At 56.6% G+C, this 115,343-nt stretch carries 104 protein-coding genes and 11 pseudogenes (1 of these 115 running past the window's edge); 61 read left to right on the top strand and 54 right to left on the bottom strand.

Annotation, left to right across the window (positions count from 1 at the left end; genetic code table 11):
• Positions 1 to 1,202 carry the 3' portion of an SfnB family sulfur acquisition oxidoreductase gene (locus CU103_RS20085; RefSeq protein ID WP_106665812.1) on the top strand. Its footprint begins 46 nt before the window's first position, so only the last 1,202 of its 1,248 coding nucleotides appear in the window; its start codon lies beyond the left edge, outside the window; its stop codon occupies positions 1,200 to 1,202.
• Between the two features lie 55 nt (positions 1,203 to 1,257).
• Here CU103_RS20085 and CU103_RS20080 read toward each other — a convergent pair whose 3' ends face one another.
• From CU103_RS20080 to CU103_RS32125, 4 genes and pseudogenes are all read right to left on the bottom strand, one after another.
• A complete protein-coding gene (locus CU103_RS20080; protein ID WP_170117076.1) occupies positions 1,258 to 2,676 on the bottom strand; it encodes an FAD/NAD(P)-binding protein in 1,419 nt (472 codons plus the stop codon).
• Entirely contained in the window at positions 2,673 to 3,848 is a 1,176-nt protein-coding gene (gene ssuD, locus CU103_RS20075) for an FMNH2-dependent alkanesulfonate monooxygenase (protein WP_106665810.1), read from the bottom strand. Before ssuD ends, CU103_RS20080 begins: the two co-directional genes overlap by 4 nt.
• 273 nt (positions 3,849 to 4,121) lie before the next feature.
• Positions 4,122 to 4,829: a LysR substrate-binding domain-containing protein gene (locus CU103_RS20070; RefSeq protein WP_245448916.1), complete on the bottom strand. Its 708-nt coding sequence runs from the start codon at positions 4,827 to 4,829 to the stop codon at positions 4,122 to 4,124.
• 45 nt (positions 4,830 to 4,874) lie between these two features.
• A pseudogene (locus CU103_RS32125) lies at positions 4,875 to 5,033 on the bottom strand (helix-turn-helix domain-containing protein); the annotation flags it as partial.
• Positions 5,034 to 5,273: 240 nt separating this feature from the next.
• Between CU103_RS32125 and CU103_RS20065 the strand changes: the two are divergent.
• The 7 genes from CU103_RS20065 (at position 5,274) to CU103_RS20035 (ending at position 13,071) form a co-directional block, all read left to right on the top strand.
• Positions 5,274 to 6,362, top strand: coding sequence for a substrate-binding domain-containing protein (locus CU103_RS20065; RefSeq protein ID WP_170117075.1), 1,089 nt, complete (start codon positions 5,274 to 5,276; stop codon positions 6,360 to 6,362).
• A gap of 38 nt (positions 6,363 to 6,400) precedes the next feature.
• Positions 6,401 to 7,198 (top strand): ATP-binding cassette domain-containing protein, encoded by a 798-nt coding sequence (locus CU103_RS20060; RefSeq protein ID WP_210203802.1) that lies wholly within the window; start codon positions 6,401 to 6,403, stop codon positions 7,196 to 7,198.
• A gap of 11 nt (positions 7,199 to 7,209) precedes the next feature.
• Positions 7,210 to 8,391, top strand: coding sequence for an ABC transporter permease (locus CU103_RS20055; protein ID WP_170117074.1), 1,182 nt, complete (start codon positions 7,210 to 7,212; stop codon positions 8,389 to 8,391).
• Positions 8,388 to 9,434, top strand: a complete 1,047-nt coding sequence (locus tag CU103_RS20050) for an amidohydrolase family protein (protein WP_106665806.1) — start codon at positions 8,388 to 8,390, stop codon at positions 9,432 to 9,434. The genes CU103_RS20055 and CU103_RS20050 overlap by 4 nt, the downstream gene beginning before the upstream one ends.
• A gap of 50 nt (positions 9,435 to 9,484) precedes the next feature.
• On the top strand, positions 9,485 to 10,216 hold the full coding sequence (locus tag CU103_RS20045; protein ID WP_106665805.1) for an SDR family NAD(P)-dependent oxidoreductase: 732 nt from the start codon (positions 9,485 to 9,487) through the stop codon (positions 10,214 to 10,216).
• Between the two features lie 2 nt (positions 10,217 to 10,218).
• The gene (locus CU103_RS20040; protein ID WP_280954614.1) at positions 10,219 to 11,091 is read left to right on the top strand and encodes a sugar phosphate isomerase/epimerase family protein; all 873 of its coding nucleotides are present in this window, start codon (positions 10,219 to 10,221) and stop codon (positions 11,089 to 11,091) included.
• Between the two features lie 222 nt (positions 11,092 to 11,313).
• Positions 11,314 to 13,071: an FAD-dependent oxidoreductase gene (locus CU103_RS20035; RefSeq protein ID WP_106665804.1), complete on the top strand. Its 1,758-nt coding sequence runs from the start codon at positions 11,314 to 11,316 to the stop codon at positions 13,069 to 13,071.
• 147 nt (positions 13,072 to 13,218) lie between these two features.
• On the opposite strand, the gene CU103_RS20030 is transcribed toward CU103_RS20035, so the two are convergent.
• The gene (locus CU103_RS20030; RefSeq protein WP_106665803.1) at positions 13,219 to 13,413 is read right to left on the bottom strand and encodes a hypothetical protein; all 195 of its coding nucleotides are present in this window, start codon (positions 13,411 to 13,413) and stop codon (positions 13,219 to 13,221) included.
• A 24-nt stretch (positions 13,414 to 13,437) separates the two neighbouring features.
• Complete coding sequence (locus tag CU103_RS20025) at positions 13,438 to 14,442, bottom strand: LacI family DNA-binding transcriptional regulator (protein ID WP_245448900.1); 1,005 nt, start codon at positions 14,440 to 14,442, stop codon at positions 13,438 to 13,440.
• 178 nt (positions 14,443 to 14,620) lie between these two features.
• Between CU103_RS20025 and CU103_RS20020 the strand changes: the two genes are divergently transcribed.
• From CU103_RS20020 to CU103_RS19990, 7 genes are all read left to right on the top strand, one after another.
• A complete protein-coding gene (locus CU103_RS20020) occupies positions 14,621 to 15,373 on the top strand; it encodes an SDR family NAD(P)-dependent oxidoreductase (RefSeq protein WP_106665801.1) in 753 nt (250 codons plus the stop codon).
• A gap of 73 nt (positions 15,374 to 15,446) precedes the next feature.
• Positions 15,447 to 17,180, top strand: a complete 1,734-nt coding sequence (locus CU103_RS20015; RefSeq protein WP_245448899.1) for an ABC transporter permease — start codon at positions 15,447 to 15,449, stop codon at positions 17,178 to 17,180.
• A gap of 20 nt (positions 17,181 to 17,200) precedes the next feature.
• Positions 17,201 to 18,277 (top strand): ABC transporter ATP-binding protein, encoded by a 1,077-nt coding sequence (locus tag CU103_RS20010; RefSeq protein ID WP_106665800.1) that lies wholly within the window; start codon positions 17,201 to 17,203, stop codon positions 18,275 to 18,277.
• Positions 18,278 to 18,365: 88 nt separating this feature from the next.
• Positions 18,366 to 19,430: an ABC transporter substrate-binding protein gene (locus CU103_RS20005; protein WP_106665799.1), complete on the top strand. Its 1,065-nt coding sequence runs from the start codon at positions 18,366 to 18,368 to the stop codon at positions 19,428 to 19,430.
• 37 nt (positions 19,431 to 19,467) lie between these two features.
• On the top strand, positions 19,468 to 20,331 hold the full coding sequence (locus tag CU103_RS20000) for a sugar phosphate isomerase/epimerase family protein (protein WP_106665798.1): 864 nt from the start codon (positions 19,468 to 19,470) through the stop codon (positions 20,329 to 20,331).
• Positions 20,332 to 20,336: 5 nt separating this feature from the next.
• Positions 20,337 to 20,795: a type II 3-dehydroquinate dehydratase gene (locus tag CU103_RS19995; RefSeq protein ID WP_106665914.1), complete on the top strand. Its 459-nt coding sequence runs from the start codon at positions 20,337 to 20,339 to the stop codon at positions 20,793 to 20,795.
• On the top strand, positions 20,792 to 22,552 hold the full coding sequence (locus CU103_RS19990) for an FAD-dependent oxidoreductase (protein WP_342588904.1): 1,761 nt from the start codon (positions 20,792 to 20,794) through the stop codon (positions 22,550 to 22,552). Before CU103_RS19995 ends, CU103_RS19990 begins: the two co-directional genes overlap by 4 nt.
• A gap of 427 nt (positions 22,553 to 22,979) precedes the next feature.
• Here the strand turns inward: CU103_RS19990 and CU103_RS19985 are convergent, their stop codons facing one another.
• Both CU103_RS19985 and CU103_RS19980 read right to left on the bottom strand, forming a co-directional pair.
• Entirely contained in the window at positions 22,980 to 23,522 is a 543-nt protein-coding gene (locus CU103_RS19985) for a TetR/AcrR family transcriptional regulator (RefSeq protein WP_106665796.1), read from the bottom strand.
• Positions 23,523 to 23,567: 45 nt separating this feature from the next.
• The gene (locus CU103_RS19980; RefSeq protein WP_106665795.1) at positions 23,568 to 24,230 is read right to left on the bottom strand and encodes a TetR/AcrR family transcriptional regulator; all 663 of its coding nucleotides are present in this window, start codon (positions 24,228 to 24,230) and stop codon (positions 23,568 to 23,570) included.
• Positions 24,231 to 24,331: 101 nt separating this feature from the next.
• Between CU103_RS19980 and CU103_RS19975 the strand changes: the two genes are divergently transcribed.
• Genes CU103_RS19975 through CU103_RS19960 form a run of 4 tightly spaced genes read left to right on the top strand, consistent with a single transcriptional unit; the run spans position 24,332 to position 30,892 of the window.
• Positions 24,332 to 25,474, top strand: coding sequence for an efflux RND transporter periplasmic adaptor subunit (locus CU103_RS19975; protein WP_106665794.1), 1,143 nt, complete (start codon positions 24,332 to 24,334; stop codon positions 25,472 to 25,474).
• Entirely contained in the window at positions 25,471 to 26,556 is a 1,086-nt protein-coding gene (locus CU103_RS19970) for an efflux RND transporter periplasmic adaptor subunit (RefSeq protein WP_106665793.1), read from the top strand. The genes CU103_RS19975 and CU103_RS19970 overlap by 4 nt, the downstream gene beginning before the upstream one ends.
• Entirely contained in the window at positions 26,553 to 29,657 is a 3,105-nt protein-coding gene (locus tag CU103_RS19965; RefSeq protein WP_106665792.1) for an efflux RND transporter permease subunit, read from the top strand. The genes CU103_RS19970 and CU103_RS19965 overlap by 4 nt, the downstream gene beginning before the upstream one ends.
• Complete coding sequence (locus CU103_RS19960; protein WP_106665791.1) at positions 29,654 to 30,892, top strand: alpha/beta hydrolase; 1,239 nt, start codon at positions 29,654 to 29,656, stop codon at positions 30,890 to 30,892. Before CU103_RS19965 ends, CU103_RS19960 begins: the two co-directional genes overlap by 4 nt.
• 207 nt (positions 30,893 to 31,099) lie before the next feature.
• On the opposite strand, the pseudogene CU103_RS19955 reads toward CU103_RS19960, so the two are convergent.
• A pseudogene (locus CU103_RS19955) lies at positions 31,100 to 31,218 on the bottom strand (IS6 family transposase); the annotation flags it as partial.
• 165 nt (positions 31,219 to 31,383) lie between these two features.
• Here CU103_RS19955 and CU103_RS19950 point away from each other — a divergent pair.
• The 3 genes and pseudogenes from CU103_RS19950 (at position 31,384) to CU103_RS32530 (ending at position 33,119) form a co-directional block, all read left to right on the top strand.
• Positions 31,384 to 31,566, top strand: coding sequence for a hypothetical protein (locus CU103_RS19950; protein WP_106665790.1), 183 nt, complete (start codon positions 31,384 to 31,386; stop codon positions 31,564 to 31,566).
• A 6-nt stretch (positions 31,567 to 31,572) separates the two neighbouring features.
• Positions 31,573 to 32,136 (top strand): annotated as a pseudogene (locus CU103_RS32535) (FAD-dependent monooxygenase); the annotation flags it as partial.
• A gap of 125 nt (positions 32,137 to 32,261) precedes the next feature.
• Entirely contained in the window at positions 32,262 to 33,119 is an 858-nt protein-coding gene (locus CU103_RS32530; protein WP_280954613.1) for an FAD-dependent monooxygenase, read from the top strand.
• Positions 33,120 to 33,781: 662 nt separating this feature from the next.
• On the opposite strand, the gene CU103_RS19940 is transcribed toward CU103_RS32530, so the two are convergent.
• Positions 33,782 to 34,744, bottom strand: coding sequence for a LysR family transcriptional regulator (locus tag CU103_RS19940; RefSeq protein ID WP_106665789.1), 963 nt, complete (start codon positions 34,742 to 34,744; stop codon positions 33,782 to 33,784).
• Positions 34,745 to 34,996: 252 nt separating this feature from the next.
• Here CU103_RS19940 and purU point away from each other — a divergent pair, with 252 nt between their 5' ends.
• The 16 genes from purU to CU103_RS19860 all read left to right on the top strand — a co-directional run bounded on the left by purU (position 34,997) and on the right by CU103_RS19860 (position 50,842).
• A complete protein-coding gene (gene purU / locus CU103_RS19935) occupies positions 34,997 to 35,860 on the top strand; it encodes a formyltetrahydrofolate deformylase (RefSeq protein ID WP_106665913.1) in 864 nt (287 codons plus the stop codon).
• 17 nt (positions 35,861 to 35,877) lie between these two features.
• The gene (locus CU103_RS19930) at positions 35,878 to 37,155 is read left to right on the top strand and encodes an aminomethyltransferase family protein (protein ID WP_106665788.1); all 1,278 of its coding nucleotides are present in this window, start codon (positions 35,878 to 35,880) and stop codon (positions 37,153 to 37,155) included.
• Positions 37,156 to 37,170: 15 nt separating this feature from the next.
• Positions 37,171 to 38,163 (top strand): bifunctional methylenetetrahydrofolate dehydrogenase/methenyltetrahydrofolate cyclohydrolase FolD, encoded by a 993-nt coding sequence (gene folD, locus CU103_RS19925; RefSeq protein ID WP_106665787.1) that lies wholly within the window; start codon positions 37,171 to 37,173, stop codon positions 38,161 to 38,163.
• Positions 38,164 to 38,186: 23 nt separating this feature from the next.
• Positions 38,187 to 39,182 (top strand): MFS transporter, encoded by a 996-nt coding sequence (locus CU103_RS19920; protein WP_106665786.1) that lies wholly within the window; start codon positions 38,187 to 38,189, stop codon positions 39,180 to 39,182.
• On the top strand, positions 39,179 to 39,571 hold the full coding sequence (locus CU103_RS19915; RefSeq protein WP_106665785.1) for an MFS transporter: 393 nt from the start codon (positions 39,179 to 39,181) through the stop codon (positions 39,569 to 39,571). The genes CU103_RS19920 and CU103_RS19915 overlap by 4 nt, the downstream gene beginning before the upstream one ends.
• A 39-nt stretch (positions 39,572 to 39,610) precedes the next feature.
• Positions 39,611 to 40,216, top strand: coding sequence for a nuclear transport factor 2 family protein (locus CU103_RS19910; protein ID WP_425350624.1), 606 nt, complete (start codon positions 39,611 to 39,613; stop codon positions 40,214 to 40,216).
• Between the two features lie 91 nt (positions 40,217 to 40,307).
• A complete protein-coding gene (locus CU103_RS19905; protein ID WP_106665784.1) occupies positions 40,308 to 41,369 on the top strand; it encodes a maleylacetate reductase in 1,062 nt (353 codons plus the stop codon).
• A 47-nt stretch (positions 41,370 to 41,416) separates the two neighbouring features.
• Positions 41,417 to 42,268 carry a dioxygenase family protein gene (locus tag CU103_RS19900; RefSeq protein WP_106665783.1) on the top strand — a complete coding sequence of 284 codons (852 nt, stop codon included), beginning with the start codon at positions 41,417 to 41,419 and terminating at the stop codon, positions 42,266 to 42,268.
• A gap of 149 nt (positions 42,269 to 42,417) precedes the next feature.
• Entirely contained in the window at positions 42,418 to 42,723 is a 306-nt protein-coding gene (locus CU103_RS19895) for a hypothetical protein (RefSeq protein WP_106665782.1), read from the top strand.
• A 174-nt stretch (positions 42,724 to 42,897) separates the two neighbouring features.
• On the top strand, positions 42,898 to 43,281 hold the full coding sequence (locus tag CU103_RS19890) for an ABC transporter permease (protein ID WP_245448898.1): 384 nt from the start codon (positions 42,898 to 42,900) through the stop codon (positions 43,279 to 43,281).
• 487 nt (positions 43,282 to 43,768) lie between these two features.
• Complete coding sequence (locus tag CU103_RS19885) at positions 43,769 to 44,746, top strand: Bug family tripartite tricarboxylate transporter substrate binding protein (RefSeq protein WP_106665780.1); 978 nt, start codon at positions 43,769 to 43,771, stop codon at positions 44,744 to 44,746.
• Between the two features lie 30 nt (positions 44,747 to 44,776).
• Positions 44,777 to 46,453: a thiamine pyrophosphate-dependent enzyme gene (locus tag CU103_RS19880; RefSeq protein ID WP_106665779.1), complete on the top strand. Its 1,677-nt coding sequence runs from the start codon at positions 44,777 to 44,779 to the stop codon at positions 46,451 to 46,453.
• Between the two features lie 28 nt (positions 46,454 to 46,481).
• A complete protein-coding gene (locus CU103_RS19875) occupies positions 46,482 to 47,990 on the top strand; it encodes an aldehyde dehydrogenase family protein (protein WP_106665778.1) in 1,509 nt (502 codons plus the stop codon).
• Between the two features lie 35 nt (positions 47,991 to 48,025).
• Entirely contained in the window at positions 48,026 to 49,264 is a 1,239-nt protein-coding gene (locus tag CU103_RS19870; protein WP_106665777.1) for a CaiB/BaiF CoA transferase family protein, read from the top strand.
• Positions 49,265 to 49,274: 10 nt separating this feature from the next.
• On the top strand, positions 49,275 to 50,207 hold the full coding sequence (locus CU103_RS19865; RefSeq protein ID WP_106665776.1) for a hydroxymethylglutaryl-CoA lyase: 933 nt from the start codon (positions 49,275 to 49,277) through the stop codon (positions 50,205 to 50,207).
• Positions 50,208 to 50,311: 104 nt separating this feature from the next.
• Entirely contained in the window at positions 50,312 to 50,842 is a 531-nt protein-coding gene (locus CU103_RS19860; RefSeq protein WP_106665911.1) for a gamma carbonic anhydrase family protein, read from the top strand.
• Positions 50,843 to 50,929: 87 nt separating this feature from the next.
• Here CU103_RS19860 and CU103_RS19855 read toward each other — a convergent pair whose 3' ends face one another.
• On the bottom strand, positions 50,930 to 51,520 hold the full coding sequence (locus CU103_RS19855) for an NADPH-dependent FMN reductase (protein WP_106665910.1): 591 nt from the start codon (positions 51,518 to 51,520) through the stop codon (positions 50,930 to 50,932).
• A gap of 147 nt (positions 51,521 to 51,667) precedes the next feature.
• Between CU103_RS19855 and CU103_RS19850 the strand changes: the two genes are divergently transcribed.
• The 5 genes from CU103_RS19850 to CU103_RS19830 all read left to right on the top strand — a co-directional run bounded on the left by CU103_RS19850 (position 51,668) and on the right by CU103_RS19830 (position 56,179).
• Positions 51,668 to 52,354 (top strand): GntR family transcriptional regulator, encoded by a 687-nt coding sequence (locus CU103_RS19850; RefSeq protein ID WP_106665775.1) that lies wholly within the window; start codon positions 51,668 to 51,670, stop codon positions 52,352 to 52,354.
• Between the two features lie 321 nt (positions 52,355 to 52,675).
• Complete coding sequence (locus tag CU103_RS19845; RefSeq protein ID WP_210203800.1) at positions 52,676 to 53,029, top strand: cupin domain-containing protein; 354 nt, start codon at positions 52,676 to 52,678, stop codon at positions 53,027 to 53,029.
• 137 nt (positions 53,030 to 53,166) lie between these two features.
• The gene (locus CU103_RS19840; protein ID WP_106665774.1) at positions 53,167 to 54,096 is read left to right on the top strand and encodes a dihydrodipicolinate synthase family protein; all 930 of its coding nucleotides are present in this window, start codon (positions 53,167 to 53,169) and stop codon (positions 54,094 to 54,096) included.
• 108 nt (positions 54,097 to 54,204) lie between these two features.
• Positions 54,205 to 54,666, top strand: a complete 462-nt coding sequence (locus CU103_RS19835; protein WP_170117072.1) for a tripartite tricarboxylate transporter TctB family protein — start codon at positions 54,205 to 54,207, stop codon at positions 54,664 to 54,666.
• A 10-nt stretch (positions 54,667 to 54,676) separates the two neighbouring features.
• Positions 54,677 to 56,179 carry a tripartite tricarboxylate transporter permease gene (locus CU103_RS19830; RefSeq protein ID WP_106665772.1) on the top strand — a complete coding sequence of 501 codons (1,503 nt, stop codon included), beginning with the start codon at positions 54,677 to 54,679 and terminating at the stop codon, positions 56,177 to 56,179.
• Between the two features lie 76 nt (positions 56,180 to 56,255).
• Here CU103_RS19830 and CU103_RS19825 read toward each other — a convergent pair whose 3' ends face one another.
• Positions 56,256 to 56,957, bottom strand: a complete 702-nt coding sequence (locus CU103_RS19825; protein WP_245448897.1) for an IclR family transcriptional regulator — start codon at positions 56,955 to 56,957, stop codon at positions 56,256 to 56,258.
• 177 nt (positions 56,958 to 57,134) lie between these two features.
• Between CU103_RS19825 and CU103_RS19820 the strand changes: the two genes are divergently transcribed.
• The gene (locus CU103_RS19820) at positions 57,135 to 58,061 is read left to right on the top strand and encodes a fumarylacetoacetate hydrolase family protein (RefSeq protein WP_106665771.1); all 927 of its coding nucleotides are present in this window, start codon (positions 57,135 to 57,137) and stop codon (positions 58,059 to 58,061) included.
• 325 nt (positions 58,062 to 58,386) lie between these two features.
• Here the strand turns inward: CU103_RS19820 and CU103_RS19815 are convergent, their stop codons facing one another.
• From CU103_RS19815 to CU103_RS19800, 4 genes and pseudogenes are all read right to left on the bottom strand, one after another.
• A complete protein-coding gene (locus tag CU103_RS19815) occupies positions 58,387 to 58,977 on the bottom strand; it encodes a VOC family protein (RefSeq protein WP_106665770.1) in 591 nt (196 codons plus the stop codon).
• 243 nt (positions 58,978 to 59,220) lie between these two features.
• The gene (locus CU103_RS19810; protein WP_106665769.1) at positions 59,221 to 60,345 is read right to left on the bottom strand and encodes an ABC transporter substrate-binding protein; all 1,125 of its coding nucleotides are present in this window, start codon (positions 60,343 to 60,345) and stop codon (positions 59,221 to 59,223) included.
• Positions 60,346 to 60,443: 98 nt separating this feature from the next.
• A pseudogene (locus CU103_RS19805) lies at positions 60,444 to 61,899 on the bottom strand (NAD-dependent succinate-semialdehyde dehydrogenase).
• 122 nt (positions 61,900 to 62,021) lie between these two features.
• Entirely contained in the window at positions 62,022 to 62,423 is a 402-nt protein-coding gene (locus CU103_RS19800; protein WP_106665768.1) for a carboxymuconolactone decarboxylase family protein, read from the bottom strand.
• A gap of 1,164 nt (positions 62,424 to 63,587) precedes the next feature.
• Between CU103_RS19800 and CU103_RS19795 the strand changes: the two genes are divergently transcribed.
• Positions 63,588 to 64,139, top strand: coding sequence for a hypothetical protein (locus CU103_RS19795; RefSeq protein ID WP_146147820.1), 552 nt, complete (start codon positions 63,588 to 63,590; stop codon positions 64,137 to 64,139).
• Positions 64,140 to 64,363: 224 nt separating this feature from the next.
• Here the strand turns inward: CU103_RS19795 and CU103_RS19790 are convergent, their stop codons facing one another.
• Genes CU103_RS19790 through CU103_RS19770 form a run of 5 tightly spaced genes read right to left on the bottom strand, consistent with a single transcriptional unit; the run spans position 64,364 to position 68,885 of the window.
• A complete protein-coding gene (locus CU103_RS19790; protein ID WP_106665766.1) occupies positions 64,364 to 65,188 on the bottom strand; it encodes an ABC transporter ATP-binding protein in 825 nt (274 codons plus the stop codon).
• Positions 65,185 to 65,973 carry an ABC transporter permease gene (locus CU103_RS19785; protein ID WP_106665765.1) on the bottom strand — a complete coding sequence of 263 codons (789 nt, stop codon included), beginning with the start codon at positions 65,971 to 65,973 and terminating at the stop codon, positions 65,185 to 65,187. The genes CU103_RS19790 and CU103_RS19785 overlap by 4 nt, the downstream gene beginning before the upstream one ends.
• Positions 65,963 to 66,787 (bottom strand): ABC transporter permease, encoded by an 825-nt coding sequence (locus CU103_RS32120; RefSeq protein ID WP_245448896.1) that lies wholly within the window; start codon positions 66,785 to 66,787, stop codon positions 65,963 to 65,965. Before CU103_RS32120 ends, CU103_RS19785 begins: the two co-directional genes overlap by 11 nt.
• A gap of 59 nt (positions 66,788 to 66,846) precedes the next feature.
• On the bottom strand, positions 66,847 to 67,932 hold the full coding sequence (locus CU103_RS19775; protein WP_245448895.1) for an ABC transporter substrate-binding protein: 1,086 nt from the start codon (positions 67,930 to 67,932) through the stop codon (positions 66,847 to 66,849).
• 23 nt (positions 67,933 to 67,955) lie between these two features.
• Positions 67,956 to 68,885, bottom strand: a complete 930-nt coding sequence (locus CU103_RS19770) for a TauD/TfdA dioxygenase family protein (RefSeq protein WP_106665763.1) — start codon at positions 68,883 to 68,885, stop codon at positions 67,956 to 67,958.
• A 266-nt stretch (positions 68,886 to 69,151) separates the two neighbouring features.
• Between CU103_RS19770 and CU103_RS32115 the strand changes: the two genes are divergently transcribed.
• Positions 69,152 to 69,346 carry an RES domain-containing protein gene (locus CU103_RS32115; RefSeq protein ID WP_245448894.1) on the top strand — a complete coding sequence of 65 codons (195 nt, stop codon included), beginning with the start codon at positions 69,152 to 69,154 and terminating at the stop codon, positions 69,344 to 69,346.
• An 869-nt stretch (positions 69,347 to 70,215) separates the two neighbouring features.
• Positions 70,216 to 70,806: a dihydrodipicolinate synthase family protein gene (locus CU103_RS19755; protein ID WP_106665762.1), complete on the top strand. Its 591-nt coding sequence runs from the start codon at positions 70,216 to 70,218 to the stop codon at positions 70,804 to 70,806.
• 867 nt (positions 70,807 to 71,673) lie between these two features.
• Here the strand turns inward: CU103_RS19755 and CU103_RS19750 are convergent.
• Both CU103_RS19750 and CU103_RS19745 read right to left on the bottom strand, forming a co-directional pair.
• Positions 71,674 to 72,102: a Ros/MucR family transcriptional regulator gene (locus tag CU103_RS19750; protein WP_106665761.1), complete on the bottom strand. Its 429-nt coding sequence runs from the start codon at positions 72,100 to 72,102 to the stop codon at positions 71,674 to 71,676.
• A 392-nt stretch (positions 72,103 to 72,494) separates the two neighbouring features.
• Complete coding sequence (locus CU103_RS19745; RefSeq protein ID WP_106665760.1) at positions 72,495 to 73,115, bottom strand: hypothetical protein; 621 nt, start codon at positions 73,113 to 73,115, stop codon at positions 72,495 to 72,497.
• A gap of 455 nt (positions 73,116 to 73,570) precedes the next feature.
• On the opposite strand from CU103_RS19745, the gene CU103_RS19740 reads away from it, so the two are divergent.
• Complete coding sequence (locus tag CU103_RS19740) at positions 73,571 to 75,547, top strand: phospholipase D-like domain-containing protein (RefSeq protein ID WP_106665759.1); 1,977 nt, start codon at positions 73,571 to 73,573, stop codon at positions 75,545 to 75,547.
• Between the two features lie 458 nt (positions 75,548 to 76,005).
• On the opposite strand, the gene CU103_RS19730 is transcribed toward CU103_RS19740, so the two are convergent.
• The 3 genes from CU103_RS19730 to CU103_RS19720 form a co-directional block, all read right to left on the bottom strand.
• On the bottom strand, positions 76,006 to 76,233 hold the full coding sequence (locus CU103_RS19730; protein ID WP_106665757.1) for a hypothetical protein: 228 nt from the start codon (positions 76,231 to 76,233) through the stop codon (positions 76,006 to 76,008).
• 195 nt (positions 76,234 to 76,428) lie between these two features.
• Positions 76,429 to 76,710 carry a hypothetical protein gene (locus CU103_RS19725; protein ID WP_106665756.1) on the bottom strand — a complete coding sequence of 94 codons (282 nt, stop codon included), beginning with the start codon at positions 76,708 to 76,710 and terminating at the stop codon, positions 76,429 to 76,431.
• A gap of 26 nt (positions 76,711 to 76,736) precedes the next feature.
• Positions 76,737 to 76,952, bottom strand: a complete 216-nt coding sequence (locus tag CU103_RS19720; RefSeq protein ID WP_106665907.1) for a hypothetical protein — start codon at positions 76,950 to 76,952, stop codon at positions 76,737 to 76,739.
• Positions 76,953 to 77,571: 619 nt separating this feature from the next.
• Between CU103_RS19720 and CU103_RS19715 the strand changes: the two genes are divergently transcribed.
• The gene (locus CU103_RS19715) at positions 77,572 to 79,167 is read left to right on the top strand and encodes a CYTH and CHAD domain-containing protein (protein WP_106665755.1); all 1,596 of its coding nucleotides are present in this window, start codon (positions 77,572 to 77,574) and stop codon (positions 79,165 to 79,167) included.
• 24 nt (positions 79,168 to 79,191) lie between these two features.
• Here the strand turns inward: CU103_RS19715 and CU103_RS19710 are convergent, their stop codons facing one another.
• The 5 genes from CU103_RS19710 to CU103_RS32835 form a co-directional block, all read right to left on the bottom strand.
• Positions 79,192 to 79,764, bottom strand: coding sequence for a hypothetical protein (locus CU103_RS19710; protein ID WP_106665754.1), 573 nt, complete (start codon positions 79,762 to 79,764; stop codon positions 79,192 to 79,194).
• Positions 79,765 to 80,242: 478 nt separating this feature from the next.
• Positions 80,243 to 80,446, bottom strand: coding sequence for a hypothetical protein (locus tag CU103_RS19705; protein ID WP_106665753.1), 204 nt, complete (start codon positions 80,444 to 80,446; stop codon positions 80,243 to 80,245).
• 491 nt (positions 80,447 to 80,937) lie between these two features.
• Positions 80,938 to 81,255, bottom strand: a complete 318-nt coding sequence (locus CU103_RS19700; protein ID WP_106665752.1) for a hypothetical protein — start codon at positions 81,253 to 81,255, stop codon at positions 80,938 to 80,940.
• A gap of 459 nt (positions 81,256 to 81,714) precedes the next feature.
• The gene (locus CU103_RS31485; RefSeq protein WP_170117071.1) at positions 81,715 to 81,864 is read right to left on the bottom strand and encodes a hypothetical protein; all 150 of its coding nucleotides are present in this window, start codon (positions 81,862 to 81,864) and stop codon (positions 81,715 to 81,717) included.
• 456 nt (positions 81,865 to 82,320) lie between these two features.
• Entirely contained in the window at positions 82,321 to 82,623 is a 303-nt protein-coding gene (locus CU103_RS32835) for an aspartate 1-decarboxylase (RefSeq protein ID WP_425350623.1), read from the bottom strand.
• A 204-nt stretch (positions 82,624 to 82,827) separates the two neighbouring features.
• Between CU103_RS32835 and CU103_RS19685 the strand changes: the two genes are divergently transcribed.
• From CU103_RS19685 to CU103_RS19670, 4 genes are read left to right on the top strand one after another with little or no spacing between them, the layout of a single operon-like run.
• Positions 82,828 to 83,745 (top strand): metal ABC transporter substrate-binding protein, encoded by a 918-nt coding sequence (locus CU103_RS19685; RefSeq protein WP_106665750.1) that lies wholly within the window; start codon positions 82,828 to 82,830, stop codon positions 83,743 to 83,745.
• Positions 83,742 to 84,647, top strand: a complete 906-nt coding sequence (locus CU103_RS19680) for a manganese/iron ABC transporter ATP-binding protein (RefSeq protein WP_106665749.1) — start codon at positions 83,742 to 83,744, stop codon at positions 84,645 to 84,647. Before CU103_RS19685 ends, CU103_RS19680 begins: the two co-directional genes overlap by 4 nt.
• The gene (locus CU103_RS19675; RefSeq protein WP_106665748.1) at positions 84,647 to 85,504 is read left to right on the top strand and encodes a metal ABC transporter permease; all 858 of its coding nucleotides are present in this window, start codon (positions 84,647 to 84,649) and stop codon (positions 85,502 to 85,504) included. The genes CU103_RS19680 and CU103_RS19675 overlap by 1 nt, the downstream gene beginning before the upstream one ends.
• Positions 85,501 to 86,346 (top strand): metal ABC transporter permease, encoded by an 846-nt coding sequence (locus CU103_RS19670; RefSeq protein WP_106665747.1) that lies wholly within the window; start codon positions 85,501 to 85,503, stop codon positions 86,344 to 86,346. The genes CU103_RS19675 and CU103_RS19670 overlap by 4 nt, the downstream gene beginning before the upstream one ends.
• A gap of 108 nt (positions 86,347 to 86,454) precedes the next feature.
• Here the strand turns inward: CU103_RS19670 and CU103_RS19665 are convergent, their stop codons facing one another.
• Entirely contained in the window at positions 86,455 to 86,910 is a 456-nt protein-coding gene (locus CU103_RS19665; protein WP_425350621.1) for a Fur family transcriptional regulator, read from the bottom strand.
• Positions 86,911 to 87,448: 538 nt separating this feature from the next.
• Here CU103_RS19665 and CU103_RS32830 point away from each other — a divergent pair.
• The 4 genes from CU103_RS32830 to CU103_RS19645 are packed head-to-tail and all read left to right on the top strand — an operon-like array spanning position 87,449 to position 91,432.
• A complete protein-coding gene (locus tag CU103_RS32830; RefSeq protein ID WP_425350620.1) occupies positions 87,449 to 87,784 on the top strand; it encodes a helix-turn-helix domain-containing protein in 336 nt (111 codons plus the stop codon).
• Between the two features lie 42 nt (positions 87,785 to 87,826).
• Positions 87,827 to 89,032 carry an ABC-three component system protein gene (locus CU103_RS19655; RefSeq protein ID WP_106665745.1) on the top strand — a complete coding sequence of 402 codons (1,206 nt, stop codon included), beginning with the start codon at positions 87,827 to 87,829 and terminating at the stop codon, positions 89,030 to 89,032.
• The gene (locus tag CU103_RS19650; RefSeq protein ID WP_106665744.1) at positions 89,029 to 89,535 is read left to right on the top strand and encodes an ABC-three component system middle component 5; all 507 of its coding nucleotides are present in this window, start codon (positions 89,029 to 89,031) and stop codon (positions 89,533 to 89,535) included. Before CU103_RS19655 ends, CU103_RS19650 begins: the two co-directional genes overlap by 4 nt.
• 1 nt (position 89,536) lies before the next feature.
• Positions 89,537 to 91,432: an AAA family ATPase gene (locus CU103_RS19645; protein WP_106665743.1), complete on the top strand. Its 1,896-nt coding sequence runs from the start codon at positions 89,537 to 89,539 to the stop codon at positions 91,430 to 91,432.
• A 332-nt stretch (positions 91,433 to 91,764) separates the two neighbouring features.
• Here the strand turns inward: CU103_RS19645 and CU103_RS19640 are convergent.
• The 5 genes and pseudogenes from CU103_RS19640 to CU103_RS32820 form a co-directional block, all read right to left on the bottom strand.
• Positions 91,765 to 92,684, bottom strand: a pseudogene (locus CU103_RS19640) (IS3 family transposase); the annotation flags it as partial.
• A gap of 186 nt (positions 92,685 to 92,870) precedes the next feature.
• Entirely contained in the window at positions 92,871 to 94,055 is a 1,185-nt protein-coding gene (locus CU103_RS19635; RefSeq protein ID WP_210203799.1) for a M24 family metallopeptidase, read from the bottom strand.
• Positions 94,056 to 94,283: 228 nt separating this feature from the next.
• Positions 94,284 to 94,511 (bottom strand): annotated as a pseudogene (locus CU103_RS32655) (aldehyde dehydrogenase family protein); the annotation flags it as partial.
• Between the two features lie 927 nt (positions 94,512 to 95,438).
• On the bottom strand, positions 95,439 to 95,639 hold the full coding sequence (locus CU103_RS32825) for a site-specific integrase (RefSeq protein WP_425350618.1): 201 nt from the start codon (positions 95,637 to 95,639) through the stop codon (positions 95,439 to 95,441).
• Positions 95,640 to 95,725: 86 nt separating this feature from the next.
• Positions 95,726 to 96,004, bottom strand: a pseudogene (locus tag CU103_RS32820) (tyrosine-type recombinase/integrase); the annotation flags it as partial.
• A gap of 217 nt (positions 96,005 to 96,221) precedes the next feature.
• Here CU103_RS32820 and CU103_RS31480 point away from each other — a divergent pair.
• A complete protein-coding gene (locus tag CU103_RS31480) occupies positions 96,222 to 96,368 on the top strand; it encodes a hypothetical protein (protein ID WP_170117069.1) in 147 nt (48 codons plus the stop codon).
• A 490-nt stretch (positions 96,369 to 96,858) separates the two neighbouring features.
• On the opposite strand, the gene CU103_RS19620 is transcribed toward CU103_RS31480, so the two are convergent.
• The 4 genes and pseudogenes from CU103_RS19620 to aptA all read right to left on the bottom strand — a co-directional run bounded on the left by CU103_RS19620 (position 96,859) and on the right by aptA (position 100,873).
• Complete coding sequence (locus CU103_RS19620) at positions 96,859 to 97,611, bottom strand: pyridoxine 5'-phosphate synthase (RefSeq protein ID WP_106665741.1); 753 nt, start codon at positions 97,609 to 97,611, stop codon at positions 96,859 to 96,861.
• 152 nt (positions 97,612 to 97,763) lie between these two features.
• The gene (bioD, locus tag CU103_RS19615) at positions 97,764 to 98,396 is read right to left on the bottom strand and encodes a dethiobiotin synthase (RefSeq protein WP_106665740.1); all 633 of its coding nucleotides are present in this window, start codon (positions 98,394 to 98,396) and stop codon (positions 97,764 to 97,766) included.
• 707 nt (positions 98,397 to 99,103) lie between these two features.
• Positions 99,104 to 99,387 (bottom strand): annotated as a pseudogene (locus CU103_RS19605) (Lrp/AsnC ligand binding domain-containing protein); the annotation flags it as partial.
• A gap of 157 nt (positions 99,388 to 99,544) precedes the next feature.
• Positions 99,545 to 100,873: an omega-aminotransferase AptA gene (gene aptA / locus CU103_RS19600; RefSeq protein WP_106665738.1), complete on the bottom strand. Its 1,329-nt coding sequence runs from the start codon at positions 100,871 to 100,873 to the stop codon at positions 99,545 to 99,547.
• A 146-nt stretch (positions 100,874 to 101,019) separates the two neighbouring features.
• Here aptA and CU103_RS19595 point away from each other — a divergent pair, with 146 nt between their 5' ends.
• The gene (locus tag CU103_RS19595) at positions 101,020 to 101,568 is read left to right on the top strand and encodes a cupin domain-containing protein (protein WP_106665904.1); all 549 of its coding nucleotides are present in this window, start codon (positions 101,020 to 101,022) and stop codon (positions 101,566 to 101,568) included.
• 505 nt (positions 101,569 to 102,073) lie between these two features.
• Here the strand turns inward: CU103_RS19595 and CU103_RS19585 are convergent.
• The 6 genes and pseudogenes from CU103_RS19585 to alr form a co-directional block, all read right to left on the bottom strand.
• A pseudogene (locus CU103_RS19585) lies at positions 102,074 to 103,193 on the bottom strand (IS110 family RNA-guided transposase).
• Positions 103,194 to 103,596: 403 nt separating this feature from the next.
• Positions 103,597 to 104,204, bottom strand: a pseudogene (locus CU103_RS19580) (arginase family protein).
• 356 nt (positions 104,205 to 104,560) lie between these two features.
• The gene (locus CU103_RS19575; RefSeq protein ID WP_106665736.1) at positions 104,561 to 106,036 is read right to left on the bottom strand and encodes an NAD-dependent succinate-semialdehyde dehydrogenase; all 1,476 of its coding nucleotides are present in this window, start codon (positions 106,034 to 106,036) and stop codon (positions 104,561 to 104,563) included.
• 139 nt (positions 106,037 to 106,175) lie between these two features.
• The gene (locus CU103_RS19570) at positions 106,176 to 106,556 is read right to left on the bottom strand and encodes a RidA family protein (protein WP_106665735.1); all 381 of its coding nucleotides are present in this window, start codon (positions 106,554 to 106,556) and stop codon (positions 106,176 to 106,178) included.
• A 34-nt stretch (positions 106,557 to 106,590) separates the two neighbouring features.
• Positions 106,591 to 107,847, bottom strand: a complete 1,257-nt coding sequence (locus tag CU103_RS19565; RefSeq protein ID WP_106665734.1) for a D-amino acid dehydrogenase — start codon at positions 107,845 to 107,847, stop codon at positions 106,591 to 106,593.
• A 30-nt stretch (positions 107,848 to 107,877) separates the two neighbouring features.
• Positions 107,878 to 109,011, bottom strand: a complete 1,134-nt coding sequence (gene alr, locus CU103_RS19560; protein WP_106665733.1) for an alanine racemase — start codon at positions 109,009 to 109,011, stop codon at positions 107,878 to 107,880.
• A 127-nt stretch (positions 109,012 to 109,138) separates the two neighbouring features.
• Between alr and CU103_RS19555 the strand changes: the two genes are divergently transcribed.
• Entirely contained in the window at positions 109,139 to 109,603 is a 465-nt protein-coding gene (locus CU103_RS19555) for an Lrp/AsnC family transcriptional regulator (protein ID WP_106665732.1), read from the top strand.
• 22 nt (positions 109,604 to 109,625) lie between these two features.
• Here CU103_RS19555 and CU103_RS19550 read toward each other — a convergent pair whose 3' ends face one another.
• The 5 genes from CU103_RS19550 to ehuB form a co-directional block, all read right to left on the bottom strand.
• Positions 109,626 to 110,069 carry a hypothetical protein gene (locus CU103_RS19550; RefSeq protein ID WP_245448913.1) on the bottom strand — a complete coding sequence of 148 codons (444 nt, stop codon included), beginning with the start codon at positions 110,067 to 110,069 and terminating at the stop codon, positions 109,626 to 109,628.
• A gap of 188 nt (positions 110,070 to 110,257) precedes the next feature.
• The gene (locus CU103_RS32525) at positions 110,258 to 110,383 is read right to left on the bottom strand and encodes a site-specific integrase (protein ID WP_280954609.1); all 126 of its coding nucleotides are present in this window, start codon (positions 110,381 to 110,383) and stop codon (positions 110,258 to 110,260) included.
• Positions 110,384 to 110,488: 105 nt separating this feature from the next.
• Positions 110,489 to 111,130, bottom strand: coding sequence for an NAD(P)H-dependent oxidoreductase (locus CU103_RS31120; protein WP_146147817.1), 642 nt, complete (start codon positions 111,128 to 111,130; stop codon positions 110,489 to 110,491).
• 185 nt (positions 111,131 to 111,315) lie between these two features.
• A complete protein-coding gene (locus CU103_RS19530; protein WP_170117068.1) occupies positions 111,316 to 111,786 on the bottom strand; it encodes a GNAT family N-acetyltransferase in 471 nt (156 codons plus the stop codon).
• A gap of 314 nt (positions 111,787 to 112,100) precedes the next feature.
• The gene (gene ehuB / locus CU103_RS19520) at positions 112,101 to 112,970 is read right to left on the bottom strand and encodes an ectoine/hydroxyectoine ABC transporter substrate-binding protein EhuB (protein WP_245448892.1); all 870 of its coding nucleotides are present in this window, start codon (positions 112,968 to 112,970) and stop codon (positions 112,101 to 112,103) included.
• Positions 112,971 to 113,526: 556 nt separating this feature from the next.
• On the opposite strand from ehuB, the pseudogene CU103_RS32105 reads away from it, so the two are divergent.
• Positions 113,527 to 114,174, top strand: a pseudogene (locus CU103_RS32105) (transposase family protein); the annotation flags it as partial.
• A gap of 314 nt (positions 114,175 to 114,488) precedes the next feature.
• Here the strand turns inward: CU103_RS32105 and CU103_RS19510 are convergent.
• Both CU103_RS19510 and CU103_RS19505 read right to left on the bottom strand, forming a co-directional pair.
• Positions 114,489 to 114,983, bottom strand: a complete 495-nt coding sequence (locus CU103_RS19510; RefSeq protein WP_245448891.1) for a GNAT family N-acetyltransferase — start codon at positions 114,981 to 114,983, stop codon at positions 114,489 to 114,491.
• Positions 114,984 to 115,185: 202 nt separating this feature from the next.
• A partial coding sequence (locus tag CU103_RS19505) for an aldehyde dehydrogenase family protein (RefSeq protein ID WP_146147816.1) occupies positions 115,186 to 115,343 on the bottom strand: 158 nt, incomplete at its 5' end.

Below are 115,343 nucleotides of genomic sequence, written 5' to 3'. Positions count from 1 at the left end.
CGCCGGTTCCCCGGCTTGCTGAGCCCGCTCACATTGTCACCAGTGATGCCGAGGCACTAGTCATCGCGCGGACATTGGCAGAGACATTTGTAAAAGAGTCCGCGCAGCGTGATCGCGAACGGATTTGGCCTGTTGCCGAACTTGATGCGTTCTCGCAGAGCGGGCTCTGGTCAATCAACGTTCCGAAAGAATTCGGGGGTCCCGAGGTTTCCTACGCGACACTTGCAAAGGTGATTGAAATCATTTCCGCCGCGGATTCCTCCATTGGTCAGATCGCCCAGAACCATCTTGGCGTTGTGGCAGCGATCCGTACCGTTTCGGATCCGGATCAGCAGAAGCTCCTATTTGCCGAAGTCCTCAAGGGGACGCGGTTCGGCAATGCCTTTTCTGAATTCGGGTCAAAGCGCGCGGCCGATTTCGAGACGCGGTTCACCGATAAAGGCGACCATGTCATCGTCAACGGCCAGAAATTTTATTCTTCCGGAGCGTTGTTGGCCCATCTGGTTCCGATCGTCGCCCTCGATGACGAAGGTCGAGCCTGGTATGCGATAGCCGAACGCGATGCGCCAGGTCTGACTGTCATCGATGATTGGTCAAGCTTCGGTCAACGCACCACACTGTCCGGAACAGTGATCCTGGACAATGTCAAAGTGCCGAAATCACATTTGGTGCCCGGCTACAAGGGCTACGACAAGCCAACCGCGGATGGTGCTATTTTCCAGATTATTCAGGTGGCTGTCGATACGGGTATTGCCCAGGCGGCGATCGATGAAACAGTGAATTTCGTGCGGACGAAGAGCCGTGCCTGGGTCGACAGCGGTGTCGATCATGCTTGGGAAGATCCCTATACGATCCAGGCGGTTGGTGATCTCACTCTGCGTCTGCATGCGGCGCAGGCGCTTCTGGAAAAGGCGGGCTACGCGATCGACCGTGCCGTATTGAACCCGAATGCAGAAACAGTTGCCGAGGCCCAGATTGTCACGGCAGAGGCCAAGATATTGTCGACCGAGATAGCCATTGCCGCCACAAACAAGCTTTTCGAACTGGCGGGAACCCGCTCAACGCTGGCCGAGCACAATCTGGATCGGCATTGGCGCAATGCCAGGACCCATACCCTGCATGATCCCGTTCGTTGGAAATATGCAATCCTTGGAAATTATTTCCTGAACGGCGAGACCCCCCCGCTTCACGCCTGGAGCTGAACGACTCAATTCGACACACTTTGCGAAAGCTAAATTTTGAGGGCCGGAATGGCCCTCAACCCTTTCTCCGAGCGGCAGTCTGTTTGTCCTGAAGGGCTTCAAGGGCTCTTTCTCGGACACGTTCGGCAATGAATTCGGCGTAACGGGTGACTTCCGGCACGCCCATCAACTCGCCGAAGGTACCACGCGCCAGCGGCCCACCAATGAAGAGATTGTCGATAATCTCTTCCTTCTTGCCAATTGCCTGGCCGGTTTTTGCCGCATGAAGGCCAAGCCCGACAGGGTCAGACGCAAGCAGTCCTTGATTGAACAGCGACTGAACTGCGGGATTGCTTTGGGCAATTGCGGCATGGGCAGGGCCTGTGGTGATAATGATGGCGTCGAAGCCGATGTTTTCAATGTTCTGGGTGAAACGGCGTCGATACGAGACCGTAAAGCGCCTGCTCGTTTCGTGCGCTGAATGCAGTGAAGCTGCGAGAATTTGAAGCGTGCCTTCGCTCAAACGGCGATCGAGCACATCCTCCACTTGTGGCGCAACGCGAAAGCGGTGGACATCCCAGAGCGCCCGCAGATGCCGAACCAGTCGGCGTCGCTCGTGGGAAGGCAATGCAGTCCAGATGGCCGGTGCTTGATCGCGCAGGGCATCAAGGACGGGGTGCCAGGTCAAGCTCTTGTTCTGCGCTTCCTTTAATACCTGACGCACTGTCTTCAATAAACTGAACGCGGTTTCATCATACCCAAAACTGCCGAATGGCTCATTTGCCTGTGTGGCGTGTCCACGAGAGCGATAACCGTGACGCGAGAGCGCGACGATGGCGCCGCGATGCCCGTTTTTGTCAAGCGAGGCGATCACGTCGGCGGCGGTCAGGCCAGTGCCAACGACAAGAACCGCATGGTCCTGTTCGATTTCTTGGTGCGCATTCTCCGCATAGGGGTCGGCTATGAAGCGAGGCGAGCCAATCAAGGGTCGCAAGGCATTGGGGATGGAGGGGAGCGGGTGGGTGGTGGCGACGACGACAATGTCGGCGTCGACGTTCTTTTCGTCGGTCAGGGCAATCGAATATCGCGCGCCGACAGGTGTGATGCTCAATGCCGTTGCACGCTCGTGCCGAATACGGCCCGTCTCAAGGAAAGGTTCGACATGGTTGCGAACATAGCGACCGAATACCGAACGCTGCGGGAATTCATCGCCCTTGGTCGTCCGCGCCAGGACGTCTTCGGCGCTGGTGGCGTCGTCTGCCAGCCACCGGGTAAAATGCTCCGGCTCCGCAGAGATCATCGTCATTTTGGCGGCTGGCACATTAATCCGGTGGGCCGGATCCTGACTTGAATAGGCCAAACCACCGCCAAGCCGCTGCCTCGGTTCAATCACGACGATCTCGACATCACTGCGCCGTGTCTGTGCCGCCAGATGATAGGCAATGGCGGTTCCGGAAAAACCGCCGCCGATGATCGCAACGACGACTGCTGTCACGATTGGCTTGCCCTCAAGCTTGCCGGGCGATGGTCCCCGGCGACAGTTTCGCCAAAGGGTCCCATATTGACTGACGTCGGGCGCGATTGAATTTCATGGTCGAGCGGCAAATTTGGAAGCACCAGCTCGCCAAAACGATAGGCCTCTTCCAGATGAGGGTAACCGGACAGGATAAAGGTGTCGATGCCAATCCGCCGATACTCGTCCAAGCGTTCTGCCACTGTTGCCGCATCGCCAACCAGAGCAGTTCCCGCGCCGCCGCGCACCAGCCCGACACCGGCCCACAGATTGGGGCTGACTTCGAGCTGGTCACGGCGCCCGCCATGCAGCTGGCTCATGCGTGACTGGCCGACCGAATCCATGCGGGCAAAGACTTTCTGCGCCGCGGCGATGGTGTCGTCGTCGAGCTTGCTGATGAGCTTATCCGCCGCGGCCCAAGCCTCTTCGTTGGTCTCACGCACGATGACATGCAGACGGATACCGAAACTGACCCTACGTCCAGCTTTTTCAGCCAGAATGCTGACACTGTTGATCTTTTCAGCCACCGCCGCGGGCGGTTCGCCCCAGGTCAGATACTTGTCGATCTGTTCGGCAGCAACAGCGTTGGCCGCTTCGGATGAGCCGCCAAAATAGAGCGGCGGGTGCGGCCTCTGATGCGGCGGAAAGAGCAGCCGCCCATCCTCGATTCTGAAATGCTTTCCGGTGAATTCCACGGTCTCGCCGCGCAGCACAGCTTTGTAGATATCGAGGAATTCGCGCGTTACCTCATAGCGTTCATCATGCGAGAGGAAGATGCCGTCACCCTTGTTCTCGACCGGATCACCGCCGGTGACGACATTGATCAGCAATCGCCCTTCGGAAATGCGATCGAGCGTTGCGGTCATGCGCGCTGCCAGCGTCGGGGATTGCAGGCCGGGACGCACGGCAACCAGGAAGCGTAACCGCTCGGTCAGTGGTGCTAGAGCCGAGGCGACAACCCAGCTGTCCTCGCAGCTGCGGCCGGTCGGCAACAGCACACCATAGTAGCCGAGTGTATCGGCCGCCTGCGCCACCTGTTTGAGATAGGGAAGGTCAACGGCCCTGCCACCCTCCGAGGTGCCGAGATATCGGCTGTCGCCGTGCGTGGGCAAAAACCACAGAACCTTGATTTTGTCTGAAACAGCGATGGTCATCGTCAATCCTATGGGTTCAGGAAGCAATCTTGTGTGAGGTGAGCGTGGAGTTGAGCGAGCGGAACGAGACCATAGAGATTATCCTTGTAAATTAACCGCACATCCGATCGTGTCGGAAAACGAAAGGATAAATTGGCAGCCGGTGGCTAAGAAGAAATGATTTGCTAATCTCGTTGCTTGGGCGGAATTCAAATTTTCATGCTTTTCATGACGATGATATCATCGGCCCAGCGGACAACCTCGATGTCATGCCCGATGAATGCCTCCTGCGGTTTACGACTGATAAAATTGCGTTTGCGAATGCTGGATTTGGAAGTCTCGCTGAAACAGCCCGGCGCAAAGGCTGCGCAACCATTGGCTCGCAGGATCATGATGGTAGCGTTCGTGCCAATATTGCCTGATTTCGTAAGAGGGCACGTTGACCGGACATGGAAACGTCCTGAGATTGGCCGTGTTAGCCAACGTCTCACCTATCAAACGGGGTAAAGTTGCAATCATATTACTAACTGCGAGCACTGCAGGAACTCCCAAAAAACCAGGAAGCTCAACGGTGTTGCGACGGTCCAGGTCTGCAGCCGTCAGGGCTTCTTCGAGCAACATGCGGCTGGGGCCGGATGCGACGCTTACATGCTCTTCCGACCTATATGTGTCGAGTGTCAATTTCTCGTCAATCCTTGGGTGCCCCTGTTTCACCAGACAAATCCAATTCTCAACGTAAAGTGTCTGTTGATAAAATCCTGAGTCGAGCTTGGGCAGCAGTCCGATGGCTAAGTCCGCATCACCAGCGAGCAGCATTTCGACAACGTCCTTGCCAATCCAGCCCACAGAAATCTGAACGTTTGGTGCCACGGCCTGGACACGCTTCAGCAAGGAAGGAAGCAATGTAACGTGGCTCGCATCCGCCATGCAAATGTTGAAGGTTCGGCGTGCAGATGCAGGGTCAAATGTGAGTTCCGCATTGCTAAACTGACGCAGGGACACGAGTGCCGCTCGGCAGACACTTATCAGGGCGTCGGCCCGTGACGTTGGCTGCATCCCGCTTGCAGTCCGAACGAATAATGGATCCTGGAGCGCATCACGAAGTCGGCTAAGCCAAATGCTGACGGTCGGTTGGCTCCAGCCGAGCCGAACGGCACTTCGCGTCACACTCCGGGTTTCGTAAAGCGCCTCAAAGAGAAGCAGCATCTTCAAGTCGAGGAGATCGACGTCATTTTTGAGCATGGGACTTCATTCTCCCTCAGATCAGCTACTCGTAGAGGTTCACACCCCATTATTGGAAAACGCAATATTCAACATTGTCCCGCCTTTGTCGACAAAAGCAAATTAGCAACTCATTCTCATAAACGTGGTCGGTAGCGAATGTGCCTCGATGGAGGATTGAGGCACTCAATCTGCATGCCAGCCACACTTCAACGGGAGGATATGATGCACAAGGCAAAAAAATGCGCTGTTTACGCGATGATGACGTTCTTTGCCGCCATTGGGGCGAGCGCGTCGCGAGCGGCTGACGATGAGGTTTTGTTTGAAGGAAAAGCGACGGTCGCTTTTGTGGGCTATAGCGGAACTGTCAGTCGCTGGAACGCGATCGACTTTCCCGTGTTCAAAAAGTGGATGAAAATTTACGCTCCCAATGTGGAAGTCAAAACCTATGACCCGCAGGGAAATGCCGCCAATCAAGTATCGATGGCAAAATCTGCCCTTGTTGCTAGAGTCGACGTTCTAAACATCGCCTCCTTCCAGGAGGCGCCAACCACTATTCTAACCGCGGCCAAGCAGGCCAAGGTCCCGGTTCTGCTTTACATCTTTATCCCGGACAAGATCCTGCCAGGATCCGTTTCAGGACTCGTGGGGACCGACCCCTTCGAAATCGGCAAATCACAGGGCCAGTATGTACTCGACCATGCCTCCAAAGGTGCGCGCGTGGCAATCGTCAACGGCGACCTGTCGACGACCTACGCTCGCTTGCAGCATGAGGGAATGCTGAGTGTTCTTCAGCCAGCCTTCAACAGCGGTCATTTCAAGCTGGTTGCCGATCGTTCGGCTGATGGCTGGCTTACCGCCAAGGCTCAGGCTCAGGTGTCTTCGATTCTGACAGCCAACCAAGATGGAATTGATGTCCTGATCATGGGTAACGATGACATGTCTCAAGGCGCTCTTTCAGCTTTGCGAATGGCCAGTCTTGAGAAGAAAGTTATGGTCCTCGGTCAGGACGGATCGATTGCGGGACTGCGCAATATCCTGGAGGGGAAACAAACTGCAACGGCGTATCGCAATCTCTATTTCGAAGCGAAGTCGTTGGCGACCGCGACTGCCTATAAGCTTGCGAACAAGCCGGTGCCGAATGACTTTTATGTGAAGCAGCAAAAGATCGGAACTGAAGAGGTTCCATTTCGCCCCACGCCCGTCACTGTCATCGATCGAAGCAATATTGATCTCGTTCTCAAGGATGGCATGGCGACTCGCGAGCAGCTCTGCGAGGGGATGCCAGCCACTGTCGGAGCGCCGTGCAATTGATGACGGGCAGCGCGTTAGAGCGGGAGGGCAAATTGCAAATGATGCATGGTGTTTTGGCCGTTGAGGCAAATTCGATCGTCAAGCGTTATGGTGCGATCACAGCGCTTGATGGAGCTAGCCTAGCACTTCCTAAGGGGAAGGTGACGGCTCTGGTTGGGGACAACGGTGCGGGCAAGAGTTCCCTGGTTAAGGTCATTTCAGGAGTGGTCCGTCCAGATAGCGGCACGTTGCGCGTTGGCGGCGAGAAAGTGGAAATCGCAAATCCGCGAATGGCGCGTGGCTGCGGCATTCACACAGTTTTCCAAGACTTGGCTCTCGTGGGGCCGTTGGACGTGGTCGAGAACTGCTTCTTGGGAGACGAGGTTTATTGGCGCATGGGACCGGTGAAGCTTCCCTTCCTGAACCGGTTCCATATGGCGCAAGTTACCAGACAAGCGCTCGACCGGCTTGACGCAACGACCGTTCAGGATCTGTCCCAACCAGTAGAAGTACTCTCTGGAGGGCAGCGTCAGACGGTCGCGATTGCACGGGCGGTGCGACAGGAAGCGCGACTCCTGATCCTTGACGAGCCGACCGCCGCGCTTGGAGTCAAGCAGGCGACGCAGGTCTTGAAAGCCGTCGAACAGCTTCGGGATGGCGGCACCGCCATCTTGATCATCTCACACAATCTTCGAGAAGTCTTTGCCGTGTCTGATTACGTCGCAGTCATGTTGCATGGAAGGGTCGTCCGGACATTCGATCGTCGGGAGACCACAGAGGAAGAAGTCGTATCGGCCATCGTTGGCCTAGATAGGAACGACCCGATAAACTCCGTGCAGCGCGAGGCGTCGAGATGAACGATACCAGCATGTCCACCGCTAAAAGCATGCGGCAGGCCCAGCGGCCCGGCTCCAATACCGCGGTCCTTGGATCACGAGCCGTGCGCCAAGTGTTGCCACTGACCGCCGCGTTGTTGATTACGGCTACGTCTTTTCAGGTATTGTCGAGTGTTTTCCTTACGCCGGGAAACTTGGTGAATCTTCTCACGGAGTCATCGCCGCTTGCTCTGGTCGCGGTCGCATCGTGCATCATGATCATCATGGGCGAGATCGACCTTTCGTTGGGATCGGTTGCCGGGCTTAGCGCCGCCATCGCCGCCAGCTTGATGAGCCACGGCATGCCCTGGTTGCCTGCCATTCTTATTACGTTGATCGCCGCCGCGGCGATTGGCTTGGTTCACGGTGGGCTCGTTGTTATTGCTGGCATCCGCTCGTTTGTGGTAACCCTCGCGGGCTTCCTGGTTTGCTATGGGCTACAACAGCGAGTTCTTCAGCCGTCCGGCTATATTTCGGCGGCCAGCCCGATGGTCACCGATCTGGCGATCATGCGCATACCTATGTGGCTATCGCTCGGCGTCGTGATCGCGATTGGTGTTTCCAGTCTTGCCGCAGCGTTACTGCTAAGGGACCCGTTCAAGAGCAACCTGGACAATCGACGCGTTCCGGTGGGTGTGGTTCGGGTGGTTCTGCCGATGACGATGGCAACGTTGGCGGTACTTTATCTCAGTGACGGCGGTGGTATTCCTGTCCTGACTGGAATTGTTCTCCTGATAACTGGTCTGGTCTGGTATCTACTCAAAAAGACGGCGGGTGGACGCCACCTCTATGCGATCGGCGCCAATGTACGGGCGGCTCAGGAATGTGGCATTCGCGTGAGCATGATCCGCTGGTTCGGATTCGGCGCAACAAGTCTGCTCGCGGGATTGGCCGGTATTTCATTGTTGGCCTATACCGGCGGTGCGGACAACACGACCGGAACTGGGACCCTTCTGCTGGCAGCCATCGGCGCGGCTGTTGTGGGTGGTATCAGCTTATCTGGCGGAAGAGGATCCGTCTGGGGCGGGCTGGCCGGCGCCTTGCTGCTGGGTGCAGTCCAAAATGGCCTAAACCTGCTCAACCTGTCCAGCGACATGGTCTATGTGGTCGAGGGGAGCGTCGTCGTCGGCGCGCTGCTCGTTGATGCGTTGCTCCGGCGGGGAGATCTCCGATGACTGTCGAGGTAATTGATGCCCAATTACACCTGAACTATCTCGGAATCGAGCCAGGTCTCGCTGCCATGGATGCCGTTGGTATTGATGGAGCCATTGTCGATCTCTGGCCTTTAAGCAAGTCGACCTTGCCGAATGGCGCCTTTAGATGTTCTTACCTGCTCGCCGAAGAAGCGGCGAGGCGGTTTCCTGATCGCTTCGCTTACGTCGCGCGGATCGATCACCGAGATCCAGACCTCGACGATATGGTGGGGTCGGTCCGCAGCGTGCCGGGCCGGCTGGGAATTCGCATCGATCAACCCTCCGCCGACACACTGCGCGATGGTGGTCACGACAAGCTTTTTGCCGCTGCTGAAAAATACAATGTTCCCACCTGGGTGATCCTTCCCAACCGGCTAAAGGAGATCGAACCTTACGTCCGCCGGTTTCAAACCTTGCCATTCGTAATTGATCACGCTGGAATGCCGCTGGAATGGGATCATTTCAGCCCTACGCGCTTTGAACCGCTGCAGGACTTGCTTGCCCTGGCCGTTTATTCCAACGTTTCCGTGAAATGGGGACACGTGACGAAATTGTCCGCGGATGCCTTCCCCTATCCGGACGTGCTGGCGCAATTGCGACGCGTCGTTGATGCCTTCGGCCCCGAGCGGGTTATGTGGGAAAGCGACGCAACGCTCAGCGCAGGTTATCAGACATGGGCCGAGGCGCTCTTCTCTGTAAGGTCGGCCGAGCTCTTTGACGACAGCGAGAAGCAGTGGCTTCTAGGTCGGACTGCCAAAACAATCATGCGTTGGGATCGCCCAGACTTTTCCATCAATCACGTCGTCGTCGCCGACGATCATTGGAATGAATACCAGCTACGTTTGGCTGGCGCGGGGGCATTTCCGCATAAGCGGGTCTCCGTTTCTAGGGCCTCTGAGGTATCGGCCCCTCTCCCAGGTGAGCGGACGATGAGCACGGTTGCCCTTCCAAACGTCAAGGTTGCTTCCATCGATGATGCGGTGAGAGCGACAATCGAGGGCGTTTTCCGGCCCTCGATATGCTGACGTCTCAACGGGATAGATAGCAAACATTTTTGGACGAAAGGTAAGGCTCTATGCCGGGTACATTAAGAGGTAAAACTGCTGTGGTCACGGGTGGTGCGCGCGGCATCGGTCGCGGCATTGCAAAGCGGCTTTCAGACGATGGGGCAAGAATTGCAGTTTGGGACCTGGCGTTCCCGGGAGATATGGCGCCGATCAACGCGGATATGCATGTCGAAGTCGATGTGTGCGATCCCACAAGCGTGGAGGCTGCAACTTCGAAAACCCTGGGCGCCTTTGGACACATCGACATCCTGGTCAACAATGCTGGAATAAATGGACCGGTCGTCGAGGCCTGGTCATACCCGGAAGACGACTGGAAGCGTGTCATGGCGGTAAACCTGGATGGCGTCTTTCATTGCTGCCGAGCTGTCGTGCCCTCGATGAAGGAACGGGGCTATGGCCGGTTGATAAATATCTCATCCATTGCAGGAAAAGAAGGCGGATCTGGTATCAGCGCCTACGCAGCCTCCAAGGCCGGCGTCATCGGCTTCACGAAATCGCTTGCACGAGAGCTAGCCGGAACCGGCGTGCTGGCAAACTGTGTCGCGCCCGCGATCACGGAAACGGATCTCTTCAAGGAAATGACTGCGGAGCATATCGCCGCGGCAAAAGGGAAGATTCCCATGGCCCGGTTTCTGACGATTTCGGAAATTGCGGCAATGGTTTCCTGGATGGCCAGCGATGAAATGACTTTTACAACGGGATTTACATTCGACTTAACAGGTGGGCGCGCGACCTACTGATCGTGCAACGGATACCGCGATTACTGCCCGAGCTTGCAGTCGCCATTGAACAGAGGTTTGAATTGAATTTATCGCTCGCGCACCTCACCGCCCTATCGCTCGCCCCGCCCGACTTGGTCACAGTAGCAGCCCGGGTGGGCTTTCGATCCGTCGGCCTACGATTAATCCAGGTTACCCCCACCAGTCCCGCATATCCTCTCATGGATGACCCGGCGATGTTTCGCGAGACAAGGGCGGCGCTCAAGAACAACGGCATCAAGCTCTCCGATATAGAGTTTGTGATGATCACGCCTGCGCTTGATACACAGTCGCTCCGCCCCTTTCTCGAGGCAGGTGCGTCGCTGGGCGCCTCGAACGTGATCGTTGCACCTTATGACCCCGACCGGAACCGGCTGGCGGATCGTTTTGCGCAGTTGTGTGAGCTGGCCGCAGGTTACTCAATGAAAGTGGTGATGGAGTTTTTTCCGTGGGCGGAGATTAAGACCCTCTCCGAAGCCGATGCCTTCGTAGAGGCAGTGGACCGACCCAACGGCGCAATCCTTATAGACAGTCTTCATTTCGCTCGATCCGGAAGTTCGTTCGAAGAACTATCAAGTGTCGCTCCAGAGAGGATTCCTTTCGTTCATATCTGCGACGCGCCGGCCGCCCACCCTCAAAGCCGAGAGGATTTGCTGATTCAGGCGCGCGAAGAACGTCTTCCTCCCGGAGAGGGCGGCCTCGAACTCAAAGGGTTTTTGCAACATCTGCCGGCTGGAACGCCCCTGGCACTGGAGGTTCCTATGAATTCCTATGCCGAAGCAGCTGGCCCCGAGGCTGTAATACAACGAGCATATGATGGGATGGTGCGGCTCGCCAAGCATACTTCGCAAAAATGATCCGCTTCGCGTCGCGGATCGCGAGTTGAGGCGGACATGCACTCAAGCTCATTTGGTTGGATTGGGCTCAGATTACCCTTTCAAGAATAGGCTTTGTGAGAAGGTTCCGCTTGCTGCCGACGGCGCCACCAAGCAGGCAGAGGTTCTGCCGGCCGCGGACCATCAAAGATGGCACGCAGCTCTAGAGGCTCGGTGGCGGCGTCGAGACGAGGGTCAGAAGATATGGATAGATATGGGCTGCACGACAGGTCACCTCGCGACGGAGAGAGCGACAGCTTCCAAACCGTTCATTGCGATGTTCTTGTTATTGGCTCAGGCGCCGGCGGCCTGTCGGCGGCTGTAACTGCCGCATGGCACGGGTTGAAGGTCATCGTCGTCGAAAAGGAGCCCGTCTTTGGGGGCGCGGCCGCCTGGTCAGGCGGATGGATGTGGGTGCCTGGCAACCCGTTGGCTCGGGAAGCCGGCTACGATGATGCTCCGGATGGCCCGTTTACCTATCTGCGTCATGAGACTGGCCCTTATTTCGATCCCGCAAGGGTGAAAGCCTTCCTGGACGCGGCGCCGGAGATGGTGGAATTCTTTCAAACGGAGACAGACCTTAAGTTCGTCGACGGCAACGCCATAGCCGATATGCATGGCTGGACGGAAGGTGCGGCGACAGGCGGGCATCAGGTATGCGCGGCTCCGATCAATGGCCTTGCTCTCGGTCCCCTCTTTGACAAGTTGCGGCGGCCGATGCGAGAGACTTCGTTTTTGGGGATGCCGATCATGGCGGGGGATGATCTTAAAGCCTTCCTCACGATGACCCGCTCGTTGAAGTCATTCGCTCACGTGGCCAAACGTGTTGGGCGACATCTCTTCGATCTCGGCCTATACCGCCGGGCAACGCAACTCGTGAACGGCAATGCGTTGATTGCCCGCCTTGCGTTGTCCGCCGAACGCCTCGGCGTTGAAATCAGGGTATCGAGCAGCGCCAAAGAACTCATCTATGACGGGTACGCGGTAGGCGGAGCAGCCGTGGAAACAGGGAACGGTCCCTTGCGCATCCTGGCACGCTTCGGGACTGTCCTGGCAACGGGCGGGTTTCCGCATGATGAAGAGCGTTGGTCAGACGTCGCGAACAAGTTTTCTACGCCGGTACAACACTGGTCGGTCACGCCCCCGTCAGCATGTGGTGACGGTCTACGTTTGGCGGAAGCCGTTGGTGGATTTGTCGACCCATCGATCGCCTCGCCGGCCGCCTGGTGCCCCGTTTCGCTCGTCCCTTATCCTGACGGCACGACAGGACGGTTTCCGCACATCATCGAGCGCGCCAAGCCCGGGATCATCGCGGTGCTCGCCGACGGTCGTCGCTTCGTCAACGAAGCGCACGGATACTATGACTATGTCACCGCAATGATCAAAGCGACACCGCCCGGCGCGGAAGTGGCCTCCTGGCTTATCTGTGATCACGCCTTTCAGCGTCGCTATGGCCTCGGCGCATCCCGGCCATCTCCTTTGCCCGTCAAACCGTTCATCAACTCGGGGTATATCAAGACGGGGAGATCGATAGCAGAGCTCGCGAATGCTTGTGGAATTTCACCCTCAGGGCTAGAGGCCACGATCGCGTTTTACAATCGGCATGCAGCAAGGGGCGAAGATCCCCTGTTCGAGCGCGGAAGCACGGCCTTTAATCGCAAGGGCGGGGATGCGGATGTAAAGCCAAACCCTTGTGTCGCGCCCATCGGAAAGGGCCCGTATTACGCGGTCAAGGTTTTGCCGGGGAGTTTTGGCACGTTCATGGGCTTGAAAACCAATGCCACAGCTGCAGTGTTGAGTAAGGAGGGTACCGCCATCGCTAATCTGTTTGCGGTCGGGGCGGACATGTCCAGCGTCATGGGCGGCTACTACCCCTCAGGCGGCATCAATCTCGGTCCAGCACTCACGTTCGGGTACATTGCTGGCCGCGAGATCGCGTCCCAATTCTGCGCGGCAAATTAACGGATTTCTACCCTTTTCATGTGCCGGCGGTTGGAGTCCGTTCAAGGCGGTCAAAAGTTGCTGCCGGTGTAGGGCCGGCCCGGCAAGTCGACCTCTTCGCGCGCCATCAAATCATAGAGTCCGATGGCATTGTGGCGACGAGACGTATCAAGTACTGAGGTATTGAACGACTGCCGCGCTGAAGTCACCGAAGGTCACTTCGGCAGGGTCCAACTGCCGCGCGGCGTAAATTGCTGGCAGCGTTAAATTGAAAGCGGCAAACTCGGCGCTGAGCGCTACGCCGCCCGGTACGTGCCCTTCGCCGCTTTGCGCCCTTGGCCACGTGGCGAGTTCGACAATCAATTGGTTCACCCTGCAGCGACTCGATCAGGGGCGCCGTGTACTATCCCGCTCCACCACTTGGAATCCGACGTCGACAATCCGGGAGGAGTGGTCGTTGCCTTGAAGCCGGTTGATAATAATTTCGGCAGCCTTTCGACCAAGGTCTACCCGGTCGACTTTTACGGTTGTCAGTGAGGGATTTATCGACGCTGCGATCGTGAGGTCGTCAAAGCCGGCAATCGCAAGCTGTGCCGGAACATTGATGCCTCGCCGCTGGCACTCCAACAAACCTCCAACGGCCATGACATCAGTGGCGAAAGTCATGGCTTCAACCCTGATGTTGGATGCCATTGCCAGCCGAACTGCCTCCGCTCCGCCATCAAAACTATTTTCACAGCGGATGACATCGGTTTTGAGTTCGGTTTCCGTAGAGGCCACCCAACGGAAACCCTCCAAGCGGTCATCGATACGGTCGTTAAAATCCCTCGTAACAGTCACGTGCCAGATACGGCGATAGCCACGATCAACGAGCAGTCTCGTCAGGTCCACACTGGCATTAAAATTGGAGTATCCGACGACAGTGTCGATCGGACGATCGGTCAGGTTGCTCCCCTCTACCACGGGGATTCCTGATCGCTGCAAGGTAGAGCGTACGGCATCCGTATGACGGACCCCTGTGACATAGATGGCATCGGGCCTGCGAGCCAGAAAGGCTTCGATGACCTGCAGTTCGACCTGGTCCGAATACCCCGATGCGCCGATCATCAAATTCATGCCATGCGCATGCAGGACATCGGTCATGCCCTGGATGACTTCAGAATGCTGCGTGTAGCCAATCACCGGGATGATGGCGGCGATCAAACCCGTTCGATTGGCTGCCAAACTCCGGGCTACCAGATTGGGAACGTAGCCAAGTTCCGCGATCGCGTCCAAAACCTTTTGTCGTGTTGCGGCCGAAACATTCGCCGAGTTGTTCAAAACACGCGAAACCGTGCCAACGCCGACCTGTGCCAATTTAGCGACGTCTGACAACCGAACCGTGCTGTTCAATTTGGCCCCCAAAATATCAAGTGGCGGAACCGTCCGGCCACACCTCGTCCGTAGACCATACCAATAGCCAATTTTTGGAAGCGCTTCCATTATTTTCTTGACCAAGGAACGAAAATGAATAATGTGCCGTGGAAGCGCTTCCAATGGGAGCTGAAATGGTTAGCTTTGGAGGAGCTCTATGGATCATTTGGCCGGCGCATCTGCGAATAATCAGGTTGCGATCGTCACTGGTGCAGCAAAAGGTCTAGGACTAGCGATCGCCAAACGTCTGGCCGACGACGGGTACCGCGTCGCAGTGTGGGATATCGACTTTTCCAGGTTTGATGAAGCGCAGGCCGGCTTCATACCGGCGACGACGCAAGTCGTGGACGTCGCTGATATGGATGCGGTCGACAAAGCGTTTCGCGGCACCGTCGAGGCGCTGGGGCATGTCGACATTTTGGTCAACAACGCGGGTGTCAACGGCCCCATCGCGAACACGTGGGAATATCCCGTGAAGGACTGGAAGCGCGTTTTGGCGATTGACCTGGACGGGGTCTTTCATTGCTGCCGCAGCGCGATCCCTCACATGGTCGAGCGCGGTTACGGCAGAATCGTCAATATTGCGTCGATTGCTGGCAAAGAAGGCAACCCGGGCGGAAGTGCTTATGCAGCCGCAAAAGGAGGCGTCATCGCCTACACCAAGTCGATTGCCAAGGAACTCGCCAGGACGGGAGTGCTCGTCAATTGCATCGCTCCCACAATGGCTGAGACCGAGCTGCTTCAAGAGATGACGCCCGAGTTCATCGCAACAATTAAGGGAAAAATACCGATGGGCCGCTTGGTGACTGTAGAGGAAGTCGCGGCGATGGTCGCGTTTGCCGCAGGTTCGGACTGCAGTTTTACCACAGGTTTCACCTTCGACCTGACAGGAGGACGCGCGACCTACTGAAGCCGAGACGTCGATCCTAAGGTGGTGATGGTCACTATCGCTGCCATGTCGACGAATACCGTGGGAGGAGCAATTGTCGAAAGCCAATGTAAACATACCTGATGAGATCGGCGTGCCCGAACGGTCGAACGTTCGCCGCTTCCTCTCACGCAGAGCGCTGACAGGTCGCCTGTGGCTGACGGTCTTCTACCTGGTGCTGGTCATCTTCGCGGTGATGCCCATCGCGTCGCTGGTTATTCGGGGCTTTGTCGACACCGAAGACAGCCGCGTTGTACTAACCTTGAACGCAGTCTCTGCGGTACTGGCGGAGCCAAGCTACTGGGCGGCAATGTGGAATACGGTGGTCATATCAATTGGCGCGATGCTGTTGGCAACCGTTATCGGCGTCATTCTCGCCTGGTGTCTTGTGAGAACGAATGTTCCTTGGGCGCGCCTCCTTGAGCAGCTTGCGACATTACCGATATTTATCCCGCCTTTCATTGGAGCATTTGCCTGGGTTCTCATCGGGGCTCCTCGCGTGGGGCTTCTCAACCTCACGTTCCGCGGCTTGGGTGCTGGCGAACTCGTCGACATTTACACCTATCTGGGCATTATCTGGACGACAGCCATCTACATCGCGCCTTACGTGATGATGATTGTGGCGGCAGCGCTCCGAAATATGGATCCAAGCCTGGAAGAGGCCGCGCAGATTTCAGGTCTCAACCGCGTCCGCACCATGCTGTTGATCACGCTGCCCGTCGTCGCGCCGTCCATTCTGTCGGGAGCTGTGCTCTCCTTTGTTATCTGTATCGGGTTGTTCGGAACACCGGTACTTCTTGGGATGACCAAAGAGATTTATATGGTCACGACCCGGATCTACACGGAACTGCAGCATTTTCCCCCGAACTTCGGCATTGTCGCAGTGCTGGCAATCTATCTGATGGTCCTTTCTGTCATCGCCAACTTCCTCCAAGGCTGGGCGCTGAAAGGACGTTCATTCGTCACGGTTACCGGCAAGGGTTTTAGGCCGCGCATCATCACTCTTGCCAGTAGCCGCTACCTCGTCGCAGCCGTGATCTGGCTTTATCTGGTCCTTACGGTTATCGGCCCGGTTATCATCATCACTGCCGCCGCATTTTCGACCTTCACGTGGTCGGGTACCTTCACCTGGGCTAATGTCACCTTTCTCTGGACTTCCGAGGATGTTCGGTCCACGCTTTGGAACAGCGTTGTAATCACGATCATTGCTGCTACGGCGACGACGGTACTGGGGTTCGTGGTGTCCTGGATTACCGTGCGCACACGCATGGCCGGCAGGGAAATCCTTCAGTTCGTCGTCCTGTTGCCGATGTCTATCCCGAGCCTGGCGTTTGCCCTGGGTGTCAGCTTCTTCTGGCTTTGGATGCCCTGGAGTGTCTACGGCACGATCTGGATCATTATCATAGGTCTGATTGGCCGGTATGTCAGCTACGCTGTGCGGGCCGTCACCAGCAGCTTGATGCAGATCCATCCCGAACTGGAGGAAAGCGCGCGAGTCTCGGGTTTTGGCTGGTTGAGCACGGTCGGACGGATCACCTTGCCACTTGTCTTGCCCGCGATCATTTCAAGCTGGGTTATGGTCTACAGCATCTACATCTCTGAGCTGTCGATGGTGCTGCCGCTCTACACGGCGAACACGAGAACGCTTTCGATCCTCAGTTTCGATACTTGGGCTGTCGGAGAGTTCTCGCAGGTCGCGTCCCTTTCGCTACTACAGCTGGTCCTGGGCGCCGGAGTGATGTGGTTGGTCACCACCTTCACACGCCAGCGCCATGCAGCTGCCGTCTAAACCTTACATTGGAGGAAGCCATGAGCGTGCAAGTCCGGCAAATGGTAAAAAGCTTTGGAACGTTTCGGGCAATTGATGACCTCAGCGTCACGTTTCAGTCTGGTAAGATTTCGGTGCTGCTCGGCGCCAGCGGTTGTGGCAAGACGACGACGTTGCGCTGCATCGCTGGTCTGGAGAACCCGAATGGCGGCGAGATCAGAATCGAGGATGAACCTGTTTTCTCGTCAGCGCGCGGGATAGATCTGCCGCCGGAGAAGCGCCGGCTCGGCATGGTCTTTCAATCCTATGCGGTCTGGCCGCATCTGACCGTCAAGGGCAATGTCGGAATGCCTCTGCGGGCACAAAAAGTGCCAAAGGAGCAAATCGAGAGGCGCGTCCAGGAGACTCTCGCAGTCGTTGGGCTTTCAGAGCAGGCTGACAAAAGCGCAATGAAGCTTTCCGGCGGCCAGCAGCAGCGCGTCTCGATAGCGCGATGCCTCGTAGGAAACCCGCGCCTCATCTTGATGGATGAACCCTTGAGCAACCTCGACGCGCGGCTGCGGGTCGAAATGCGCAACGAGATTCGTCAGTTGCAGCAGCGAATTGGCGCTACGATCCTGTTTGTCACACACGACCAGGAGGAGGCCATGTCCCTTGCGGACGAAATCTTCCTGTTCAACAAGGGCAAGGTCGAACAACAGGGATCTCCTGAAGATCTCTACTTCCGTCCAGCGGTACGCTACGTTGCTGAATTTCTCGGAAAGGCAAACCTCTTTCCAGTGACGCTGAGAGGCGAGGCCGGTCAGACAGCTATTTATGCCGCGGGATCAGACCACCTGATCACCAAGGGTGACATCGTTCGCCCGAGGGGCGATGAAGCGCTTTGCATGATACGCCCCGAATCCTGGCAGATCGGCCTCGCTGAAGGCGACCGCGTTGGTCTCCCTGCGACCGTGCTGGAGGCTGTGTTCGTTGGTGACCGCCGCGAACTGCACGTCGATACACCCATCGGGCGACAGATTGTCGTGACGCCCGGCCACCAGCGCTTCTCTGCCGGCGCTCGTATCTCTTTAACGATCGCCTCGCAGCAGATTCATCTGCTGCCAGATCGTTTGTAGCAATCAAAGCGATTGCCAAGCAACCACTCGAAGTCGAGCGGTGCATGGCTGACCATGAACCGTAGAATCATCCAAGGGAGGAACCGTGATGGATCATAATAAGAGCAGACGCAGACTCATGTCGCTGGCAGCGGCAGCACTCACGCTATCAATAGGACTGGCAGGTGTCGGAACGGCCCATGCGGCTGAGGATGCCCTGATTGCAGCCGCAGAGAAGGAAGCTGAACTGGCCGTCTATGGCGACCCCTTTGTCGTTCCGATCCTTCTCAAGAACTTCAGCGCGAAATACCCCAAAATTCGGGTGACGTCCGCTACGGGCGACGGCTGGCAAATCTACAATCGTTTCGTTTCGGAGAATAGCTCCGGCAGGCCCCTGATGGATGTCATGTATCAGGCAGAGGATACCGTCATCACGGCTCAGCAGGCGGGTTTTCTCGCAGACTTCAAGCCAACGGAGAGCGCTAATCTATCCAAACTGGCGATACCTGCCGGCGGGTCCTACGTCCGCGGCAATGGAAATCTCATCCTGTTTGCGTTCAATCGGGAGGCTCTCGGAACGGTTGCCAAGCCGGCTGACTGGACCGACTTTGCCAATCCTCCGGCGGACTGGGAAGGGCTGATCGCGACAACCAATCCAGGTTCGTCGTCCGCCACCTTCGCCACGATCGCCAGCATCTACCAGAAGTTCGGACCAGAAAAGGGCGGCGCAATCCTCCAAGGACTACGCAAGACCAAGGCAGAGCTGAACCCATCCATGGGTGTCATGGCGACGAAGTTGCAGACCGGCGAACGCCCGCTCGATTTCTTCAATATCACCACCGCCGTCTCCGGCGTGCTGGCCAAGGGAGCACCGGTGGATCTCCTGGTTCCCGCAAGCGGGGCCGTTGCCCAGTTCAACGCTATCGGCATCAACAAGAACGCGCCCCATCCGAATGCGGCTCGCCTACTTGCTGAGTTCGCGCTCAGTCAAGAGATGCAAACAGCCTTCGCCGAAGCAGGCGTCTACCCCATGAGGGTCGGCATTGCATCCCCGAAAGGTCTTCCGGATATCAACTCCACGAAGCTGATCGAACTGGATTTGGCCGCCGCACTCAAGCAGCGGGATGAGATTTTGAACTGGTGGTCTGATAACACCGGCTTCAAGTATCGCTGACCGCCTGAGCAACCGAAACGACCGGAAAGACAATGAAATGCATCAACACATCGATCTGAGACAGGTTTCGGTTGCCAACTTGACCATCGGCAGAACGGACCCTGTCCGCTTCGTGGAGACAGCAGCGTCCGCCGGTTTTGGTGCCGTCGGACTGTTGTTGATGACCGCTACGCCTCAACCGCTCGAGTTCGAGATTCTGGGAAGGCCGGAGGTAGTACTCGATCTAAAGGCGGCACTCAAAAGCAATGCCATGCGCGTGTTTGACGTCGAAGCTTTCGTTCTTTCGCCATCAGCGGATTTGGCAAGGTTCAGAAGGGCCCTCGAGACAGGCGCAGAACTTGGCGCGACGCATATCTCGGCGATCGGAACGCAGTTGTCGAAGGAGGGCGTGTTTCTAACCAAGAGCGAACGAGAAGACTTGTTCGGTCGTCTCTGCGACCAAGCCGCCGACTACGGCCTGCACGTGGGCGTCGAGTACATGCTTTATCGGGATGTTGCGACGTGGCGAGATGCTCTTGATCTGGTGGAAAGCGCCGGCCGACCTAATGCCGGCTTGATCGTAGACGTTCTTCATCACTACCGCGGCGCCGGGACAGCCGATGATCTTGCATCCATTCCGTCGAGCCGGATTGCCTATGCTCAACTTTCCGATGCAACCAAGGTTTCGCCTGGTATTGGCGACCTTCCGGCAGAAGCTCGCGGCGACAGACTGGCTCTCGGGGACGGGGCGATCCCGCTTTCCGACTATCTTGATGCTTTACCTGACGATACGCAGTTGGTCATCGAGACGCCCATTGCAAACCAGCTTGCCTGGCCTCTCAGCGATCGAATGCAGTCCGCCGCTGACAGGTCACGAGAGTTCTTTGAGAAGCGAGCTTCGGCATTCGCTAAATTGTCGTGACCACCATGCACAAGCCGATCTTCATATTGAATGGACCAAACCTCAACCTCTTGGGCGAGCGAGAGCCGGAGATCTATGGAACTGAGACGCTGGCGGAAATATCGCACCGTTGCGTCGAACGTTCAAAGCATCACGGCATGACGGTCGACTTCCGGCAGTCCAATTACGAAGGGACGTTGGTAGATTACGTCCATGAAGGACGAGAACAGGCCTGCGGGATCATCATCAATCCGGCGGGATTGAGCTTTACGTCAATCGCCCTCCTCGACGCGCTCAAGATGTTCGACGGTCCCAAGATCGAGGTGCACCTTTCAAACATCCACCAGCGGGCAGAGATCTACCATCGCTCGTTGGTGTCAAAGGCAGCGAATGGCGTCATCGCCGGTCTTGGGGCGCTGGGATACGAGCTTGCCATCGAAGCAATTCAGACTTTCACCAGGCATCAAATGCGGGGCGCAGAATGATGGAAACCTCCATTCCAGATGACACTGCACGTCACGACGGTCAGATCAACAGCTCCCAAACTGTTCACTGCGATATGCTTGTCGTTGGCTCAGGCGCCGGCGGCCTGTCGGCGGCCGTCACTGCCGCATGGCACGGGTTGAAGGTCATCGTCGTCGAAAAGGAGCCGGTCTTTGGGGGCGCGGCCGCCTGGTCAGGCGGATGGATGTGGGTGCCGGGAAACCCGTTGGCTCGGGAAGCCGGGTACGATGATGCTCCGGATGGCCCGTTCACCTATCTGCGTCATGAGACCGGCCCCTATTTCGATCCGGCAAGGGTGAAAGCCTTCCTCCACGCGGCGCCGGAGATGGTGGAGTTCTTTCATACGAAAACAGACCTTAAGTTCGTCGAAGGCAACGCCATAGCCGATATGCATGGCTGGACGGAAGGCGCGGCAACCGGCGGGCACCAGGTGTGCGCGGCTCCGATCAATGGCCTTGCTCTCGGTCCCCTGTTTGACAAGTTGCGGCGGCCGATGCGGGAGACTTCTTTCCTGGGAATGCCGATCATGGCGGGAAACGATCTGAAAGCCTTCCTTGCGATGACCCGCTCGTTGAAGTCATTCGCTCACGTCGCCAAACGCGTCGGGCGACATCTCTTCGATCTTGGCCTATACCGCCGGGCAACGCAGCTCGTGAACGGCAATGCGTTGATTGCCCGCCTTGCGCTGTCCGCCGAACGCCTCGGCGTTGAAATCAGGGTATCGAGCAGCGCCAAGGAACTCATCTATGACGGGTACGCGGTATGCGGAGCGGCCGTTGAAACGGGGAACGGTCCATTGCGCATCCTGGCTCGCTACGGGACTGTCCTGGCAACAGGCGGTTTTCCGCACGATGAAGAGCGTTGGTCAGAGGTTGCGAACCAGTTTTCTACGCCGACGCGACACTGGTCGGTCACGCCCGAGTCGGCATGTGGTGACGGTCTGCGTTTGGCGGAAGCCGTTGGTGGATTTGTCGACCCTTCGATCGCGTCGCCGGCCGCTTGGTGTCCCGTTTCACTCGTCCCTTATCCTGACGGCACAACAGGACGGTTTCCGCACATCATTGAGCGCGCCAAGCCCGGCATCATCGCTGTGCTCGCCGACGGTCGTCGCTTCGTCAACGAAGCGCATGGATACTATGACTATGTCACCGCAATGATCAAAGCGACACCGCCGGGCGCGGAAGTAACCTCCTGGCTCATCTGTGATCACGCCTTTCAACGTCGCTATGGCCTCGGCGCATCCCGGCCATCGCCTTTGCCCGTCAAACCGTTCATCAACTCGGGGTATATCAAGACAGGGAGATCGATAGCAGAGCTCGCGAATGCTTGTGGAATTTCATCCTCAGGGCTAGAGGCGACGATCGAGTTTTACAATCGGCATGCAGCAAGGGGCGAAGATCCCCTGTTCGAGCGCGGAAGCACGGCCTTTAATCGCAAGGGCGGGGATGCGGACGTAAAGCCAAACCCTTGCGTCGCGCCCATCGGAAAAGGCCCGTACTACGCAATCAAGGTTTTGCCCGGGAGTTTTGGCACGTTCATGGGCTTGAAAACCGATGCCACAGCCGCAGTGTTGAGTAAGGAGGGTACCGCCATCGCTAATCTGTTTGCGGTCGGGGCGGACATGTCCAGCGTCATGGGCGGCTACTACCCGTCGGGCGGCATCAATCTCGGTCCCGCGCTCACGTTCGGGTACATTGCTGGACGCGAGATTGCGTCCCAATTCTGCGCGGCGAATTGACCGATTTCTACCGATTGGAGTCCGTTCTAAAAGCCCGCCCTGCAGTCAAGGTCGGCCACGAAAGTAGTGGCGCTACGATTGGATCCATTCAAGCGCCGAGGCCCCGGCGCATAGACTCATTTTCTAAGAGAACAGAGGATTCCTCAAGCGGAAAACGGGTTGCCGTCGGGTAGATCAGGCGTTCCGTGCAGCATCCAGGATCGCTTCGCGCTTGCGCGTCATAGCCTTTGCCTTCGGGTGATCGTGCGACCAATTCTTCATATGCCTGTTGACTCGATCATAATGACGATACGGTGGGGAAGGGTGTACGGGCGAGCCTTACCAGGTAGACTGCCACGCAATCGCGTGTTTGCGCCTTTTGCACCGCTGACAACGCGTCCAGTCCTTGTCGTGAGGCGACGGACAATGTGCATATGAAGCCAGACGCCTAGCCATTGTTCACCAGCATCTGGATAGCAAGGTGAATTCTTGCTGCCTCATCATCAGGCAATTCGATAAGCTTGAGCAGATCGGCAAGAATGAGTCCGATAATGGCGAGGAAGGCGACGTGTTCGTACTGGATCCTGGGGGACCGCGCATCGAACCGCTCGAGCAACGAAGCTCCGAATGCCTGGAATTCCTTTGAGGCGTGACCATTGGCAGCGCTTAGAATCAAAGAAGCAAAGCGATTGTTTCCCTTTTGCCAATCGTCCCAGATTTCGGCGATCATAGCGGAAGAGAAGCAATCGGTGGCGGGTCGCAATTTCGAGAGTCTATGCTCGATACGGGCAATGAAACGTCTTTCAATACCTCGCTCCAGATCGTTTTTAGTGCGAAAATGGTAAAGCAAGCCGCCCTTGGTGATCCCCGCCTGCTTTGCGACAGCATTCAAGGTCAAACCGGCGATTCCGTGCGCCAGCAGAACGTCTTCGGCAGCATCAAGAATCTGATCCACTGTCGCTGCACTGCGTCTGGTCGAATTGGTCAGCAAGGAAGTGCCTCCGAATAGCCGCGAAGCTGCGTTGTGTCCGACACATCAAGCCGGTGCTTTGCCAATGGTGCGCATCACCATCTCGTAGTGTGTGTTCACATAGATCTTAAGTTCGGGGAGTTTTGTATCAGGGCTCAGGAGTGTGTCGATCGTGTAGGTTAATGCCGGACTGACCAATATTTGGCTGATATGGCCCTCGGCCCAGATTTCAAATACGCCCTCACGCACGCCCTTCTGTAGAATCCGATCGAACATCGTCATCAGCGGTTGGACGAACTGATCAAAATAAGTCGATACGAGTGTTGGAAAACTTCGGCCATCGGCGATGAGGAAGCGAAGAATTTCGCGCGAATGCGGATTGACGGTCATGTGCTGGTAAAGGGTGTCGAGAAACAGTCGAACGAGCTCATCGCACGACCGGTGTTGATGCTGCTCCATGAACTGTTTCTCATCGAAGATCGGCTGCGAGAGCTTGCCAACGACCTCCTGGAACAGCTCCTCCTTGTTCTGAAAGTAGAGATAGATCGTCCCTTTGGTGACGCCCGCACGGGTGGCAACATCTTCAATGCGCGTCGCTGTATAGCCGCGTTCGACAAATTCTTCGAAGGCAGCTTGAAGAATTTCCTGCGGGCGCTGCGCCTTGCGGCGGGCTCGCGGCCCGAGTTCGTTTTCCAACGCGGACCTCCGCGCATCCTGGATTCCGGCCATTTTCTTGTCCTTGTCTTCAGTTCAATTCTTCGTAATTTAAACATTGACTGAATGCACAGTCAATATTATATCGACCGAAAGTTTTCACGGGATGTTAAATCATGCGATCTGATCCAAATATCTTCCATGCAACCGTCGAGCGGTTTCGTGGATGCAATGAAGGATACCGCGGACTCCTGACGCGGCTCAGCCTTCTTGCGCTTCTGCTGGTCTCCGGTTGCCAGCCCGATAAGGCCGCCGCTCCTCGACCACCGACGCCGGTGGAGGCGGTCAAAGTTGTCTTCTCGGACTATCTGCAGACCGTATCCGTGTCAGGGGAGATCCGTGCCAGGGTCGACAGTGACCTGTCATTTCGAGTGAGCGGCAAGGTGGTCGAGCGGCTGGTGGATGTGGGTGACCATGTCGCGGCCGGTGATGTTCTGGCGCGGATCGATCCCAAGCAGCAGCAGGCCGACCTTGCCGCGGCCGAAGCGTCTGTACGCTCTGCCGAAGCGCAGCTTCGCCAAACGACGGCCGCGTTCAACCGGCAAAAAGCGTTGCTTGCGCAGGGCTTTACAACGCGTAGCGCGTACGACGGCGCTGAGGAGGCGCAGCGAACCGCGCAAGGGTCGCTCGATGCGGCAAGAGCTCAGCTTGATACCGCCCGCGATACGGTTTCCTATGCCGAGCTCAAAGCCGACGCCCCAGGCATTGTCACCGCCCGCAATATCGAGGTTGGCCAGGTAGTGCAGGTCGCTTCGACCGCCTTTACCGTTGCCGTGGACGGGCCGCGGGACGCAGTTTTCAATGTTTATGAGGGTTTGGTAACGAACAACCTGGGTGCCCCCCAGGTCCAGATTGCTTTGCTTGACGCCCCATCGATTACCAGTGAGGGGACAATCAGGGAGGTTTCGCCTACCGTAGACGGCGCATCCGGAACCGTGCGGGTCAAAGTAACTGTCCAAAATCCGCGTCCGGAAATGACGCTGGGTTCCGTTGTCGTGGGGACGGCCAAGCTCCCTGCGGTCAACGCGGCGATCCTTCCTTCCTCGGTATTGACTTCCGACAACGGCAGGCCTGCGGTCTGGGTAATCGATCCGCAAACCCACGCCGTCAGCCTGCGTGAGGTCAATGTGGCGGCATACGAGTCGATGCACGTCGTGTTCAGGGGTGGCCTAAAGGCCGGTGAGCAAGTTGTGACCTCCGGCGGAACTCGCCTGCGGCCATCACAGGTTGTTGCGGTCAAGAGCGAGGTTCAATCATGAAGCGTTTTCTCGTCTATGGTGGGAGTATTGGTCTTGTGGCTTGTGTCCTTGCCTCATGCCAGCAAGAACAGGATGCTGTGGAGCCGGAGATCGTGCGACCGGTACTGTCCACGGTCGTGAAGATTCAGCCGCTGCAGATTCGGGGGTTTGCTGGCAAGGTTGAACCGCGTTACGAAACCCAGCTCGGCTTTCGGACGCTGGGTCGTATCGTCCGCCGCGATGTCTCGGTTGGCGATCAGGTTACCAATGGCCAAGAATTGGCGGCGATCGATCCGCTTGCACTTGAGCTGGCGGTGCAGGCGTCAGAGGCGAGCCTGTCGTCAGCGCGGGCACAACTTGCCAATGCGGCCACGACGGAAGAGCGCCAACGGGCGCTTCTCAGCCAGAGTTCGGCAACCGAGGCGACTTTCGATCAGGCACAGCAGGCCCACGAAGCTGCCCTCGCGGCGGTTGTCCAGGCCGAAGCAAACCTGACGAAGGCGAAGGAAGATCTTGGCTACGCCAACTTGCGCTCCGATTTTGATGGCGTCGTCACGTCCCTCCAGGCGGAAGTTGGACAGACAGTCACCGCGGGCCAGTTGGTCGCCGTTGTCGCGCGGCCGGATATTCGTGAAGCGGTCGTTGATATCCCCGAAGCCATTGCCGGGACTATCAAGGTAGGCAGCAAGTTCCAGGTCACTTTGCAAATCGATCCGACAATCCGTGCGACGGGCAGTGTGCGGCAGATCGCACCGCAAGCCGACGAGGCAACGCGTACGCGCCGCACCCGCATCACCCTCGAACAACCGCCGGAAGGGTTCAGGTTGGGCACAACGATCACCGCCTATCTTGCAACCGCGGCAGATCAGAGGATGCATGTTCCGGCCACTGCAATTCTGGACAAGGACGGCAAAACCTTTGTCTGGCTCATCGATCGCACGCTTGGGACGGTCTCGACCAGAGAGGTCAAGCTGGGCGGCCGTACCGACGCGGAGGCGCTGGTGGTCGATGGACTTGTCGACAGCGACCGGATCGCGACCGCCGGCGCAAACAGCCTGAACGAAGGTCAGAAAATCAAGATAACCGACGGGAAATCACTATGAAGAAGTTCAATCTTTCCGAGTGGGCGCTCGAACACCGCTCTCTCGTCTGGTATTTCATGATTATCTTCACGATTGCCGGGATTTTTTCGTACATCAATCTCGGGCGTGAGGAAGACCCCAACTTCACCATCAAAACCATGGTGATCTCGGCGCAGTGGCCGGGTGCGTCGATCGAAGACACGACCACCCAGGTTACCGAACGTATCGAGAAGAAGCTTGAGGAACTGGATTCGCTTGACTATACCAAAAGCGTCAGTTCGTCCGGCACGACAACGATTTTCGTCAACCTGAAGGATACAGTGCGCGGGGAAGCCGTAACGCAGACCTGGGTTCGCGTCCGCAACATGATCAGGGATATTTCGTCGGATTTCCCGCAGGGCGTTGTCGGCCCCTTCTTCAATGATGAGTTCGGTGATGTTTTCGGAAATGTCTATGGGTTCACTGCCGATGGTTTGAGCCGGCGGCAACTGCGCGATTATGTCGAAGACGTGCGCCGGAAAATCCTGACTGTACCGGATGTCGGGAAGGTTGAACTCGTTGGGGCACAGGACGAGGTCATTTATCTCGAGTTTTCGACCAAGCAGATCGCCGCTCTCGGCCTCGACCAGCAGGCCATCATCAGCACGCTGCAGGCACAAAATGCAATCACCCCGTCTGGCGTCGTCGAGACCGGCCCAGAGCGGGTAATGATACGTGTCAACGGCCAGTTTACCTCGGAAAAAAGCCTTGAGGCGATCAATCTGCGGGTCAACGATCGTTTCTTTCGGTTGAGCGATGTCGCCAAGGTAACCCGCGGCTACGTTGATCCGCCGACAAGCCTATTTCGCGTCAATGGTAAGGAGGCTATCGGCCTTGCAATTGGCATGAAGCAGAACGGCAATCTGCTTGAATTCGGCGAACATCTCAAAGCACAGATGGAGCAGATTACCGCTGACCTTCCAGTCGGCGTCGGGGTCCATCTGGTCTCTGATCAGCCGCAGATCGTGGAAGAGGCGGTGTCCGGTTTCACACGGGCCCTCTTTGAAGCCGTGGCTATCGTACTGGCCGTCAGTTTCGTCAGTCTCGGCATGCGCGCGGGCCTTGTCGTCGCGCTGGCTATCCCGCTTGTTCTCGCCATTACTTTCATGGTGATGGAATATATGGGCATCTCTCTCCAGCGGATATCGCTCGGAGCGCTGATCATCGCCCTTGGTTTGCTTGTCGATGACGCCATGATTGCCGTCGAAATGATGGTCGCTCGCCTAGAGGCGGGAGACTCTTTGCGAAAAGCGGCCACCTACGTCTATACGTCCACCGCCTTTCCCATGCTGACGGGAACGCTGGTGACGGTCTCGGGCTTTATTCCTGTCGGCCTCAACAGCAGTTCCGCCGGTGAATTTACCTACACACTGTTCGTGGTTATCGCCGTTTCCCTTGTCGTATCCTGGATCGTGGCGGTGGTCTTTACGCCATTGATCGGCGTGACGCTGCTGCCGAAGACCATGAAGAATAAGCACGCCAATCCGAGTTGGTTTGCCCGGTTGTTTCAACGCATTCTCTTGCTTTGCATGCGCTTTCGTTGGGCGACAATTGCCGTGACAGTCGCCATTTTTGCCCTTTCACTCTATGGCATGGGCCATGTCCAGCAGCAGTTTTTTCCCAACTCCGATCGTCACGAACTGATCGTTGACTGGAACCTGCCGCAGAACGCCTCGATCGTTGAAACCAAGGCGCAGATGGACAAGTTCGAGGCGGAACAGTTAGCGGGAAATCCTGACATCGAGCACTGGAGCTCTTATGTCGGGCAGGGCGCTATCCGTTTCCTACTGTCCTTTGACGTTCAACCCGCCAATCCGTTCTTTGGTCAAACGATCATCGTGACGAAGAGTTTGGAGGCGCGTGACCAGTTGCGGGAACAATTCCAGCAATGGCTGAAGGATCAGTTTCCCGGGACCGATGCGTTTGTGCATCTTCTCGACATCGGTCCGCCGGTCGGACGGCCCGTCCAGTATCGTGTCAGTGGTCCCGATTTTCAACAAGTGCGCGATTTTTCTCAACAGATGGCGAACCTCGTTGCCGAAAATCCCTCGGTCGGAGCGATTGCATTCGACTGGAACGAACCTGCACGGGTCATCAAAGTTGATGTGATGCAAGACAAGGCAAGACAGCTTGGCATTTCGTCTGAAACCATTGCGTCAGCATTGAATGCGGTCGTTGGAGGCACCACGGTCACCCAGGTCAGGGATTCCATCTATCTGGTGGACGTCGTAGCGCGGGCCCGTGCCGATGAACGCGGATCGATTGATCAACTCCGTAATATCGAATTGCAGGCAAGCAATGGGCAATCTGTGCCGGCTGCGGCTGTCGCCAACTTCCATTATGAGCTGGAACAGCCCGTCGTCTGGCGTCGAGACCGGCAGCCAACCATAACCCTGAAGGCAAATGTCCTTGGAGCGCTCCAGCCCGCAACGGTTGTTTCGCAATTAGCCCCCAGGGTGAAGGAATTCGCCGACAAGCTTCCGGCTGGCTATGGTGTCGCTGTCGGCGGTGCTGTCGAAGAGAGCAGCAAGGCTCAGGCACCGATTGCCGCAGTCGCCCCCCTGATGTTGTTTGCCATGATCACCCTTCTGATGATCCAGTTGCAAAGTTTCCAGCGGCTCTTCCTCGTATTCGCGGTTGCCCCACTTGCAGTTATCGGTGTGGTGGCTGCATTGCTACCAAGCGGTGCACCGCTCGGGTTCGTCGCCCTGCTTGGCATCCTTGCGCTGATCGGCATCCTGATCCGAAATTCGGTCATTCTCGTTGTTCAGATCGAAGATTTGCGACAGGAGGGCAAGGACCCCTGGAACGCCGTCGTCGAGGCAACTGAACACCGCATGCGTCCCATCATGCTGACGGCCGCCGCGGCCAGCCTTGCGCTCATTCCGATCGCCCGTGAGATCTTCTGGGGGCCAATGGCATATGCGATGATGGGCGGCATTATTGTTGGAACGGTTTTGACGCTTCTCTTCCTGCCCGCGCTTTACATCGCCTGGTTCCGGATCAAGGCGCCTGGAATGGATACGAATGCCGGCCATTCGGAGATGGCAGTTGACAGCGCGATCGCGAGCGAGAGCCCATGAAGGCGAGCAAACTGGCGACAGGTTCCAAATGCTTAGCAATCGCGTTGTCTCTCATGCTCTCGGCCTGTGCGACGCATCCCGGAAACGTGCTTGCGCCGGTCGCGGAGACCGCGCCAGGCGCAAACAAGGTGGACATGCTGGTCGCGACCACTCGTGAACCGGTGAGCGATCCGGGCACGCTCTTTTCCGGCGAACGAGCAACGGCGATCTCAATGACCAACATTGTGGTCTCTGTACCGCCGGACAGGAACCGCAAAATTGGCGAGATTCAGTGGCCATCTCGATTGCCGGGTGATCCCGCCAAGGATTTTGTCACGCTCAAAACTGAAGAGCTTGCCTCCGAAAGTCGGGTTCTAACCTGGCTGAAACGCAACCGGGGTCCAAAGAAGCGCGTGCTCATATATGTGCACGGCTTCAACAACACCTATTCCGATGCGGTCTATCGTTTTGCGCAGATCGCGCACGACGCCCGGACGAATGCCGCGCCGGTTCTGTTCACCTGGCCGTCGCGGGCCAGCATGTTCGACTATGTCTACGACAAGGAGAGCACAAACTTTTCCCGTTTCGCACTGGAAGAGCTGCTTCGTCAGGCGATACGTAGTCCCGACGTCGCTGATGTGACGATACTTGCCCATTCAATGGGCAGCTGGCTCGCCGTGGAGGCACTGCGGGGTGTTGCCATGCGGGGCAATGGCATATCACCAAAAATCAAGAACGTTGTACTTGCTTCACCGGATATCGATGTCGATGTGTTCCGGCGGCAGCTCATCGAAATGGGACCCAAGCGGCCGCGATTCACAATCTTTGCCTCCCGGGGCGATCGGGCACTCGCCGTATCAAAATGGGTTTCGGGAGATGTGGACCGCGTCGGTGCCGCGGATTTACGCCCCTACACATCCGAACTGAAGCAGCTTGGGATCACAATTATCGACACGACAGGCATCAAGGCAGGCGATCCGCTCGCCCACAACACCTTTGCCGACAATCCGGAAATGGTGCAGCTTCTCGGCCAGAGATTGTCCGGGCAATCGCTCGATACAGGCGACGTCTCGCTTGCCGACCGGCTCGGGGTAACAGCGCTTGGGACGGTGCGGGCTGTGGGTTCGACTGCGGGTGCGGCGGTGACAGCGCCTGTCGCCATCGTCAGTCCAGCCGCCCGCAGCCGGCTCTCCCGGCAGTTCCAGCAGGTTGGCACTTCGTTTTCCCAAACGGTCAACGGGCAAATTGCATACTAGGGGCGCATATAAGTCGCGAGAGGCCGCATTCTGTAGTCAGCTTCAGAGGGGGTAAGTGGACCTTCCCGACCTCGCTTCGCAACTCTGGACCTATAATTGTTCGGCACTCGATTGAGCGTCACAGCTTTCTTGAGAGACCAGCCACGGAAAAGCCGAAACCTCTCCTCATCCAAGCATTACCTCGAAACCCGCGTTCGTTTGCCCATAATAGCTGAGCGGACATCGCAAGTACCATGCACCGCCTGGACGATTAAGCATGCCTCAAAATCTTTGAAATGACGGCCCCTGAAATCAACCTTCGACTGGCGCTTCAGCTTATCGGCCATGAAAGCCCAGCTGGTTCTACGGCCTCAAAATTTGGCTCAAGTTAGTAGATTCAGCTCTCAGATACACCGCAGTCATAGGAATCCGCCAAATCAGTCAGCCAATCGTGCACTGGATCCTTTAGCTTCAGCGCCACGCACTTCATGACAGTGAGGGAGGATTTGAACATGAACGCGCATACAAGCCTGAACGGCGATACAGTGATGGATGATCCGGGCACAGAGCAAATCTTGGCAAATATAAAGGCGCTTGGCCCCGAGCTCGCGGAGCGCGCAAAGGAGTTCGATCAGCTTCGCCGAATACCGTCGGATGTATATCGTCTGGTTTCCGTACCAATCACACCCCACTGAGAGCTAATGTCGGGAGGATATGCCGTGGAAGGTGCTGTATTCGATGTTGGGATTGCCGGGGGTGGGCCATTTGGCCTGATGCTTGCCAATGAGCTTGGGCGACGGGGTATCTCGGTCGTCCTGTTCGACGAGAAGTCCCCAACGGCTTTCAATCCACAGGTAAATGCGACCCAGGCGAGGACGATGGAACACTATCGGCGGCTTGGATTCGCTGACGAAATCAGAGCGTTGGGTCTTCCTGAGGCTTTCCCAACAGATATTGCCTATTTCACCCGCTACGCCAAGCATGAGCTGGGGCGTTTCCGCCTGCCGTCCGCCCGCGAAGCCCGTGAGGCGGTTTGCTCGATGTCAGGATCGTGGAGTGCCGCCGAGCTGCCGCACCGTGTATCGCAGAAATATGTCGAGCAAGTACTTCGAAGACATGCTGAGGCGTTGCCAGGTGTGTCAATCAATTACGGTTGGCGTGTTGTGGAATTTATTGAGGCGCAGGACGCGGTGGTCGTGACCGCAAGCGAAGTCGCGCAAGCAACGCGCCGAAAGGTGCGCGTAAAGTACTTCATCGGAGGTGATGGCGCTCGAAGTTTCGCCCGGCGGCAACTCGGCATATCCTATAAGGGGGATGCTGGAGCCGAGAGGGACTTCTTCGGAGGGATGACGAGAAACAGGACGAAATCACCGACGACCAGGCTCTGGCAATGTTCCAACACGCAGTCGGCTTGTCCGTTGAGGCGGAGATTATCTCTCGTGGGACATGGACGGCTGGCTATGCGCTTGTCGCAGAGAGTTACGGGCGCGGGAGGATCCTTTTGGGCGGTGACGCAGTTCATCTTTTCACTCCCGCCGGCGGGCTCGGCTATAACACGGCCGTGGATGACGCAGTCAATCTGGGATGGAAGCTCGCTGCCGCTCTTAAGGGCGTTGCGGCACCTGCCATTTTGGAGACCTATGAACATGAGCGAAGGCCGATTGCCGTTCGCAACACAGGCTTCGCTAGGCAATTCGCAGAATCGATTGGCTTATACAAGCCGCAGCCTTGCCTGGAAGACGACACCGCCGAAGGGCAAGCGATTCGGAAGGAAGCTGGCGCATATCTCGCGTCTCACGGAAAGGCGGAGTTCAACATCCCGGGTACTACGTTTGGCGCTCGTTACGACGGCTCTCCCGTGATTTTCTCCGAGCAGACGGTCCAGGTGGAAGATCTACCGAACGCGTACGCTCCAACAGCCGCTCCGGGTGGGCGCGCTCCACATTTCTGGATCGACTCGTCAACGTCGCTTTACGATCTGTTCGGCTTTGAATGGACACTCCTTCGCCTCGGCAAAACGCCTCCAAGTGTCGATCACTTCATCTTAGCAGCGGCGCAGCTCGGAATGGAGCTAACCATTGTCAATTGTACACTCCCTGAGGTGCAGCAACTCTACGAAGCGCCCTTAGCACTCATCCGCCCGGACCAGATCGTTGCATGGCGAGGTTCGAACGACGCAGATGCTCGCCGTGTAATTGAAACGGTGCTCGGGCATCAGATGCCGCGTTTGGAGAAAATCGCCAGTTGAGCGCCTCATGCTCGCTGCCTTGCTTTCATACCAGCGCACCTGCCAAGCAAGGCATGCGCGATCGTGTGCTTTGTGTCTGTTCACGGTGATGGGCCCGCCCAAGGGAGTGTCTAAATGATTGAAGTCTTCACTATGACAGCGAATCCGGCGCGCATCGTTTTGGGGCGAGGGGCTACTAATCGGCACGGAATTATGGCCGGCATACTTAGCGTCCAGTTGGTACGTGGTCTGGAGATAGGCATTTGTTTCCCCATTGAGCAATTGCCATTGTGAGATGAATGGGAAGCCGCCTTTGCAAGCAATCGCTTGCAGACGTTCGACGCGGTCGTGGGAATGCCGGTTGTCAATGCATCCAATATCCACCGGACGCTGCGATGGTCGACGACGAAAAAGCGTGCAGCAAATGCCTTTGGCGCCAGTGCCCATTCGTACCTGGCCGTCTCAACTGCGAGAAACGGCGCGCTGCTGCGGGTTGGAGTTCATGGGCTAGCACCTAGCAAGTGCAATGCCACCACTTCGCTTACCTGCCTCCGATATTAAGCTCCAATGGCTGAGCTGATTGTCAATCAAAATGCCACGCGGCCCGGTGAAATCGTTGGCAAGCATTCTCACAATTATCTGCCAAGCGACATCTCATCCAACAGCCAACGGTCCCGGCACATCTACTCCGAAAAATTTGTCCTGGTATTCGCATATCCATCCGAGGCCGCCTGCACTGGGTCGCGACCACGCAACTCCTTGGACACGATAGTTCGCAGCCAGTGCACAGCCGGATCGTTTGTCATCCGCCTATGCCAGAACTGTTTGACCTCGATGACCGGTATGGTTATTGGCGGTGGAAGCAGTTTCAGGCCGATATGTGCATACCAAGCGCCAAGTGATAACGGAACAGTCGCTATCATGTCGCTTTGGGCGATCATTTGCGGCACGTTCATAAAATGGGGAAGCTGTAGTAAAATCCGACGTTGTAGCTTCAGTTCTTGAACTCGGCGTTCAAAGATTTCCTGGCTGCGGCCCTGCTGGGTAACGACCAGATGGTCCGCCGCGAGGAACTGTTCAATGGAAAGAGTGTCGCCGATTGTAGGATGTCTTTTGCTGACTATGCATGTGAAGGGGTGATCGAACAGAGCCTCGATTACGATATTCGGACCCGCCAGATCGGGAAAATATCCGATCGCCAAGTCGATTTCACCCTGTTCCATCCGATCCTCAAGTTCGGCATGCGGGCAGGCCACGCATTTCAGGTTTACCTTGGGCGCCTCTGCCCGAATTCTCTCAAGGATCGGCGGAACGAAGATCGGGACGCCGATATCAGGAGTCGTGATCGTGAACACGCGGTCGCTCTCTAGCGGTAAGAACACGGGCTTATGCAGCAGATCACGTTCGACGATGGTGAGCACCGACGCGACTGACGCCGCGATCGATTCGGCAAACGGAGTCGGCTTCATTCCCCGGCCCGTAGGCAGAAAAAGGGGATCTTCGAAAAACGCCCGCAACTTCCGTAACCCAGCGCTTGCGGCAGGTTGGCTCAGGCCGAGCGTGCGTGCCACTGCCGAGAGGTTTTGCTGACGATGGAGTCCGTTCAGCAGCAGAAGAAGATTGAGATCGAGACGCCTGATATCCATAATTCAAATACCTATTATTAAAAACATCCGTATTGTCAATATCGATTTCTGCCCGTAGTTTTGCAATAAGGGAGCGGCGTCCGCCAGAAACGCTGGGAGGGTGATTTAACGGCAGGTGCGACGCGGTTTGCTGCTTTGTCTGACACCTTCTTGTTTCCGCTCCTCGTCTTAATCGTCGCTCCGGCCCTTGTGCGCCAACGCTCTGCCGCGCCGCGTCGCCAGTTCCTTTCTTTGGGAGAGAAGAAGTTAGCCTTGACCCCTTCAGTTGAAAATTTTGTCTTGAAATTCTTCTGCCGCAATGTACCGGGGATAGTATCCGAAGTGTCCGGCTGCATTTTCCGGATGGGAGGCGACATCGTCGAGGCCGAACAGTTCGACGATGCCGAAACTGGCCTCTTCTTCATGCGGGTCGGGTTTAACCTTGTGTCAGACCGCAAGGAACGATTGCACGAAGCCCTTGGGCGGATTGCAGATCGATTCGGCATGGAATGGACATTGCGGCTTAACATAGAACGCAAGAAGGTCCTGCTGCTAGTCTCCAAATTCGACCATTGCCTTGGCGATCTGCTCTACAGACACCGCCTTGGTGAATTGCCCATGGATATCATGGGGATCGTTTCGAACCATCCCCGCACGGCGCTTTCGGTCAGCTTGATTGGCGATATCCCATTCCACCACTTGCCCGTAACAGCGCAATCCAAGACCGCACAGGAAGCGAAGATCAAGGAAATTATCCGGCAAACGGATCCGGACCTGATCGTTCTGGCCCGTTATATGCAAATTCTGTCGGACGATCTTAGCACCTGTCTTTCAGGGCGCTGCATCAACATCCACCACAGTTTCCTGCCTGGCTTTAAAGGTGCAAAGCCCTATCACCAGGCGCACAACCGTGGCGTCAAGCTGATCGGTGCCACCGCCCATTTCGTGACAGCCGATCTGGACGAAGGGCCGATCATCGAACAGGACATTGAGCGGGTCAGTCATCGCGATTCCCCGGCCGATCTTGTGCGCAAGGGCCGCGATATAGAACGTCGCGTGCTGTCCCGGGCGGTTCTGCTCTTTCTGGAAGATCGAGTAATCCCAAACGGGGCGCGCACTGTCGTCTTTGCCCGATGATGAAAAAGGAAACTCTTATGCACCCCAATGAAATTCGCAAAACCCCCGAGGGGTATTTCACGACCCGCTGGGGGCTACCGGAATATACCGACTGGATCGACGAGAGCATGTCATGGAAACAGACCTGCTCGATCGGGGATTGGAGCTTTCTGTGGGAACGTCGCTTCAAAGGCCCTGATGCGCTGAAGCTGTTTTCCGACACCTCAATCAACAGTTTCCAGAAGTTTGACGTCCTGCAATCAAAGCATGTGACGCACACCAATAAGGCCGGAAAAGTCATCGCCGAGGGGATTCTGACGCGCCTTTCCGATTCCGAATACATGCTGTTCGGCCGTGGAACCTTCTGGGTTGATTATATTCGTCGCAAGGGGAATTACGATGTCGAATCTGTTGCGGATGACTGGTTCAACTTTCAGGTAGCAGGCCCAACGGCACTGGCCTTGCTGGAAAAGGTCGCCAACCGCTCGCTTCGTGATGTCAAGTTCATGCGCTCGATCGAAATCGAAATCGCCGGCTGCACGATGCTTGCCCTGCGCCAGGGTATGTCGGGCGAAGTCGGGTTTGAGCTGCAAGGACCAAGGGAACAGGCGTCCCAGGTCTACGATGCTATCGTCGCGGCAGGGCCTGAATTCGGGCTGCGCCGTCTTGGCGGGCGGGCTGTATTTATCAACCATCTTGAAGCCTGCTTCCCGACGATCATCACTGACTATATGCCGGCGATCTTTGATGAGGACTTGAAGGAGTACCGGGACGAATTCCAGGCGGCGATGCCCAGTGTTGCAGCCACCTTCAATATCGCCGGGAGCTTCGCTTCTGACGAGATCAGGGATTGGTATCGTAGTCCGGTAGAATTGGGGTGGGGCAAGAATATCAAATTTGATCACGACTTTATCGGTCGCGCCGCGCTGGAAGAGGAAGTCGCAAATCCCCGACGGGCGATCCGGACGCTGGTCTGGAATAGCGAAGATATCGCTGATGTTTATGCCTCCCTATACCGCAACGACGAAGTTCCCTATCAATTCATGGAAATGCCCCGCGATCAGCGCGGCTTCATGTATGCAGATCGCGTGCTTGTCGATGGTCAGGATGTCGGAGTCGCGACGTCGCGTGGCTATAGCTATTTCTTTCGCGAGATGCTGTCGCTATGCGTGATCGACATCGCCCATGCCGAGGTTGGGACCGACGTCGTCGTGGTGTGGGGAGAACCTGGCCAACGCCAGAAGAAGATTCGGGCAAAGGTCGCTCGGGCCCCTTACAAAAATGACAATCGTCGCGCCGATCTGGCGAAGCTGTAGTCGGGTGGATCAGACATGGCAGCGCGGATCATCGATGGGAGAGCAATGGCGGCGGAAGTGCGTGCAGAGGTCGCGTCGGGCGTCGCCGACCTCATTGTTGAAGGTTTTGAACCGCCGGGCCTGGCTGTCGTGTTGGTTGGCGAGAACCCTGCCAGCCAGATCTATGTCGCCAACAAGATTCGGCAGACACAGTCGGTCGGTATGCGGTCAGAATGCTTTAGGCTTTCGTCCGAGACAAGCGTGCAAGAGCTGATCAGTCTGATTCAGCGGCTGAACATGGATGACGCAATTGATGGAATTCTGATCCAGTTCCCATTGCCCGCGCATATTGATCCTGCCCATGTCGTAAACGTCATCGCCGCTGAAAAGGATGTGGACGGCTTCCATCCGCTCAATGTCGGACATGTCGCGAACGGCGCGCGAGATGCGCTGACACCTTGTACTCCCCTTGGCGCCATGCGGCTTATCCATAGCGTTCATGAGGACATTGCGGGGATGGACGCTTTAGTGGTCGGTGCATCAAATGTGGTTGGGCGACCTATGGCACGGCTACTTTTGCAGGCGCAATGCACGGTTTCGATCGCTCATATCCGCACGGCTGATCTGGCGCGGCTGTGTCGGACGGCGGACATTCTGGTGACCGCGACGGGGGTGCCCGGCTTGATCCGTGGCGATTACATCAAACTTGGTGCGACGGTGATCGATGTCGGCATTACCAGGGTCCAGCAGGAAACTGGGAAGGAACGCCTATCGGGTGACGTCAACTTCGATGAAGCGCGTCAGGTCGCTGGCGCCATCACCCCTGTGCCGGGAGGTGTGGGCCCAATGACCATCGCATATCTGCTTGCGAATACTTTGCACGCTGCGCAGTGCCGCCGTGCACGAGGCGATACGCAATCTACGCCGGTGCAGTGGAATGCCATTAGCCGGGCAGATGCAGCCGAGCGATGCAACCAGGCAGAAGTGGAGGCGGGTCGCACCCCCAAATATTCTAAGGGTAACGAATAGGTTTAGGGAGGAGAACTAATACCATGAGACATCTTGAAACGGAGGCGGGACAACAACCCGTTGTTGATATCGGTAGGCTCGTCGATGACGGGCCTTGGGTTACATCGCGGAAGCTGGTCCTGCTTTATTGCGCGCTCGCGCTGGTGTTCGATGGGCTGGATAACCAACTTCTGGGATTTGTTATTCCGTCGCTGATCGCCGAATGGCAGGTATCCCGCATTGATTTCGCACCGGCCCTTGCCCTTGGTTTCGCGGGTATGGCAATCGGCAGCCCGATCGGCGGCATGTTTGCAGACCGAATCGGCCGCAAGATCGCGCGGATCGTAGCGGTTGCGGTGTTCGGAACTGCCACCGTTATGATCGGCTTTACCCATAGCGTAAACCAGATCATCCTGTTCCGCTTCATCGCCGGTCTTGGCCTTGGCGGAGCTGTGCCTGCAGCCATGGCTTTAACCGCAGAATTCACCCCACAGAATCGACGCAGCCTGTCGGTTATCTTAGGCATCGCATGTATCCCGATCGGCGGCATGATTGCCGGAGTCATCGCCGCCCAGATCCTGCCAAGTCAGGGCTGGCGGACGCTGTTCATCATCAGCGGCAGCGCGCCCCTGGTGCTTGCAGCCGTCCTGATGTTCGTGCTGCCGGAATCTCCGCAGTATCTCCTGCGACGCGGGAGCAACGTCGCCGGACTGACGGCGTCTATCCGAAAGCTGGGTGCGGATTTCGCCACCAACACCACATTCGTCGATCAACGTGAGGTGAGTGTCAGCCGTCCTTCATTCGGCGCCCTGCTAGCCCCTCTGCTGCGGCGCAACACACTCGCGATGTGGGCGGCGTTCTTTTTCTGCCAGATGCCGGTCTTTATTCTCTATGGATGGGCGCCGACGCTGCTGACCAGCCAAGGGTTCGATGTGCAGTTTGCCAGTTTCGGACTTGCGCTTTTCAATCTGGGCGGAACCGTCGGCTGCTTTGCCGCGGCTTGGGAATCGGTCGCTTTGGCTCGCAGATTGGCATTGTGACCATCGCGGGAGGGGCGGTTATCAGTACGGCAATCCTGGCACTCATGCCGATCTCACCCACCTTGAAGCCGATGATTTTGGTAACACTCTGCGTGCAAGGGTTCTTTCTACTCGGCGCGCAAGGATCCTTGTATGCCTTGGCCACACATATCTACCCAACGACCGTTCGATCGACCGGCGTGGGAAGTGCCGCAAGTTTTGGGCGGCTGGGCGCAATCGCCAGCGCGTATGTAGGTTCCCTCAGTTTAGGCTTCGGCAGCAGCGTGTTTTTCAGCGTGATCGCGGTTTCCCTGATGATCGCGCTGATGGCCGTTACTGTTGTCAGCAATCATGCTCCGTCGGTCGCAAGGGCGGGTCCGCGAAACAGTCCGACACCGGCAAACTATTAAATCGGGAACGGGATGCCGTTTCGTAAAAGGAGTAGATAAATGTCGATACCTCAGGAAATTATGGACCGTCTGGCCATTCGTGACTTGATTGAAAACTGGGCGGTATGGCGCGATGCCGGCGACTGGGATCGGTTTCGTACCGTCTGGTCCGATGACGGCGTCATGCAGGCGACCTGGTTTCAGGGAATCGCTGATGAATTCATCCGTGTCAGCCGGGAAGGTTTTGAAAAAGGAGTCAACATATTGCACTTCCTTGGCGGCACCTCGATCGACCTAAAAGATGATAGGGCCATTTCGCAGACCAAGATGACGATATCTCAGCGTGGGCTGGTAGAAGATGTTCTTTGCGACGTGGTCTGCACCGGACGTTTCTATGATTTCATCGAAAAAAGGAACGGCCAATGGAGAATGATATTGCGTCAGCCGATTTACGAAAAGGACACGGTTAATCCTGTAGATCCGTCGGAGCAGTTGCTTCTGGACACGGATCTGCTTGAACAGTTTCCGGTTGGATATCGACATCTTGCCTACATGCAGTCGCGCATCGGCTACGTGGTAAAAAAAGACATGCCTGGACTTGTCGGCCCCCAGGTCGAGGCACTTTATCGCCGTGGCGAAAATTGGCTGGCCGGGGCAAGCCTGTAAGGTTCTGGCTGTGCTCTCAGCTTCGGACGCGCCCTTCGTCCATCGTTCACCGCGATCAGAAGCTAAGAGACCTCGATAAGGGACGATCCGCATGATTCAGACTTTCACCTATGAGGCTTTGCCGATCCGCGTTCGTTTTGGACGTGGCACAATTGCTGAGGCTGGGGATGAGCTGTCCCGGCTCGGCACCAGTCGCGCCCTGGTGCTAACGACGCCTCAACAGTTGGAACAAGGGGAGATGGTCGGCGTGCTGCTTGGGCAGGCCTTTGTGGGGCTGTTCGCCGGTGCCGTCATGCATACGCCCGTTGCGACCACTGAGCAGGCTCTTATCGCTTTGCGCGAGGCTAAAGCCGATTGCGTCGTGGCTATAGGCGGCGGGTCCACGACGGGGCTCGCCAAAGCTTTGGCACGGCGAACGGGGGTCGCGCAGCTTGTCATCCCGACCACTTACGCTGGTTCGGAGATGACGCCGATATTAGGCGAAACCGAAGGTGCGCGAAAGACGACAATCCGTTCGTTGGATGTATTGCCCGAAACGGTGATCTACGATGTAGACCTGACGCTAGGCCTGCCACCGGCGTTGTCCGCTACCTCGGGTATCAATGCTATCGCCCACGCGGTCGAGGCCCTTTATGCAGAAGATCGCAACCCGGTGATTTCGCTGATGGCGGAAGATGGTATCCGCATGCTTTCTGCAGCGCTGCCTGTTCTGGTTAGCGAACCGTCTGACATGGAAGCCCGCACGAAAGCGCTCTATGGCGCCTGGCTGTGCGGCTGTTGCCTTGGGGCAGTCGGGATGTCGCTGCATCACAAGCTCTGCCACACGCTGGGCGGAAGCTTCAACCTCCCGCATGCCGAAACCCATACCGTCGTCCTTCCCCATGCGGTCGCCTATAATGCAACTGCCGCGCCAGAGGCGATGGCCGCGATTACTCGCGCCATGGGGACATCGGATGCGGGACATGGCCTGTTTGACCTGATCAAAACGCTGGATGCACCGCAGGCGCTCTCTCAACTCGGCATGCCGCAAGACGGCATCAAGACCGTTGCCGAACTGGCGTTGGAAAACTCCTATTGGAATCCACGCCCTATCACTCGTGATGACATCCTTTCGCTGTTGCAGCGCGCCTGGAGGGGCGAACGCCCGCAGTAAGCGGCGATCCACCCGGCTTGGCGCAACACGATGACATGGGAGACGATATGAAAGGCTACTTCACCGAAGAAGGTTCTGTCGAGGCAGTCAATGCACGCATGGGCAAGCAGGTCGATCCGCGTCTTGCCGAAGTCATGGCTTGCTTGATCAAACACATTCACGCTTTTGCAAAGGAAACAAAACTTACGCAGGAGGAATGGGAGCTTGGTATCGACTTTCTGACTCGAACGGGCCGCATTTGCAGCGACGAGCGACAGGAATTCATCCTGCTTTCGGACACCTTGGGCTTTTCCATGCTGGTGGATGCCATCAACAACCGCCGCCCGCCAGGCGCGACGGAAAATACGGTATTCGGACCGTTCCACGTCAAGGGCGCGCCCGTCCGGCAGATGGGCGAAAACATCAGCCTGGACGGAAAGGGTGAAAGCTGCCTTTACGAGGGCAGGGTGATCGATCTTGACGGCAACTCGATTGAGGGCGCAAAAGTCGATGTCTGGTCGGACAACGCGGAAGGCTACTATGATGTTCAGCAGCCCGAGATCCAGCCCAAATGGAACAATCGTGGCATCTTCGTCACCGGTTCAGACGGCACGTACCGCTTCATAGGCGTCAAGCCGGTGTCCTATCCGATCCCCGATGACGGTCCAGTGGGTCAGATGCTAGCCAGTCTCGGCCGTCACCCATATCGCCCGGCGCACATGCATTACCTTGTGACTGCAGATGGCTATCAAAAGCTCGTGACACACACCTTCGTCGGCGACGACGCCTATCTGGACTCGGACACGGTGTTCGGCGTAAAAAAAACACTGGTTGCACCCTTCCAGCGCGTTGCGCAAGGCCCGACGCAATGGCGTTCCCTCTTTAACTTTGTCCTTGCGCCGACCGAACATCCTGAGTGAAGTGGGGCGTGGCCTTGGGCGCAGATTCCTCATATTTCGGCGCATGATCCTTACGGCCGCCGCGGAAGAGCAACGATGGCGATCTTGCGCATCGCACACGCTTCGGACCGGGGCGGAAAAGCGATATCGGGCAGCTGCTTACGGACGGCATGTCACGACCCGGCCGGAGCTTGAAGCGCAGCGCCTTTCAACGGACGCTGGACGACGTCTTCAGCGAAGCGCCACGGACCGAGCGTCCGGGGGAAGTTGATCGCAAGGCAATCGGCCAGATCCTGCGGCTTGACGGGTGTAGCGTGCCGCGACAGATAGGAGGGCGCAGCGACAACATAACGGCGGCTCTCTCCCAGTTCCTCGTTTTGGGACTGGAACTGGTGAGAGGCCCTAACCGGATAGCCACATCGGCAGCCTCCCCGACAATATCGATCACATCATCGGTGATTTCCGAACAGGAGTGAGGCATTCACTCGCAGACGGCCGATTGGAATTGCTCCCTGAAACGCGGCGCGCTCAGCCTCATCGGCATCAGCGAGAATCTGCAGACTGCGGTCGTAATAAGCCTCGGCGTGAGCGCTCTGGCCGTACGAGCCAGCGGCCGTACGCCGAGCCGCATCTCCAGTCGGGATATGAGCTTGCTGACGAGGGCTGTCGACCGCGACCAGATTGCAGCTACCCGGCTGCTCGGTGCAACCAAAGCTAAGATACTTCGCAGCGTCGTAGTGCCGTCGGCGCTGGCATTGGTGTTCGCGTCCTTGATCCCAGTTTCCTTTGCCCTCGTTGGCGAATTCGTTGGAGCGGAGCGCGGCGTCGGAAAGCTGATCGTCGAATCCGAAGCTCGCGCCCATTCTGTTGGAATGATGGTTGCGATTTTCGTACTTATGGTCGTGGGAATTCTCTTGGCGGTGGTGGTCCGACGGATTCGGGCCTACTGCCTTCGTTGGCAGCCGCAATTCGAGGGCGAAGTTGAACAGTGCAGAGTGTGGTGCATTCGAATGACTCTGGCGGTTCGCTGTTAGGGTCAGGTGTCTAAACGAGCATACTGTCGAGTAGTTGTTGATAGCATCAAACTTGCTGCGAAAACCTAATCCAGTTCAACAGCCCTTTTGGAACGACTGATTTGGGTATCTGGCTGTCGCATTGAAATATTCTTCACCTGATGAGCGGATCAAATAGGCAAGCTGGTCATCTCCTCTCCGCGGGCCGGCGGACCTGCACGACCTCGCCATTGCCGTGATCGCGAACCACGCCAGTTGGCTGTCCGCAACCACTGAACACAGAGCAGATTGCTGACCACTTGGGGTTCCCAAGTGACGCGGGAGCGGCAATATTTTGGGAACCCCATCATTTTCATTTGGTATCTTGAAATGGATACCAAATTGGTTGTACAGTTAAGATACCGAAAATGAGAGCGGGAGCTTCGCCATTGCTGACCGGCACATCCGTTATGGTGCACTTAGATTCGGGAAGTGACGACGTTTCGAACATTGTATCAGGGAGGATACCATGACCTTTAAATTAACGCGCCGTAGCATCCTTGCGGGCGGCGCCGCAGCGGTACTTATGCCAGCTATCGCCCGGGCAGCAGGATGGCCCGAGCGACCGATAACTCTGGTGCACGGATTCGGGCCAGGCGGAAACAGTGACGGAATTGCACGAGTCGCGGCGGAAGGATTAACCAAGCAACTGGCTGGGAGCGTGGTTGTTGACCCGCGCCCTGGCGCAGGCGGGACCACAGCTGCGGACCAAATTGCACGCGCCAGCGCCGACGGGTATTCGCTGATCATGCTGACGGGCGCCCACGCGGTGGCAGCTGCGATTTACAAACAACTGCCATATAAAACAGTTGATGACTTTACCTTCATCAGCCTCGTCGCGGGCGGCACGCCATTTACAATTGCGACGTATCCGGACCATCCGGTCAACAATCCAGCTGAACTGATCGAGCAGGCTAAGAAGAGCGACCGGCTGTTTACATATGCCTCCTCCGGGATCGGTACGACGCTGCATCTCGCAATGGAACTCTTGGCCTCGAAGGCCGGGATCAAGCTGCAGCATGTGCCCTACAAGCAGAATTCGCAGTCAATGGTGGATCTCCTGGGCAAACGGATCGATTTCGTGATCAATGGACCAGCGTCTGTGTTTCCTCAGATACAATCCAAGGAAATCAAGGCAATTGCGGTGACAAGTCCGACGCGCTACGCCGATCTGCCTGATGTGCCGGCAATAGCGGAAGTTTTGCCGGGCTACGACGTGACATCCTATTACGGCGTTGCAGCGCCGAAGGATCTGCCAGCTGACGTTGTGGCCAAGCTCCACGACGGAATCAAAGCAACGGTTGCTGAGCCAGCAAGCATCGACCGGATCAGGGGCCTGGGCTCTACGGCGATGTCGGCAACGCCGGAGGAGTTCCGGGCGCGCGTCGCGGCTGATGTCGCCAAGTGGACTGATCTCGTCAAGGTCGCGAAGATCGAACAGATCTGACCGGCGGTACTCAAACCTGGATAATTTGCAATGATACAACCGGCTTCGAAAGCGATAGCGGGCCTTGAGGCCGGTGACCAGTATCCGGCTCCGGTGACCACCGCCGACGCCATCGTCGAAACGTTGATCCGGCAGGGCGTCGACACTGTTTACGCGCTGCCGGGCCTCCAGAGTGATCCCTTGTTCGACGCATTCTACCGGGCAGGGGATCGCTTGCGGGTTATTCACCCGCGCCACGAGCAAGCAGCCGCCTATATGGCGCTCGGCGCGGCCCTCGTGACGGGAAGGCCGCAAGTCTGCGCGGTGGTTCCGGGCCCCGGGTTCCTCAATGCGTCGGCGGCATTGCTCACGGCCTACAGTATGAACGCGCCGGTGATCGCACTCGTTGGCCAGATCCCGCAGGCAGACATCGACCGCGGCCATGGCCATCTGCATGAATTGCACGATCAACTGGGGATAGCTCGTCATTTCTCCAAACAGGCCACGCGCATCCGCACGCCACAGGAGGCTCCGGGAATTGTGGATGAAGCGATCAGGTCGGCCAGTTCCGGACGCCAGGGTCCCGTCGTGCTGGAGTGCTCGATGGATGTCCTTGCCCAGCAAGCGAGAATTGATCTCGACATTCCGCCATATGTTGAGCGTGCCGTCTCGATAGATGTCGAGGCTGTCGACCGAGCGGCCAGAATTCTGGCCGAAGCTGAACGGCCTCTCATCATAGTCGGAGGCGGTGCCCAGGATGCGGGCGCGCAAGTGGCGGCACTGGCGGAGATGCTCGAAGCACCGGTTTCCGGTTATCGCCGCGGCACGGGCGTTATTCCATCGGATCACCGTCTGAATGTCCGGTTGCCGGTTGCACACCGCCTTTGGGCGGAGGCGGATGTCGTGCTGGCAATCGGCACACGGCTGCACACGCAACAAAGCATGTGGGGAGTTTCAGATGACCTGAAGATCATCCGGGTCGATATCAATCCCGAGGAGCCGGACCGGTTCCGGAAGGCGACCGTGGCCCTGGTCGGGGACGCGTCGGCATACGCAAGGGCCCTTCTCGAAATGCTGCCCGCATTCAACAGGCAACGGTTGCATCGAGATGGTGAACTCTCGATGCATAATAATTGGCTGGCGGACAAGCTGCGTGCCCTCGAGCCTCAGATGAGCTTTCTCAAGGCCCTTCGGGCAGCGTTGCCAAAGGAAGGCATCTTCGTGGACGAGGTGACGCAAGTCGGATTTGTCAGCAGACTTGCCTTTCCCGTATTCGCCCCACGCTCGTTTTTGTCCCCCGGTTACCAGGACAATCTCGGCTGGGGCATCGGGACCGCGTTGGGGGTCAAGGCCGCCATGCCGGACCGCCCCGTGCTCGCCATCTCGGGAGACGGCGGCTTTCTGTACCAGGTTGGCGAACTTGCGACGGCGGTTAAACACAATCTGAACGTTGTCTTCGTGGTTTTCGACAATGCCATGTACGGCAACGTCAAGCGCATTCAACAGGAGCGTTACGGCAACCGCGTAATTGCCGCAGATCTCGCGAGCCCCGATTTTGTCAAACTGGCGGAATCCTTCGGCGCAATGGGCCTGCGCGCCCGTACGGCCGAAGAGCTGGAGGAGGCTGTAAAGGCCGGCTTTGCAAGCGGAAGGCCCACCTTGGTGCATGTCCCGTGCGGAGAGATGCCCAGTCCGTGGCCGCTCATCTTGATGCCGAAAGTGCGTTGACGGAAACCCGCGAAAGGAACAGACGATTATGGCGACAGACCAAACCCTCGCGCATGTGAGTGCGGAGGTGCGGACCTTTCTCAAGGGGCCGCATGAAATCTTCATCGACGGAGTGTTCCAGCCTACCCCCGGGACCGATCGCCTTGAGGTATTCGATCCGGCGACCGGGCAGGTTATTGCGAGTGTTCCAGCTTGCGGCGAGGCGGAAATCGACCAGGCGGTGAGGGCAGCACGCGCGGCTCTGACCGGCGAGTGGTCACGGCTGAGGCCCGCCGACCGAGAACGGTTGATTCTGAAGCTCGCTGATTGTCTGGAAGCTCAGGGTGAAACATTCGCACAACTGGAATCATTGAATAACGGCAAGAATATCGGGCTGTCGCGGGCAATCGAGGTCGGCGCCTCCGTCGACTATCTGCGCTACATGGCCGGATGGGCGACGAAGATTGAGGGACATACACTCCAAAGCTCGATCCAGGCGCCACCCGCGGGAAGTCGCTACATGACATACACGCTGCGGGAGCCTGTCGGCGTCGTGGGTGCGATCATCCCGTGGAATTTCCCCCTCTCTATGCTGGTGTGGAAGGTGGCGAGTGCCCTGGCGGCCGGATGCACGATTGTCGTCAAACCTTCCGAGGAAACGCCGCTGACTGCGCTTCTTTTCGGACGGCTTTGCCAGGATGCCGGGCTGCCGTCCGGCGTCGTCAATATCGTCACGGGCCGGGGCGATGTTGCCGGTGCGGCCCTCGCAAGGAATACAGGAGTCGACAAACTCGCGTTCACGGGTTCGACAGAGGTCGGAAAATTGATCGGTCACGCGGCCATTGATGGTATGAAGCGTTTCACCCTGGAACTCGGGGGCAAATCCCCGATGCTGCTGTTCCCCGACATGGGATCCAACCAGGACCAGCTTGTTGCCCGGCTTGGTCTCTTTTTTAACCAGGGACAGGTCTGTACCGCAGCAACGCGCGTTCTGATCGACCGCCGCATTCACGATGAGATGGTTGAGAGGCTTGGCAAGGTCGCTGATAGCCTGACTTTCGGCTCCGGACTGGATCCGGAGTCCGAACTCAACCCCGTAGTATCTGCAAAACAGCGTGATCGCGTCTCGGGCTTTATTCAACGTGCAGCACAGGCTGGCGCCCATCTCGCGAGTGGTCAGCGCACGGTGCCCGAGCACGGATTCTTTGTGGCTCCGACGTTGCTGAGCCACGTCACCCCCGACATGGAAGTAGTCCGCGACGAGGTATTCGGACCGGTAATCGTGGCCATGCCGTTTGATGATGAAGAGGAAGCCGTGGCACTCGCGAATGACACGTCGTTCGGGCTGGCGGCTTCGGTCTGGACATCCAATCTTGACCGCGCGATGCGTGTGACCAAGGCTCTTCGGGCGGGCACTGTCTGGGTCAATACTCACAATGTGCTTGATGCAAATCTTCCATTTGGCGGGATGAAGCAGTCTGGTCTTGGCCGGGAACATGGCCGGGAAGGCCTGGAGCATTATCTCGAAACAAAAACAGTCATGATCCGCTACCAATAGTTTCGGATGCCAGGCTAAGAAAAACGGAGACATAGATGAAAAACCTCCCCCTCAAGGGCCTGCGTGTGCTCGAGTTCACCCAGATGGTTATGGGCCCTTGCTGCGGCCTGATTCTCGCTGATCTCGGTGCCGAAGTGATCAAAATTGAACCGTTGCCGCGGGGCGACCGCACCAGATACCTCAGCGGCCTTGCGGCGGGTTTTTTCGCGGCTTTCAACCGGAATAAAAAAAGCATCGCGGTGGATATGAAAAGTCCTGAAGGATTGGAAGTCGTGAAAAGGCTTATGGCCGATTCGGATGTCGTTATTGAGAATTTCCGCCCGGGCCGTATGGAGAGTCTGGGACTAGCCTATGACACTTTGTCAGGGCTCAATGAGAAACTGATCTATTGTTCGTTGAAAGGATTTCTCCCGGGGCCCTATGAACACCGTTCAGCGCTTGATGAAGTGGTGCAAATGATGGGCGGGCTCGCATACATGACAGGCCTTCCAGGTAAGCCCATGCGGGCCGGAGCCTCGGTAAACGATGTTATGGGAGCCATGTTTGGTGTTATTGCGATCCAGGCAGCTGTTCGTCAACGCGAGTCCACCGGTAAGGGGCAGGAAGTGCAAGCATCGCTGTTCGAGAACAACGTATTTTTAATGGCGCAGGCGATGCTGGCCGAAGCGGTTACCGGGGAGCCATCCGAACCATGGTCGGTGAAAGAGCGACCCTGGCCTGTTTACGATCTCTTTGACATGCCTGATGGCACGCAACTCTTTGTCGGCATCATTGGCGATGGGCAATGGCACGACTTCTGCGTCGAATTCGGACGCGAGGAGTGGTTGAAGGATGCCCGGCTTCAAAGCAACAACGAGCGGGCGAAACAACGCTACTGGCTGCTGCCGGAGGTCCGCGAAATGCTGAGAACTCTACCAGTCAATGATCTTATTGCACGTCTTGAAGCGATTGGCCTGCCGTTTGCACCCGTGCGGCGGCCCGGAGAACTGCTGAACGATCCGCATCTTCTGGCGTCAGGCGGCCTGATCGATATCAAGCTGCCGGATGGTACCGCGGCGCGCACCCCGGCGCTTCCGATTACTTTTGGCGGATCTCGGCTGAACCCCCCAGGAGGACTACCCGCCGTTGGTGCCGACACGAGAGAGGTTCTGCTCGCCTGCGGACTAGACGAAGCGAGCGTCAGCAAATTGCTTCAAGCTGGCGTCGTTTCTGATGTGCCGCTTCCGGCCGTGCCAGCAGCAGGCAACGGCGCCCGAGCCGCGCAATCAGCATAGGGAGAGCCGCATGAACAGAGAAAGAGTTGAGGTTGTCGAGGTCGGTCTTCGGGATGGCTTGCAGATGCTGCCCATTGTCGTGCCAACGGCGGAGAAACTGAGGTGGTTATCCGCTGAGCAAGCATGTGGAGTTAAACGTTTTGAGGTCGCTTCGTTTGTTCCGGTGAAGAATCTGCCGCAGATGGCAGATGCCGCTGCCGTCGTCAAAGCCTCGCTCGGAATAAGCAAGATTCACGTGGCGGCCCTGGCACCCAATATGAAGGGGGCAATTGCCGCATCGGAAGCCGGTGCAGACATTATCGTTATGCCCGTATCGGCAAGCGAAGCGCACTCTTCTGCCAATGTCCGCAAGACGCCCGACGAGATGGTGGCCGAAGTGGGACGTGTCGCCATGATGCGTAGGGAGACAGGATTGGGGTTTCGTCTGGAAGCCGGGATTGCTACGGCTTTCGGCTGCACTTTGCAGGGCGCGGTGTCCGAGGATGAAGTTGTGCGTTTGTCTGTTGCGGCGGTCGAGGCGGGCGCGGACGAGATCGGCCTTGCCGACACAGTCGGTTATGCAACGCCGGGACAGGTGCGCCGACTGTTTGGGAAGGTGCGGGACGCCGTCGGCGACAGAGTCAACTCTGCACATTTTCATGATACGCGAGGGACAGGTCTCGCTAATGTTGTTGCCGCGCTTGATACCGGTATTCGTTCGTTCGATTCTTCACTCGGCGGGCTCGGCGGATGTCCATTTGCTCCCGGCGCAAGCGGCAACATCGCAACGGAAGACCTCGTCTACATGCTGGAATCAATGGGACTGGACACGGGAATCAATCTTGATCAATTGATCGAAACACAGCGGATGCTGACGGAGATACTGCCGGGCCAAACATTCTTCAGCAAAATGGCCCACGCCGGGTTGCCGCTCACCTACCGGGAGAACTCCCACGCCGCATGAATTGCGTAAGTGTCCCGTCCGACGGAAAGCGTCGCCGGTCGGTTGTGACTGTGCCAGCATACCGCGAATGCTGGTTCCATTTCCAAGTTGTAGAGGAAAATGCTGTGGCAATTTATTCGCTGGATGGTACCGGGCCGAGATTTGAAGGCTCGTTTTCGTGGATTGCCGAAACTGCGGTGCTGATCGGCAAGGTGGAGGTTAATGAAGGTGTCGGTATATGGTTTGGGGCGGTTCTGCGTGGTGACAACGAAAACATAACCATCGGTGCGATGACCAACATCCAGGAGAACTGCATAATCCACACCGATCCGGGCTTTCCCGTCACGATAGGGCAGGGCTGCACCATCGGACACCAGGCGATCGTTCACGGTTGCACGATCGGCGACAACACACTTGTCGGTATGGGTGCCACCGTCCTGAACGGTGCCATGATCGGCAACAACTGCCTGATCGGTGCCTGCGCGCTGGTTCGAGAGGGTGAGAAAATACCGGACAATTCGCTGGTCGTGGGAGCGCCTGCGAAAGTCATCCGCCAGATTGACGGTAACGGTGAAGCAATGCTGCGCAGATCGGCAGAAGATTACGCCATCCGCGCCCGGCATTTTGCAGCTGGTCTGCAGCGTATCAGCCAATGAACATTTGAACGTCAGTCAGTCGCGCGACACGCTGGCCTGAGACCCCTGTCCCCGTGCCGGACAGGCGTTCATGTCCGGCAGCCGCATTCAATGATTTAAACTCAGGGCGAAACGCTCAGGGTTCAATCGCCTCACAAGCTGGTCCAGGCTCTTCAACTGTTCCGCGATGTGTCTGATTGTTGTTTCATCAATCAGGTGTCCGTTTGCGTCGAACTTTCTGTCTGCCTGGCCGATGAAGACTTCGGGCTTGTTCAGTGTGAACGTGTTCATATAAACGAGCACCTGACGTAAGTGATATTGACCACGAGCCGTCCCGAGATGGCCGATGCTTGCACCCATGATTGCAACGGGTTTTCCGTTGAAGGGTGGTTCCGGGGGGCGTGACAGCCAATCCAGAGCGTTCTTCAGGACCCCTGGAATTGAATAGTTGTATTCCGGGGATACCAGAAGTATCGCGTCCGCCGCAGCAATCTTGTTTTTGAGAATGACAACGGCGTCGGGTGTATCCGTGGTTCGCAGATCCTCATTGTAAAGCGGAATTTCAGCAATACTTTCAATGCTGACAGTCATCCCATGCGGGGCAAGTTTCTGGGCAGCGCGAAGCGCCAGCATATTGTATGAGCCTCTCCTGAGGCTGCCGCAAAGGCCAATAGCGTTTATCTCTCTCCGGTCAGTCACATCCACGCTCCTATTTGGATACCAAATTGGTATCTCAAGCGTTCGTGGTTTGCAATCGCTTCGCGCACCTTTTGACTTTATAGGTCGTGTTGCATTGACCAGACGGGCTGGTTTGGTATTCTGTAATGGATACCAAGAGGTGAAACTATGCGCTATGAATCGACGGAAAACCGATCTGCAACTGCCGCCACCTATGACCGGTTGAAGAAGGCCATACTGTCACTTGAACTCTTGCCCGGACAAGCTTTGGCTGAACGGGCTCTCGAAACCTTTCTGGAGTCCTCCCGCACGCCAATTCGGGCAGCCCTGGTCAAATTGGAAAGCGATGGCCTCGTTCGCAAGGGAGAGCGGAGTTACACCGTTGCGCCGATTGAATTAGGGGAGCTGGAGCAGGCGTTTGCGTTTCGTGCTCTTCTTGAATGTGCGGCTGTCCGGCAGGCCGCGCAGGTCGCAACGTCGGAGGACATCGCGCGCTTGAGAGCGTTGGCTAAAGAGTCGTCTGCCGCGTCGCATGAGGTAGAGGAGCGCGCACCGAAGGCGGAAGAATTCCACCTTGAATTCGCCCGTATCGCGAACAACGCTTTCACGCTCCGGGCTTTGGAGGATATCATGCGTGTGGTTTACCGCGCACGTTGGCTGGATCTCAAGACCGATAAAGATGACGTTGGCGCGCGCGAGCATGAGGCGTTGATCGACTTGGTGGAAGCAGGCAAAGGGGATGAGGCCGCTGCCATGATGGAACGCCACGTGGCGCACTCGCGTGACCGGTTATTGTCGGCCATCAAGGCGCAGGCACAAGGCCTGCGCATGCGCGGTCTCAAAGTCAGCGCCTGATAATCAAGGACCCGCGCACTGATCGTCCCTGCGAAGGCTTCGCGCGTTGCCCGATGCCTGGGCAACGCGCGCGGATCATATGCTGCCGTGAAGGCTCCAAGCAGACCGGGCTGCCAGTTTGGGTGTAAGGCGGAAACCGCGCGTTTCACGCGCACATCCCGCAATATAAGCTCTCGGCGGCCGCTTGTACAACGTTTGCGGGGATGGCCCGGCCAAATTACGTTTCTAAGCCTAAAATTGGTTGTCATATTGCAAATTGACAGTCGTCACAGGGCCATGTATTTGGTATATTAACTTGGATACCAAAATGGTGGACCAAAAATGAATAACACTGAATTGCCGGATTCGCGCAAGGAACCTCAACCGGTCGGATTTATGACCAGCAGACTTGCGGTGGTAGAGCTTGCTGGGGAGATCGGCGCTTTGGAGGGTCACGTCCTGCGCATGAGCAAAACGACCATAGAGGCCGGAGGATCATATGCTCCGCATTCCCATGCGGGACGGCCTGAGGTCATTTATGTGCTCGAGGGAATCTTTACGGATCGGCGAGGCGGAACGGAAACGAACTATGGCCCTGGCGAGGTGATCAGCATGACTGATGGTGTCACTCATTCAATCGCGAACGAAACTGATGAACCGGTCACATACATTTCTGTGACGGTCCGCCGGCCCTGACCGGGAACGGCCGCCCCGTATCGGAGGATACGCAGCTATGAGGGAGAAAACAATGTTCGCGGACCCCGGACCGATGTGTCTATATGCGAACGGGTTCGGGCGTCGTTACGAGCATCCTCGGCCAGGTTGGCTAACACATGTCTAAGCCAGAAAAAACTGCGTGGGTGGTCAGTCTGACACCCTTTGATGATAGGGGTGCTCTGGATGAGCCAGCGCTGCGGAAACACCTCGCCCGCCTATGTGAAGGGGGGCAGTCCGTCTATGCGGGCAGCACCAATATCGGCGAAGGCTTCTCGCTCGACCCGGATGAACTTGTGCAAGTCCTCACAACTTCGGTGGATGTGCTGCAAGGAAAGACCGGGGTGCGGGCTGGCGGACGTGAGGCAAGAAGCATTGATGAGGCAGTGCGGATGGTGCGGATCGCGGAAGCAGCAAAGGTCGACGCCGTGCACTTGTTTCAACTTGACACTGGCCATGGCAGCTTGAAACCGGACGTTTTCGAACTCGAACGGTTTTATACGGCGGTCTTGGAGAAGTGCGCACTGCCAGTGGTTGTCTCCAACTACCCGAGTCTCGGGTACACCGTTCCGATTGACGTCTTCGACCGGCTGGTTCATCGCTTTCCCCAAATCATAGCAATCCGTGATTCAAGCGGTGATCTCCGCTATTTCTCCGAGCTGGTTTTGAGGCTTGGGGGCCGCGTGGAACTGTATTCTGTCGGCATCCGGAGCATATTGACCACATTGTTTCTTGGGGCCGACGGCTTTCTCACTGTTGAAGGCAATATCGCGCCGAAACTCGCTTCGTCGGTGGCGGCCCATTTTGAACAAGGCAATTTTTCGGAGATGCGGCAGGCTTTCACCCGGCTGGCGGCGCTCCATCAGCTGTTGATGCGGCACGGGGGAGCAAGCGCACGAGGCTTGAAGCCGCTTCTCAATCTTCTGGAACTTCCAGGGGGTGAGCTGCGCTCGCCGCGTCTGCCGGTTTCTCTGGAGGAGAGCCATACACTTTTCGACGCGTTATTGTCGCTGGATCTGCCGGAGGTGAGGCCGGCACGTCCGGCCTGACTGGGATGGGTCAGCTGCCGACTGGGAACAGGAGCAGGCAGCAGCTGATTTTACGCATTATGGCTGTCGATGGGATTGAGTGGCCGTATTTTGGGAGGAAACAATCTGATGAACACAAAGTCGCTGATTTCTGGCGGGGTCTGCGTTTTTATTGGCGGTTGTTTTGCGATTTCAGCGGCCACATCGCTAAAAATCGGAACAAGCACCAATATGGGTCCCGGCTATTTTCCATTTTCACTCGCCATAATCTTGATGGGGACCGGGATTTACATTGCTGTCAAGGCGCTGACCGAGAGTCGTGGCGACTTTCGTTTCGATGTTAACGCGGTTCCCTGGCGTGGCCTCATTCTTGTCTGCTTTGCCCCCGTTTTCTTAGGGTTGACGATCCGCGGACTTGGCCTCCTGCCTTCAGTGTTCGTGACCTCGATGATTTCGGGGTATGCGAGCCGTACCCAGACCTTTCGGCTTGCGTTTTTCGTGAGTGCTTTGCTGGCCGTCTTCTGCGCGCTGATTTTCAGTTATTTTTTGAAGTTGCCAATTCCGGTCATCGGGCCTTGGCTGAACATTTGAGGTAAGTCTCATGGAACTTTTTTCGCATCTCGCGCTGGGCTTTTCCGTCGCGCTGTCATCGCAAAACCTTTTGTACTGTTTCATCGGTGTGATTATCGGCACCGCGATCGGCGTCTTGCCGGGCCTGGGGCCAGTGGCAACTATGGCGATGCTTTTGCCGATCACCTTTAACCTCGATCCCACGGCATCGCTCATAATGTTGGCTGGCATCTACTATGGTGCGCAGTACGGCGGCTCAACCACCGCTATCCTCATCAACATGCCGGGTGAGTCATCCGCGGCGGTGACGACGATTGACGGTTACCAGATGGCGCGGCGTGGCAGAGCCGGACCGGCCCTCGCGACCGCAGCACTCGGCTCGTTTTTCGCCGGCTGCGCGGCCACCGTGGTGGTGGCCCTGGTCGCTATACCGCTTACCCGGGTCGCACTGGCGTTCGGGCCGGCGGAATATTTCTCGCTGGTGTTGCTTGGGCTTGTTTCCTCTGTGGTTCTCGCGTCCGGTTCGCTACCTAAGGCGATTGCCATGATCCTGGTGGGACTGCTCCTCGGGCTTGTTGGTAGCGATCTCTATACGGGTGTTGCGCGTTTCACGCTGGGGATCACCGAACTCTCGGACGGGGTGAATTTCACGGCCGTTGCCGTCGGCTTTTTCGGGATCTCGGAAATCTTCCGCAACCTGCAGAGTGAGGGAAAGAACGAGGTGGAAGTGTTTCCGATCGGCAGACTCTGGCCGTCGCGTGAGGATTTCCGCCGGATGACTGGTCCAGTCCTTCGCGGCACGGCCGTCGGTTCGATCCTTGGGACGCTGCCGGGTGGTATGGCCGTGCTCTCCGCCTTTGCCGCTTATGCAATGGAAAAGAGCATTTCGAAAAACAAGGATGAATTCGGCAAAGGTGCAATCGAAGGCGTGGCTGCGCCCGAAAGCGCCAACAATGCGAGTGCCCAAACCTCCTTCATTCCCATGCTGACGCTTGGAATCCCGTCCAATCCCGTGATGGCGTTGATGATCGGGGCGATGATTATGCAAGGTGTCGTGCCCGGCCCGAACGTCATCACTCAAAGGCCGGATCTGTTTTGGGGGATCGTCGCCTCCATGTGGATCGGCAACGCACTGCTCGTCATCCTGAATCTGCCGCTCGTCGGAATCTGGGTGAAACTGCTTAAGGTTCCGTACAACGCGCTGATTCCGGTGATCATCGTGTTCTGCTCAGTGGGCGTCTACAGCATTGCCAGCGCACCGCTGGATCTCTGGCTCGTGGCGATCTTCGGCGCCACCGGCTATTTTCTGATCAAGCTAGACTTCGAGCCCGCGCCGCTGCTCTTGGGTTTCGTGCTCGGTCCGCTGCTTGAAGAGCATTTTCGCCGGGCGATGATCCTGTCGGGCGGAAACCTGAAAATCTTCGTCACGGAACCAATCAGCGCGGTTTTGCTGTTGGTTGCGGCTATCGTGTTGATGGCCGTTACACTTCCGTCGCTGTACAGGAAACGCGCGAAAGTTTTTGTCGACGATTGATCCCCTGGCGGCAGCATCGTGAGTGCCACGCCCTTGAGATTCCGCCGGAGTGCAATGCATTTTTCGGCGGAACGACTCAATTCAGCAATCGCGAGATTTCCCTTGAGGCCGCCAGCAGCGGCCCCACAAGCGAGGGCAGGCCATCGCTCCTGATACTCGGCACCAGAATGCCGAGGCTTGCCTGGCACCGTCCGCTACGCTCCAGCAGCGGGGCAGCGAGGCCGTGCACGCCAAGCTGCAGTTCGTCGTGCGAGATCGCGTAACCGTCTGCCCGGGTCTGTTCGATGCGCGCCCGTGCGGCGTCCGAATCCTGAAGCTTTCTTAGCACGCGGTCGATCGTCTTGGCGTTCTGAAATGCAAGCAGAGACCACCCGCTGGCTCCCTGATACAGCGGGTGCCGCGACCCCGGTTTATGTTCGACACGGACAAGATGCCGTTGACCGAGGGCCTGATCGACAACAATCGCCTCGCCGTTGTCAATGCTATGAAGGACAACGGTTTCACCGACATCGGCGGCCAGTTTCAGCATGACGGGCTTCGCTACGGACCGCAAATCCTTGTCTGAGGCCTGGGCGAGCTGAAGGACTGCAGGGCCGATGGTATAGCCTTCTTCCCCGCGCCGGATGTAAGCGCGCTGGGCCAAGGTCATCAGCAACCGGTGCGCGACCGTACGGTTGATGTCACAAGACCGCGCGATATCTGCAGCGCTGACAGGCCCGTCTTTTGCCACTGTCTCCAGTACCTTGAGCATCTGGTCTCCCGTCAGCGAAATTTCCACCAAAGTCTTCTCCTGCAGCTGTCATGTTTTCAACATTCTGGTTCTAGCGGAACCACACGGGTAAATGCCAGTCTTTGTTCCGCGGCACATGCCTGTCCAACGGGTTTCAATCATTGACGCAATTGCCAAAATATGATCTATATACGAACACTTATGCACGATAAACGGAATAATCTTATGAAACTTGTGAGCTATGAGGAAAATGGTAAACCGCGGTTCGGTGCCGTTGTCGCAGGAATGGTGGTAGACTTGGCCCGTGCGAGCGAAGCCTGCCATAACGACGACCCGAAGATTGCTGTCCTTCCACGCCGAATCGAAGATTTCTTTGACCGTATTGAGGATCTGTCGGGTTCATTGAAGGCGGTGGTGGCCCGTTTCGAGACATCGGCTGACGCTCCCAACCCGGAATTTTGCCAGCCCCTTGCCGGGGTAAAATTGCTGCCGCCGATTTCCCGGCCGCCCAAAACCATCTGCGTCGCGAGAAACTATGCTGAACACGCGAAAGAAGCCGGTCTAGAGATTTCACCGATCCCGATTTTGTTCGCGCGCTTTTCCAAGACATTCGTTGCAGCTGGTGCCCCTGTGGTCGTCCCGACGGTGTCGAAGGATCTGGATTGGGAAGGCGAGCTTGCGGTGATTATCGGCAAAAACAGCAATGGCCAGCGCATTTCCAAGGATGAGGCGATGGACTATGTCTTCGGCTATTCCATTTTCAACGACGTGACTGTCCGCGACTACCAGTTCCGCGTGACACAGTATACTGCCGGCAAGAATTTCAGAGGATCGGGGCCCTTTGGACCAATGATCGTTACTGCTGACGAGATTATCGATCCCCACAAGCTTGATATCAAGACGACCCTCAACGGTGAGGTTATGCAATTCGCCAATACCGCAACCATGATTTACGATATTCCAACCATTCTGGAAAACATCGCCGAGTTCATCGATCTTGAAGCGGGTGATGTCATCCCGACCGGCACACCTGCCGGTGTCGGCTTCAAGCGCAAACCTCCAATCTACCTTAAGCATGGTGATAGGATCACTGTTGAGATTCCCGGCGTTGGCGTCCTGTCTAACCCGGTCATCGATGAAGGAAAGAACTAGGCACCATGGCGGCAACGAGATTTTGCGGTCTTTGGCACGGAGGCGCGCCAAGGATCGCAAAGTCTCAAACGCATTGGCTGAAGCATCGTCTGTGCCGCGCTCGCACACTGCTCGTTTTCCCGAGTGAACTGGTGCGGTGTGCGCCAGCTGTAGCGCGGCTATCGCACGCATGCTCTCGTAGCTGAGCTGAAGGCCCGTATTCCTTTTTTACGACCGGAACTTATTGGAGATGGCGTTCGTCCAGCCTGACGGGCACATCCGGACCGCCACCCGTTCGCTGCGAACAAATGGCGGCCGAATGCGGCGAAGGACGCGCAGGCTGGTGTCAGGACGCTTGACTGCCGGCTTCGATTTTCCCTTGAACGGCAAGGGTGTCTTGCTCGCGCTTCTCCAGATATGCGTCGAAGTCGAAGGAGAGAAGATCGATTTCCTCGATCGGGTCATAGGGGCGGGGGGTTCCATGCCAGCCGATCTTGTCAATTCCCCAATAGAATTCCAGAAGATTTCCGTCCGGATCGCGGGCGTAGAAGCGGGGCTGGTTGCCAGGGCCACCCTTTCGGCAATTCACAATTTCCACGCCGGCGGCTCGCATCTGCTTGTAGAGGCTCAGCAGGTCATCAGGTGCACTGAGCTCAAATGCGATGTGGTGAAGGCCGAAGCCAAAGCGCGGCGCGTCGGGCGCGTCATCCGGCAAGATATCCTTACGCATCTTGAAGATCGACAATTCGTGATGGGTCACATCGCATCGGATAAACGCGCCAGCCGCGACGGCAACGCCGTGACCGACCTTCTCCTCGGGATATTCGAATTTTTCCGTCAGGCGCATGCCTAGATAGCGCGTATAAAATTCGATCGTTCTGTCGATGTCGCGTACCGTCAGACCAATGTGGCCCAGTCGTGAAATGCGGACTTGCATGCTATTCTCCTCACAATATTCCGATAAACGAACCTATATGTTCTAATAGCGGAATATATTGGAAATTGGTCTGATCTTCAACGGTTAATTTTCAAAGGCCGTAGCCCAAGGAAAGGCCATGCTCAGCGATACCGATTGACCGGCAGTGTGAGACGCCATCGGAGCAAAAAGCTGCGGTCTGTCCGACGCTGTGCGCTTCGCCCAGTAGACTTTCCTGGATGAAGGCCGACGGAGAGGGCGAGATCAGCCTTCGGGAAAAATCCCCACAACGTTGGTAGGATTGGTGCCTTGCATGGGGCCGATATACTGCTCCAGCTGATCGCGGAATTGCTCAAGCCGTCCGCGATCCCGAAGAAAGTCGCGGAAATGCACTGGATAACTGTTGTAGGCGATGATCGGCTCCAAACCTTCAGGGGCAGGCATGTCACGGCGTACGGACCACTGACGGCGAGCTCCCTGAATTTCTGGCGACAGCAGCCAGGACAGATAGAGCTTCGCGGCTTCCGGATTGCGGGCTCTACGGAAGATCGCAGCAGGATGTGCCCACGACAGAAAACTGTCGGTCGTCGGAAGCAGGAACGCGGTCGGCTGGTTTGGATTGGGTACCAGCGGACCCGATGTGGTAAACGATGCCGACCGCTCGCCCTTCTCGATGCGTTGACGGGTGACGCCGGAACCGCGGTTCCAAAGGACATCCTGCGACATCAATTTGTCCACAAACTCCCAGCCGTGCTGTGTGACGATGCGATCGAACTGATAAAGGATCGAGTCGTCATCCTGAGGATAGGTCAGTGCGATTTTTCCTCTCAACTTCGGATTGAGAAAATCAATTGCATCGCGCGGAGCGTCGGCTCTGCTCAACTGGTTCGTGTTGATCAGGGTACTGAAAGCATAAACCGCGACTGCGACGCTGGTGGCATCCGGATCCCTGAAGTCGGGATAGACTTCCTCCCAACCGGCCGGCTTATACGGGAGCAGATGATTTCCGGCCTTCCAGCGGTCATAGTAATGACCGGCCAGTATATGGACAGCGTCGCATTGAAGGCGATCGAGGGAGAGCTGATTGTCGATCCGAACGCCCTGATATTTGCTGCGGTCAATCAGAATGCGGATTTTCATTCCATGAAAGCGTTTCATGAACGCTGCTTCCATCCCTGCGGCGCCGTTGGGCAGATCACCCCCGCCATACACAATCAGATTTCCTCCCTCAGCGAGCGCAACCTTGTGCAGTTCGTCGAGAGATCGTGTTTCAGGAGCGACGGGCGCGGTTCCCGACGATGTGCCAACTTGGGCAGCAGCGTATCGTATTGTAAGCGCAGCCAACGGTGTGGCCAAGGCGAGTTTGGTCAGGGTGCGTCTTGATAACATAGGAATCCCTCATAGTTCATTGTGCGCGATGACATGTAGCCGCTATCGTGTTGGTAATGAGCCTTCGTCCGACGACAGCTTGCGGGCGCTACCCCTCCCTAGCTAAGTCCGAGACAGACATATTTGATTTCGGTGAATTCCTCGATGCCGTATTTTGAGCCCTCGCGGCCGAGACCCGACAACTTGGTGCCGCCAAACGGGGCCTGGGCAGTTGAAATGAGACCGGTATTCACGCCGACCATGCCGTACTCCAGGGCCTCGGCAACACGAAAAACGCGCGTAAGATCCTTGGCGTAAAAATAGGAAGCGAGGCCAAACTCGGTATCGTTGGCCTGCTCGATAACGTCTGTCTCGTCCTTGAACCGGAAGAGAGCCGCGACGGGCCCGAAAGTCTCTTCCTTTGCAATGGCCATCTGCGGCGTGACATCCGCGAGAACTGTTGCCTCAAAAAATGAACCGCCGAGAAAATGACGGTTGCCGCCCTGTACTATTCGTGCTCCCTTTGTTTTGGCATCGAAGACGTGCTCCTCAACCTTCTGCAGTGCCGCTTGATCAATCAGCGGGCCCAGCACGACGCCGTCGTCGAAACCATTACCCGTCTTTAACTCGGCCACAGCCGCCACCAGTTTTTCGGTGAAGGACTCATAGACAGTCTCCTGCACATAGAACCGGTTGGCGCAGACACAGGTCTGGCCGTTGTTGCGAAATTTGGCCACTAAAGCGCCTTCGACCGCTGCATCGATATCTGCGTCTTCGAACACGATGAACGGCGCATTGCCTCCGAGTTCAAGGCCGAGTTTCTTGATAGTCGGGGCACTCTGCCTGTATAGCTCCGCGCCGATTTCGGTCGATCCGGCAAAGGTCAGTTTGCGAACAATTCGATTGGAGGTCATCTCAGCCCCAATGACTCTCGCGGAACCGGTAATGACGCTGAATATTCCCTCTGGTAACCCTGCGCGCTCTCCAAGGATGGCGAGAGCTATAGCTGAAAACGGTGTCTGGGATGCCGGCTTCAGTACGACCGCACAGCCTGCCGCCAGCGCCGGACCGACCTTGCGCGTAATCATGGCGTTCGGAAAGTTCCACGGGGTAATGGCAGCTACAACGCCGACCGGCTGTTTCATAACCATGATACGGCTGTCCGGGCGGTGAGCCGGAACCAGATCGCCGCAGAGACGGCGCCCTTCCTCCGCAAACCACTCAATGAAACTTGCGCCCGTATATGATTTCGTTCACAGCTTCGGGTAACGGTTTTCCTTGTTCCTTGGTGAGGATCCAGCCAAGATCCTCTTTGTTCCTGATAATCAGATCGAACCAACAGCGAAGGATATCTGAACGATCCTTGGCCGTCCGTGCTGCCCATTGTTTTTGTGCGACTTGCGCGGATTCAATTGCAACCTTTGTCTCCACTGCGCCCAGGCTCGGAACCTGCCCGACCACTTTACCGGTTGCCGGATCCGTTACCGTGATAGCGCTGCTGGTCGGATCGACTGCAATCCATTTGCCACCGACCAGTGCGGCCTGACGAAGAAGCGATGCGTCGTTCAGTGGCATGGGCGTATCCTCTGCGCGTCCATTTTCTTGGATAGTTAATCTGGAGAAGTCAGCAGCTGCGAGGGTAGTGCATCGGCCACGGATGGTCGCTGACACTCATCTGTCGAGCCTCCATTCGGCTCTCACGCCTTAACCGTACTGACTGGTGATTTGTCCACCTCAGCAAATACTTCCCGGGCCAGTCGAAATGCTTCGACACCAGCGGGAATGCCCGCATAGATGGCAAGCTGGATCAGCGTATCCTTGATCTCGTCTCGCGTGCAGCCGTTAGTAAGCGCACCCTTGAGATGAAGCTTGAATTCGGTGCCGCGGTTCAATGCACCAAGCATCACAAGGTTGAGCAGGCTCTTATCGCGAAGGGTGAGAGCTGTCCGGCCCCAACCCGCGCCCCAGCAGAACTCCGTCACAAGGTTTTGGAATTCCCGGTTGAAGTCGTCGGCCGCATCCAGGGATTTTTCGACATATTCTGTTCCGAGGACGGCTTTGCGAATACTGAGTCCGCGCTGAAAGATTTCTTCTGACATCGCATTTCTCCTTCAAAAGACAGGACCGAAATCTGATTGCATCCCCAAAAAAGGCGCTCAAGCTAAAGCTGGCCGAAACCCTCATTGATCCACCGGACAATTGCAGATTTCAGCACCCCACACTGCACTACCGCCGCATGTATCATTTATCGAACACATAAGTGCTATATGCGAACAGTATTGGAATATTTTCGGAAGGCAAGTATTTTTTGGCGACGACTGAAGTCCGGAGTTTCACCTTCAATGACCCATAGAAATCGAGGTGGAAAGAACAGTTTGGAACAAGGACCAAAAAAGCGTTGGGTGCAAAATAGGAGCACAGCTTGAGCCTCGATGATGTAATCTAAATCGATAATATCCGCTGTTGGTGTCATGCGGTCGGCGGCGAGCTTTACGCCGGCGACGCGCGGGTAGGTTCCGCAGCGGAAGATATAGTTGATCTCGTCCCGAATGCATCATCGGTGAAGCCGTTCCAGGCGATTAGTGAAGATCGCCCGCGAGGCAAGAAGCAAACGTGAAGGTCTCTCGATCTTTTGTCACACGTCATTGAGCGACCAACTCGAACCGTGATCCTTGTCATGGAAGCCCGCCGCGCAAATGGGCGGCGTCGACGGGCAAATGGGCGGTCTTTTGAAAAAATTGTCGCTGAAATACCATCGCAAAATCCCATGGTGGTCATGGAACGTGGGAGGGGCTAACCGAAACATGCACACTCCCAAAACGACTAAAGGCGCGGTCGGTAAAGACCACGCCCAGCCATAATTCCGTTTAGACTCTCCAAGTGCCATGGTAAGGCCATGGGCTCGCAACACCGTTGTGCCACCACTCAGCGAGTGACTATGTTATAGGGCGAAGAGACTCGCATTGCAAGGGGGACCAAGTGTCCAGTATCACCAAGCGGCATGTGCCGACATCGCAGCTTCTGGGCGAATACCTGACCTTCGTTCCCACCCCACAACAGGTGGATCACTTCAGAGCGGACATGCGCACCCTAAACCCCACCCTCCTGCGCGACACCATCCGCGAAGGGGTGCAGGTCCAAGCGTTGCAGCAGATACCCATACAGGAACAGAGGCAGGTGATCCACAGAATCTATACCCGCAAGGTCAAGGAGTTCTCCTCGATATACCGTTCGTGTTTGCGGTCGAGAATGCCTTGCGGTCCGTGCTTGCCGACTACCTCGAGGAGTGCTTTGGGCGCATGGACTGGTGGACCCTGATCCGCAACGCCCGGCTGAACGGACAGACCTATGCCGCTTTCCCGAACATCCTAGGCACACCGGTTAACCCGGCCTTCGTCAAAGCGGTTTGGCGCGTCTTCGACAACATGACGGTCGCACAGCATATCAACGATGTGACGGGGCCCAATAAGACCGATGAGTTTTACTACTGCCTGACGCTGGGAGAGCTCTGGACGATCATGCAGGCAGACTGGCCGCTGATCCGTGATATGTTTGCTTCGGACGCGGCCCTTGGTTTCACGTTCACGAAAACCATGTTCAACCATACGATGCGCGTCATCAAAGAAACGCGCAACGAGCTGTTCCACAGCAATCCGATCAAGGAACGCAAGAAGATTTTCGAAGCCTGCGAACGAATTTTGAACGGACTGCAGTTCCACCTGGGTGACTACGATCACGATCTCGGCGCTGCTCAATATGTCCGGGTGTCACCGACTGTCGCGCGGGCACAGCGCCACGTCATCCCGGCGAGGTAAACGGCAGAAGGGTAGCACCACGGGTGCTGGCCTTGGCAAGAAGAGCCCGATGCCGCTCGCTCAACAGCCTTGGTGCTGGCGTTCATGAAGGCCGGCGCTATACAGGGGCTTGGCTCTCTTGTGCCACTAGGCGGCGATGTGGTGACCGGGAGACATGAGAAATACGCCAAGTTTCAATTGCGAACCGTTTGCCATTTGCCTTATCTCGTTTGCTCGCCGCTTGTTTAGGCAACAGTCCGTTCCTTTGTCTGGCATGCCCCGGCACCAACGGCCAGAAGTCCAAGAACCTTGTCCCGCAGCCGGATGAACTCGTGGCTGGACCGGTCTTGACGCGCCTGCTCGGGAATAGAAAGAATGGTGGCGATGCGACCCGGGTGGGGTTGCATGACCACGATCCGATGTCCAAGGTGAACAGCCTCATCGACGTCATGGGTGACCAGCAGCGCTGTCGTGCCCTCACGTTGAACGATGCGCTTGAGTTCGTCCTGCAGCTTGAGGCGCGTCAGGGCGTCCAACGCACCAAGCGGCTCGTCAAGAAGGAGAAAACGCGGCCTGTTGACGAGAGCCCGGGCGATGGCTACGCGCTGGGCCATTCCACCTGACAGATGCGCGGGATAGGCCTTGGAGAACGATGTGAGGCCGACAAGTTCGAGATGCTCGCGCACCGTCTCCTTCTTCGCGGCCCGTGATAAAGAGCTGCGCCGGAGCGCCGCCGCGACATTTCCCTCGACCGTGAGCCAAGGCAACAGTCTGTGATCCTGAAAGACGATCGATCGGTCGAGACCTGGCCGACGGACGTGCTCGCCGTCGACCAGGATATCTCCACTGTAGTCGAGATCGAGGCCCAGAATAAGCCGCAACAAAGTAGACTTCCCGCAGCCTGACGCGCCCACAATCGTGACGAACTCTCCGATCTTGACGGAAAGATCGACGCCGGCAAGCACCTTCAGCTCCCGCCCGGCGACGGTGAAGCTCTTGTCGAGATGATGGATTTCAAGCGCGGGTATGCTCTCCACCTGAAAAGTGGGCGATGGGTATATCTGGTTCATCTCTTTCTTCTCCTGAGAAGCCATGTTTCCAGCGAGTGGGCCGAGCTATTGTAGAAGAGGCCGATCACGGCCAGGATGATGATGCCGAGAAAGAGCAGGTCCATCTCGAACAGTTGGCTCCCCTCGTTAAGCCGGCCGCCGATGCCTGGCGTCACATTCAGAAAAAGCTCAGAGCCAAGTGTCGCGAGCCAGGCGTAGATCAGACCGGCATGAAGGCCGGTGAATATGGAGGGGAGGGCACCAGGCAGAGCAACGAGACGCGCAAAGTCGAGCCGGCTGAAGATCAGCACCTCCGACAGCTCCCGGTAGGCTGGAGACAACCCCTTCACACCTTGCCACGTGTTGATGACAACCGGTTGAAACCCGGCGACGGCGATGAAGGCGATCTTGCCTGCATCCGCGCCGCCAAACCAGACAGACAAGAGCGGTACCCAGGCGAAAAGCGCGATCTGGCGAAAGGCCAGGAGCGTCGGGCCGACAATCCGCTCCGCTGTGCGCGAGAAGCCAAGCACCAGGCCGAGCAACAGGCCGGCCAATGCGCCAATCGCAAAGCCGGTGATATTTCGCCTGAGGCTCTCACTGATATCGAAGGCCAGCGTGCCGGTGGTGAATTCCGTTTTGGCACGAGCAGCCACTGCTGCCGGCGAAGGAAGAAATCGAGGATCCACCCATGCAAACTGTGCTGCCGCCAGCCAAAGAAGGAAGATAACTCCGAAAGCCACAAAGGGGCGCCAGTGCCGCGCCGCGCCGCGAAGCAGATGGGGAGGCGAGGCGTCAGCTTCCATGGGGGTCCTCCGTCTTCCACGGCTGGACGAAGCGTTCCAGATATTGGAGTGACGCGTTCAGCAACAGACCGATCGCCGCGATAACCAGCATGGCGACGATAACCAGTTCCAGCTGGAAGAGCTGGCGGCCCCAGGTCATCAGATAGCCAAGTCCTTCGAACGACGCGAACAATTCGACAATGACGAGGCTCTGCCAGGCGGCCGCCAATCCCTCGCGAAGGCCGGTGAAAAGAGATGGCAGTGCGGCCGGCAGGACAATGGTCGACACACGCTGCAGCGGGGTGAAATCGAGCACGCGTCCGAGTTCCACGAGTTTAGGGGAGACATCGGCAATGCTGCGTGTGGTCGCCAGTATCACCGGTATCGCCGTCGACCAGGCAATGCTGACATATTTGAGCTCCTCATCGATGCCAACGAACAGGACGAGAAGCGGCAGCCAAGCCAACATGTTCACCTGCGCAACAGCGGTGAAGACCGGCCAGATGAACGCTCTGACCCGGGGCAAAAGGCCGAGAGCCGCCCCAATGATGAGACCCGGCGGCACGCCAATTGCGAAACCGATGGCGACGCGCCGCAGGCTTTGAAGGGTGTGTTCGGCGAGCGATCCGTCGCTCCACAATTCCACGATCGTTGCCCAGACCACCTGTGGAGCCGGCAGGATCTGTTCCGGCGGCCAGCCGAAACGCGATGAAAGTCCCCAAGCCAGCAACAGGGCTAACGGTAGTGAAATCCCGTAGGCGATGTCGGTCCAAACCGGCAACCCCTTGGTCAGTCGTCGCTCTGCAGGCGGATCGGCCGAAACGGTCAAGGTCATCTTTGTCCTCGTTGGAAAAGGGGCCACCCGCGCCATTGCGCGGGCATGCCCACCGGCACTCAGTTCGTCTGCTTCTTGTCGAGGTCACCCGGCTTGGCGATTTCGCCGTTGGCGGTGTAGCTTGACCAGTAATTCTCCAGCTTCAGCTCCTTGAGCGCATGCTGCAGATATTTCGGCTCCAGCCAGGCGTCGACATCGACATCGCCCTTGATCAAGCCGTAGGCTTTTGCTCGCGTGACCTGATCCTTGTAGCGAGCGATGACGAAATCATCGATCAGGGGATTGAGCCGGTTTGCGAGCGTATCGCCTTCAATATCCGCTTCGAAGGCATACTTTGGGAAGCCCGAAAGGGCCCAGCCATCGAATACCTCGTCCTTGTTGGCCGGATCGGAGGCGAAGGCCGCGGCCTTCACGAAGGTGTTGACCACGCGCTGCGTCAAATCAGGATGGGCCTGTTCGAAGGCGGTGGTGACCAGATAGGACGAATTCCGTCCAAGTGTCGGATCGTCCCCTTTAGTCGTATAGACGATCTTCACGATCCCTTTCTTCGCCAGCGCCAGATATTCCGGACCGCCAAACACCGCATCAACATTGCCGGACGTGAGTGCCGGTACCGCAGCGTTGGTGTCGAGATTGATGAAGCGGACGTCCTTCTCCGTGAGGCCGTGCGTGGACAATACGCGGTCTGTGGCAAGCTGCAGATTGGTTCCCTTGAAAAGTGCGACCTTCTTGCCCTTCACGTCATCGATGGATTTGACATCGCTGTTGGATGGGACCGCGAGATAGATCGGCTGATGCCGGCCGGTGGCGAAAAGGAACTTGTGATCAAGCCCGCGTGACCGGCCGACGATCGCCGGCAGGTCGCCGAGCAGGAAGAAATCGAGCTGTTTTGCCGCAACGGATTCGTTGAGGGCCGGGCCGGCGCCGCGAAAGAAGGTCCACTCGACCTTGATATCCTTGTCGGAGGCGAACTCCTTCTCGATGAGCTCCCTTGCCCGCGCATAGGAAGTCGCATCCCCTTGCGAATATTGCCTGTTATCAAGGCCGATGCCGGGGTAGCCAAAGCGGATGGTCAATTCCTCGGCTGAGACTGAGCCAAGCGAGGCGATAAGTGCGGCAAGCGCCGCAGCGATACGAAGTTTCATGATTTCCCCCTATCGGGTTGCGGTCAGGCTGCCTTCGCCGCCGGCTTGGCTGCCTTGACATGGGTAATGCTGCGGCGGCCGTCGACACTGACCGGAACGTCACCATCAACCGTGGCACGACGCACGACCCGGTGCTGATCGCCATAGTCGTTGACCGCGTAGTGCTGTGTGGCGCGGTTGTCCCAGATGGCGACGTCGCCAGCCTGCCACCGCCACCGCACGGTGTTCTCCGGGGCGGTGACGTAAGACTGGAACACCTCGTAGAGTCTTGCTGAATCGCTCTTCGACAGGCCCACCAGGCGCTGAACGAAATTGCCGAGCAACAGCGACCGTTCTCCGGTTTCCGGATGGACGCGCACAACGGGATGCTCGGTTTCGTAGATTGTCGATGTGAAGACTTCCTCGAAATGCTTCTTCTCTTCAGCGGTGGCGCGAGGGCGAACAGCTGCATAGTCGTAGGCATTGCTGTGAATGGCCCATAGATTGTCAGCCAGTAGCTTGAGCGGCGCCGGCAGGCTTTCGTATGCGGCGTGCGTATTGGACCAAATCGTATCGCCTCCAGCTGCCGGAATGACGACGCCGCGAAGCACGGAGAATTTCGGATAGGCATCCACGAACGTCACGTCGGTATGCCACTGGTCTGCCCTGCCGCCGCCGCGACTGGAATCGAGATTGAGTATTGAGGCCGTGCCGGTCACAGGCCCTTGTGTGGGATGGGGCACAAGATCGCCCAGACGCCGCGCGAACAGTTCCTGTTCCGCATCGTCGAGATGCTGCTGGCCACGGAAGAAGACCACCTTGTGCTTCAATAGAAGCTGGTTGATGGCCGCCACGGTTGCGTCCGGCAGGTCTCCGCCAAGGCGAATGCCCTTGATTTCGGCTCCGACACGGCCGGTTAGCGGCACAACGTCGGACGCAGGGATGGTTTGGTTGACAAGCACTGGATTGCTCATGGAAATCTCCTGGTTGATCTTAAAAGAAGACAGCAAGTCGCATGCGGCCAGCGCGACGTCCGCTGGGCGTTGAAAGTCTCATCGCTAAATCGACAGTTCTATCGAACAGAATAATCTACTTATTCTATAGAGATAATTTTCTAAATTTACGCGGCGCAACGGAACAGCGGTCTCACTACCATCTCGGTGATGAATTCTCTAAACACGCTTCCTACCCCAAAGTGGGCTCATCTTCCAAACGAGTGGGGCGGGTGCCGCGACGGATAGTGGCCGATTCAATCGACCCCGGAATTGAGGCACTATATCTCTCCAGGGCGCCCCAAACGGCTCTTGAGGAGTATCGGCAACGCGCCTCTATCACGCCACCGGCAACGCTTGCCGCGTATACGGCACAACTTGATCCGATCGTTGACCTGTCAGAAGAGTTCGATCCGCTGGTCTGGGACTTCGAAATGGGCTGATTGGGACTGCCCATGGCGAAAAATCGCCCGGATCGATCTCAAAACCCCAGTATCCTGGATGTTATCAGATATCGTCATCACGGCGGGATACAGGGAATTCTCTTTCCATCGCTCCGGCATGCCGGAGGAACGAACCTCGTCGTCTTCAGCGCCAACCTCGAGCGACAGCGTAGAAGTTCACGATCCGGACGAACGATTGCCGAAGGATCAGTCATCTTGGCCTTAGTGATTGCCCTTTGAACAAGAAACCTGGGTAAGGGAGTGCCAAAATAGATGGACGCCCTACAGCGCAGATGACGGCCGAGGACGTATTGGATGTGGATCTCGCGAGGACCATTACGCTTCATTCGTTGCAGGGGGGCGACATTGTCGCCGCACCCGGCATTCCTGATCCTGCGCGGCCAAGACGCTGTTCTGCGGATGAAGCGCCACAGCGCCCCCGGCGCTAACGATTGCGCGCATGCTCGAGGCGCAACCATCCGTTGCTGGATCGTCCTGGAATCTCATCCCGACCACGCGATTGCTCGCAAGCAGATGGCCTAAGGGTCTGGCATGCTTGCCTTCGCCCTCATAGGGGATTCGAAGGGTTGCGAAGAATGATGGACCGACTTCGGTTGCTGACGCGTGCTGTGAGCTTGGGAGATACGGACAGTCTCATGTAGCATCAGCATAATCCGGGCGCGCCAAGCGATCCGGAAGATGCTCATCTGATTGAAGGGTCGGGGAGGGCCTCATCCGTCTCTCGGTCGGCCTTGAAAATGTCAGCGACCTCATGCTGATCTGCGTCAGGCTCTGCAAGATTTGTGACGAGGCAAGACTTAATCGACAACCAACGTTTCAGCTAATGAGACGGCGACCGGAGAATGAAAATGAAATTTCTAAGCTGGCTATCCGCGTTCCCTATCACGCCCATGGATCGCGACGGCCAGATCGATGCGGAAGCGCTGCGCAAGCTTATTGCCCGACTCTGCGTGGCTGAGGTCGATTCCATCGGACTCCTCGGCAGTACCGGCACCTATATGTACTTGTCGCGGGAGGAACGCCGCCGGGCTCTTGCGCTGGCTCTCGCGGAAACCGGTGGGCGCACGCCGGTTGTCGTGGGAGTCGGTGCTTTGCGAACCGACGAGGCCGTCAGGTTGGCCCAGGATGCCAAGGCCCTGGGCGCATCCGCAGGCCTGCTTGCTGCCGTCTCCTACACCCCCCCTCACCGAAGATGTCTGCGCATCGTGAAGGCTGCTCGAGCTGGCGATGTTGCAGATGCACGCCGATTCGATGCCGCGCTGACCCCTATCTGGGACCTCTTCAAGCAGTTCTCCAGCCTTCGGTCGGTCTATGCATTTGCCGACTTGCTCGGCGTCTGCCAGGCCGAACCGCCCCGGCCGATTCTTTCGCTTCCGGAGCCGGCCAAGCGCAAGGTTGCTGACTGCCTTTCCCTTTTTCGGCAGGATCTTGCTGAGTAGAGCAGCGTTGATTGAGCCGCCTGGCGCCAGTGGATCCTGAGGAGGGCCGGCGGAGATTGCCTTATGTTGTTTGGCCACAGCCCGTATTGCAGGCTTCAGAAATGTGCAAACGACGACAAGGCTGTCGATCCTGAGGAACAATTGTGAACAATCGGCGAAAAACTGATCGTTGCCAACTGATCGGATTTTTCCGCTGCGCGGCCGCGATGGCCGCGGCAAGATCACATCGACCCAACTGCTCGTATATTCGCATCTTAAGGCGGCCACGCCTGGGAAGATGTATGCGGCGTCGATTGAGGGGGCTTCCTTGCGCTGTCGCCCATATATGAGGTCTGGCGTGTGAAAAGAAGCGCTCGAGCTTCCGCCAGACCTCACCCGCTCACGCGGGCTCCTTGGGAGGATTAAAAGGGCCGTTTCCCCGCAAAGGGTATAATTGCAAATCGGGGCAACGACCACCGGCAGGCCCGCCAGCGCCGGCACCATACCAACTGCCAGCCGGGGCTCAATTAATAATTGTGTTTAGCCCAGGCTTTGCCTCCAACACTGTGCAATCCTGCAATTGACGGTCGAAAGGTCCGGTCGTGATGACTTTGCCTAACGAAGCGAACGAAAGGATACCACGGCGTAGGAATAACCGAGTAATTTCCTTGAGCTTGTGCGGCTTGACTTGGAGTAAAGGTCGGCGAGGGCACCTGCGGTTCCAGCTCGACGTTACGTGAGAAGCTGCGCGCCCAGGTTTTGCAGGCGCCGATCAGAATGGTCTTCGCACTAAAGCTGCAACTGAGTGCGCGATCACGGATTGCGCGGCGCACGCGCCCGTGCCATCGCAGCGCACTGGATAGAATGTGGCATTCTGTAGCCGCTGATTTACGCAGGAACAGACTTCGGCTTGCGCCCCAAGCCCGTTCGTTTTGCAATGGCCGAGCGAAGTGCCTGGTAATTGGGCGCGACCATCGGATAGGTTGGATCGAGATCCCACCGTTGGCGATACTGCTGCGGCGTCAGGCCGAAACTGATCGATAAATGGCGCTTCAGCGATTTGAATTTTTTCCCGTCCTCCAGACAGATGAGGTAATCGGGAGTAATCGACTTCTTCGGATTCACGGCGGGCTCGGACCTGACCGGCGCAATGGCAGATTCTTCTTTGGTCGTGTCGAGATTGGCCAGCACTGCGTACACGTTGGCGATCAAGTCCGGGAGATCGGCCGGCCGCTGCGCATTCTTGCCGACATAGGCGGCGACCAATCCTGCCGTCAGTTCAATGAGCAACTCACTTTTTGCTTTTAAAGCACTCATTCAATCCATTCCTGCATCTAACCTGTGAAAAACCTGACATTTTTGCCCCGACATTACAATTGGGACAGTCCGACCTGCGCCGCTTGTTGAGTTGCAGTTGATGAACTTCGGTGCCTCGCTTCGGATCAACCCGTTGAAGAAATGTTGGGGAAACACGGGTTTGTCTGAGACGGTGCCGCAACTTCCGTTGGCAGAGATTTACCAGTGGGGGAACTTGATCCATCGCCATTTAGCGCCACTGATCCCGTGTAAATCGGTCACCAGTTTTGCAAGCCCGACTGTTCGAATGCCTCCAAGGCGGCCGACTTGCGGCCGCCGTGTGCAAATGCCGATTCCTGGGAGCGAAGCGCGCGTGAGTGTGACTTGAAGTCCACTGTGCGATTTGGATCGTGCTACTGCGTTTGAGCTCTCCCCAAAGATTCTTGTAACGTTTGAATTTTTCCGAGGTTTTGAGTGCTCGTTTTCAGACCGTCTTCGTTTCTTTTCATCAGATCATCGAAGAACGCTGGACTACTAAACTTCGTCCAATTCGGCACCACAGTAGGCGAGGGCGTGGCGCTCGGAGTATTGCCGCCCGAGTTCTGGAGTAGCGCGATCTTTTCGTTGGCGACCCGCAAGGCTTCTGTAACTTTCGTGAGATCTTCCCTCGTCTTAATTCCCTCGTTCGCAAGACTCGTCACTTGTGTGGCGAGTTCCGAAGTTTCTGTCCTTGTTGTAAATTTAAAACCCTTGTCTGACCATTCAAACGTCGTGACGAAGGGAAGACAGAACAGCGCGACACCCGCGCCAGCGATCACCGCTTGCCCCACGGAGACATCGATTTTCCTGAAGATAAGCGAAAGAGCCAGGGCGGCGATGACTACACCGCCTGCCATGAACACAAAGTCATTGAGCCCGAAACCTGCGCTACTGTTCCGAGCTACCGATTCTTGCGCATTTGCAGCCAAGGTCGCAGCTGCGAAGGACGCGGAAACTATCAAAAGGCGGAGAGTTACCCGAAAGAAACGATGCATTGAATCCCCCAACCAACATCTTTGCGAAGTATGAATTAACGCTACCTTTAGTAAATCGGCGAGAATTGGCGGGGGTTTAGCCATCCTGATCCTCTCTGGATCATAGAGAAGATACTAAGCGGCTCTCCGGTGACAAATATCTTTCAGTATATGCCCAACACCGCATTGCCGATCCCCCGATCACGCTTGTCTATAATGTCGTTAGAGTGGACCTTCCTTCAAAATCGAGCAAGTACTCCAAAATGGGTAAGCTTGGCCAAAAGGTATTCCAGCATTGATAACTCGATGACGATAAATACTTGAATCTACGTCGAAAATGCAGGCTTTCTGAATTCAAAGTTGGAGTTAATGAGAGAATAATTCTGGCAATTGGACATGAATACCGTCGTATTATTTGTCGTGAGAATGACATATCAATTGTGCATTGTTTGATCGTCCAGTATGGGGAGGCGAGCATGGGGAAGATTGTTTCAGCACGCGCTTACGTGAACAATGAAGTTGCTTATGTCGCGTGGGATATTGACGAAAAAATCGATGAATGCCTTGGTTTCGAAGTGGTCCGCGTTTACCTGAACGAGGACGAAAGTGTTGCGAAGCGCCCGGATGGCCAAGATGATCGGGTAACCTGCGCCGCCTGGGTGGCCTTCAAGGGACAACGGAACCCGCATTGGCTGCCGCAAACAACGTCCGTGTGGCCCGTGCAGAAACTTGCGTGGCGTGACCTTACATTGCGCAAGCGCCGGAACAGGGCAGAGCGTCGTCCCGATAACGTTAAAGTCCGGTACGATATTCGGCCATTGGGCGATCTGAAGCCTGGCCTTGAAGCGGCCCCAGATCCCACCCCCCAACTGGTGAAGATCAACAAGCTCGACGATAAGGGTAAGCCAATCGAGGCTGCCACGGGTGGCTTCGAGAAAATCGAAGTCAAGGCTTATGAGGGGACTCCGCGTCCTCTCGGCTATCTCGGTCCAGTTGTGTCGACGAATCCGGTTGTCGTGACGCGAAAGATTGGTTCATTTCAGTCGACCTTCACCAACGGTATCCTTGCGGCGCAGTGGCTTCGCAATGTGTTGTTGGCAGATGGTGTGAAAGAGCCGAATGAATTGATTAATATGATCTCGGATCCGAAAAACGGAATCCGAAAATATCTCGCGGGCGATGTTCTGCCTTTGCTCCACGAATTGTTCCTTCGGCCGGGCAAGTTTCTGATAGCCCTCTACGAACTGGAAGATGAAGAACTCCTTGAACTCCTTCTTGCCAATAAGGATCGTATCCGCATCATCCTGGCAAATACCGGTCTGGTTGATGGGGGCTGGGACGCCCGGAATGCAAAAGCACGAGAAGCGCTGATCGCGGCCGGTGTCGACATCCAGCATCGTATGTTCAACAACTCCACCCACATCGGCCACAACAAATTTGTTGTACATATCCCGGACGACGGTAGTGCACGGGCAGTGTTCACGGGCAGTACAAATTGGACTGCGACAGGTCTCGCGGGACAGACCAACAACGCACTCCTGATTGAGAACGATCAGGTTGCTGGTGCCTTTGTCGATTATTGGCAGCGGATGCTTGAGGACGAGATCGAAGTCCCTGCCGAATTCGACGATGGCATGCCCGACAATCAGCAAGGCAAGGACTTTCGGAGGAAGAACGAAACGCCGTCCCGCATAACGCTTGCTAGCGGCGCCACGATCGAAGCATGGTTCTCGCCAAATATGCAAAGCAGAAAGAAGGGTTCCGCTACTCCGCCGGATCTGCGTGAGGTTTATCGGCTGATGCGCCGGGCTGAAGATACGGTCCTGTTCCTCGCATTCTACCCAGCACAGCGCGGCAAGGACTGCATCGTAGGGGAAGCAATCGATATTGGCCTTAAGGACCAAAAGCTCATCGTCACCGGGGCGGTTTCCAGTGCGCAAGCCATGCCCAATTACGTGCCGGGCAGGAAGCACGATCCCGATGATCCGGACGACGACGAGGAGGGAGTGTCGCCGCACACATTCCAGGAGGCCAATGTCTCGATCGTGCGCGCCTCGCGCATCGATGATCGCGCACTGCTCGCCGACTTCGGCGCTGAAGAATTGACCGCCAAGGGGGGCATTGGCGCGATCATTCACGACAAGCTCGTTGTCATCGATCCGCTATCCAATGACTGTGTAGTCATCCTTGGCAGCCACAATCTCGGCTTCAAGGCGTCCTATTCTAACGACGAGAACTTCGTGATCGTACGCGGCGACAAGGCTTTGGCTGAGGCTTACGCCGTTCATATTCTCGATGTGTACGATCATTATCGCTTTCGGGCCGTTGAGGCGGAGCTTAAACGCCAGGGCAAGAAGGGCTGGTCTGGCTTTCTCGCCACCGATGATGCCTGGCTCGATGGATATGCCGATCATTCAAAGGGAGCCTTGATGCGGTATTTCGCGCAAGGATGAGTATTGGCGCCGAGGAACCATGGAGAGCGACAGTTTGGATATCTACCACCAAATCTGGGACGCCGATCAAGCCGGAAATGGGATTCAGGCCATTCTGCCTGGCCAGGCGGGTTATGCAAGCCGCGGGCAGGCTGGCGCCAACGGGGCCGCTGGGACCAAGCAAGCGGAAGCCAGCGCAACGGATCTGAGCTTGCCTTCCTCTGCCAACGGTTGGTCAATTGCTAAGCCCTGAACCCAATTAGCTATTTTGATGATAATTTCCAGGATGATCATCTTGGCGTAAAGTGTTTCGCCGGGCCGTTATCCCGGCATGAGGCTCAGTAGTGTGGCTCCCTTGCAAACTACTGAGCCTTACTCGTTACAGCCCCGGCGCCCCAATATAAATCAGAAGCTCAACAAGCCGTGAATTCTCCGGAGCCGCCATTTGCGATGCCAGGACGATGATGTCCCACATTAGCTTAATGCGTACACTCGCGGAGTTGCTTTCCCTTGTAACCATCCGGGATCCCCGTCACCTCGTGCACGAGAGCGAGCGTTTCAATCCAGGCGGCGATGCATGCTGGAACCGGCTGCCGGCCCTCCGCCCATGCCCGCACGAGATAGCGGTCGCATTCGAGTATGCCGGCAAGCGTTTCCTGCGACCAGAACAGGTAGGCGAGGCATTCGGAAAAGCGGATATGATCCATATGAAATCCTAAATTCAACACCAAATCGTATCAGCGGCATGTATCATTTTTCAGACAGCCGGCTTCAGTGTTGAGGCTCCCTGCGATTGGTCTATCCTGACAGGCTGCCGGGACTTCGGGTTTTCCAGGCAAGCGAGCGATCCGCATTTCGGGCTCAAAGGGTTCCATCAAGGATCTCTTGCTTGATACCCAGCATCAGCCGCAGAAATCTGATGCGTCTGCAGCCTCAAGCATAATCGCCTTGGTTTCGTCGGCGTAGCGGAAATCGATATCATCGCCGAACCGGCTCAACCGAACTGCGAGATCCGCATCGTCATCGTTTGCCGAGTGTCCCGAGATCGCAGCCAGGGTCTGGTAACAACGGATGGCGGCAGATGCCTCGCGGAGAAGCGCTTGTTTTTCCTGGGTTATGAGAAATAGAGAATCGTTAGCGTACCTGATCAGATCGCGATTGATCGTATTCCGTACTCTCGTCATCACTCCAGATCGGGTACGTCGCCAGATTAAAACAGAACCGTCGGCGGTCCGTACCCATCCATACCCGGTTCTGCCTCCCGGCTCCAGGCGATCACGCCGGCGTGCTTGCCGGCCAGGTGGCGTGCCGTGCGAAGCGCCTGCTCTTCGCTGTCAAACTTTGCAGCGTCAAACGCCGGCACGAGCTTACCGTCATCCGACCTGAAGAATGCCATGACAACAATGAGCTGAGGGGGTTGGGTCATGAAAAGGATTTTTCTGGTGTGCGCAGTCAGATTGCCATAACATTGTGTCAGCAATTTCATTCGGGCAAGGGCGAACGACAAATCTTGATCACGGCAGGAAGCGAACGCTCCACCTCGATCGGATTTGGCTTCCTGCGCGTTGCCACTGCCGAAATCGATGTCCACAACGCATGCCGGCCGAAATGGGCATGCTTCAGCTGCTCTTCAAATATCGGGCAAGTCTACAGGTACCTTGATCATGTCCGAACTGCTGGGTCCACCCAAAATAGGCCACGTCATCCAGGCAAAGAATGGAATGCACCCGCCCCAATCTTGAGGGCGATAGCCAGCCACACCGCTCCTGCTCCTTTGGTTACCAAATCAAATAGGTCGTCGACCGCGATGGCGGCACCAAGGTCAATTGGATAATCGTTCCTAATCGGCACCGCGCTTGGCAAGGCGTTAGTTCTTCACCGCCCAAGTTGATGTGCGTTGTAGCCCAAGCGGGCTCGATCGCTGCCCGCTATCGTTTCGTGATGTTATCCTGCCACGTCCTCGAAGAGGAGCGGCTAGACGTGGCGGTCAAACGACTTGGCTGGATTCTCGCTTGAGGGAGCAATTAGGAAAGGGAGCAACGACAATGGCGGTCCGCGGCACCGGAAACCAGGCAGGCAACGGCAATAATGGAGCTGCCCCCAGCTTTGCGCCCATTGAAACTGAGTTGAAGCTGCGTGCCTTACCGAGCGCCCTCAATCAGGTTCGAACCTCACCCGGTATACTACAATGCGCGCGCAACAAGGGAACAATCCGCCGGTTGGAAGCGACGTATTACGACACGACGGATCACCGGCTGTTTGACGCCGGCCTTTCCTTGCGGGTTCGGCGCAGCGGCAAACACTTTACGCAAACGGTCAAACGTTTGGCGGCCAATGGTCCGTTGGCGCGCGAGGAATGGGAAGCATCGGTCGGGACGCGCGCCCCTGATCTTAGCGTGTTGCCAACGGCCGAAATTGACGGGATTTTCAACACGATTCCCGTCGATCAGCTTGTGCCGATCCTTGTCACCAGGATACGGCGTCATGCGATTGCCGTCGATGTGCCGGATGGGCAGATCGAAGTTGCGTTCGACGACGGTGTGATCGAAGCCGGAGCCGAGCAGGAGCCGGTATCGGAAATCGAGCTTGAACTGAAACAGGGCAGGACCGCGGCGCTTTACCAGTTGGGTCTCGGCTTGTTGGATGTTGCGCCGCTCTGCCTTGAAACGCAGAGCAAATCCGCACGCGGCTATGCGCTGGCGCTGGGTATTCATCCGGTGGCGATGAAGGCTGGTTCGTCAAATCTTCGCCGCGAAGACAGCGTCGATGAGGGGATTGCCAAACTGTTGTCGGGCTGTCACCAACAGATACTGTCCAATCTTTGCCCCGCGACAAGTGACCGTGAACCCGAAGGTGTGCACCAGCTGCGCGTAGCCTTGCGGCGTTTGCACACGGCTTTGTATTTTCTGCGGCGTGAGCTCGACGCGCCCTCGCTGCAGGCGCTTGATGCCGAAGCAAAGCGCTTCGCACGGACATTGGGACCGGCTCGGAATTGGGATGTCTTTATCGATTCAACACTCGCTGATCTCGAGAAGGCGAATCTCCCGGAAATTGAATTCTCCGCACTGCGCGACGCCAGCGCTCCCTTCCGGGATCAAGCCTATCAGGAAATGCGCGAAAGCATTGCCGACCCGCAAACTAACCGCTTTCTGTTGTCGCTGGGGCTCGCCATCGAGCAGAAAAGCTGGCGCAATGAAGTTTCAGGTGAGGATTTGGGTATATTCACCGAACCGTTGACGAAGTTTGCCGCCCGCGTCCTTACCCGCCTCGAGCGCAAGGCCCTCAAGCGCGGGCATCACTTCCGCCAGATGCGACCGGAAGCACGCCACAAGCTGCGACTTACCTTGAAAAAATTGCGCTACGCCACAGAGTTCTTTCTGCCGCTTTGTTCCAGTGAGGCCTCGTCCAAGGAATATCTCAGGCAACTGTCGCGGCTACAGGATGCCTTGGGCGAAGCCAATGACATCAAAACCTCGCGAACATTATTGTCCGGTATCCGGGAAGGTGTGCATAGTCCCGATGTACATTGCGCCATCGGCGCGGTAGCCGGCTGGCAAGGACATCGCGAGCTTGCGGGCGCCGACCGGTTGAACAACCGGTGGCGCAAGTTCAAGCGCACAGCACCGTTCTGGCCCTGCTGAGGGGCTCGCCCGGAATGCGATCTCCTATTCAGCGTCGCGCAACGGCTGTGGTTCGCCATAGCGTTTGTAAAGCCGGCATCCGGTGCCGACGGCTGTTTCGTAAAGGCTGTCGCCGGGCTTGATCTCCGCCCAAGTGGAATGCGAGGGACCAACCCGCAGGCGAGGCCGAATGTTGAGGCCGGCAATTGCGGAGAGTTCCGCCGCATAGGCCTCAAGCGCTCGCCGATCCATTCCGGTGTAGCATGTCGCGAGATGCAGATAGTTCTCCAGTGCCTCCTGCCCGACACTGTCCTTGTTGCTGATCGCCAGATTGTCGACCGGCCCGAGCAACAGCTCTGAAGCGCATTGGATGACGGTGTCGTCCCACGTCCTATCCTGCAGGAAGATCTCGTGTTCCTGAGTGGCAAATCCATGCGTGCGATGGTGTGTCGGCAAGCATTTTACGAAGGGGCGGGCAACCTCGGCATCGTCGAAAATCTGGTGAACAAGCGCCTTGCCTTGTGAAAAGGACATCGTCCTGCGGATCGGTTTGATGTGCTTAAGCCAAGCAATGTCACGGACCTGCGCCGGTACCGCTGCCTTGCTGAATTTGGTCATCTCGGCCACCTTGACTACCCCTGCCAGTGCTCTGACGGCAGTGCACTTTATCAGAAGCGAATCTTGACCATGAAATAAGGGCATAATTTTATGTAAATTTGAGGCAAGCAATAAATAAAATGGCTAGATCGACGCGGCTTTTGTTACGCAATTGTCACATTCTGCCTGCGTTCCAGGCGCGACACCTCATCCGTCCATCAACCGACCATATCTATGGCTCCCACTGCTCGCTTCACACGAGAGGGAGACGGCAAAGCGTTTGGTCAATGGTTTGAAACACTAACCCCGACAAATGCGGCGACGGCAAGCCGTCACTCCAAATACGGCTTCGCCTGGAAGATCTCGGAAATACCGGGCCGAGGGGGAAAATCCACGAAGGGCTAGCATCAAAACCACCACCAGCTAATTTTTCAGAATACGAACGATGGTCTGTTAGGATCGCGAAACGGAACACATTTTGGCACAGACCAATTGATGGTCAATTCGCTCTATCGGTCTCGCCATCCTCTTCAAACGCAACATCAACATTTAAATGGGCATCGACGGCATGATGCATCGCTGTCCGTAGTTCGTCCGCATTTTTGCCGGAAAGGGTCGAGCCATGATCGATGCCTGCAATGGCTCCAACAAATTGACCATTGTTTGCGTCCATGGCGATGGTGCAAACATAGTCGCGATACATCCAAGCCACGGTTCCACTTCGACGGGCCGATTGGCGGGCGAATTTTCGGATTAACCGTCGCTGCCGGAGGAAATTCGAACATCGTGCGCGCTTCATGCTATGCCCGCTACATTGGATCGCCGATTGAAATCTGCCACCAATTGCAACGCTTAGCCATTATATTTTGATATGCTAAGTGCGTGCGTAGGATAAATTCTAGAAGGTGCGGTGAATACCCGACATGGTGGGACGTGAGTGTAAGTTACAGGGGCTTCAACCCGCCCGACGCTAACCGCTTAAGCCGCATGGATGATAGAATGGCGGCGATCAAAAACGAAAGTCCGGAGAATGAGATGACATTTCTGAGCGGGCTATCCATGCGAAAATTTTCCTCGCCGTACTTCCTCAAAATGCGGCTCATTGTGACTATCGCTCGCGTTTGCGAACGCCCGGATAGGCGCGGCCCTCGATGATGTCCGCGGAGTACTCATCGCAGATGGATTGGACGAGGTCTACCACACCTTCTTTTCGCACCATTCCACCTTGTCGCCGGCACCTTGATAATTATCGGCGGCGATCTGGGCTTTCTTGCGATCCTCGTATTTTTCGATCTCAAACCAGCACTTATCGCCTTTTTGCTCAACGACGCACCACAACCACTCTTTGGTCAGGCGGTCTACATGCTGGACAAACCGTAGAGTTACGAGCTCGATCTTCACTTTCGATCGGCTTTTGCGTAGCTCGACGATTGGGGCCGACTTTTTCCTGCCTATCATCAGGTTAGCAGCCATGCGGCGCTCCTCCTCTTCAGTCAAATCGTCGTCGCTCATCTCATGCCTTTCAAAACGAGTAAGAGAGTTGCCTTTCTATCAGGTCTTGTCGTACCTCGTGCAACGATCGCACGTCTTTTTCCACACTGTCTTTGCCCCGATCAATTCAACTCAACCTGTATCCGCCAATTCGCGCGCTCGTTGCCGGGTAACCGCAGTTCCAGAGGTCTTGCTTGCCTGTGCACGTGTCTCTTTCGTTTTGCCGGGATGGCATCGCTATTGTTAAGGATTGAAGCGTATTCGATAAAACTAGGCACCATCTCATCCTGACTTTGAGCCATCTTCATATCCTGGGTAGTCGTGCTAGCCATTATAATAGCGAAACCTGCTTCGGCTATCGGTGTGGACGGCGTTGTCGGGTTCCGCGGAGCTGAGCTTGGTGTTTGCCTGGCCAATTCGTTCGAATGGCTGACCCTGCACAAATAGGCAATCGCCCCCTTGGTCCGGGCTGTCTTAGCTCTAATCTCGCGCAACGGCCGGCGGTGCAGCGAAGTTATGCTTGGTTTTGCCAACGGCCGAGGCAACGGCGCTGAACACGAAGACGCCCACCACGATCATAGCGGCAATGATAACCATATCTCTCGTATGCAGCGGATCATCCGGCATCATAGCCAACTCCATGGGGGTGTTTGAACATTCTGCTCGAGCAAATGCTCTTTCGGCAATAACCCGCCAATTGAGCATATTTGGTTAAATCGCACCCCCTTAGAGGTCTGGCGTGTGAAAAGAAGCGCACGAGCTTCCGCCAGCCCCATGGAAGGCTGACTTAGCCAAAATGCTTGACTGTTGTTAATTGCAGAAGCCTTTTTGGACAGGAGCCTGGATCGCATCGCACACGTTCGATGAATCGCAAAGGCAAGATTAGGTGCGGCTTCAGGAACAGACGGCCACAGCCTGCTCTTCGAACGCATGTATTGAGTTCACGATTGCTTCTTCTGGGAGCATCGATCAGGGCGGTTGGCGTTGTGCAGCCACCGGTCGTCAAGTGCTCATAGGATGGCGCCGTTCAGGTTGCAACAGGATTGATCGCCCCCGGTTCGGCTGAAGTTCGATCGACTCCGTTCGTCACCAATCGGATTCGATGCCATCGGCCGAACTCTTTATCGTCATATCCAGTGAGCCGTCCGGTCGCCGGAAGAGGTCGTAGGTAATCCGGTTGATGATCTCGTTGTCTTGGTCGAACACCAGTACCTTGGGCTTCATCTCGATCGCTTCATCGATCTGGCAGTAGACGCTGGATGCTATGATGATTTCATCCCCAAGCTGGACGTTCGCGCCGCGGCCCCATTGAGCATGCAGCAGCGCGAGCCGGCTTCCCCGTAGAGGACATAGGTGCTTATTCGAGCACCCGACATCTTGTTTAGTCAATTTATGTGTTCGCTTTTTCTTCCGGCTCTACGTGTATTGTGACCACCGCATCCTGAATCACCTTGCGCAGTGCGGCTTCGATCTGGAGAGCCGTGAAAAATAACGCAAAGTCAAACCATTCTGCAATTAGTTCGCACTTGCAAACTCGGCGCGGGCCCAATACAGGTGCATTTGCAACGCATTCGCAATAAGGAAATGATGAACATGTTTGATCGCGTCAGACGCAGGTTTCTCGTGGGGGTTACAGGAGCAATGGCGCTTGGCGTCATAACAGGATCCGCGCTTGCCCAGGAGAAGTTCAAGGCCGTAACCACCTTCACCGTGATCGCGGATATGGCGAAGAACGTGGCGGGGGACGCCGCGATCGTGGAATCGATCACCAAGCCGGGGGCCGAGATTCACAATTATCAGCCGACACCGGGCGATATCCAGAAAGCGCAAGGCGCGCAGCTCATCCTCTGGAACGGGCTCAATCTCGAGCTGTGGTTCGAGAAATTCTTCCAGAACCTGGAAGACGTGCCGGGCGCAGTCGTCTCCGATGGGGTCGAACCGATGGGCATCGCCGAAGGACCTTACGCTGGCAAGCCCAACCCCCATGCCTGGATGTCACCGAAGAATGCGCTGATCTATGTCGACAACATCCGCGACGCTTTCGTGAAGCACGATCCGAAGAATGCCGAGACCTACAAGGCCAATGCCGAGGCCTACAAAAAGAAGATCACAGCAGCGATAGCGCCGATCCGGGCGAAGCTCGACGCAATCCCGGCGGACAAACGCTGGCTAGTGTCGAGCGAGGGAGCGTTCAGCTATCTCACACGCGACTTTGGCCTGAAGGAACTTTATCTCTGGCCGATCAACGCCGACCAGCAGGGCACGCCGCAACAGGTTCGCAAGGTCATCGATGCGGTCAAGGCCAATAAGATCGTTGCCGTCTTCAGCGAAAGCACGATTTCCGACAAACCTGCCAGGCAGGTGGCCCGCGAGACAGCAACCCTTTATGGCGGCGTCCTTTATGTCGACTCGCTGAGCGATGCCGACGGTCCGGTTCCGACCTATATCGACCTTCTTCGCGTAACCTCCGACACGGTCGAAAAGGGCCTGACGCAGGGACTGTCGCAATGAACGCCTTCGTTTCACCTATTTCCCCCGCGCGGTCTTCGGGTGCGGGCTCTGGGCTTGCCGTGCGGGGCGCCACCGTCACCTATCGCAACGGCCATACCGCGCTGCGTGATGCGAGCTTCCAGATCCCGACGGGCACGATCACCGCGCTTGTCGGGGTCAATGGTTCGGGAAAGTCGACGCTGTTCAAGGCGATCATGGGCTTCGTCCGCCTCGCAAGGGGCGATATCTCCATTCTTGGCCAGCCAGTCGACCTCGCGCTCAAGAAGAACCTCGTGGCCTATGTGCCGCAAAGCGAGGACGTTGACTGGAACTTCCCGGTTCTGGTCGAAGATGTTGTCATGATGGGCCGCTACGGCCATATGGGCATGATGCGCATTGCTAGAGCCGCCGATCATGAGGCGGTGTCGTCCGCACTCGCCCGTGTGGGCATGAGCGATTTCCGCAAGCGCCAGATCGGCGAGCTTTCGGGCGGGCAGAAAAAGCGGGTCTTCCTGGCCCGCGCGCTGGCGCAGAATGGTCGTGTCATCCTGCTCGATGAGCCTTTCACCGGCGTCGATGTCAAGACCGAGGATAGTATTGTCAAGCTCCTGCGCGGGTTGCGCGACGAGGGCAGGGTAATCCTGGTCTCCACCCATAACCTCGGCAGTGTACCGGAGTTCTGCGACCGGACAGTGCTGATCAACGGCACCGTGCTCGCTTACGGCGCGACGACAGAGACCTTCACACAGGCGAACCTCGAAAAGACCTTTGGCGGTGTGCTTCGCCACTTCGTACTGCACGAGGCCAAAGGCAGCAAGCCACATGCGCTCGATCTCATCACCGATGATGAACGTCCGCTCGTCCTTTATAACGACAAACCCACCGCGCGTGATGCTGCAACGGGCAATGGGGAGCGGACTTGATGAACCTCATCCTCGAACCCTTTACCTATAACTATATGGTCAATGCCATGTGGGTTTCCGCCCTGGTCGGCGGGGTCTGCGCCTTTCTGTCCTGCTATTTGATGCTCAAGGGCTGGTCGCTGATCGGCGATGCGCTTTCGCATGCCATCGTCCCTGGCGTCGCCGGCGCCTACATGCTGGGGCTTCCGTTTTCGATCGGTGCCTTTTTCTCTGGCGGACTGGCTGCCGCCGCCATGCTGTTGCTCAATCAGCGTACCAAGCTGAAGGAGGACGCCATCATCGGCTTGATTTTCTCGTCCTTCTTCGGTCTTGGCCTCTTCATGGTGTCGCTGTCGCCGACCTCGGTGAACATCCAGACCATTGTGCTCGGCAATATCCTCGCCATCACCCCAGAGGATACGCTTCAACTTGCCATCATCGGCTTTGTCTCGCTGGCGATCCTGCTGGTGAAGTGGAAGGACCTGATGGTTGTCTTTTTCGATGAAAGCCATGCCCGTTCGATCGGGCTCAATCCGACAGCGCTCAAGATCATGTTTTTCACGCTGCTTTCCGCGTCCACGGTGGCGGCGCTCCAGACCGTTGGCGCCTTCCTCGTCATCTGCATGGTGGTGACACCAGGCGCGACTGCCTATCTGCTCACCGACCGATTTCCGCGCCTGCTCGGCATCGCTGTCGCCATGGGAGCTTGGACCAGCTTCGCAGGCGCTTATGCCAGCTATTTCCTCGACGGCGCCACCGGCGGCATCATTGTCGTCCTACAGACATTGATTTTCCTTCTTGCGTTTGTCTTTGCGCCCAAGCACGGCATGCTCGCCGCGCGCCGGCGGGCAAGTCAGACGTTGGAGGCCGGCCTATGAGCATTCTCGACACATTACTCACGCCGTTCCAGTTCGAGTTTATGGTCAACGCGCTCATCATCTCGGTGCTGGTCGCGATCCCCACCGCCCTGCTGTCGTGCTTCCTCGTGCTGAAGGGCTGGTCGCTGATGGGAGATGCGATCAGTCACGCTGTCTTCCCCGGTATCGTCATCGCCTACGTCGTGGGCTTCCCATTTGCCGTTGGCGCCTTTACCGCCGGTATGATCTGCGCGCTGGCGACCGGTTTTCTCAAGGACAACAGCCGCATCAAGCAGGATACGGTGATGGGCATCGTCTTCTCCGGCATGTTCGGTTTCGGGCTGGTGCTCTATGTCAAGATCCAGCCGGACGTGCATCTCGACCACATACTGTTTGGTGACATGCTGGGCGTCAGCCTCCGGGACATTGCCGAGACTGCAATCATCGCGGCGATAACCGCCGGCATCATCATCGTTAAGTGGCGGGATTTCTTGCTGCACGCCTTCGATCCCGCACAGGCCAGGGCGGTCGGCCTGCGGGTCAGGCTTCTGCATTATGGGCTCCTGTGCCTGATTTCGCTGACCGTCGTCGGCGCTTTGAAAGCGGTCGGCATCATCCTCGCCATCGGCATGCTGATCGCGCCGGGGGCAATCGCCTTTCTGCTGACCCGCAAGTTTGGCACCACGCTGATCCTCTCGGTCGTTGTCGCAGGGATCGCCTCATTCCTCGGCGTCTATCTCGCGTTCTTCCTTGACAGTGCACCGGCCCCGACCATCGTGCTCCTGATGAGCATCGTCTTCATCGCCGCTGTCATATTCTCTACCCGCAGGGCCGCGCGAATCGAGCGGCGTGAGGCGAGCTGAGATCTGCCTATCCAATGCGGCTGGTGTCGAACCGGCCCCCGATACGCTGAAAATGGCGTTTCACGGAAATGAAGAACATTCGTCCGCCGCAGGGAGGGCACTGATTTACTACTTCGCCGGCGGTCTATTCCCGCGACGTTGCACTTTGGCCTTGAGCGGCTTCACGTAGATTTCGAGCTTGTGGCTGACGATCGAAAATCCGTGCTTGCGGGCGATCTCTTCCTGGAGGCGTTCGATTTCGTCCGAGCGGAACTCGATCACGTCACCGGTTTCGACATCGATCAGGTGGTCGTGATGCTCCTGGTGGGCCGGCTCATAACGTGCCCGGCCATCCGCGAATGTATGGCATTCCAGGACGCCCTTCTCCTGCAGCAAGCTGACCGTCCGGTAGACAGTGGCGATCGCAATGCCGCGATCAATCGCGTTCACGCGCCGATGCAACTCCACGACGTCAGGGTGGTCGGTTGCTTCTGACAGGACTTTCATGATGACCCGGCGCGGACCGGTCAGCCGCAAACCGTTTTCCTTGCAAAGCGTGGCTATATCTTTCTTGGACTGCATCATTGTATGAACCGACGCTTGAACTGTTGCTCTCACTGCTGATGGTCTGCAATAGTGAGAGAAGCAACGATGGATAGCCAGCGCTTTAGCTCAGTTGCGTCGCAATTGCAAAAGAAGACCGAACCTCAGCCGACGTCTGCGGCAAGGACGGTCGTTCTAGTTATCAACCTGAGTGCCGATTTCGCATCAGACCCAGACGCGCCATGTCACGGCGGAACTCGGCCTGGGTATTTTCTGGAAGAGACCCGCCTTCCGCCGTCTGCATTACGCCAAGCTTCTTCTCTGCTTTTCGTAACGTCGGATTAATCTCGCGAATTCCCAAACGCGCGAGCGTAGCGACCCAAACTCAATGGATCATCCTGTTGTTGCTAATCGGCAACACGCGAGCCCCGTCAATGCGTTAGTTCTTCACCACCCAAGTCGACGTGCGTTGTAGCCCAAGCGGGCTTGATCACTGCCCGCTATCGTTTCGTTATGTTGAGCCTGCGACGTCCTCGAAGAAGGAGCGGACAGATGTGGTGTGTCGAACAGCTTCGGCTGAGTGCATGCAAGGAGGGCAGCCGAGTTGGCTTGCAGACCAAACTCCGAAGACCTCAATCGGGAAATCGGCCAAAGACTTCGGGAGCTCCGGTTACTCGCTGGAATGACCCAGCAAGAGCTTGGAGCCGCAATTGGCGTTTCATACGTGCAGATTCAAAAGTACGAAAATGGCAAGAATCGAATAGCGGTCTCGACACTGATCGTTATTTGCCAAGCGCTTAATTCGGGTCTTATGGATTTTATCGGCCGCTACTTCGAGACGGGTATCCAAGCGCAAGGGCACCCAAGATCGTGGATAAGCATGTTTTGGATAAAGCTTCAGATGCCAGCCTTGTAGGTCGGCGGTGTTTATTTAAGGTTGTAGGAATGATTTGCTACCGTGGTCACCGTGTCGTCTCCGAATTACTTTGCCACAATTTCCGCTAATGGCGGTACGGTCGATGTGATATTCGTGCACGGTCTTTCCGGGGACCCTGTCGAGACATGGACGGCTGATGGTTCCAAAGAGTCCGAGGGAGGCTACTGGCCACAATGGCTAGCTGCGGATGTCCCGCATCTGAATCTCTATACCCTGGGTTTTCCCGCGAGCGTTTTTGCTCAATGGGCCAAAAAAGAGATGAACTTGTATGACCGCGCAAAGAACTTTCTTGAGACGCTGGCGAGCTACGAATTTGGCAAGCGGCCCATCATATTCATCTGTCACAGTCTCGGTGGCTTGTTGGTGAAGCAAATACTCAGGACTGCAAAGGAATCAACAGACGAAGATTGGCGAAGAGTCGGCGAGCGTTGTGTGGGCATTTTTTTCCTCGCTACACCGCACAGCGGTTCCAGCGTCGCAAACCTTCTGAAGTTCTTTGTGCAAGGATTCACTTCGGTTCATGTGAACAAGCTTTTAAATGACAATGCCGAATTGCAAGAGCTCAATGAGAGCTTCCGATCCCATTGTCATGCAAAGCCCATTACGGTTCTGGTTTATCATGAGCAACACCTCACCAGGAAAACCTTGCTGGTGGTTGACGCTAAAAGCGCCGATCCCGGAGTGACGGGAACGACGCCTGTTCCGATCGATGCAGATCACATTGGCATTTGTAAACCCCGTGACCGAAACAGCTTGATATATACAAGTATCAGGCACCGGATCCGAAAACTGGCGCCGGTTATCCCCCCAGACGAGCCAACAGGATTGGAAAAGTTCGCGGACGACGGTCTCGAAGACACGAGTCCGACCGACCGGCGAGATTTGATGTCGAAGATGGTTGCGGCGGGGCGGGACCATGAGTATCCGTTCGCGAACGATTCTCAGAGTAAATTTGCACGACCTTTTGTGAGAACAGGTCTGAAGACTTCAATTTCGACCGTGTACAAGAACTTGCTTGCTGATATCGAGCAGCGCTTTCAGACCTTGGTTTTTCATCCGCTGATCTGCAATGGCGCTGACGAACTGACGATATCAAAGGCGATTCAGAGCGAAATCGTTGAGCCGCTAAGTGCAAAATATGCGGCGGACAGAGCCACGGCCAAGACGATAATGAATGCGCTCTATTTTCTTACCGAGCGCTGCCACATTCGGTGGGACAGGCCATGACATATCGGCTTTGGTATGCGCAGCTTGACGTTGTAGATACGGCGCGTCGGTATCTTGCACTACTATCCAATTGGAAGAGCGAGGCGCCAACCCGTGACCGGCTCTTCGTCTCAGATTTCTACTTCGTAAATCCGAGCCTTCTTCATCTAACCCATATGACCCTCGATGTGCGCCGGGCATTTACAACTCTGCGGGTTCCAAAGCCCGAGGAAACGTTCATTCAATACCCTTCCCCACCAATTCTTTACAACAAAATGGGAGGCATTCAGTCTCAGGCTCTCCATAATCTCGTCGGAAAGGGTCTGCTCAATGTCGAGCTGGTGATTAATGATCGATATAAGCTCAGTGATGAAGGTCGTACTCTGGCTGAATGGCTTGGACCTCAGCTCATTCTTCCGAATGAGAAGCCGATCCTCAAATTCCTCATCGCTGATTTCGCAACGATTGGGCGAGGCAAGGGCGGATTGCGCGAAATGACAGGTCTCAGAAGGATTGGTACGTAAATTGGTAGCCTTTTTTGCTCTCAAACGAGTTCGTATTACCCGTGGCAAAGACGTCGCTTACGACGAGGTATTCCATCGTGGCGTCAATATCATTCGCGGCGAAAACAGCTCTGGTAAATCGACGATATCGGATTTTATCTTTTACGGGCTAGGCGGCGAGTTTGATCGCTGGAAAGACGCCGCAAGAAACTGCACCGCGGTGCGGATGGAAATCGAGACAGAACAGACGATCATTACTGTCCAGCGCGTTGTTGGCACCAAGCAGGAACCGATTTTGGTTTACTATGGCGATCTCGAAGAATCACTATCCAAAGGAATTGACGACTGGCAGCGAGTGTCAATCCGACGTACCCAGGGAAGTTCCGAACTTTCGTTCACGCAAGTGCTGTTTCGTGCCGCGGGCATTCCGGAGGCGCCGAACGTCGGCAACTCGAACATCACGATGCACCAGGTACTTCGCCTCCTTTACGCGGACCAACAGACGCCTCCCGGAAAGCTTTTTAGGTTTGAAACATTTGATACTCGAGAGATTAGAGAAACCGTCGGCCAACTTATCGTCGGCGTGAACGGATACGAGCTCTACGAGAGTCTGCTCCGCGTGCGCGAGCTAAAGGCGGAATATCAGGATAGGGACAGGCTTTATAAGGCGACGGTGATGTCGCTCCCACATTCTGAAGGACTAACTTCGATTGCAGCGCTCGAAGTTAGAATGGCAGAGTTGTCAGCGCGTAGGGATAGTGTCACTACCGAGATCGGCGACGTTGATAATCTCGTTGCAGCGGATCAATCGAAGCAATTCATCGCGCAGCGCCAGGAAATGCAGCGTCGGCTTCGTAAACTCGCTGCCGACTTGCAAGATCGAGAGCAAAGGCTCGTTGATCTCGGGGATGAACAAGAGGAAATCGGCCAGTTCGTTACCTATCTCGAGGAGCAGTTGGCTGCCCTTAATGCAGCTGAAGACCTCTCAGAAAAGCTCGGCAACATCGAATTCCAATACTGCCCGGCCTGTCTGAAACCTCTAACCGATGGTGACACGCAGCATTGCATCGTTTGTCATGAGGTCGTGGACGAGGATAAAACGCGATCAAGGTATTTTGAGCTGAAGGTTGACAACGAGTTGCAAATCCGCGAGTCGCGGCAACTGTTGACTACAAAATCTGCGCAGGCGGAGAAGCTTCAAGCGGAAATTCGAGCGCTTCGCCGAGAATATTCCTCTGCGATATCCGACTTCTCTTCCCGATACGATATCAGTAACTCGCCTCGAGAGAGCTTTCTAGCCGAACGATACAAACTGCTAGGCGGCCTAGAACGCGAGGGAGGATATTTGGAGGAGCTACGAGTCACGCTGCAGCGTATCGATGACTTATCCGCCGAACGCGCCCAACTCAATGACCAGATCGAGCTACTTGATGCAAAAATTAAGCGCCTTGAAGCGTCATCCTATGCCAGGGTCAATAAGGCTATGAACTTGGTGGATGTCATAGGAAAGCGAATATTGAAAGGGGATCTTAAGCGCGAAGACACATTCGAAGATCCCAGGACCTTCTCGATCAATTTCGCGGATGACGCTATGCTCGTCGACGGCAAGATGAATTTCGCCGAAAGTAGTAACGTCGTGCTGAAGAATACCGCGATACTCTCGCTTCTACTGGCTGCGAGCTATGATGCCGATTTCTGGCATCCAAAGTTTCTTCTGATGGACAACATCGAAGATAAGGGGATGGAAGAGAAGAGGAGCCATAATTACCAGCATCTGATTATACAGGAGTCCGTGAAAGCGAAATTCCCCCACCAGATTATTTTCACGACATCAATGCTCGATCCGAAGCTTGAGGCCAGTGGGCTGACTGTTGGCCCACATTACACGCGCGAGAACAAGACGCTGGCCAATGTGTGAGAGGCGGCGCCGCTTGATAAGGCTGAGGCCTGCCGGTTCGAGGCTCTACTTGCGGACCGGGATTGGCGTCATTCACTATCGAGACCAAAGCCCCGGGGATCGCCGAATAGCTGCAGCACGATGACTCCGGCGGCAATTCCAAAGAGAGACGGAGGCCGGACTTGATAGACCCAGTGCATGCTGAACGCCGCCGATCTTCTTGATGATGTAGGCATCCCGCAAGCGTCTGGTCAATCAGACTTCGAGATTTGCCAGTTGCGGGAGAAGCTGGAGCGAAATCTCCGGGTTAAGCGTTCATCGAGCAGCCTGCCTGGTGACCTTGCCCCCAGGTTTTATCCAATTCTGAGTTCGCTCCAGCGGTTTTTGGTTGCGGTGTTTGGGACTGTAGCGGCGGGCTGCGATGCGGAGCCATTTCGGCTGCGCAGCACCGCATCCCGTCGCGGGTTGATGGTCTGAGCGAATTCGGCAGGTGTCAACCAGCCGAGGCCTGAGTGCGGTCGGTGATCGTTATAATCGCTGCGCCAGTTTGAAAGAGCTGATCGAGCGTGAGCCAATGACGAGAACAGGGTTTCGTTCAATAGCTCGTCGCGCAGTCGCCCATTGAAACTCTCGATGAAGGCATTCTGGATCGGTTTGCCTGGCGCGATGTAATGCCAATCCACCTTGGTATGATCCGTCCAGTGCAGGATCGCATTGCTGGTGAACTCGCTGCCATTGTCGCTCACAATCATTCTGGGCGTTCCTCTTTCCTGGATAATACCGTCAAGTTCGCGGGCAACCCGCAGGCCGGAAAGCGAGGTATCGGCGACGAGACCCAGGCATTCTCGGGTGCAGTCGTCGACGACCGTCAAAATCCGGAACCTGCGGCCATCGGTGAGCTGATCCGACATGAAGTCCAGCGACCAGCGATCATTGGCAGCCATTGGGATCAACATCGGTGCTCGTGTGCCGATCGCTCGCTTGCGGCCACCACGCTTGCGCACGGTCAGCTTCTCCTCCCGGTAGAGCCGGAAGAGTTTCTTGTGGTTCACAAGGTGTGTCCCTCGCGTCTGAGCAGCACATGAAGGCGGCGATATCCGAAGCGTCGGCGCTCATGCGCCAACGCTTTCATTCGCTCGCGAAGGTCGCGATCATCGCTTCGCGCTGTTTCGTAACGGATCGTCATGCGGCAGCAGCCCATGGTTTTACACGCCCGCCGTTCGCTCATCCCATGCTGGTTCATCAGATGCGCGACAGCTTTCCGCTTGGCTGCGGCGACTGCCGGTCAGGACCGTCTCCGAGCAGCTCGACGTGACGCCGGCTTGATTCTGTCTAGCCCAGCGGTTCGTTCGTTCGGGCTTTTCTTGGCGGCGATTGGCCAGGGGCTCTTCCCGTCCCCTGTCCGTTTCGCGGTGCACTAGGCTCTCGAATATCAGACGCTCCGAACAGCAAGTTACAGTTACTTCTTAATTACCACGTCATACGGGATATCATGAAGCTTTTCGTGCCCTGTTTTCGTCACCCTTATACATTGACTGATCGAAATGCCGAAATCATCGTAGTACAAACCGGGAATGCAGTGTAACGTCATATTGTGCTTAAGGACCGTCTTGTCTCCCGGGCGCAGGCTGACAGTCTTTTCTACCCAAGTTGCAGGAAAGCCAATACCCACGGAATAACCAATGCGTGAATCTTTTTTAACGCCATATTTGGCTATCGTTTTTCTCCAAGCGGCTTCAACTTCCTCACAGGTCACGCCCTCCTTGACGACAGCAAGCGCCTCTTGCAAGCCCTCGATGGCAGCATTTGCATGGTAGAGAAATTTTTCGGACGGCTGCCCGAGGCACATTGTGCGTGATACGGGACAATGATAGCGTTTATATACACCCGCTGTTTCCATATACATATCGTATCTGTCCGGGTACCTGCTGTCATCCCACGTAAGGTGAGGAGCTCCGGCATATTCGCCACCAGGAAATACAGGCGGCGCTATCTGCCAATCGCCCCCGAATTCCTCTGTTCCTCGGATGCTAGCCTCAAGTACCGCAGCAGCCACGTCACACTTTCTGGCGCCGGGTTTGAATGCTTCGACGCAGGCCTCCCAGGCTTTTCTGGTAATCTTGCCGGCGCGCCTCATCATCTCAATCTCGTTGTCCGACTTAATAATCCTTACCCAGTTTACGATAAAGCTGCCGTTCACAAGCTTCGCTTCAGGCAATCCTTGCTTGTATTTTTCGTATGCGAGCGGCGCGATAAAGTCATGCTCCATTTCGATGGCAATCGTCTTTTTGCCGTATCCGAGTTCTTTAATCAGTCCCGATATCCAGTCCATTGGATGCTTAGTTCTGCTGTTAGTGTATTCATCGCTGTACCAATGGACATGATCTTTTGACAGCCACGTTGTTACGTGTGCCCCGACGAACGCATCGTTGTAGCGTCCAATGTACCGCGGCATATCGTCGTCCAGCGCAACTAAGATAGTTTGCTCAACATAATATGACAGAGCATTGTATCCTGACACATAATACATATTGGCCGGATCTGTAATCAATAAAACATCAATTCCTTGCTCTCTCATGGACTGCTTTACTTTGTTTAACCTCTCAAGGTATTCCTCTCGAGTAAACGGTAGGATATTCTTCATTCTCATTCTCTCCTTGTATTGGTTAGCCGTTTCGTTCACCACGCAAGACGGACGGCTTTGTTGACTACGGCCTGTGACAGTTGGCTTTCACCCCCATGCTCCCAGCGCTCCCCATGATCCCCCAGTGAAACGCCGGGTGATGCGTTCGAGCACCTGAGGTGTCCACCCGCGCGGAACGATCTTGAGCTCGCCGTTCGAGCTTCCGAAGGGCAATGCACCATGTTGCGAAGGAAGCATCTCGCGCCACTGGAGAAACGCTGCTCTGGCGAAATTGACAGCGTCATCAACGTCGGAATCTCCGCAGGCCGCCACTTCAGCCAACTCGTCGCCGTTTGCGGGATCAAACACGCTGAGAGTATCTGGCTTCGAGAACCATGCGCCCTTCACATACGCACTTCCTCGCAAAAGGTCTGGCCGTTTGAGCCCGCGTAGTGCCGTGATTGAGGTGCCTCTCATCTAAGACTCCAAGTGGATGTTTGCATACAGTCTATTGCTGCGTCAGCGCCGATCGGCAGCGCAGTTGCGGCTCTTTGGGCTGCATTCCTGCAAACAATAGCTAACTCTTTCGGAATTGAGCGCGCAAAATAACCATTGAGTAAGTAGCGCACGTCAAGCCGCTGCCGGATAGAAGAACGACTCGTGCCCGCTCGGATCGCACCAAGCCTGAGAACACCCAAATAAGGCGAGTCAGCATTACACGCTCGATCATTGGTCAAGCAGCTCAGCCATGGTGCTTTCGCCATTTACAGAAGCTGGCGGGTATATCTGGCTCTTCCCGACGGAAACCACGTTGAGCGCCGTCAGTTTTGCGCCAGGCGTTCCATCCCTTGTACTTGAGGCCGAACCGGCCATTGCCGGTCACGACCGCAGTATTGGGCTAAGCTCAGAGAGCCTAAGGTTCTCCGTTCGCCGTTCGCTTTCATGAAAGGGCGGAAATCACCCAAACGCGATCAGCCGCGTACCTCGTGGACCGTCGGGCCAAAACCGGATCGGACAGTCGTGTTCGCTGTCTGTGGTGTCAATGAAGGACCCTCGCGGTTGGAAAGCCTCGTAGATTGCTTCGGCGTCGGCAGCATCTGTTGCCGCGCCTCACATACGGCTTGACGTAGGCCTGTGGCACGAGCGGAACCTCGTGTCCGATCAGCGCTCGCGCGCCAAATGCGAAGATTTCGGACCGGCGATGGGCTGTAGCGAAACCTACCGCCGATCCAAACCCATTCGAGAGACGCCGCCGGTCCTTACCTTGCCCGATTGATTGCGAGATGCTTCTGCGTACAAACAAATTGAATTTCAGCAATTGAGAAGGGACATGCGGTGGCTTCAAAGCCATCTAAATAACTAAGCATGATCCTTTGATATATTTCGACCGCCTGTTGAGCTGATCTATGTCAACGAATTCGTTGTTCGTATGTCCGCTATCTCCTTCATCGGCGCGCCGGCGCGCAGAAGTCGACTGGCCATGCCGTGCCGGAGAATGTGGGCACCGGTCCGCGTCCATCCACATCTTCGGTAGCCGGCCAACACCGCGCGTTTGACGCTCTTGGTCGTGATCGGTTCGTCGTAGGGGGCAACATGGCGAACCAATATGGCCCGGTTCGATGTCGCGGGCCGCTCCTTGTGTAGATAGGCCGCAATCGCCGCTCCCGTTGCGGAGGCAGAGGCAGAGGCAGAGCATCAGCACGTCGGCTCTTGGCCGACAAGGTTGATCGGCCATCGGCCCAGTTGATGTCGTCAAGCTGAACCTTGACGACTTCGCTGGATCGCAGACCGAGATCGATCAGACAGCGCACCATCGCATAAGCCCGCAGGCGCGACGGAAACGACTGATCAAAGGAACTCAGCAGGTCGTCGATCTCGGCGTCGGTGAGCACCTCTGGCAATGATGCCAGCCGCCAGTGTGCGACCCGGGTAATGGCGGCTTTCAGTTCGTTCACCCGGTCGCCGGACATGCTGCGGAAGCGCAGATAGCAACCAATGATGACGCCGTTCGCGGCGACGGTGGCGGGTCTTCGCCCCTGTTTGCCAAGGACAAAGCGGCGGATGGATGTGGCGCTGACGGTCGCCATGGAGATCGACTGCTCGCCGAAATGCTCGACAAGAAATCCTCCTACCACTCGGCAACGCTTCCGACGCGTGTTTGTCCGCCAATCCCCAGACGTCGCGTATGTGGACATCGAAGCGCATCAGCTCCTGTTCGATGGCGGAATTGCAGGCCGGATACTGCAGCACCACGCCGCCAGCTTCGAGCACCTCCAGAAGATGGCCCAGCGACGCCTGCAGTTCATGGCGCAAACGACGGACCGGGTCGGCTAGGCGGACGCCGGCAAGTGTTCCGAGAGAAAGCGCATAACGGCGCTTTGGCCGCCGATCGCTCCCAGGCCGCACCTTTCCTGAGTCAGCCAATGGACGAAGCGGGCGACGCAGCACATATAGGCGCGCTGCGTGTTCGGCGCATATCGCCTTCGCTGCAAGTGCTCGCCGTACTGCGAAACGTAGGGCTGAAGAATACTGTCTTCCAATCAAGCGCGGGGTTGTGGCTGAAGGATGATCGCTTTTTGCATGTAGATCTCCTACCGAGTTGATTGCGCTCGGAAGGAAACACCAGGATTATGCACGCCGCATAGCTTGAATGCCGACGTGGCGAGTGCATGGATGCTAGCCTCCGCCCGAGAAGACGCAATAGGGGTCGCGACGTCCTAAGCTTAGACAGAAACTCCTCCCTCGATATGGCGTCAAGGGTCTTCGGCGAGTGGAAATCGTCATGCCGCCTGCCCGCGAGGCTGGCTTTCGCCCGTCCGTGGGCTCAGATATTCTGGCCGCACGCCCGGCAGAACCGCCGAACCGTTTCCGCCATGCCGAATTCAAGCGCGTCCGCCGACAATCCATGCCCGATAGATACCTCGGCGAGCTTCGGAATGCGCTTTACAAGCGGCGGCAGGTTCGCCACCGTCAGATCGTGCCCCGCATTGACACCCAAGCCGATCGCCAGTGCCGCGTCTGCTGTTTTGCCTAGCGCCTCCAGGATCGGCCCTGCCTGCTCTGGCGCGTTGTAGCATCCGCCATAGGGGCCTGTGTAAAGCTCGATTCGGTCAGCGCCGACGGCCTTGGCGATGACGACGGCCTCGGCGTCCCCGTCGCCATCGGCGAACAGTGACACGCGTGTGCCCATTTTTTTCAGCCGCGCAATACTCTCTGCCAGAACGTCCCGGTGTTTGCGGAAATCCCAGCCATGATCGGAGGTTGCCTGCGAGGGATCGTCCGGAACCAGCGTTACCTGCTCGGGCGCAGCGCCGACGCACAGGTCCAGGAACTCCTTAGTGGGGTAGCCCTCGATATTGAACTCGGCATCGGGAAATTCATCGTCGATCAGGTTTCGGATGACAGGCAGGTCCGAGAAACGAATGTGCCGCTGGTCGGGCCGTGGATGCACGGTTAATCCGCTCGCCCCAGATTGCAACGCAATCCGCCCGAACCCCTCGACACTTGGCCACGGCAGATCGCGGCGGTTGCGCAGCATCGCGATGGCATTGAGATTGACGGAAAGCGCAGTCGGCATGGCGGGATTCCACTGAAGCGAAGGATGAAACTGGAATGGATCCGCACAACAACGAAAAAGCGATGGCGAGATTCAGTCCGGGGAGATTGTCGCGATTACCTTGTTACTTTGGTTAAATCCAAACTTCGGGATAAAACTGTGCAAGCGCCCGGTCATAGCGCCGCTTTCTGAAAACAGGACATGTCGAAATGATCCTGAAAGGCCTGCCGCAAGGTGTCGGGCGTCAGGGGATCAAGCAGCGGCAACCGGCCAAGATAGCTTACGTTGCCAAGTTGGGGGATGATCTCCAGCGTATCGGTCTGTTTGTCACCGATGAATGCAACACCGAAGACCGGAATAGAACGGCGGCGCAAGGCTTCGAGTGAAAGCAACGTATGGTTGATCGTTCCAAGTTCTGTGCGGGCGCAAAGGATGACCGGAATCTGCCAGCGGGCAAAAACATCGGCGAACACTTGACTTTCAGTCAAGGGAACCAGCACGCTGCCCGCCCCTTCGATGATGAGCGTGGTTTGCGGAGGTGAAATCGCCCCAGGTCGGATCCGAACCTGGGCAATGCTCGCAGCAACATGCGGCGAGACCGGCGTCTTCAACCGCCACGCCCCAGGGACGATTCGTTCAGGCGGTATCCGTCCGAGACGCTGGACAGTCTCGCTATCGGTTTCTCCTGAAAGGCCCGATTGGACGGGCTTCCAGTACGCAGCACCAAGCGCATCGGCCAATGCTGCCGAAAATACCGTCTTGCCGATATTGGTGTTCGTCCCCGTTACAACAAAACGGAGCGTCATGCTTCGCTACCTTTCAGATGCTGTGGTGGAACCCTGCTGTCGTAAAAAGTGGCTGCCGCCAATTTTGTTCGACGGCAGCCAAGTTGCCTTGGGAGGCTGAGAAAGCAAGCGTTGCTCACACCGACGCCCTAGTTCTACTTTGACGAACTGGACGAGCTCAGTCATACGTTCAGGGGCTTGATAATTGACGGCGTTTCACGGCCAATTGGAGCGGAAACCTGCAATGTGCACCGGCGGATCGCAGGATTCCTCAAATCTCAATAGTGGGTCAGTTCAGATGACGCCTTGCGGGGGCCGTGTAAGCCCAATCGCGCCAGTCGCAGTGCGGGCCCGCGCCCGTCGCAAGGCTGTAAGCCTCGCTTGTCCGCAAGTCTGGGATGTTCCGCAGCAATTGCAGCCAGCAGTCTAAACCCGCGGATCGGAATGTCAAAGACGAGAAGGGATGGCAGCGTGTCCACCCGAAACCCGCAAGGACATCCCAAGGGGTTGATATTTGCCGATCCGCTCAGCCCGATCCGGCCAACAATATGATCGTTAGGTGTCTCTCCCTCATGAAGGAGGAAGGATGGATTGCGGAGGTTCTCCATGTTCGCAGCCGGCTCGTACTCGTTCAAATCTGACATTACCGCCCGGACATAATGGGCAGCACGATTTCACAGGATATCGCGAGGACCCGATCCGGATTGACGAAATTCGACGCACAACGGCTATTTCTGAATGACAGACGAGAGGGCGAAAGCGGTGAGCGTGTCCCGTACACCGGGCAGTTCCGCTATCTGTTGCCAGATTTGACGAATGCGATCCGCTTCCAGGGATTCGACCCTCACCAGAAGGTCAAAATCACCTGTCATCACAACACACGCAACGACCCCCGGAATCTTCCGCAGCGCCTGGATGACGTCACCGCCTCTCATACGGTCATGCGGTCAACGAACATCAGCGCCGTGGTGATATGCCGATTGTTCCCGCCTTCGCCGGTCGCAATCGTGTGAGGAAGCCAAACCAAGCACGCTCAAATTTATGCCGGGTACGAACCAATGTTCAAAGCCCGTCCCCGGCTTCATTAACTGAACTGACCGTCACCGGCAACCCGAAGATACAAACCGCCGGACTTTCGATCCGTGCTTTTCAGCCATTCTCAAAACGTCCTAGGCAGCGCGTTTGATCGCATCACCGAGCATGGAGACCATGGTGTCGATCTGTTGCTTTTCCACGATCAAGGGCGGGGAGAGGGCGATGGTATCGCCAGTAACGCGCACCAGCAGGCCCTTGTTGAAGCAATCGACGAAAATGTCATAGCCCCGCGCGCCAGCAGCTTCGGGCCGCGATGACAATTCGATACCGGCGACGAGGCCGATTGTGCGGATATCGACGATATTGGGAAGACCCTTCAGGCCGTGCATCGCATCCTGCCAATGATCAGCAAGGTCTGCCGCGCGGGTCAAAAGGCCCTCCTCTTCGTAGACTTCCAGTGTCGCCAGACCCGCAGCACACGCTGCAGGATGCCCCGAATAGGTATAGCCGTGGAACAGCTCGATCTGGCTTTCCGGACCATTCATCATTGCTTCGTAAACGGCTTCGCTGGCGAAAACCGCCCCCATGGGCAAAGCGCCATTGGTCAGGCCCTTGGCCGTGGTGACAAGGTCCGGCACGACGCCGAAATAATCGACGGCAAACGGCGTGCCGAGACGGCCGAAACCGGTGATGACCTCATCGAAAATCAGCAGAATGCCGTGCTTCTTGCTGATGGCCCGCAAACGCTCAAGATAGCCCTTTGGCGGCAGGAGTACGCCGGTCGAACCGGCGACGGGTTCGACAATCACCGCAGCTATTGTCTCAGCGCCGTGCAGCGCAACCAGACGCTCCAGATCATCGGCGAGGTCCGCACCGTACTCCGGCAATCCCTTGACGAAAGAATTGCGCACCGGATCATGGGTATGACGCAAATGATCGACGCCTGGAAGCAGCGGGAAAACGCGTCGGTTATTGACAAGACCACCAACCGAAATGCCGCCAAAGCCGACACCATGATAACCACGCTCACGGCCGATGACACGGGTGCGAGTGCCTTGTCCTATGGAGCGTTGGTAGGCGATAGCGATTTTCAGCGCTGTGTCGACCGATTCCGATCCGGAACCGGTGAAGAACACCTTGGTGAGGCCGGCTTCCTTGCCGCCAGGCGCGCGCGCTGCCAGCTTCTCGGCAAAATCGAAGACAATCGGATGGCCCATCTGGAAAGATGGCGCATAGTCCATGGTCATCAGCTGGCGTGCAACCGCATCGGCGATCTTCTCGCGGCCGTGACCGGCATTGACACACCACAAACCGGCGGTGCCATCCAGCACCTGAGCGCCATCGACATCAGTGTAGTACATGCCTTTGGCGGCGGCGAGCAAGCGCGGGGCCGCTTTGAACTGTCGGTTGGCCGTAAACGGCATCCAGTAGTTTTCGAGTGACGGCGTGTTGGACATCAGCATGGTTGAACTCCTCTTCTGGCACCAAAGAGCCATGCTTTGCATTGCCCAACAAGTCCTTTTCCATGCTCACCCAAACTGTTGATATTATTGCATCAGTGCGAGAAAGTTGTTCTATATAAAACATCTGAAACAGAAGGATGCAAACCATGAGCATCGATCTTGGCGGACGATTGCGCTTTTTGCGCGAACGGCACGGATTGTCCCAGCGCGAACTCGCCAAGCGCGCCGGTGTAACCAACTCCACCATCTCGCTTATTGAATCCAACCAGACGAACCCGTCTGTCGGTGCGCTGAAACGCATTCTCGACGGGATACCCATCGGGCTTGCCGAGTTTTTTGCCCTGGGGCCCGACCGCAGGCAGAAGGTGTTTTACGAGTCACGCGAACTGGTCGAGATTGGCAAGGGCAATATTTCCTACCGCCAGATCGGGGAAAACCTATTCGGGCGGGCACTGCAAATATTGAAGGAACGCTATGAGCCAGGCGCGGATACCGGCAAGGTGCCACTTGTGCATGAGGGCGAGGAGGGCGGGGTCGTCATCAGCGGGAGGATCGAGGTGACGGTCGATGATGAGCGGCGCATTCTTGGCCCGGGCGATGCCTATTATTTCGAAAGCCGCCGTCCGCATCGCTTCCGCTGCATCGGTCCGAACCCATGCGAAGTTGTCAGCGCCTGCACGCCGCCGACTTTCTGACAACTATCTTAGCGACGCCGGTAAACGATGGTCGGCAGGTTGTGTTCAGGAGTCGTCTGCGTCCCAGCCTTACTATTTGGTTGTCCCAGGCAAATAGTACGAGCATGCAACATTGATTGTGAAAAGATAACACAAAGCAAAAAAAAGCGCTTGATCCATAATATTGCCAACGGACCCTTTAGGGCTCTCTTATGTTCGTTTGCAAGCTCTTTAGTCACGATTCTTTCCTTTCCGGCTTTGACGACGAAAGCACATGCGCGAAGCTGTTGAACAAAGGAGGAGGCAGGGCGTTTAGACGACGGCTGGCATACTCTTATGCGCGGGTTGGGTACCGCATTTCCGTGTGTTCGTCTGGGGCTGCCTCTGTCTAATCTCGGACTTGGAATTTATCCGCCACATAGAGCCTGCGAGGGTTCCCCACCGGAGCCCTGCCTCCATCTTTGTCCAACAGCAGATGATTTTAAATTTTGGGTTAAGCGTCTCTCTTCAAGCTGACCATCGGCATTTAGCCTTTAGCTGTGGGAGCGACCTCCTGTCCAATCGCCCATAGGAATGCTGCCATTTCTCGGGCAATGGCGGTGACAGCGACGACCTTCGGCTTGCCTGCCGCCATCAGTTTTCGATAGCGCGCGCAAAGCCGCACCTGGGCTTTCCAGGCAATCTCGCGAACCGTTCTTGGCAGGTCATCCAGCCGCGCCTGGATCTTCGGGCTCACGCGAGCCGGGAAGCGATATGTCCAGGCCGCTTCAACGAGTACCCTTCGAGCCCTTGTGTTGCCGGCCTTGGTGATCCCAGCGCGCTTGACCCTTTCGCCCGTTGAGCGTTCCGACGGCACAAGACCCAGATAGGCCATCAACTGACGGGGATTATCGAAACGCCTGACATCGCCGATCTCGACCACAAAGGTGACCGCAGTCATGAACGCGACGCCGCGCATCGCTTGATAGGCTGCCACAACCGGTGCCATCGACCAGGATGCTGCGGTCTCCACCACCAGCTTGGTCAGCCGATCCAGACGCACGCCGGCATCCTCGATGGCCTGGCAATATTCTGCCAACAGAATTTGGTGGGCGGGATGATCGAAGGCCTGGCATGCCAGCCATCTTGTATGGGCGCGCGTCCAAGGCGTGCGGCCAGTATAGATCCGGCCGTGGCGCAGGAGAAAAGGACTGGAGTTGTTGGCGTGCCTGCTTCAGCGCATCGTTGGCAGCCTCGCGAGCCCGCACCAGGTCGCGGATCGCCTCATGGCCTTCGTCCGGAACCCAGACAGAGGTCAGTTCGCCCGCCCGGTGCAGGCGCGCCAGACTTACGGCATCCCGGCGGTTTGTCTTCACCCGGTCGCCCGCACGCTTGGGCACCAGGGACGGCGCCACGACCACACAATCGTGCCCCAATTCAACAATCTGCCGGTAAAGACCGTAACCGGTCGGGCCGGCCTCGTAGCAAAAGTGAGGCTTGGCCCCGCGTCGGGAAAGCTTGTCGACCATCGACGCCACCGACGCCGGCTCCGAAGAGATGTCGCCGAAAAACCGCACCTCGCCGTTGCGCACCCCGTCCGCAACCGCAACTGAAATCTTCAGCTTCGACGTATCCAAGCCGATGAAAATTACGCTATTCTCTTTCATGGTTCGCCCTCGCTAAGCGTGGGGCTCGGCTCCGGCCTATCCAGAGCAACCCCCGAATTCAGCTTACTGCGGGGGCGGGCCACCTTCACCCCGAGAACATACGGTCTAATAGGTCTGCGGCGGCTCTGGCCTCTAACGACTAATTGCCGTTGACCCTGGCATCAGGACAGCCGTACCGGCAACATTATCAGACGACCTTTACATACTTGCGCAAGTCGCGAGCACCGGGTGCGCGAAGCGTGCCTGCGCTTCCAAACGGCGGAGAGAAACCCCAGCCAAGAGACTTCGTCATAGAAGGAACATTAACAACCAAGTGATTTCCCATCTCGACGGCGATTTTTAGTCGCACGTCGCACACGACTCAAATTCGATCCATTCCTTGGTTTCTTCTGGTTGCTGGGAGCTACGCCAAAACACAAAGAAGTTCGAACATAACCGTTGCATCGGTAATAGCGGTGAGTCCATTAGAATCTAATGGAGGAGCAACCTCCACGTCTGCCCCTACCAAATTCAGACCATCCAGCAGACGAATCATTTTCTGAGCTTCTCTGGTTGGGAAGCCGCCGATCTCGGGAGTACCGATACCCAAAGCCATGGACCGATCAATTGAGTCAATGTCGATCGTCACGTAGGTAGGTGCATCGCCAACGATTTGTCGAACTTGGCCATAACGGAAGAGACACCGCGCTCGATGAACTCCTCCATGTAGACGATCCTAACACCTTGGGATACCGCCCAACCTTGCTCATCTAGCGCATAGGTTGGACCACGTATCCCGATCTGAACAGTCTTGTGAGGGTCGATCGGTTTTTCTTCGATAGCTCGCCTGAAGGGCGTGGCGTGCGTGTAGGGGTTGTTCCCAAAATAAGTGTCGTTGGTGTCCGAGTGAGCATCGAAATGGATAAGTCCCACGGCCTGGTCCCGTGCCACGGCGCGCAGAACAAGGAGCGTCACAAGGTGGTCCCCGGCGACCGAAAGAGGTAGCGCGCCCTCCTCTGTAACTCTCTGTATATCAGCCCTTATCAGTTGAGTGCATCATCTACGATCGGGGTTTACTTCGACATCCCCAACATCAGCTACGTTAGCAATCTTGAAACGCTCGATCTTTGTGACGTGATGAGTGCTCCGCATCATGATCGAGTAGTTGCGGACTTCCCGTTGTATTACCGTCCCAAGGAAGACCGATCAGCGCGATGTCGAAGCCTTCCGCCGTTATTGCCGCCGGCAAACGCATAAATGTCGAATGCCCTGCGAACCTCGGCACTTTGCCGCGTCAAGAGGTTGATTGTACATCGGATCCATTTTGATCTCCAGGCACTAGCGAAAAGCTACCGGCTAATCAACTAAACGATGGACTTCCTGCGCAGCTACAAACCACCCATGCACAGGTACTTCATCTCGAGATAAGCCTCAAGACCGTGACGCGAACCCTCACGACCAATCCCTGATTGCTTCATGCCGCCAAAGGGCGCGGCCTCAGAGGACATGCGTCCCGTATTGATTCCGACCATGCCATATTCAAGGGCTTCAGCAACGCGCCAGACACGCTTGAGATTGGAGGCATAGAAATAGGCTGCGAGACCATAAACGGTATCGTTTGCTTCGCGAACCACCTGGTCGGCATCATCAAAGCGGATGATCGGCGCGAGCGGTCCGAAGGTTTCTTCCTGGGCAATTCGCATTGTGCTTGCCACTTCTGTGATCACCGTGGGCTCGAAGAATGTCCCGGACTTCCCGATACGGTTGCCACCGCAACGGATTGTACCACCCTTGATTACGGCGTCGCGCACATGGGCTTCGATTTTGGCAAGAGAACGATCATCGATAAGAGGACCGATCGCAACATTGGGATCGAACCCGTCACCGACACGTAATGCACACACACGCTGAGTGAATTTTTCGGCGAACTCATCATGCACATTGGACTGCACGTAAAGCCGGTTGGCTGAAACGCAGGTCTGGCCCGCGTTGCGAAACTTGGCTTGGATAGCGCCCTCGACGGCAGCATCGACATCCGCATCATCGAAAACGATGAATGGGGCGTTGCCACCGAGCTCGAAGCTTATCTTTTTGATTTGGTCCGAGCACTGCCGCATTAAGAGCCGCCCGACCTCTGTTGACCCGGTGAAACTGATCTTGCGAACGTTGGGATTGGAGCAAAGTTCCCGGCCAACCGCATCGCCTTCGGAGGCATAGATCAGGTTAAGGACTCCCTCCGGAAAACCTGCCATCCGGGCAAGAGCGAACATGGCGCCAGCGACGAGTGGCGTTTGCTCTGCGGGTTTCAGGATGACCACGCAACCGGCGGCGAGCGCCGGCGAGATCTTGCGCGCCACCATCGAGGCGGGGAAATTCCACGGGGTAATTGCCCCGACGACACCGACCGGCTGTTTGATCACCAGCATACGCCTGTCGTTGGATGGCGCTGAAATCGTCTCGCCGTAGATGCGATTAGCCTCCTCGGCATACCATTGGAGATAGGCTGCCGCGTGCGCTATTTCAGACTTCGCCTCTGCGAGCGGCTTGCCCATTTCGGCCGTCAAAATGGCGGCAAAATCCTCGCTGTGGTTGAGGATCAGCTCGTGCCATCTCCATAACGTGTCGGAACGCTCGCGCGCAGTCAGCGCCCCCCACTGTTCCTGCGCTGATCGAGCTTTGTCTATTGCCTTGGAAACATCCCCGGCATCCATGTCTGGAAGTTCCGCCAACAGCTCGCCTGTGGAGGGATTGAAGACAGAAAAGCGCTTCGTGGCCGCAGCCACGTTCCGATCAGGCACAGAGGCCAGATCAACAAATAGCTCGGGATTTTTCAGATGCCTGGTCAGCGACTGTGTCACGGTCACCGCGGTCCCCCCTCATGATTTTAAGTTTCAACGTTCGCCGCAGCGAATATCAGGTAAACGCATAAAATGGTAGTGCCGGAGCCACCCAAGAAAGATCGCTCCGGCCCTTGCGTCTTCGCTGGATTTGCTTGCCGATTGACTAGCCAAGCGCGATGACAGCCTCAATCTCAACTTTCGCGCCCTTCGGCAGGGCCTTCACTTCATAGCAAGCGCGCGCGGGAAATGGTGTCACAAAGAACCCGGCATAGACACGGTTGATTTCGGCGAAATCGCCAAGATCAGTCAGGAGCACAGTGGTTTTGACTGTCTTCGAAAGTTCAGTGCCGGCCGCCTTGGCGATCGCCGCAAGGTTCTTGAGGCACTGCTCGGCCTGCTCGACAGCGTTAGCAGAATTGAACTCGCCAGTGGCGGGATCGATTGGCAACTGCCCGGACACGAACAACAGGTCGCCGACCTTGATGGCCTGCGAATAAGGGCCAACAGCCTTAGGGGCATCGGTCGTGGAAATATCGGTAATCATTGAGTTCTCCTAAAAATTAGTTGGTTTGGTGGTGTCAGGCATAACGGGCGATCGCCAGATCGGTGGCGTCAATTTCCGGCTTGCGGCCGCTGACGAGATCGCTGATCACCCGTGCCGAGCCGGTGCTCATGGTCCAGCCGAGCGTGCCGTGACCGGTATTGAGGAAGAGCCCAGCAATCTGCGTCGGGCCGATGACCGGCGTGCCATCCGGGGTCATTGGTCGCAGCCCGGACCAGAAGGTCGCCTTGGCGACGTCGCCGGCGGGGAAAAGATCGGTAACCGAGTGTTCCAGCGTGCGCCGACGGGCCTGCCCGAGATCGTTGGTATAGCCGGAGATTTCCGCCATCCCGCCGACGCGGATGCGATCGCCAAGCCGTGTGATCGCGATCTTGTAGGATTCGTCCATTACCGTTGATCGTGGTGCCCGCGAGGCATCGGTGATCGGGACCGTCAATGAATATCCCTTGACAGGGTAGACGGGCAGTTTGACGTCGTAGGGCTTCAAAAAAAGGGGCGAATAGCTGCCGAATGCCACCACGACCGCATCTGCGCTGATTATTCGTTCGCGATCGGTCACAACCCCGCGCACGCGCCGCCCTGCCTCGACATCGAGCCGTTTGACGACCGTGTTGTAGACAAAGCGGACACCGAGGCGATCTGCAATAGCGGCCAGCGCGTTGGTGAACTTGAAACAGTCGCCGGTTTCGTCCTTCGGCGTCAGCAGGCCGCCGACGATCTTTTCGCGGACATGGGCAAGCGCCGGTTCAGAACGGACGCAGCCATCCCGGTCCAAAACTTCGTAAGGGATTGCGTCGGCCGCCAAAGCCTTAACGTCCTTTGCAGACGCATCGAGTTGTTGCTGTGTGCGAAACAGCTGCAGCGTTCCCCGCATGCCTCCATTATAAGAGATTCCGGTTTCCGCACGCACCTGAGCTAAAGCAATGCGACTATAATCGGCGAGGCGAAGCATGCGGCTTTTGTTAATCGCATAGCGTTCGGACGTGCAGTGCGACAGCATCTTCACCAGCCAGGAAAGCATGGCAGCGTCAAATTTTGGTCGAAGGATCAGTGGTGCATGCTGCATGAACAGCCATTTCATCGCTTTCATGGGGATGCCGGGCGCTGCCCATGGTGAGCAATAGCCGAACGACACTTGGCCAGCGTTGGCAAAACTCGTCTCCAGCGCGGGACCCTGCTGGCGGTCGATGACAGTGACCTCATGACCTGCCATTGCCAGTTGATAGGCGGTCGTCACGCCGACGATGCCGGACCCAAGTACGATGACTTTCATGATTTCTCCAATGATGGGTTTGTCAGGCTGTTAGCGATACTGCCGGTGATAGCGGTCGCCGAGGCCGGTCAGGATTTCATAAGGTATGGTGCCAGCGTCGCGCGCAAGGTCCTCCAGCGTCTGGTGTGGACCAAGTACTTCGACCTGACTTCCCAACGTTAGGTCGCCCTCAGACAGGGCAGATGCATCGACCGTTATGCTGTCCATGGACACGCGACCCACGATCGGAAGGCGGGTTCCCTTGTAGTAGACGGCCCCACGTCCGCTCAGGCTGCGCGGCAGGCCGTCGGCATATCCGGCGGCGATCGTCAGGAGGCGCGCTTCTCGCTGCGTGACATGAGCGCCACCATAGCCAACCTTTGTGCCCGCCGGCACGATGCGCGTTTGGACAACAGCGACATCGAGGCTGACCACCGGCTCCATCGGGTTCGGCTCCCCGGCCGTCGGCGCGCCGCCATAAAGGGCGATGCCGGGGCGGGCGAGGACGCCATGATAGGTTTCGCCGAGAAATACGCCGCTGGAGTTGGCGAAGGAAATATCGAAGCCGGCGAATTCATCGGCAATGCGGCTCATCTCAGCAAGCTGCTCACAGTTCTGCTCGCTGTCCAATTCGTCAGCCGAGGCAAGATGGCTCATAATGAACAATATCTCGACATGACTGTCATCTCCCAGTGCCTCCGCCAAGGCCTGGCGCTCTTCCAGTGGAAAGCCGAGCCGCGACATCCCCGTATCGAACTGCAGCACGGCGGGTAGGGTGCGCTTCAGATGCCGAGCGGCCGCCGACCATTGCTCCCACTGTTGCAGCGAATTCAGAACCGGGATTATGCCGCTTCCCGCGCAGGGTCCCTCGTTACCGGGCTGCAAGCCATTGAGCATGAAGATCTGGGCATCGCGCGCGAGGGTGGGGCGCAGTCTGACGGCTTCAACGAATTGGGCAACGAAGAAATGTCGGCAGCCCTTGTCGTAGAGGGCCGTCGCGATACATTCGGCACCTATGCCGTAACCGTCGGCCTTCACCACGGCCCCAGCACGGCCGGGAGCCAGCATCGAGGATAGTCTTTCATAATTGCGGCCGAGCGCCGAGAGATCAATTGTCAGATAGCCAGTGGCACCTTGGACCGCCGAGCCAGTGCTCGTGCGGGGAACTAAAATACTGCTATCCATTTTCGACCCTCTCGACTAAGAGGGAACTTATGCAATAATGAACGAAATTGTCTGCTATTTGATGATTGATTGTTGCGATTTCGGGACTATTTTCCGCATAATCAATCAAATTTTGGAATGATCTATCATGACCGCTCTGGACACGATTGACCGCAATATCCTAAGGCTCCTGCGCCTTAACGCGCGCATGAGCAACGCGAAGCTCGCGGCGGAGGTGGGGCTGTCACCGTCCGCTTGCCTCAGGCGCATCAAACTCATGGAGCAGTCGGGGGTTATTCGCGGCTATACAACACTCGTGGACACCGCAAATACGGACGCGACGATCGCGGTGATCATCAACATCACGCTAGAGCGGCAGACGGAGGATTATCTCGATCGGTTCGAAGCGGCGGTCCGCAAACATCCAGAAATCCGTGAATGCTATCTGATGACCGGCGGCTCTGATTATCTGGTACGTGTGGAAGCCGACAATGCAGGTCAATTCGAGCGTATCCATAAGGAGATATTGTCGACTTTGCCTGGCGTATTGCGCATTCATTCCAGCTTCTCGATCCGGAATGTGCTCGCTGTCCGACCGAAGGCAAGGCGCTGAATCTAGCGCCGCCCTGCGACGCTTAGCGACTAGGCCTCCGCATGGTGCCGGGATTTGCAAGGCTTGCGGCACATGGGCTGTCATTTTTTGAATGACTTCGAAGACGCTGCACCGCCGGGTGCGTCTTTCTGCCGTTGACTGCCCCTGACATGCCGCAAGACTTCTTGAAAAAATCAAGTTCAACCTGTTGCTGCCCAATCTTGCGTTCAAGTTGGACAATGCGACGACGGGCTTTCGTCAACGCATCGGCACGACGCTGTCCAACCGACCGTGCAAAACCTGCCGCCAAGGCTTGCCGATCTGGTGGTGCCTTGGGAGGCCGTTTCTTTGGGCGCCCCGGTCGACTCGGCGTTAGATTGCCACACACCCGCAATTGTTCACGCCAGGCACATAAGCGTTGGCGGTGAATGCCCAGTTCATCAGCCGGCCGGCTGACGTTCTCCCCGCTTTGCCTCAGTAGGAGCATGGAGAATTTCTCTTCTTCGCTAAATCTCGGCTTTCTTCCAACCATTTCCAGTCCCTGCAATCCAGAAACTGTCTGCTATTTATTTGTCTCAGTCGAGGGGTGCACTCCACGATGTCCGGGATTTACCGGAATCGATGTCCCGTTAATCTGGAATCCGCAGTGCCATGCTCAACATTGCGGCGACGCTTCTAATCGATGTCGTCGAGCGTCAACATCGCGACCTCGCGGGCGCGCAAGCCATATGTGATCATCAGCAACAGCATGGCGTAATCGCGTCGGCCAACGACGGTGCGGCGATCGGCCTGGTCGAGCATCTTCTGGACGGATTCGACAGACGTTGTCGCGGGCGTCCGTTGCCGAGCGCCTTGGCATCCACGTGCTGAGGTTCATGGCGCAAAACGATGCGCCAGCCGGCAGCTTCACGATCGAGGGCGAACGGTCGACCCGTCTGGTGCGCCCGGTCTGGGCGAGGATGGCGACATCGCGCTACTGTTGCACACCTCCGCGCCACGTCGTCCCAAGCCGGTGCCGTCAGCCACGCTAATTTCGCCGCCTCGGTTGCCCATATCTAATCGCGGCGGTGCTGTCCTCGCTCGCCGCCAATAGCGCATTTTGCTGGTAAAAACGCTTCCCCACACGAAGACCCGGTCGATCCAACCCTTCAGGATTGCTGGCATCAACCACCACCACAGAGGAAACTGAAAAACAACCAGGTCGGCCCTATCGAGTTGATCGATGGCACGCATGACGTCTGGAGGCAAAGTGCCCAAGTCGGAAGTGGCCTTGTTCCGATAGGGGCTAAAAAAAGCCTCGTTTAACCGTTTGGCATAGTGGTGCTCGGCTTCCAGCGGATCAAAAGCTTCTCGATAGAGATCCACCAGTTCTACACTGTTACCATTCCACTTAAGTTTTTCCTGGGCGCTCCGAGCCAATTGAACGTTCAAAGAGTTCTTTTCCGGATGTGCCAAAAGAATAAGCGTGTGCATGTATAACCACCAATCGGTTACTGCTTCTTTACGTCGGCTTGCATCATAGTTGAGATCGCCTTTGGCGCCTTGCAAGCCGGGCTTCGATCTCAGCCATAGTTCCTCGATCGTTTTCCTAACAAGGGGCGGCTGGGATGAGATGAATGAATTCAACCGCGATGGTCAGGCCAAATTGCTCGACAACGGCTCAGATCTACTTACGCATAACACAATGGCGATCAAGCCTTCTCCAAACTAGACGACGACTTCTTCACTAGCAATTAGTCGACAGAGAGGCTCCATTGGCTCCATTGCATTGTGTCTGTAATGGGGACTGCACCGAGCGAGCGGTAAAAAGCAATTCCCGTCTCGTTTGATGAGAGTGTTCTCCACTGAATCTCGTGGCATCCGCTTTCGCGGGCAAATTGCACCAATATCCTAAACATTGCTCTCCCAATTCCCGAACGCCGCAACTCGGGTTGAAGATAGATACAATCGAGATAAAGGTGGGTTTTTGCTGACCATGTCCAAAGCCTGATCGAGGCGGTCATGTATCCTCTAAGGGGGTCGGGACCATTACCTCCCTCGTCACAAACCCAACCGAACAACTGGGCAGGTGATCCAAAGAACGCCGAGTTCCATTGGGCGCTCAGGTCCCGGTCCGCGATCGTCACCTCTTCCAAAGCTGCATGTTCGTCGCAAAGCTTGCGCAGTTGAGAAAAATCTTTTGGGCGCACAACTCTGATTTTCACGATATTCTCCCTTTGTCGTAACTGGTCTTCAGGTAATCCGAGCTTGACGGAGCGATGTACGTCGAGGATCTTCTCACGCAGCAGTCTGGTTTGGCATTTGCTTTAGCCCGCATACTTACGGCCACAACGGAGACCTTGGTGGACCTCGCCACGAGCACATTCTGCACAGCCGCTAAAGTGGCGATCTGTTCGTTCACGCAGCGAGCCGCGCACTTGGCAACCATCACTCCGATGGAGCTGTGATCGAACTCCTATGCTCTGCCCCACTGATCGCATCCCTGGCTATGGCCGGGGATGCGATCAGGCACATTGCCTCAGCCCTTGCAGAGATCAGCGGTCTTGCTGCCGTCAGGCAGATTGGCTTTGCCGTAGTCGTATTTGCCGAATACAGCCATAATCTCGTCGGAGCCAATATAATCCTTCAATACGGCGTTGAACGCGTCGACCGTAGCCTGCTCGTTGAGCGAGAAGGCGATGGCGGCATAGCCGGGCGGGGTGGGTGAGGCGAACGGATCGGCCAACTCAACGCTGTGGTCCTTCTTAATAAGTCCAGTCGCGTTAAAGAAGTCTAGAGAGCCTGCTGCGGCTCGGCCGGCCTTCACAGCCTGCAAAATCTCCGGCGGTCCGGCGACCTGCATGAGCTTATCGCCGGCGAAGCCTAATTTTTGCGCCGCCTCGACCGAGGTGTAGCCCGCGCCAGTGACGAGCGTAAGCCCCTTGTCGCGCACATCCTGGAAAGAATGTAGTCCTTCGGGGTTCCCCTTCGGCACGAGCAGCGCACCGTTCTCCACGGCGACCGGTTCGCTGAACAGCACGTTACGGCAGCGGTCTGGCTTGATCCACATGCCGGCTGTGACAATGTCGAAGCGACCCGCCTGCAGGCCGGGGACAAGTGAGCCCCATTCGGTTACGACCGGCTCGATTTTGGTCGCACCCATCTTCTTCAGAATGTCGAGCGTTATCTCGTTCTCCACGCCGAGCGGTTCGCCGTTGGGACCGGGATAGGCGCCGGGAGGCTCGTTGGTGAAGCCGAGGCGGATCGTTTCTCCATTCTTGATCTTCTCAAGCAGCGACTCCGCCGACGCCGAACCGGCAAACGAGGCGACTGCCACCGCCGCCATGCCCAGTGCCGCCATCCCCCCCAAGATTGCAGATCTAAAGCTGTAGTCCTCGTGCTTCCACATTGGTTAGTCCTCCCGTTTTCGTTTCGCTACTCGTCTCCCACAACGCATCGTGAGACATCCGACGGTTCGGGTTATCGTGCAGACCTTAGAGTCGCGCCTCGGTAGCCCTGGGATGTTCGAGCTAGCCAGGCCACTTAGCACGCGACTTTATGAATAGCACCCCAACGGAAGCGCCTTTCTGCGAACCGCTCGGTGCGGACGCATGAAAGCGGCGTTTTAGACGCGTGCACACAGGCAAACTGACATGCCCATTTGTCCCGACCGATTTTACTTGTACTGTTGGTCTGATCCCAGAACACTGGATCGTTGAAAATCGGAGTTTCCGCGGTAAAATTCCGTGGGTGGAAGGAGCGAGCGGCGAACGATGAGGCATCGAGTTTTCCGACGCGCAGATGGCCGTCATCCTGAAGCAGGAAACGGGCGGGGTTCCCGTTGCGGAGAGGCAGGCTGCGCGGGCTTGTGACCGATTTTAGATGCTGCAGGACGTGATCCGCTGAGAACTGTAAACTTGGGCACATACGGGGACGTGTGCGTGGAGCGACGTGTCGATCCGGCGGCCTGCCGGGTTCTGGAGTTCGACATCTCGACCAAAACTACGGGTCCCGCCGCTGCGACCAGGCTGGCATCGGAGCTCGGTTCAAGGACTTTTGCGCGACGCGGATCCGCAATGGCTACCGGCATGTCCACATCACGCTGGAGCACGGGAGGGACATAACATGAAACGAACCTATCGCATTTACAAAGACGTGGGCCTTTAGCTCAAGAACACGCCACCGAAGCGCCCGGTGAATGTGAAGCTCCAGGAGAATCGTGCGAAGGCAGTCGGACCGGACGACTTATGGGCGATGAACTTCGGGCAAGAAGATCCGTGTCCTGAAAGTCATCAACACGTTCTCGCGCTATCTGGCGATGCTTGACCCGCAGATCAACTATCGCGCCGAGGACGTAGCGAGGGTGCTGAAGTAGATAATCCTCCTATCGTCTACCCGAAGCGATCCGGGTCGACAGGGCTTGGAGTTCGTCTCCCACAACCTCGATCTATTGGCTTACACGAAGGGCGTGGGCTTGACTTCAGCCGGCTAGGCAAGCCGACCGGCAATGCCAACACCGTGGCGTTCAACGGTTGCTTCAGGGGGAATGTCTGAAGCCCCATTGGTTCCTGACGCTTTTCGACGCGGCCGAAAAGATGGAGGATTGGCGTAGATACTTTCTTGGAACCAGGCAACAAAAACCCGACAAGCCAAGTTCTCTGGCATAATTCCAGTGCTATACAACAGTCATTGATAGCATCCGCGCTCATGATCGTCCTCCGTAGCGAAAGCGGAGGTCGAACTATCAAGCTCCGCGGTGAGCTTGCATAGGATCTACAACGAGGAGCGCCTTTACCCAATCGCAATTTCGCCCAAAGATGTCCCCAGGACAGACTAAACATCGCTCGTGTATCGCAAGCGCTCCACCGCACGCCAATGCCGGCCGATCCGATCCTGCGAATTAAACGTTGATTCCGAGGACTGTACCTTATTCGGTGGTCGCCTTTTCAACGACACGCTCCATGATCGTGCTGTAGGGGTCAAAACCCGTGCGAGACCAGAAGGCCTTGCCACCAGGATTCGTCTCCACCACTTCGAGAACGATCCTTTCTTTGTCGTTGAAACGAGACTGAATAAGCAGTTCGAGAGCACTGCGGCCATTCCCCGAACGTCGGTGTTGGCGGCTAATGTAGAATTGCCGTAAATAGATGCGTTGCCCGCTCGGCTCCGCATTGTCTGGCTCGAATCGGTGAGTGGCGAAGCCCACAATCTCGCCGTTCTGGATGAAGAGGTCTACCGTCCAATTTTCACAATTCACAAACCGGAGAAACCGCTCCTTGAGTTCCGGGACCGTCATCGGGTTTCGATGCTTCTCGTCCTCTATCAACTCGCGGTTCAACATTGCCAACTTGTCGAAATCTTCGGCTGTGGCTCTACGAATCTCAATTGTCTCTTGAAGCACTTTGATGTTCTCCTGACTCATTCGACTCACGCGGCGGGCTACAAAATATGCTCATGATTTGTCTCGTAATGGCTAAAGCCTGTTCGCAGCCAAAAACCTGCCACCAGGGTTGTTCTCGATGAAGAAACGGATTCCTCTCGCCGGGCTTACCGCGTGCACGGTCGAGTTCATTGAATGTTGCATGCCCCACACTGCCGCGCCGTCGGTGATGAGCAACAAGCGTTCAATTTCCAGATGATGGCTGCGAGATCCGAATACCGACATTTCTCGTCTGAACGTAGCCGTCCAGCGCTTCCTGACCCTTTTCCCTGCCGTAGCCGGACTGCTTTACGCCACCGAACGGTGTTTCTACGCCACCGACGAACCATCCATTGACGTAGA

The organism is Phyllobacterium sophorae (assembly GCF_003010965.1).
Classification (GTDB): domain Bacteria; phylum Pseudomonadota; class Alphaproteobacteria; order Rhizobiales; family Rhizobiaceae; genus Phyllobacterium; species Phyllobacterium sophorae.
Note: the sequence above shows the minus strand (reverse complement) of the source record. Positions and strands in the feature narration are given on the sequence as shown.

Excerpts from the sequence above, each read along its gene's own strand:
- ssuD (WP_106665810.1), bottom strand. The coding sequence starts at position 3,848 with ATGACCATCGCTGTTTCAGACAAAATCAAGGTTCTGTGGTTTTTGCCC.
- CU103_RS20065 (WP_170117075.1), top strand. The coding sequence starts at position 5,274 with ATGCACAAGGCAAAAAAATGCGCTGTTTACGCGATGATGACGTTCTTT.
- CU103_RS20060 (WP_210203802.1), top strand. The coding sequence starts at position 6,401 with ATGATGCATGGTGTTTTGGCCGTTGAGGCAAATTCGATCGTCAAGCGT.
- CU103_RS20055 (WP_170117074.1), top strand. The coding sequence starts at position 7,210 with ATGTCCACCGCTAAAAGCATGCGGCAGGCCCAGCGGCCCGGCTCCAAT.
- CU103_RS20050 (WP_106665806.1), top strand. The coding sequence starts at position 8,388 with ATGACTGTCGAGGTAATTGATGCCCAATTACACCTGAACTATCTCGGA.
- CU103_RS20045 (WP_106665805.1), top strand. The coding sequence starts at position 9,485 with ATGCCGGGTACATTAAGAGGTAAAACTGCTGTGGTCACGGGTGGTGCG.
- CU103_RS20035 (WP_106665804.1), top strand. The coding sequence starts at position 11,314 with ATGGATAGATATGGGCTGCACGACAGGTCACCTCGCGACGGAGAGAGC.
- CU103_RS20020 (WP_106665801.1), top strand. The coding sequence starts at position 14,621 with ATGGATCATTTGGCCGGCGCATCTGCGAATAATCAGGTTGCGATCGTC.
- CU103_RS20010 (WP_106665800.1), top strand. The coding sequence starts at position 17,201 with ATGAGCGTGCAAGTCCGGCAAATGGTAAAAAGCTTTGGAACGTTTCGG.
- CU103_RS20005 (WP_106665799.1), top strand. The coding sequence starts at position 18,366 with ATGGATCATAATAAGAGCAGACGCAGACTCATGTCGCTGGCAGCGGCA.
- CU103_RS20000 (WP_106665798.1), top strand. The coding sequence starts at position 19,468 with ATGCATCAACACATCGATCTGAGACAGGTTTCGGTTGCCAACTTGACC.
- CU103_RS19995 (WP_106665914.1), top strand. The coding sequence starts at position 20,337 with ATGCACAAGCCGATCTTCATATTGAATGGACCAAACCTCAACCTCTTG.
- CU103_RS19990 (WP_342588904.1), top strand. The coding sequence starts at position 20,792 with ATGATGGAAACCTCCATTCCAGATGACACTGCACGTCACGACGGTCAG.
- CU103_RS19980 (WP_106665795.1), bottom strand. The coding sequence starts at position 24,230 with ATGGCCGGAATCCAGGATGCGCGGAGGTCCGCGTTGGAAAACGAACTC.
- CU103_RS19975 (WP_106665794.1), top strand. The coding sequence starts at position 24,332 with ATGCGATCTGATCCAAATATCTTCCATGCAACCGTCGAGCGGTTTCGT.
- CU103_RS19970 (WP_106665793.1), top strand. The coding sequence starts at position 25,471 with ATGAAGCGTTTTCTCGTCTATGGTGGGAGTATTGGTCTTGTGGCTTGT.
- CU103_RS19965 (WP_106665792.1), top strand. The coding sequence starts at position 26,553 with ATGAAGAAGTTCAATCTTTCCGAGTGGGCGCTCGAACACCGCTCTCTC.
- CU103_RS19960 (WP_106665791.1), top strand. The coding sequence starts at position 29,654 with ATGAAGGCGAGCAAACTGGCGACAGGTTCCAAATGCTTAGCAATCGCG.
- CU103_RS19950 (WP_106665790.1), top strand. The coding sequence starts at position 31,384 with ATGAACGCGCATACAAGCCTGAACGGCGATACAGTGATGGATGATCCG.
- CU103_RS32530 (WP_280954613.1), top strand. The coding sequence starts at position 32,262 with ATGTTCCAACACGCAGTCGGCTTGTCCGTTGAGGCGGAGATTATCTCT.
- CU103_RS19940 (WP_106665789.1), bottom strand. The coding sequence starts at position 34,744 with ATGGATATCAGGCGTCTCGATCTCAATCTTCTTCTGCTGCTGAACGGA.
- CU103_RS19930 (WP_106665788.1), top strand. The coding sequence starts at position 35,878 with ATGCACCCCAATGAAATTCGCAAAACCCCCGAGGGGTATTTCACGACC.
- folD (WP_106665787.1), top strand. The coding sequence starts at position 37,171 with ATGGCAGCGCGGATCATCGATGGGAGAGCAATGGCGGCGGAAGTGCGT.
- CU103_RS19920 (WP_106665786.1), top strand. The coding sequence starts at position 38,187 with ATGAGACATCTTGAAACGGAGGCGGGACAACAACCCGTTGTTGATATC.
- CU103_RS19910 (WP_425350624.1), top strand. The coding sequence starts at position 39,611 with ATGTCGATACCTCAGGAAATTATGGACCGTCTGGCCATTCGTGACTTG.
- CU103_RS19905 (WP_106665784.1), top strand. The coding sequence starts at position 40,308 with ATGATTCAGACTTTCACCTATGAGGCTTTGCCGATCCGCGTTCGTTTT.
- CU103_RS19900 (WP_106665783.1), top strand. The coding sequence starts at position 41,417 with ATGAAAGGCTACTTCACCGAAGAAGGTTCTGTCGAGGCAGTCAATGCA.
- CU103_RS19895 (WP_106665782.1), top strand. The coding sequence starts at position 42,418 with ATGTCACGACCCGGCCGGAGCTTGAAGCGCAGCGCCTTTCAACGGACG.
- CU103_RS19885 (WP_106665780.1), top strand. The coding sequence starts at position 43,769 with ATGACCTTTAAATTAACGCGCCGTAGCATCCTTGCGGGCGGCGCCGCA.
- CU103_RS19880 (WP_106665779.1), top strand. The coding sequence starts at position 44,777 with ATGATACAACCGGCTTCGAAAGCGATAGCGGGCCTTGAGGCCGGTGAC.
- CU103_RS19875 (WP_106665778.1), top strand. The coding sequence starts at position 46,482 with ATGGCGACAGACCAAACCCTCGCGCATGTGAGTGCGGAGGTGCGGACC.
- CU103_RS19870 (WP_106665777.1), top strand. The coding sequence starts at position 48,026 with ATGAAAAACCTCCCCCTCAAGGGCCTGCGTGTGCTCGAGTTCACCCAG.
- CU103_RS19865 (WP_106665776.1), top strand. The coding sequence starts at position 49,275 with ATGAACAGAGAAAGAGTTGAGGTTGTCGAGGTCGGTCTTCGGGATGGC.
- CU103_RS19850 (WP_106665775.1), top strand. The coding sequence starts at position 51,668 with ATGCGCTATGAATCGACGGAAAACCGATCTGCAACTGCCGCCACCTAT.
- CU103_RS19845 (WP_210203800.1), top strand. The coding sequence starts at position 52,676 with ATGAATAACACTGAATTGCCGGATTCGCGCAAGGAACCTCAACCGGTC.
- CU103_RS19840 (WP_106665774.1), top strand. The coding sequence starts at position 53,167 with ATGTCTAAGCCAGAAAAAACTGCGTGGGTGGTCAGTCTGACACCCTTT.
- CU103_RS19835 (WP_170117072.1), top strand. The coding sequence starts at position 54,205 with ATGAACACAAAGTCGCTGATTTCTGGCGGGGTCTGCGTTTTTATTGGC.
- CU103_RS19830 (WP_106665772.1), top strand. The coding sequence starts at position 54,677 with ATGGAACTTTTTTCGCATCTCGCGCTGGGCTTTTCCGTCGCGCTGTCA.
- CU103_RS19820 (WP_106665771.1), top strand. The coding sequence starts at position 57,135 with ATGAAACTTGTGAGCTATGAGGAAAATGGTAAACCGCGGTTCGGTGCC.
- CU103_RS19815 (WP_106665770.1), bottom strand. The coding sequence starts at position 58,977 with ATGCAAGTCCGCATTTCACGACTGGGCCACATTGGTCTGACGGTACGC.
- CU103_RS19810 (WP_106665769.1), bottom strand. The coding sequence starts at position 60,345 with ATGTTATCAAGACGCACCCTGACCAAACTCGCCTTGGCCACACCGTTG.
- CU103_RS19800 (WP_106665768.1), bottom strand. The coding sequence starts at position 62,423 with ATGTCAGAAGAAATCTTTCAGCGCGGACTCAGTATTCGCAAAGCCGTC.
- CU103_RS19790 (WP_106665766.1), bottom strand. The coding sequence starts at position 65,188 with ATGAACCAGATATACCCATCGCCCACTTTTCAGGTGGAGAGCATACCC.
- CU103_RS19785 (WP_106665765.1), bottom strand. The coding sequence starts at position 65,973 with ATGGAAGCTGACGCCTCGCCTCCCCATCTGCTTCGCGGCGCGGCGCGG.
- CU103_RS32120 (WP_245448896.1), bottom strand. The coding sequence starts at position 66,787 with ATGACCTTGACCGTTTCGGCCGATCCGCCTGCAGAGCGACGACTGACC.
- CU103_RS19775 (WP_245448895.1), bottom strand. The coding sequence starts at position 67,932 with ATGAAACTTCGTATCGCTGCGGCGCTTGCCGCACTTATCGCCTCGCTT.
- CU103_RS19770 (WP_106665763.1), bottom strand. The coding sequence starts at position 68,885 with ATGAGCAATCCAGTGCTTGTCAACCAAACCATCCCTGCGTCCGACGTT.
- CU103_RS19755 (WP_106665762.1), top strand. The coding sequence starts at position 70,216 with ATGAAATTTCTAAGCTGGCTATCCGCGTTCCCTATCACGCCCATGGAT.
- CU103_RS19750 (WP_106665761.1), bottom strand. The coding sequence starts at position 72,102 with ATGAGTGCTTTAAAAGCAAAAAGTGAGTTGCTCATTGAACTGACGGCA.
- CU103_RS19745 (WP_106665760.1), bottom strand. The coding sequence starts at position 73,115 with ATGCATCGTTTCTTTCGGGTAACTCTCCGCCTTTTGATAGTTTCCGCG.
- CU103_RS19740 (WP_106665759.1), top strand. The coding sequence starts at position 73,571 with ATGGGGAAGATTGTTTCAGCACGCGCTTACGTGAACAATGAAGTTGCT.
- CU103_RS19730 (WP_106665757.1), bottom strand. The coding sequence starts at position 76,233 with ATGGATCATATCCGCTTTTCCGAATGCCTCGCCTACCTGTTCTGGTCG.
- CU103_RS19725 (WP_106665756.1), bottom strand. The coding sequence starts at position 76,710 with ATGACGAGAGTACGGAATACGATCAATCGCGATCTGATCAGGTACGCT.
- CU103_RS19720 (WP_106665907.1), bottom strand. The coding sequence starts at position 76,952 with ATGACCCAACCCCCTCAGCTCATTGTTGTCATGGCATTCTTCAGGTCG.
- CU103_RS19715 (WP_106665755.1), top strand. The coding sequence starts at position 77,572 with ATGGCGGTCCGCGGCACCGGAAACCAGGCAGGCAACGGCAATAATGGA.
- CU103_RS19710 (WP_106665754.1), bottom strand. The coding sequence starts at position 79,764 with ATGACCAAATTCAGCAAGGCAGCGGTACCGGCGCAGGTCCGTGACATT.
- CU103_RS19705 (WP_106665753.1), bottom strand. The coding sequence starts at position 80,446 with ATGTATCGCGACTATGTTTGCACCATCGCCATGGACGCAAACAATGGT.
- CU103_RS19700 (WP_106665752.1), bottom strand. The coding sequence starts at position 81,255 with ATGAGCGACGACGATTTGACTGAAGAGGAGGAGCGCCGCATGGCTGCT.
- CU103_RS31485 (WP_170117071.1), bottom strand. The coding sequence starts at position 81,864 with ATGATGCCGGATGATCCGCTGCATACGAGAGATATGGTTATCATTGCC.
- CU103_RS19685 (WP_106665750.1), top strand. The coding sequence starts at position 82,828 with ATGTTTGATCGCGTCAGACGCAGGTTTCTCGTGGGGGTTACAGGAGCA.
- CU103_RS19680 (WP_106665749.1), top strand. The coding sequence starts at position 83,742 with ATGAACGCCTTCGTTTCACCTATTTCCCCCGCGCGGTCTTCGGGTGCG.
- CU103_RS19675 (WP_106665748.1), top strand. The coding sequence starts at position 84,647 with ATGAACCTCATCCTCGAACCCTTTACCTATAACTATATGGTCAATGCC.
- CU103_RS19670 (WP_106665747.1), top strand. The coding sequence starts at position 85,501 with ATGAGCATTCTCGACACATTACTCACGCCGTTCCAGTTCGAGTTTATG.
- CU103_RS19665 (WP_425350621.1), bottom strand. The coding sequence starts at position 86,910 with ATGATGCAGTCCAAGAAAGATATAGCCACGCTTTGCAAGGAAAACGGT.
- CU103_RS19650 (WP_106665744.1), top strand. The coding sequence starts at position 89,029 with ATGACATATCGGCTTTGGTATGCGCAGCTTGACGTTGTAGATACGGCG.
- CU103_RS19635 (WP_210203799.1), bottom strand. The coding sequence starts at position 94,055 with ATGAAGAATATCCTACCGTTTACTCGAGAGGAATACCTTGAGAGGTTA.
- CU103_RS19620 (WP_106665741.1), bottom strand. The coding sequence starts at position 97,611 with ATGCCGACTGCGCTTTCCGTCAATCTCAATGCCATCGCGATGCTGCGC.
- bioD (WP_106665740.1), bottom strand. The coding sequence starts at position 98,396 with ATGACGCTCCGTTTTGTTGTAACGGGGACGAACACCAATATCGGCAAG.
- aptA (WP_106665738.1), bottom strand. The coding sequence starts at position 100,873 with ATGCTGATGTCCAACACGCCGTCACTCGAAAACTACTGGATGCCGTTT.
- CU103_RS19595 (WP_106665904.1), top strand. The coding sequence starts at position 101,020 with ATGAGCATCGATCTTGGCGGACGATTGCGCTTTTTGCGCGAACGGCAC.
- CU103_RS19570 (WP_106665735.1), bottom strand. The coding sequence starts at position 106,556 with ATGATTACCGATATTTCCACGACCGATGCCCCTAAGGCTGTTGGCCCT.
- CU103_RS19565 (WP_106665734.1), bottom strand. The coding sequence starts at position 107,847 with ATGAAAGTCATCGTACTTGGGTCCGGCATCGTCGGCGTGACGACCGCC.
- alr (WP_106665733.1), bottom strand. The coding sequence starts at position 109,011 with ATGGATAGCAGTATTTTAGTTCCCCGCACGAGCACTGGCTCGGCGGTC.
- CU103_RS19555 (WP_106665732.1), top strand. The coding sequence starts at position 109,139 with ATGACCGCTCTGGACACGATTGACCGCAATATCCTAAGGCTCCTGCGC.
- CU103_RS19550 (WP_245448913.1), bottom strand. The coding sequence starts at position 110,069 with ATGCTCCTACTGAGGCAAAGCGGGGAGAACGTCAGCCGGCCGGCTGAT.
- CU103_RS32525 (WP_280954609.1), bottom strand. The coding sequence starts at position 110,383 with ATGCTCGACCAGGCCGATCGCCGCACCGTCGTTGGCCGACGCGATTAC.
- ehuB (WP_245448892.1), bottom strand. The coding sequence starts at position 112,970 with ATGTGGAAGCACGAGGACTACAGCTTTAGATCTGCAATCTTGGGGGGG.
- CU103_RS19510 (WP_245448891.1), bottom strand. The coding sequence starts at position 114,983 with ATGAGTCAGGAGAACATCAAAGTGCTTCAAGAGACAATTGAGATTCGT.